General features: G+C 72.6%; 80 protein-coding genes and 6 tRNA genes (1 of these 86 running past the window's edge). 56 read left to right on the top strand and 30 right to left on the bottom strand.

Annotated features, from left to right (window positions below; genetic code table 11):
- The first annotated feature begins 175 nt into the window (after positions 1 to 175).
- The 7 genes from ACIQBJ_RS09360 to ACIQBJ_RS09330 all read left to right on the top strand — a co-directional run bounded on the left by ACIQBJ_RS09360 (position 176) and on the right by ACIQBJ_RS09330 (position 6,597).
- Positions 176 to 1,102, top strand: a complete 927-nt coding sequence (locus ACIQBJ_RS09360) for a hypothetical protein (protein WP_400706213.1) — start codon at positions 176 to 178, stop codon at positions 1,100 to 1,102.
- A 142-nt stretch (positions 1,103 to 1,244) separates the two neighbouring features.
- Positions 1,245 to 2,735, top strand: coding sequence for a peptidoglycan-binding protein (locus ACIQBJ_RS09355; RefSeq protein WP_400706210.1), 1,491 nt, complete (start codon positions 1,245 to 1,247; stop codon positions 2,733 to 2,735).
- The gene (locus tag ACIQBJ_RS09350) at positions 2,732 to 3,424 is read left to right on the top strand and encodes an ABC transporter ATP-binding protein (RefSeq protein WP_400706207.1); all 693 of its coding nucleotides are present in this window, start codon (positions 2,732 to 2,734) and stop codon (positions 3,422 to 3,424) included. The genes ACIQBJ_RS09355 and ACIQBJ_RS09350 overlap by 4 nt, the downstream gene beginning before the upstream one ends.
- A complete protein-coding gene (locus ACIQBJ_RS09345) occupies positions 3,424 to 4,674 on the top strand; it encodes an ABC transporter permease (RefSeq protein WP_400706204.1) in 1,251 nt (416 codons plus the stop codon). Before ACIQBJ_RS09350 ends, ACIQBJ_RS09345 begins: the two co-directional genes overlap by 1 nt.
- 65 nt (positions 4,675 to 4,739) lie before the next feature.
- The gene (locus ACIQBJ_RS09340) at positions 4,740 to 5,528 is read left to right on the top strand and encodes an aminoglycoside 3'-phosphotransferase (RefSeq protein ID WP_400706201.1); all 789 of its coding nucleotides are present in this window, start codon (positions 4,740 to 4,742) and stop codon (positions 5,526 to 5,528) included.
- A gap of 66 nt (positions 5,529 to 5,594) precedes the next feature.
- Positions 5,595 to 6,086 (top strand): LURP-one-related/scramblase family protein, encoded by a 492-nt coding sequence (locus ACIQBJ_RS09335; protein WP_400706198.1) that lies wholly within the window; start codon positions 5,595 to 5,597, stop codon positions 6,084 to 6,086.
- An 88-nt stretch (positions 6,087 to 6,174) separates the two neighbouring features.
- Positions 6,175 to 6,597: a DUF350 domain-containing protein gene (locus ACIQBJ_RS09330; protein ID WP_400706195.1), complete on the top strand. Its 423-nt coding sequence runs from the start codon at positions 6,175 to 6,177 to the stop codon at positions 6,595 to 6,597.
- Between the two features lie 44 nt (positions 6,598 to 6,641).
- Here ACIQBJ_RS09330 and ACIQBJ_RS09325 read toward each other — a convergent pair whose 3' ends face one another.
- Complete coding sequence (locus ACIQBJ_RS09325; protein WP_400706192.1) at positions 6,642 to 7,235, bottom strand: GNAT family N-acetyltransferase; 594 nt, start codon at positions 7,233 to 7,235, stop codon at positions 6,642 to 6,644.
- A 118-nt stretch (positions 7,236 to 7,353) separates the two neighbouring features.
- Positions 7,354 to 8,637, bottom strand: coding sequence for an adenylosuccinate synthase (locus ACIQBJ_RS09320; RefSeq protein ID WP_400706189.1), 1,284 nt, complete (start codon positions 8,635 to 8,637; stop codon positions 7,354 to 7,356).
- A 126-nt stretch (positions 8,638 to 8,763) separates the two neighbouring features.
- On the opposite strand from ACIQBJ_RS09320, the gene ACIQBJ_RS09315 reads away from it, so the two are divergent.
- From ACIQBJ_RS09315 to purM, 3 genes are all read left to right on the top strand, one after another.
- Positions 8,764 to 9,579 (top strand): diacylglycerol kinase, encoded by an 816-nt coding sequence (locus tag ACIQBJ_RS09315; RefSeq protein ID WP_400706186.1) that lies wholly within the window; start codon positions 8,764 to 8,766, stop codon positions 9,577 to 9,579.
- A 175-nt stretch (positions 9,580 to 9,754) separates the two neighbouring features.
- Positions 9,755 to 11,335: an amidophosphoribosyltransferase gene (gene purF / locus ACIQBJ_RS09310; protein WP_400706183.1), complete on the top strand. Its 1,581-nt coding sequence runs from the start codon at positions 9,755 to 9,757 to the stop codon at positions 11,333 to 11,335.
- A 67-nt stretch (positions 11,336 to 11,402) separates the two neighbouring features.
- Positions 11,403 to 12,479: a phosphoribosylformylglycinamidine cyclo-ligase gene (purM, locus tag ACIQBJ_RS09305; RefSeq protein WP_400706180.1), complete on the top strand. Its 1,077-nt coding sequence runs from the start codon at positions 11,403 to 11,405 to the stop codon at positions 12,477 to 12,479.
- Positions 12,480 to 12,606: 127 nt separating this feature from the next.
- On the opposite strand, the gene ACIQBJ_RS09300 is transcribed toward purM, so the two are convergent.
- Both ACIQBJ_RS09300 and ACIQBJ_RS09295 read right to left on the bottom strand, forming a co-directional pair.
- The gene (locus ACIQBJ_RS09300) at positions 12,607 to 12,846 is read right to left on the bottom strand and encodes a DUF3073 family protein (RefSeq protein WP_400706177.1); all 240 of its coding nucleotides are present in this window, start codon (positions 12,844 to 12,846) and stop codon (positions 12,607 to 12,609) included.
- Between the two features lie 372 nt (positions 12,847 to 13,218).
- Positions 13,219 to 14,361 carry a Glu/Leu/Phe/Val dehydrogenase dimerization domain-containing protein gene (locus ACIQBJ_RS09295; protein WP_400706174.1) on the bottom strand — a complete coding sequence of 381 codons (1,143 nt, stop codon included), beginning with the start codon at positions 14,359 to 14,361 and terminating at the stop codon, positions 13,219 to 13,221.
- A gap of 170 nt (positions 14,362 to 14,531) precedes the next feature.
- Here ACIQBJ_RS09295 and ACIQBJ_RS09290 point away from each other — a divergent pair, with 170 nt between their 5' ends.
- Together ACIQBJ_RS09290 and bldC are read left to right on the top strand one after the other, a co-directional pair.
- Entirely contained in the window at positions 14,532 to 15,434 is a 903-nt protein-coding gene (locus tag ACIQBJ_RS09290; RefSeq protein ID WP_400706171.1) for a hypothetical protein, read from the top strand.
- Between the two features lie 451 nt (positions 15,435 to 15,885).
- The gene (bldC, locus tag ACIQBJ_RS09285; RefSeq protein ID WP_030459248.1) at positions 15,886 to 16,092 is read left to right on the top strand and encodes a developmental transcriptional regulator BldC; all 207 of its coding nucleotides are present in this window, start codon (positions 15,886 to 15,888) and stop codon (positions 16,090 to 16,092) included.
- A 348-nt stretch (positions 16,093 to 16,440) separates the two neighbouring features.
- Here the strand turns inward: bldC and ACIQBJ_RS09280 are convergent.
- Together ACIQBJ_RS09280 and hrpA are read right to left on the bottom strand one after the other, a co-directional pair.
- Positions 16,441 to 16,514, bottom strand: a tRNA-Asp gene (locus tag ACIQBJ_RS09280).
- A 117-nt stretch (positions 16,515 to 16,631) separates the two neighbouring features.
- On the bottom strand, positions 16,632 to 20,603 hold the full coding sequence (gene hrpA / locus ACIQBJ_RS09275) for an ATP-dependent RNA helicase HrpA (RefSeq protein WP_400706168.1): 3,972 nt from the start codon (positions 20,601 to 20,603) through the stop codon (positions 16,632 to 16,634).
- Positions 20,604 to 20,815: 212 nt separating this feature from the next.
- On the opposite strand from hrpA, the gene ACIQBJ_RS09270 reads away from it, so the two are divergent.
- The 3 genes from ACIQBJ_RS09270 to ACIQBJ_RS09260 all read left to right on the top strand — a co-directional run bounded on the left by ACIQBJ_RS09270 (position 20,816) and on the right by ACIQBJ_RS09260 (position 22,905).
- On the top strand, positions 20,816 to 21,160 hold the full coding sequence (locus tag ACIQBJ_RS09270; protein WP_400706165.1) for a WXG100 family type VII secretion target: 345 nt from the start codon (positions 20,816 to 20,818) through the stop codon (positions 21,158 to 21,160).
- Between the two features lie 45 nt (positions 21,161 to 21,205).
- Complete coding sequence (locus tag ACIQBJ_RS09265; protein ID WP_400706163.1) at positions 21,206 to 22,300, top strand: hypothetical protein; 1,095 nt, start codon at positions 21,206 to 21,208, stop codon at positions 22,298 to 22,300.
- Between the two features lie 158 nt (positions 22,301 to 22,458).
- Complete coding sequence (locus tag ACIQBJ_RS09260) at positions 22,459 to 22,905, top strand: PGPGW domain-containing protein (protein ID WP_400706160.1); 447 nt, start codon at positions 22,459 to 22,461, stop codon at positions 22,903 to 22,905.
- A gap of 7 nt (positions 22,906 to 22,912) precedes the next feature.
- On the opposite strand, the gene ACIQBJ_RS09255 is transcribed toward ACIQBJ_RS09260, so the two are convergent.
- The 4 genes from ACIQBJ_RS09255 to ACIQBJ_RS09240 all read right to left on the bottom strand — a co-directional run bounded on the left by ACIQBJ_RS09255 (position 22,913) and on the right by ACIQBJ_RS09240 (position 25,860).
- The gene (locus tag ACIQBJ_RS09255) at positions 22,913 to 23,599 is read right to left on the bottom strand and encodes a DUF2236 domain-containing protein (RefSeq protein ID WP_400706157.1); all 687 of its coding nucleotides are present in this window, start codon (positions 23,597 to 23,599) and stop codon (positions 22,913 to 22,915) included.
- Positions 23,596 to 24,858: an MAB_1171c family putative transporter gene (locus ACIQBJ_RS09250; RefSeq protein WP_400706154.1), complete on the bottom strand. Its 1,263-nt coding sequence runs from the start codon at positions 24,856 to 24,858 to the stop codon at positions 23,596 to 23,598. Before ACIQBJ_RS09250 ends, ACIQBJ_RS09255 begins: the two co-directional genes overlap by 4 nt.
- Positions 24,851 to 25,327, bottom strand: coding sequence for a hypothetical protein (locus ACIQBJ_RS09245; RefSeq protein ID WP_400706151.1), 477 nt, complete (start codon positions 25,325 to 25,327; stop codon positions 24,851 to 24,853). Before ACIQBJ_RS09245 ends, ACIQBJ_RS09250 begins: the two co-directional genes overlap by 8 nt.
- Before the next feature lie 95 nt (positions 25,328 to 25,422).
- Positions 25,423 to 25,860 (bottom strand): helix-turn-helix domain-containing protein, encoded by a 438-nt coding sequence (locus ACIQBJ_RS09240; protein WP_400706148.1) that lies wholly within the window; start codon positions 25,858 to 25,860, stop codon positions 25,423 to 25,425.
- Between the two features lie 324 nt (positions 25,861 to 26,184).
- Between ACIQBJ_RS09240 and ACIQBJ_RS09235 the strand changes: the two genes are divergently transcribed.
- The gene (locus ACIQBJ_RS09235; protein WP_400706145.1) at positions 26,185 to 27,213 is read left to right on the top strand and encodes a glycosyltransferase family 2 protein; all 1,029 of its coding nucleotides are present in this window, start codon (positions 26,185 to 26,187) and stop codon (positions 27,211 to 27,213) included.
- Positions 27,214 to 27,305: 92 nt separating this feature from the next.
- Here ACIQBJ_RS09235 and ACIQBJ_RS09230 read toward each other — a convergent pair whose 3' ends face one another.
- Both ACIQBJ_RS09230 and ACIQBJ_RS09225 read right to left on the bottom strand, forming a co-directional pair.
- The gene (locus ACIQBJ_RS09230) at positions 27,306 to 30,164 is read right to left on the bottom strand and encodes a ricin-type beta-trefoil lectin domain protein (protein WP_400706142.1); all 2,859 of its coding nucleotides are present in this window, start codon (positions 30,162 to 30,164) and stop codon (positions 27,306 to 27,308) included.
- 219 nt (positions 30,165 to 30,383) lie between these two features.
- Positions 30,384 to 30,773 carry a VOC family protein gene (locus ACIQBJ_RS09225; protein ID WP_400706139.1) on the bottom strand — a complete coding sequence of 130 codons (390 nt, stop codon included), beginning with the start codon at positions 30,771 to 30,773 and terminating at the stop codon, positions 30,384 to 30,386.
- A gap of 109 nt (positions 30,774 to 30,882) precedes the next feature.
- Between ACIQBJ_RS09225 and ACIQBJ_RS09220 the strand changes: the two genes are divergently transcribed.
- On the top strand, positions 30,883 to 31,641 hold the full coding sequence (locus tag ACIQBJ_RS09220) for a TetR/AcrR family transcriptional regulator (RefSeq protein WP_400706136.1): 759 nt from the start codon (positions 30,883 to 30,885) through the stop codon (positions 31,639 to 31,641).
- A gap of 185 nt (positions 31,642 to 31,826) precedes the next feature.
- Here ACIQBJ_RS09220 and ACIQBJ_RS09215 read toward each other — a convergent pair.
- A tRNA-Phe gene (locus ACIQBJ_RS09215) sits at positions 31,827 to 31,892 on the bottom strand.
- A gap of 289 nt (positions 31,893 to 32,181) precedes the next feature.
- Between ACIQBJ_RS09215 and ACIQBJ_RS09210 the strand changes: the two genes are divergently transcribed.
- The 6 genes from ACIQBJ_RS09210 to ACIQBJ_RS09185 all read left to right on the top strand — a co-directional run bounded on the left by ACIQBJ_RS09210 (position 32,182) and on the right by ACIQBJ_RS09185 (position 42,875).
- Complete coding sequence (locus ACIQBJ_RS09210) at positions 32,182 to 33,489, top strand: ATP/GTP-binding protein (RefSeq protein WP_400706133.1); 1,308 nt, start codon at positions 32,182 to 32,184, stop codon at positions 33,487 to 33,489.
- Positions 33,486 to 34,337, top strand: coding sequence for an RloB family protein (locus ACIQBJ_RS09205; RefSeq protein WP_400706130.1), 852 nt, complete (start codon positions 33,486 to 33,488; stop codon positions 34,335 to 34,337). The genes ACIQBJ_RS09210 and ACIQBJ_RS09205 overlap by 4 nt, the downstream gene beginning before the upstream one ends.
- Positions 34,338 to 34,459: 122 nt before the next feature.
- Positions 34,460 to 37,069, top strand: coding sequence for an N-6 DNA methylase (locus ACIQBJ_RS09200; RefSeq protein ID WP_400706127.1), 2,610 nt, complete (start codon positions 34,460 to 34,462; stop codon positions 37,067 to 37,069).
- Complete coding sequence (locus tag ACIQBJ_RS09195) at positions 37,059 to 38,285, top strand: hypothetical protein (RefSeq protein WP_400706124.1); 1,227 nt, start codon at positions 37,059 to 37,061, stop codon at positions 38,283 to 38,285. The genes ACIQBJ_RS09200 and ACIQBJ_RS09195 overlap by 11 nt, the downstream gene beginning before the upstream one ends.
- A gap of 224 nt (positions 38,286 to 38,509) precedes the next feature.
- Complete coding sequence (locus ACIQBJ_RS09190) at positions 38,510 to 42,067, top strand: type I restriction endonuclease subunit R (RefSeq protein ID WP_400708105.1); 3,558 nt, start codon at positions 38,510 to 38,512, stop codon at positions 42,065 to 42,067.
- A 196-nt stretch (positions 42,068 to 42,263) separates the two neighbouring features.
- Positions 42,264 to 42,875, top strand: coding sequence for a M48 family metallopeptidase (locus tag ACIQBJ_RS09185; protein WP_400706121.1), 612 nt, complete (start codon positions 42,264 to 42,266; stop codon positions 42,873 to 42,875).
- A 141-nt stretch (positions 42,876 to 43,016) separates the two neighbouring features.
- Here the strand turns inward: ACIQBJ_RS09185 and ACIQBJ_RS09180 are convergent, their stop codons facing one another.
- The gene (locus ACIQBJ_RS09180; RefSeq protein WP_400706118.1) at positions 43,017 to 43,490 is read right to left on the bottom strand and encodes an NUDIX domain-containing protein; all 474 of its coding nucleotides are present in this window, start codon (positions 43,488 to 43,490) and stop codon (positions 43,017 to 43,019) included.
- A 182-nt stretch (positions 43,491 to 43,672) separates the two neighbouring features.
- Between ACIQBJ_RS09180 and ACIQBJ_RS09175 the strand changes: the two genes are divergently transcribed.
- Positions 43,673 to 44,919, top strand: a protein-coding gene (locus ACIQBJ_RS09175; RefSeq protein WP_400706115.1) for an IS3 family transposase whose coding sequence is annotated in 2 segments (ribosomal slippage) — positions 43,673 to 43,955 and positions 43,955 to 44,919 — 1,248 coding nt in all. Because the reading frame shifts where the segments join, the coding sequence is not laid out codon by codon here.
- 118 nt (positions 44,920 to 45,037) lie between these two features.
- On the opposite strand, the gene ACIQBJ_RS09170 is transcribed toward ACIQBJ_RS09175, so the two are convergent.
- From ACIQBJ_RS09170 to ACIQBJ_RS09150, 5 genes are all read right to left on the bottom strand, one after another.
- Positions 45,038 to 45,226 carry a hypothetical protein gene (locus ACIQBJ_RS09170; protein ID WP_400706112.1) on the bottom strand — a complete coding sequence of 63 codons (189 nt, stop codon included), beginning with the start codon at positions 45,224 to 45,226 and terminating at the stop codon, positions 45,038 to 45,040.
- Between the two features lie 232 nt (positions 45,227 to 45,458).
- Positions 45,459 to 45,535, bottom strand: a tRNA-Phe gene (locus ACIQBJ_RS09165).
- A gap of 27 nt (positions 45,536 to 45,562) precedes the next feature.
- A tRNA-Asp gene (locus ACIQBJ_RS09160) sits at positions 45,563 to 45,636 on the bottom strand.
- Positions 45,637 to 45,678: 42 nt separating this feature from the next.
- Positions 45,679 to 45,751, bottom strand: a tRNA-Glu gene (locus tag ACIQBJ_RS09155).
- Between the two features lie 116 nt (positions 45,752 to 45,867).
- Positions 45,868 to 46,209: a metallopeptidase family protein gene (locus ACIQBJ_RS09150; RefSeq protein ID WP_400708103.1), complete on the bottom strand. Its 342-nt coding sequence runs from the start codon at positions 46,207 to 46,209 to the stop codon at positions 45,868 to 45,870.
- Positions 46,210 to 46,301: 92 nt separating this feature from the next.
- On the opposite strand from ACIQBJ_RS09150, the gene ACIQBJ_RS09145 reads away from it, so the two are divergent.
- From ACIQBJ_RS09145 to ACIQBJ_RS09125, 5 genes are all read left to right on the top strand, one after another.
- Entirely contained in the window at positions 46,302 to 46,748 is a 447-nt protein-coding gene (locus ACIQBJ_RS09145; RefSeq protein ID WP_400706109.1) for a CrcB family protein, read from the top strand.
- Positions 46,745 to 47,104 carry a fluoride efflux transporter CrcB gene (gene crcB / locus ACIQBJ_RS09140; protein WP_400706106.1) on the top strand — a complete coding sequence of 120 codons (360 nt, stop codon included), beginning with the start codon at positions 46,745 to 46,747 and terminating at the stop codon, positions 47,102 to 47,104. The genes ACIQBJ_RS09145 and crcB overlap by 4 nt, the downstream gene beginning before the upstream one ends.
- Before the next feature lie 120 nt (positions 47,105 to 47,224).
- A complete protein-coding gene (locus ACIQBJ_RS09135; RefSeq protein ID WP_400706103.1) occupies positions 47,225 to 47,743 on the top strand; it encodes a hypothetical protein in 519 nt (172 codons plus the stop codon).
- 285 nt (positions 47,744 to 48,028) lie between these two features.
- Positions 48,029 to 50,275 (top strand): DEAD/DEAH box helicase, encoded by a 2,247-nt coding sequence (locus tag ACIQBJ_RS09130; protein ID WP_400706100.1) that lies wholly within the window; start codon positions 48,029 to 48,031, stop codon positions 50,273 to 50,275.
- A gap of 128 nt (positions 50,276 to 50,403) precedes the next feature.
- Positions 50,404 to 51,216 carry a TIGR02452 family protein gene (locus tag ACIQBJ_RS09125; protein WP_400706097.1) on the top strand — a complete coding sequence of 271 codons (813 nt, stop codon included), beginning with the start codon at positions 50,404 to 50,406 and terminating at the stop codon, positions 51,214 to 51,216.
- Positions 51,217 to 51,259: 43 nt separating this feature from the next.
- On the opposite strand, the gene ACIQBJ_RS09120 is transcribed toward ACIQBJ_RS09125, so the two are convergent.
- Entirely contained in the window at positions 51,260 to 51,559 is a 300-nt protein-coding gene (locus ACIQBJ_RS09120; protein ID WP_400706094.1) for a hypothetical protein, read from the bottom strand.
- 104 nt (positions 51,560 to 51,663) lie between these two features.
- Between ACIQBJ_RS09120 and ACIQBJ_RS09115 the strand changes: the two genes are divergently transcribed.
- Complete coding sequence (locus ACIQBJ_RS09115) at positions 51,664 to 52,881, top strand: low temperature requirement protein A (RefSeq protein ID WP_400706091.1); 1,218 nt, start codon at positions 51,664 to 51,666, stop codon at positions 52,879 to 52,881.
- Here the strand turns inward: ACIQBJ_RS09115 and ACIQBJ_RS09110 are convergent.
- Together ACIQBJ_RS09110 and ACIQBJ_RS09105 are read right to left on the bottom strand one after the other, a co-directional pair.
- Positions 52,827 to 53,528, bottom strand: a complete 702-nt coding sequence (locus ACIQBJ_RS09110; protein WP_400706088.1) for a tyrosine-protein phosphatase — start codon at positions 53,526 to 53,528, stop codon at positions 52,827 to 52,829. The two genes, ACIQBJ_RS09115 and ACIQBJ_RS09110, sit on opposite strands and share 55 nt — an antisense overlap.
- 177 nt (positions 53,529 to 53,705) lie before the next feature.
- The gene (locus ACIQBJ_RS09105) at positions 53,706 to 54,458 is read right to left on the bottom strand and encodes an SDR family oxidoreductase (RefSeq protein ID WP_400708101.1); all 753 of its coding nucleotides are present in this window, start codon (positions 54,456 to 54,458) and stop codon (positions 53,706 to 53,708) included.
- Positions 54,459 to 54,600: 142 nt separating this feature from the next.
- Here ACIQBJ_RS09105 and ACIQBJ_RS09100 point away from each other — a divergent pair, with 142 nt between their 5' ends.
- Positions 54,601 to 55,239 (top strand): transglutaminase family protein, encoded by a 639-nt coding sequence (locus ACIQBJ_RS09100; RefSeq protein ID WP_400706085.1) that lies wholly within the window; start codon positions 54,601 to 54,603, stop codon positions 55,237 to 55,239.
- 16 nt (positions 55,240 to 55,255) lie between these two features.
- Here ACIQBJ_RS09100 and ACIQBJ_RS09095 read toward each other — a convergent pair whose 3' ends face one another.
- Positions 55,256 to 56,443, bottom strand: coding sequence for a DNA glycosylase AlkZ-like family protein (locus ACIQBJ_RS09095; RefSeq protein ID WP_400706082.1), 1,188 nt, complete (start codon positions 56,441 to 56,443; stop codon positions 55,256 to 55,258).
- 198 nt (positions 56,444 to 56,641) lie between these two features.
- Between ACIQBJ_RS09095 and ACIQBJ_RS09090 the strand changes: the two genes are divergently transcribed.
- Together ACIQBJ_RS09090 and ACIQBJ_RS09085 are read left to right on the top strand one after the other, a co-directional pair.
- Positions 56,642 to 57,313: a DNA polymerase beta superfamily protein gene (locus ACIQBJ_RS09090; RefSeq protein WP_400706079.1), complete on the top strand. Its 672-nt coding sequence runs from the start codon at positions 56,642 to 56,644 to the stop codon at positions 57,311 to 57,313.
- 121 nt (positions 57,314 to 57,434) lie between these two features.
- Positions 57,435 to 57,507 (top strand) — tRNA-Lys (locus tag ACIQBJ_RS09085).
- 41 nt (positions 57,508 to 57,548) lie between these two features.
- On the opposite strand, the gene ACIQBJ_RS09080 is transcribed toward ACIQBJ_RS09085, so the two are convergent.
- Positions 57,549 to 58,802, bottom strand: coding sequence for a cytochrome P450 (locus ACIQBJ_RS09080; RefSeq protein ID WP_400706076.1), 1,254 nt, complete (start codon positions 58,800 to 58,802; stop codon positions 57,549 to 57,551).
- A 530-nt stretch (positions 58,803 to 59,332) separates the two neighbouring features.
- On the opposite strand from ACIQBJ_RS09080, the gene ACIQBJ_RS09075 reads away from it, so the two are divergent.
- A complete protein-coding gene (locus ACIQBJ_RS09075; RefSeq protein ID WP_400706073.1) occupies positions 59,333 to 60,892 on the top strand; it encodes an LCP family protein in 1,560 nt (519 codons plus the stop codon).
- A 37-nt stretch (positions 60,893 to 60,929) separates the two neighbouring features.
- Here the strand turns inward: ACIQBJ_RS09075 and ACIQBJ_RS09070 are convergent, their stop codons facing one another.
- Positions 60,930 to 62,504, bottom strand: coding sequence for a serine/threonine-protein kinase (locus ACIQBJ_RS09070; RefSeq protein ID WP_400706070.1), 1,575 nt, complete (start codon positions 62,502 to 62,504; stop codon positions 60,930 to 60,932).
- Positions 62,505 to 62,696: 192 nt separating this feature from the next.
- On the opposite strand from ACIQBJ_RS09070, the gene ACIQBJ_RS09065 reads away from it, so the two are divergent.
- The 18 genes from ACIQBJ_RS09065 (at position 62,697) to ACIQBJ_RS08980 (ending at position 83,887) form a co-directional block, all read left to right on the top strand.
- On the top strand, positions 62,697 to 63,662 hold the full coding sequence (locus tag ACIQBJ_RS09065) for an ABC transporter ATP-binding protein (protein WP_400706067.1): 966 nt from the start codon (positions 62,697 to 62,699) through the stop codon (positions 63,660 to 63,662).
- The gene (locus ACIQBJ_RS09060) at positions 63,662 to 64,456 is read left to right on the top strand and encodes an ABC transporter permease (RefSeq protein WP_400706064.1); all 795 of its coding nucleotides are present in this window, start codon (positions 63,662 to 63,664) and stop codon (positions 64,454 to 64,456) included. The genes ACIQBJ_RS09065 and ACIQBJ_RS09060 overlap by 1 nt, the downstream gene beginning before the upstream one ends.
- A gap of 105 nt (positions 64,457 to 64,561) precedes the next feature.
- Positions 64,562 to 65,509, top strand: a complete 948-nt coding sequence (locus ACIQBJ_RS09055; protein WP_400706061.1) for an ACP S-malonyltransferase — start codon at positions 64,562 to 64,564, stop codon at positions 65,507 to 65,509.
- A complete protein-coding gene (locus ACIQBJ_RS09050; RefSeq protein ID WP_400706058.1) occupies positions 65,496 to 67,034 on the top strand; it encodes a class I adenylate-forming enzyme family protein in 1,539 nt (512 codons plus the stop codon). The genes ACIQBJ_RS09055 and ACIQBJ_RS09050 overlap by 14 nt, the downstream gene beginning before the upstream one ends.
- Complete coding sequence (locus ACIQBJ_RS09045; RefSeq protein WP_400706055.1) at positions 67,015 to 67,257, top strand: acyl carrier protein; 243 nt, start codon at positions 67,015 to 67,017, stop codon at positions 67,255 to 67,257. Before ACIQBJ_RS09050 ends, ACIQBJ_RS09045 begins: the two co-directional genes overlap by 20 nt.
- A 13-nt stretch (positions 67,258 to 67,270) precedes the next feature.
- The gene (locus tag ACIQBJ_RS09040) at positions 67,271 to 68,476 is read left to right on the top strand and encodes a PLP-dependent aminotransferase family protein (protein WP_400706052.1); all 1,206 of its coding nucleotides are present in this window, start codon (positions 67,271 to 67,273) and stop codon (positions 68,474 to 68,476) included.
- Entirely contained in the window at positions 68,473 to 70,806 is a 2,334-nt protein-coding gene (locus tag ACIQBJ_RS09035) for a lantibiotic dehydratase (protein WP_400706049.1), read from the top strand. Before ACIQBJ_RS09040 ends, ACIQBJ_RS09035 begins: the two co-directional genes overlap by 4 nt.
- On the top strand, positions 70,803 to 71,855 hold the full coding sequence (gene sbnA, locus ACIQBJ_RS09030; protein ID WP_400706046.1) for a 2,3-diaminopropionate biosynthesis protein SbnA: 1,053 nt from the start codon (positions 70,803 to 70,805) through the stop codon (positions 71,853 to 71,855). The genes ACIQBJ_RS09035 and sbnA overlap by 4 nt, the downstream gene beginning before the upstream one ends.
- Positions 71,852 to 72,880: a 2,3-diaminopropionate biosynthesis protein SbnB gene (gene sbnB / locus ACIQBJ_RS09025; RefSeq protein ID WP_400706043.1), complete on the top strand. Its 1,029-nt coding sequence runs from the start codon at positions 71,852 to 71,854 to the stop codon at positions 72,878 to 72,880. The genes sbnA and sbnB overlap by 4 nt, the downstream gene beginning before the upstream one ends.
- On the top strand, positions 72,877 to 73,629 hold the full coding sequence (gene fabG / locus ACIQBJ_RS09020; protein WP_400706040.1) for a 3-oxoacyl-ACP reductase FabG: 753 nt from the start codon (positions 72,877 to 72,879) through the stop codon (positions 73,627 to 73,629). The genes sbnB and fabG overlap by 4 nt, the downstream gene beginning before the upstream one ends.
- Before the next feature lie 50 nt (positions 73,630 to 73,679).
- Entirely contained in the window at positions 73,680 to 73,970 is a 291-nt protein-coding gene (locus tag ACIQBJ_RS09015) for an acyl carrier protein (protein WP_400706037.1), read from the top strand.
- Positions 73,971 to 73,972: 2 nt separating this feature from the next.
- Positions 73,973 to 74,500, top strand: coding sequence for a 3-hydroxyacyl-ACP dehydratase FabZ (gene fabZ / locus ACIQBJ_RS09010; RefSeq protein WP_400706034.1), 528 nt, complete (start codon positions 73,973 to 73,975; stop codon positions 74,498 to 74,500).
- Positions 74,501 to 74,543: 43 nt separating this feature from the next.
- The gene (locus ACIQBJ_RS09005) at positions 74,544 to 76,574 is read left to right on the top strand and encodes a GNAT family N-acetyltransferase (protein ID WP_400706031.1); all 2,031 of its coding nucleotides are present in this window, start codon (positions 74,544 to 74,546) and stop codon (positions 76,572 to 76,574) included.
- A 38-nt stretch (positions 76,575 to 76,612) separates the two neighbouring features.
- On the top strand, positions 76,613 to 77,647 hold the full coding sequence (locus ACIQBJ_RS09000; RefSeq protein ID WP_400706028.1) for an aminomethyl transferase family protein: 1,035 nt from the start codon (positions 76,613 to 76,615) through the stop codon (positions 77,645 to 77,647).
- On the top strand, positions 77,647 to 79,971 hold the full coding sequence (locus ACIQBJ_RS08995; protein ID WP_400706025.1) for a beta-ketoacyl synthase N-terminal-like domain-containing protein: 2,325 nt from the start codon (positions 77,647 to 77,649) through the stop codon (positions 79,969 to 79,971). Before ACIQBJ_RS09000 ends, ACIQBJ_RS08995 begins: the two co-directional genes overlap by 1 nt.
- A complete protein-coding gene (locus tag ACIQBJ_RS08990) occupies positions 79,971 to 80,909 on the top strand; it encodes a hypothetical protein (protein WP_400706022.1) in 939 nt (312 codons plus the stop codon). The genes ACIQBJ_RS08995 and ACIQBJ_RS08990 overlap by 1 nt, the downstream gene beginning before the upstream one ends.
- Complete coding sequence (locus tag ACIQBJ_RS08985; RefSeq protein WP_400706019.1) at positions 80,906 to 82,111, top strand: hypothetical protein; 1,206 nt, start codon at positions 80,906 to 80,908, stop codon at positions 82,109 to 82,111. Before ACIQBJ_RS08990 ends, ACIQBJ_RS08985 begins: the two co-directional genes overlap by 4 nt.
- Positions 82,112 to 82,153: 42 nt before the next feature.
- On the top strand, positions 82,154 to 83,887 hold the full coding sequence (locus tag ACIQBJ_RS08980) for a DHA2 family efflux MFS transporter permease subunit (RefSeq protein ID WP_400706016.1): 1,734 nt from the start codon (positions 82,154 to 82,156) through the stop codon (positions 83,885 to 83,887).
- 24 nt (positions 83,888 to 83,911) lie between these two features.
- On the opposite strand, the gene ACIQBJ_RS08975 is transcribed toward ACIQBJ_RS08980, so the two are convergent.
- The 5 genes from ACIQBJ_RS08975 to ACIQBJ_RS08955 form a co-directional block, all read right to left on the bottom strand.
- Positions 83,912 to 84,907, bottom strand: coding sequence for a LuxR C-terminal-related transcriptional regulator (locus tag ACIQBJ_RS08975; protein ID WP_400706013.1), 996 nt, complete (start codon positions 84,905 to 84,907; stop codon positions 83,912 to 83,914).
- A gap of 150 nt (positions 84,908 to 85,057) precedes the next feature.
- Complete coding sequence (locus ACIQBJ_RS08970; RefSeq protein WP_400706010.1) at positions 85,058 to 86,947, bottom strand: BTAD domain-containing putative transcriptional regulator; 1,890 nt, start codon at positions 86,945 to 86,947, stop codon at positions 85,058 to 85,060.
- A 45-nt stretch (positions 86,948 to 86,992) separates the two neighbouring features.
- Entirely contained in the window at positions 86,993 to 87,190 is a 198-nt protein-coding gene (locus tag ACIQBJ_RS08965; RefSeq protein ID WP_400706007.1) for a hypothetical protein, read from the bottom strand.
- A 148-nt stretch (positions 87,191 to 87,338) separates the two neighbouring features.
- On the bottom strand, positions 87,339 to 87,572 hold the full coding sequence (locus ACIQBJ_RS08960) for a hypothetical protein (RefSeq protein ID WP_400706004.1): 234 nt from the start codon (positions 87,570 to 87,572) through the stop codon (positions 87,339 to 87,341).
- Positions 87,573 to 87,764: 192 nt separating this feature from the next.
- A complete protein-coding gene (locus ACIQBJ_RS08955; RefSeq protein ID WP_400706001.1) occupies positions 87,765 to 88,997 on the bottom strand; it encodes an ROK family protein in 1,233 nt (410 codons plus the stop codon).
- Positions 88,998 to 89,139: 142 nt separating this feature from the next.
- Here ACIQBJ_RS08955 and ACIQBJ_RS08950 point away from each other — a divergent pair, with 142 nt between their 5' ends.
- The 4 genes in view from ACIQBJ_RS08950 to ACIQBJ_RS08935 are tightly spaced (at most 46 nt apart) and all read left to right on the top strand, a layout consistent with a single transcriptional unit that may run on beyond the window.
- A complete protein-coding gene (locus tag ACIQBJ_RS08950) occupies positions 89,140 to 90,453 on the top strand; it encodes an ABC transporter substrate-binding protein (RefSeq protein WP_400705998.1) in 1,314 nt (437 codons plus the stop codon).
- Positions 90,454 to 90,466: 13 nt separating this feature from the next.
- Positions 90,467 to 91,450, top strand: a complete 984-nt coding sequence (locus tag ACIQBJ_RS08945) for a carbohydrate ABC transporter permease (protein ID WP_400708099.1) — start codon at positions 90,467 to 90,469, stop codon at positions 91,448 to 91,450.
- Positions 91,447 to 92,289, top strand: a complete 843-nt coding sequence (locus ACIQBJ_RS08940) for a carbohydrate ABC transporter permease (RefSeq protein WP_400705995.1) — start codon at positions 91,447 to 91,449, stop codon at positions 92,287 to 92,289. The genes ACIQBJ_RS08945 and ACIQBJ_RS08940 overlap by 4 nt, the downstream gene beginning before the upstream one ends.
- A 46-nt stretch (positions 92,290 to 92,335) precedes the next feature.
- A protein-coding gene (locus ACIQBJ_RS08935; protein WP_400705992.1) for a GH1 family beta-glucosidase crosses the window boundary here: on the top strand, positions 92,336 to 92,852 show its start. 827 nt of this gene lie beyond the right edge of the window; only the first 517 of its 1,344 coding nucleotides appear in the window; it begins with the start codon at positions 92,336 to 92,338; its stop codon lies off the right edge, out of view.

Genomic DNA, 92,852 nt, shown 5'->3' with positions numbered 1-92,852 from the left:
CGCGTGTGATTCCCCCGGGGTGCTGGCGGGCCCGCGCCCCCGGGGCCCCCACCCCACTCAAACCCCCCGCCCGGGGCGGGGGCCGGGGGGGGGGGGGGGGCCCGGGGGGGGGGCCCCCCCCGCCGCCAGGACCCACCGCGTCGAACCGCCCGGTGGGGGAGAGGGAGGAGACGCGGTGAGCAGAGCACGAGTCCTTGCCCTGGCGCTGGGCGTGACGGCGCTGGGCCTCGCCGGGTGCGGCGGCCCCGACGGGCACCCACCCCAGGCCGCGCCGCCGGCCCTGGCCGCCGTTCCGACCGTCACCGAGCCAGGTCAGGTCACCTTCCCCACGGACGCCTACCTGGTCACCCCCGAACAGATCCGCGAGATCGTCAGGGCCCAGGACGCGGTGGCCGCCCGGTGCATGGGCGAGTACGGCTTCGCCGGCCGGCCGACCGGACTGGTCGGCCTGGACGACATGGTCGGCGAACGCACCACCCGCAGCCTCGTCTACGGGTACTTCGACGTGGCGAACGCCGCCACCAAGGGCTACGCGAACACCGCGCCCCAGCGCCTGCCCGAGGACCCGACCGGAGCCGGCCCGATGTCCGCGCAGGAGCAGACCGCGCTCACCGGCGCGGACCCCGCGACCGGCCAGCCCGTCACCACCCTCGCGGGCAAGCCGCTGCCCAAGGGCGGCTGCCTGCAGCAGGCCCGGGACGTCCTCGGCGGTCCGGTGCCCAACCCCGCCTCCGGAGACCTGCCGGACGGCGGTCCGAAGATACCGGTGTCCGACCCGCGGTTGGTCGAGGCGTTCGCCAAGTGGTCGGCCTGCATGAAGGAGAAGGGCTTCGACTACAAGGAGCCCGTCAACGCCATCGGCGACCCCGCCTGGCAGCGGCAGACCCAGGGGCCGAGCCCGCAGGAGATCGCCACCGCCGGCGCGGACGTGGCCTGCAAGGTCGCCAACAACACCGTCGGGATCGTGGTGGCCGTCCAGACCGCGTACGACAAGCAGTACATCGAGGCCAACGCGGCGAAGCTGACGGATTACCGGAAGCGGATCGACGACATGCTGCGGAAGGCGGCGCAACTGGTCGCCCCCAACGGATCACAGGGGTGAACAGGACTCGTTTTACTGAAAGTTGACGGCTGTTCGGCAAGCATGGCCGTCGAGGACGGATCGTCGGCGGGTGCGCCCGACCCGGGCCGCCGCGGCCCGGGTCGGGCAGTGCGGCCGATTCTGGAGGGGGAGCGCAGTGCTTGTGATCGGCAGGAACCGGCCGAGGCCGGAACCGCCCGGGGCGGAGGAGGACGAGCAGTCGGTCCCGCTCTCCCGGACCGTCCGCCGACAGCGGATCGCGCTGGTCGCCGCCGTGGTGTCGGCACTCGTCTCCGCCGGGGGCCTGGCCGCGGCGACCCTGGTGAAATCGCCCGCCGAGCGGGCGGCACAGACCGCCCCGCCCCCGTACAGCCTGCTCACCGCGCCGGTGGTCAGCCGGGTGCTGAGTCCTTCGGTGACCGCCAGGGCGGCGGTCTACCCGCCGACCCGCTACGAGGTGGTGCCCGCCCCCGCCTCGGCCGAGGTGACCCAGCTCTACCTCTCCAAGGTGAACGTGAAGCCCGGCGACCAGGTCACCGCCGGGCAGTTGCTGGCGGAGGTCTCCGGACAGCCGCTGTACGTCTTCAAAGGGGCGGTGCCCGCCTACCGGGACTTGAAACCGGGGTCCAGCGGTCCCGACGTGACCGAACTGCAGGAGGCCCTGGCCGAGGCGGGGCACCCGGTGGGCACGGACCGGAAGGGCACGTTCGGACCCGGCACGGGTCGGGCCGTCACCGACTTCTACCGCGACCTGGGCTACCCGGTACCGGTGACCGGCGCCGCGACCCAGCAGGCGGTGGACACCGCGCGGAAGGCGGTGGACGCCGCCCGGCAGAGCGTCGACTCGTTGGCCGCGCAGAAGAACGGGCAGCAACCGGGGACGGGGCAGGGCCCCGCGGCCGGCAGCGACCTCGACAGCCGACTCGCGGCCGCCAGGAGCCAGTTGACGAGCGAGAAGGACACACTGGCCCGGGCCGAGGCGGTCAACGGCCCGATGGTGCCGGCCGCCCACGTGGTCTTCCTGCCCACCCTCCCGGCCACCGTGACGGCGGTCAACTCCTCCGTCGGCCTGCCGGTCTCCGGAACGCTGCTCTCGATCACCAGCGGCGGCCTCACCGTCACCGGACAGCTGACGGCCGCACAGGCCGCGGCCGTCAAGCCGGGCATGGCGGTGGAGATCCTCGAGGAGGACACCGGGAAGAAGTACGACGCGAAGGTGGAGGACCTGGGCCGGCCGACCACCGCCGCCCCGGCCGGCAAGGTGGTTCCGATCGGCGGCACCCCCGCCGGGCAGAACCCCGCGGTCGGACAGAACAACCCGGCGCCGGGCGCGCCGAACGCCGCCGGCGGCACCGGGGCCTCGTACATCCCGGTCGGGATCGTCGCCGACTCCCCGCTGCCGGCCGCCCTCAACGGCAAGAACGTCCGCGTCACCATCCGCAAGGCGGTCACCGACGAACCCGTGACCGCGGTCCCGGTGGCCGCGATCAGCACCGACGCGACGGGCCGCACCAGCGTCACCGTGGTGGGCGGCGGCGGGCTGCGCACCACGGTGCCCGTCACCACCGGGATCACCGCGGACGGACTGGTCGGGGTGACCCCGGTGGACGGGGGCACGCTCCGGCCCGGCGACCAGGTGGTGGTCGGTCGGTGAGCGGCACCCCCGTCATCCGCCTCACCGGGGTGGGGCGGACCTTCGGCGAGCGGGCGCCGGTGACCGCCCTGCACCCGACCGACCTGGTGGTGGAACGTGGCGAGTACCTCTCGGTGACCGGGCCGTCCGGCTCCGGCAAGTCGACACTGCTGCACCTGCTCGGGCTGCTCGACACCCCCACCCGGGGCCGGTACGAGCTGGACGGCATCGACACCGGGACGCTCCGCGACCGTGACCGCTCCACCCTGCGCGGCCGGCGGATCGGCTTCGTGTTCCAGTCCTTCCACCTGCTGCCGCACCGCACGGCGGCGGAGAACGTCGCCCTGGCGCAGGTCTACCACCGGGTGCCGCACGCCGAACGGACCGCCGCGGCCCGCGCCGCGCTCCGGCAGGTCGGCCTCGGGCACCGCACCGGCGCGCTGCCCGGCACCATGTCGGGCGGTGAACGCCAACGGGTGGCCATCGCCCGGGCACTGGTCAACGAGCCGAGCCTGCTGCTCTGCGACGAACCGACCGGCAACCTCGACTCCGCCAACGCGGCCGCCGTCCTCGCCCAGCTCGACGGACTGCACACCCGCGGCTACACCCTGGTGGTGATCACCCACGACCCGGCGGTCGCGGCCCGGGCCGACCGCCGGGTGGCGATCCGGGACGGCGTGCTGACCGGGTCCACGGGGGCGGTGCACTGATGCCGCGCAGCGTCCTGCCGGACCCGGCCACCCGCCTCGGCCTCCGCGACCTGTGCGGCGAGGCGCTCGCGGGCATCCTGCAGCGGCCCGGCCGCTCGGTCCTGACCATGCTCGGCACGGTGCTGGGCATCGGCGCGTTCGTCGCAGTGCTCGGGCTGACCGCCACCGCCTCCGGGCAGATCGGCGCCCGGTTCGACCTGACCAGGGCCACCACGGTCCAGCTCTCCGACCGCCCCCGGACGGACGGCGTCCCACCCGGAACCAACCCGCCGATCAGCTTCCCCGCGGACGCCGACCAGCGGATGGGCCGGATCGACGGCGTCGAGGCCGCCGGCGTCTGGTGGTCCCTCCCCGGCAACCCCCGGCTGACCGCCCGCCCGGCCGACGGCGCACCCGCCGTGACCGGCATCGGCCTGTACGCGGCGACGCCCGGCGCGGTGCGGGCCATCGACCCCGTGCTGGTCTCCGGCACCCTCCCCGACCCCTACGTCGAGCGCACCGCCCAACCAGTGGTGCTGCTGAGCGAGGCCGCCGCCTCCCGGCTCGGGGTGAGCCGGCTCGACGCCCAGCCCGCCGTCTTCATCGACGACCTGCCGTACACCGTGATCGGCATCTACTCGGACGTCCGCCGGCAGCCCGCCACCCTGCTGGGGGCGATCGTCCCGGCCGGCACGGCGCTCGAGCGGTTCGGCAACCCCGCCGCCGAGCCCGACCGCAGCGCCCAGGGGCTGGTCGCCACCCGGACCGGGGCCGCCACCGTGGTCGCCGAGCAACTCGCGGTGGCCCTGCGCCCGGACGCGCCGGACGCCTTCACGGTCGTCCCGCCACCGGACCCGCACAGTCTGCGCGACCGGGTCACCTCCGACCTGACCGGGCTGTTCCTGGCCCTGGCGGCGATCTGCCTGCTGGTGGGCGCGGTCGGCATCGCCAACACCACGCTGGTCGCGGTGCTGGAACGGACCGAGGAGATCGGCCTGCGCCGGGCGCTCGGTGCCCGCACCCGGCACATCTCCGCCCAGTTCCTCACCGAGTCGACCGCGCTGGGCACCCTGGGCGGCCTGGTCGGCACCAGCGCCGGCGTGCTCACCGTCCTCGCCGTGGCCACGGCCAAGGACTGGACGGCGGTGCTGTCGCCCGCCGCCACCCTGTCGGCTCCGCTGATCGGCAGCGTGGTGGGACTGTTGGCCGGCCTCTACCCGGCCCTCCGGGCGGCCCGCACCGATCCGCTGAAGGCCCTGCGCAGCGGCTGACCCGACTCCGACCGGCCCCGGAAAACCCGGTGCCGTCCGGTCGGGCACCGGGCGACAATGGCCGGATGGTCGCGTACGTGCCCGAGGGCGATGTCGAAGTGCCGCCCGCCGTGGCGGAGTTGGCGGCCGGTGCGCCGGTCGCCGCGGTCTGGCGGAACGAGCTGGGCGGGCTGACGTTCCGGCTCGGCGACGGCCCGGGGCGCAGGTTCGCCAAGTGGGCGCCGCACGGCAGCGGGGCCGACCTCGACGCGGAGGCCGAGCGGCTGCGCTGGGCCCGGCCGTTCACCGCCGTCCCCGAGGTGCTGGCGCTCGGCGGCGACGACACCGGCCGCTGGCTGCTGACCGCCGGACTGCCCGGCCGCTCCGCCGTCGAACCGGGGCCGAAGGCCGACCCGGCCACCGCCGTCCGCGCGATCGGCACCGGGCTGCGCGCCTTCCACGAGGCGCTGCCGGTCGCCGACTGCCCGTACGACTGGTCGGCGGAGCACCGGATCGCGCGGGCCGTCCGACTGCGCCGCGACCCCGCCGACCGGCACCCCGACCTGCGCCGGCACGGCACCGTCGACCGGGCGCCGGCCGTCCTCGCCGACCCGCCGCCCGTCGACGTCGCCGTGGTCTGCCACGGCGACGCCTGCGCCCCCAACACCCTGGTCGGCGCGGACGGCCGCTGCTCCGGCCACGTCGACCTGGGCGCGCTCGGCGTCGCCGACCGCTGGGCCGACCTCGCGGTGGCCACCTGGAGCACGGTCTGGAACTACGGCCCCGGCTGGGAGCGTCCCCTGCTGGAGGCGTACGGCGTCGAACCGGACGGCGAACGCCTGGCGTACTACCGCCTGTTGTGGGACCTGACCTAGCCCCCGGTGGGAGCATGTCGGGTGCCGCCCGACGGCGGGCCGGCGAAGAGACGAGGAGTCGGGGTCATGGGTCGGAAGTTCCAGGTCAAGGAGCGCCTGTTCGCGGTCGGCGACGACTACTGGGTCGAGGACGAGCACGGCGACAAGGCGTTCCTGGTGGACGGCAAGGTGCTGCGCGTCCGCGACACCTTCGAACTGCAGGACACCGAGGGCAACACCGTCGCCACCATCCGCGAGAAGGTGCTGACCGTCCGCGACGCGATGAAGATCGAGAACGCGGACGGCGACGTGGTGGCGACCGTCCGCAAGAAGCTCTTCACCCCGTTCCACGACAAGTTCCACGTGGAACTGGAGGCCGGCGGCGAGTACGAGATCCACGGCGACCTGATCGACAAGGAGTACGCGGTCAAGTCCGACGGCCACCGGATCGCCGAGGTCTCCCGCAAGTGGTTCGCCATCCGCGACACCTACGGCGTCGAGATCGAGGACGGCGCCGACGTCCCGCTGATGATCGCCATCGCGGTCTGCCTGGACCGCCTGGTCGAGCACAACGACTGACCGGCCTCCGCCGCCGCCCGCTCCGGGTGCGCTATGTTGTGCCGATCCCGAGCACGGGGGACGGCGGCACACCGGAGAGGGCGGGCGGATGAGCGACATCCTGCAGCAACTGGGCTACGCGGCGGGGTACGGCGCGGTCGGCCTGGTCCTGCTGCTGCTCGGCGTGCTGCTGGTGGACGTGCTGACGCCCGGCGAGCTGCGCCGGCAGATCTGGATCGAGCGCAACCGCAACGCCGCCGTGGTGCTGAGCTCCGCGCTGCTGTCGATCGGCGCGATCGTCTTCACCGCGGTGATCTCCACCTACCAGGAGTTCGGCAAGGGCCTGCTCGCCGCCGCCGTGTTCGGCCTGTTCGGCCTGCTGCTGATGGCCGTCTCGTTCTGGGTGCTCGACCTGGTGACGCCCGGGAAGCTCGGCGAGCTGCTGGTCGACCCCGAGCCGCACCCGGCGGTCTGGGTCACCGCCGCCACCAACCTGGCCGTCGCCGCGATCGTCTCCGCCGCGATCTACTGACGCCCCCGCCCGACCGGCCCGTTCTCCCCGGCCGGTCGGCCCGGTCAGCCCGCCGCCAGCCGCTCGGTCAGCCGGGCCTTCGCCGCGGGCCACTCCTCGACCACCATCGCGAAGTACACGCTGTCCCGCCAGCTGCCGTCGGGCCGCCGGCGGTGCCGCCGGAAGGTGCCCTCGTACACCGCGCCCAGGCGGCGGATCGCGTTCTGCGAGCGCTCGTTGAGGTGGTCGGTCTTCCAGCAGACCCGGCCCATGCCGAGCTCCTCGAAGGCGTGCGTGAGCAGCAGCAGCTTGGACTCGGTGTTCACCGCCGTCCGCCAGGCCGACCGGGCGTACCAGGTGCCGCCGATCTCCAGCTGCTCCTCGGCCGCGTTCGCCTCGTAGTAGCAGCTCACCCCGATGGCGCGCCCGCTCTCCCGCTCCACCACCGCGAACGGGAAGCAGGCCGGATCGGCCAGCCGCAGGGCGACCACCGCCGCCATGTCCTCGACCGTCCGGGGCAGCGGGACCGGCACCCAGCGCCACACCTCCTCGTCCCCGCCGCCGGCCGCGAACAGCTCGGGCACGTGGGCGGGCGTCAGCGGCTCCAGCCGGACGTGGCGGCCGGTCAGGACGGTGGGCGAGGGCAGCTTCGCGGTCATGCGCCCCACCGTAGGGCCCGTTTGCACTAGAAGCAAGACAGTTATGAACTAGTGCAAGCGGACGCGGGCATGGGAGAGGCCCGGCACCCCCGGTGCCGGGCCTCCGCCGCGGTGCGGCCTACAGGAAGGAGTTGATCTGGATCGTCTCGGTCCGGCCGGGGCCGACGCCGATCGCCGAGATCGGGGCGCCGGACATCTCCTCCAGCGCCTTCACGTACGCCTGCGCGTTCTTCGGCAGCTCCTCGAAGGTCTTCGCCTTCGAGATGTCCTCGCTCCAGCCCGGCAGGTTCTCGTAGATCGGCTTCGCGTGGTGGAAGTCCGACTGGTTGTACGGGAGTTCCTCGACCCGGCGGCCGTCGATCTCGTACGCCACGCAGACCGGGATCTGCTCCCAGCCGGTCAGCACGTCCAGCTTGGTGAGGAAGAAGTCGGTCAGGCCGTTGACCCGGGTCGCGTAGCGCGCGATCACCGCGTCGAACCAGCCGCAGCGCCGGTCGCGGCCGGTGGTGACACCGCGCTCGCCGCCGATCCGCCGCAGCGCCTCGCCGTCCGCGTCCAGCAGCTCGGTCGGGAACGGGCCCGAGCCGACCCGGGTGGTGTACGCCTTCAGGATGCCGATGACCCGGTCGATCTTGGTCGGGCCGATGCCGGACCCGGTGCAGGCACCGCCCGAGGTCGGGTTCGAGGAGGTGACGAACGGGTACGTGCCGTGGTCCACGTCCAGCAGGGTGCCCTGGCCGCCCTCCAGCAGGACGACCTTGTCCGCCTTCAGCGCCTCGTCCAGGACGAGGGTGGTGTCGGCCAGGTACGGGGCGATCTTGTCGGCGTAGCCCAGGTACTCCTCGAGCACCAGGTCGGCCGGGATCGCGCGGCGGTTGTACAGCTTCACCAGCAGCTGATTCTTGTCGTGCAGCGCCGCCTCGATCTTCTGGCGCAGGATCGACTCGTCGAACAGGTCCTGGACCCGGATGCCGACCCGGTTGATCTTGTCGGCGTAGGCCGGGCCGATGCCGCGGCCGGTGGTGCCGATCCGGCGCTTGCCGAGGAAGCGCTCGGTGACCTTGTCCAGCGTCCGGTGGTACGGGGTGATCAGGTGGGCGTTGCCCGAGATCAGCAGCTTCGAGGTGTCGATGCCGCGCTCGTTCAGGCCCTTGAGCTCGGAGAGCAGCACACCCGGGTCGATCACCACGCCGTTGCCGATCACCGGGACGACGTTCGGGCTGAGGATGCCGGAAGGCAGCAGGTGGAGGGCGTACTTCTGGTCGCCGATGACCACCGTGTGACCGGCGTTGTTGCCGCCCTGGTAGCGGACGACGTAGTCGACGGAGCCGCCGAGGAGGTCGGTGGCCTTCCCCTTGCCCTCGTCTCCCCACTGGGCGCCAACGAGCACGAGTGCCGGCACAGGCGTACACCCCTTCCGGTTGGGGCATCCTGCGAAGACCGCAGTCTGGCCCGAGATGGACGAAGCCCCTGGCGCAATGGCGCAAGGGGCTCTTGCACCGAGAGATTACCTGAGGAAGGACCGGTCGTGTCGTCGCTGTCCACGCCCGTATCCCGCCCCCCGGACGACACCGAGGGCCCCGGGCCGCTGCTGGTGCTGCTCGACCCGTCGGCCCGGGAGGCCGACGGCGAGTCGGTGCGGATCGCCAAGGACGTGCTCTGCGGGGGCGCCGACGTGAAGGTCGCGCTGCCGCAGAGCCCGTCCGAACTCGACCGGGCGCTCGCGCACCGCGGCCGCCGCCGCGCGGTGGTGGTCGGCTCCGACCAGGCGCTGCAGCGGGTGCTCCAGGCGTTGCACCGACAGCGCGAGCTGGACGCCGACCCGGTCGGGCTGGTCCCGGTCGGCGGCCCGGTCAGCACCGCCACCGCCCGGCTGCTCGGGGTGCCCGCCGAGCCGGTCGCGGCCGCCCGCGCGGTGCTGGCCGGCGGGGCCCGACGGCTCGACCTGCTGCTCGACGACGGCGGCGGCGTGGTGCTCGCCGAGGTCCGGTTCGTCGGCGCGCACCAGGGCCGAACGGGTGGATGGCGTTCGCTATGGGCGAAATTGGCTGCGGCCGAGCAGGCGAGCCCCACCGCCACCGCCGACGAACTGCGGATCGAGGCCGACGGCCGCCTGCTCGCCGACGTCCACCAGCGGGTGCGCCACCTGCGGGTCGCCGTGGTCGACGGCGCGATGGAACTCGCCCTCGACCTCGACGGCCGCCCGCAGCGCCACCGCGCCGACCGGCTCACCGTGGCCGGCCGCGGCTTCGGCTACGAGGCCGACGGCTGCCCGGTCGGCCCGGTCCGGCAGCGCACCTGGACGGTCCGCCCGTCCTCCTGGCGGCTGCTGCTCCCGGCCTGATCACCCAGGGTGACCAGGCTCACGTTCCGTCCCTCCGGCCGCCGTGCGAACGCCCGGTGACAAGGGCGTGAAGCCGGGCCCGCACCGCCCGCCGAGCTGGTAAGAGGCGTTGTCTACGCGCGTACCCCGGGCCTGCCAGCAGGCCGTTCGCCCCGGCTGCCCTAGACTCGGAGTCGTGCCACGTGGTGACGGACGACTCAACCACGACCTCCTTCCCGGCGAGAAGGGCCCCCAGGACGCTTGCGGCGTCTTCGGTGTCTGGGCTCCCGGCGAGGAGGTCGCGAAGCTCACGTACTTCGGCCTCTATGCCCTGCAGCACCGCGGACAGGAATCCGCGGGCATCGCAGTGAGCAACGGCTCCCAGATTCTCGTCTTCAAGGACATGGGACTCGTCTCCCAGGTCTTCGACGAGACATCCCTGGGGTCGCTGCACGGGCATATCGCCGTCGGACATGCCCGCTACTCGACCACCGGGTCCTCGGTCTGGGAGAACGCCCAGCCGACCTTCCGCGCGACCGTTCACGGTTCGCTGGCCCTCGGCCACAACGGAAACCTGGTCAACACCGCCGAACTCGCGGCGATGGTCGCCGAACTGCCGGGCGAGGAGCACGTCTCCCGCTCCGGCCGGACCGCGGCCACCAACGACACCGACCTGCTGACCGCCCTGCTGGCCGGCCACCCGGACCTCTCCATCGAGGAGACGGCCCGCAAGGTGCTGCCCGGCGTCAAGGGCGCCTTCTCGCTGGTGTTCATGGACGAGCACACGCTCTACGCCGCCCGCGACCCGCAGGGCATCCGCCCGCTGGTGCTCGGCCGGATCGAGCGCGGCTGGGTGGTCGCCTCCGAGACCTCCGCCCTCGACATCGTCGGCGCCAGCTTCATCCGCGAGGTGGAGCCCGGCGAGCTGATCGCCATCGACGAGAACGGCATGCGCACCTCGCGCTTCGCCGAGGCCAAGCCCAAGGGCTGCGTCTTCGAGTACGTGTACCTGGCCCGCCCGGACACCACCATCTCCGGCCGGAACGTGCACCTCTCCCGGGTGGAGATGGGCCGCAGGCTGGCCGCCGAGGCCCCGGCCGAGGCCGACCTGGTGATAGCGACGCCGGAGTCCGGCACGCCCGCCGCGATCGGCTACGCCGAGGCCAGCGGCATCCCGTTCGGCTCCGGCCTGGTGAAGAACGCCTACGTCGGCCGGACCTTCATCCAGCCGAACCAGACGATCCGGCAGCTCGGCATCCGGCTCAAGCTCAACCCGCTCAAGGAGGTCATCCGGGGCAAGCGCCTGGTGGTCGTCGACGACTCGATCGTCCGCGGCAACACCCAGCGCGCGCTGGTCCGGATGCTCCGCGAGGCCGGTGCGGCCGAGGTCCACATCCGGATCTCCTCGCCGCCGGTGAAGTGGCCGTGCTTCTTCGGCATCGACTTCGCCACCCGCGCCGAGCTGATCGCCAACGGCCTGTCGGTCGACGAGATCGGCCGCTCGCTGGGCGCCGACTCGCTGGCCTACATCTCGATCGACGGCATGATCGAGGCCACCAAGCAGCCCAAGGACCAGCTCTGCCGGGCCTGCTTCGACGGCGAGTACCCGATGGAGCTGCCCGACCCGGCACTGCTCGGCAAGCTCCTGCTCGAGGCCGAGATCGCCGGCGGCCAGGCCAAGCAGCCCGTCCGCGGCGGCAAGCAGACCAGCGACCTCGACGGCGTGCAGTCGCTGCTGGGTGGCGCGGGCGCGGCGGACGCGCTGCGACGCCCGTAACCGTGCGAGCCGCCCCCGGCGCACAGCCGGGGGCGGCGGTACCACCACTTCGAAAGGGCCACACCAGGTGACCAGCAACGAGACCGGGGCGACCTACGCCGCCGCGGGTGTCGACATCGAGGCCGGCGACCGCGCCGTCGAGCTGATGAAGCAGTGGGTGAGGAAGAGCAGCCGCCCCGAGGTGGTCGGCGGCATCGGCGGCTTCGCCGGACTCTTCGACGCCTCCGCCTTCAAGCGCTACGAGCGCCCGCTGCTGGCCACCGCCACCGACGGCGTCGGCACCAAGGTCGCCATCGCCCAGGCCATGGACAAGCACGACACCATCGGCCACGACCTGGTCGCCATGGTCGTCGACGACCTGGTGGTGTGCGGCGCCGAGCCGCTGTTCATGACCGACTACATCTGCGTCGGCAAGGTCGTCCCGGAGCGGGTCGCCGCCATCGTCAAGGGCATCGCCGAGGGCTGCACGCTGGCCGGCTGCGCGCTGGTCGGCGGCGAGACCGCCGAGCACCCGGGCCTGCTCGGCCCGGACGAGTACGACGTGGCCGGCGCCGGCACCGGCGTGGTCGAGGCCGACGCGCTGCTCGGCGCGGACCGGGTCCGCGCGGGCGACGTGGTGATCGCGATGGCCGCCTCCGGCCTGCACTCCAACGGCTACTCGCTGGTCCGGCACGTGCTGCTGAACCAGGCCGGCTGGTCGCTGGACCGCCGGGTCGAGGAGTTCGGCCGCACCCTCGGCGAGGAACTGCTGGAGCCCACGAAGATCTACTCGCTGGACTGCCTGGCGCTCACCCGCGCCACCGAGATCCACGCCTTCTCGCACGTCACCGGCGGCGGCCTGGCCGCCAACCTGGCCCGGGTCATCCCGGACGGCCTGCACGCCCGCCTGGACCGCGGCACCTGGTCGCCGCTGCCGGTGTTCAGCACCGTCGCCAAGGTCGGCGCGATGCAGACGCTGGAGATCGAGAAGACCCTGAACATGGGCGTCGGCATGGTCGCCGTCGTCCCGCCGGAGTCGGTCGACACCGTGCTCGCCGTCCTGGAGGACCGCGGCGTGGAGTCCTGGCTGCTCGGCGACGTGGTCGACCGCGGTGCCGAGCACGACGGCGGCGCCGCCCTGTACAACGCCTACGAGTCGTTCTGACCCGGGGCACGGCGAGGGGCCCCGTCGCACCCGCGGCGGGGCCCTGCGCACGACCGGGGCGTCACCGGACGCCGAAAACCGGCCCGGCGCTCACGGGGAGCGCCCTGGCCGGTCCGGTCGAAGAACGTCAAGCGCGGCGACGGAACGGAGGGGTTTCCTCTTCTTCGTCGTCGTCCTGGTTGTACCTGTCCGCGTAAGCCGCGTAGGGGTCGTCCTCGTCGTCGTCCTCGATCGGCTCAGGCTCGATCGCGGTGGACGGGGATACACCCAGCTCGTTTGACAGACGGTTAGCGTCGAACCCGCCGCTGTTGTACTTCAGCTCGCGGGCGACCTTCGTCTGCTTGGCCTTGGCCCGGCCGCGCCCCATGGGTCGACCCCCTCAACGGTGGGGCTCACGGCCCCGAGTCTGACACGTGTTGATGATCAGGTCCGGCCTGCCCGAAGTGGGAAACCGTCCCTTGGAGCATTAACGGTACCTGTTTCCGCCGCCGGACGGTACGTCGCCCGTGTGACGTGGCGCGCACCCGAGCCCCCCCGAACCAGGTCCGCCCTGGTCAGAGGGGAATTCCGAGGCTTTCGCAGGCTGTCCGGCCAGCGGCCGGTCCCGTCGTTCCTGCAGAGATTATCCCCCGAAGGAGGCGCGGTATCGCCCGATCGGGGGACGGACTGAGAATCCGGTTCCACATCGTGATGCGCGGGGCCGGGGGGTGTTCGGCCCCGCGCATCCGGGCGGTCGCGGTCAGCCCCGCCGGGCGGCCGGGAGCAGCACCGAGCGCAGCGCGCTGATCTCGCGCATCCGCTTCTCGGCGAGCCGGTCGGCGGCCACCGCCGGGGGGACGCCGTCGGAGGCGGCCCGGGTGAAGATCTCCAGCGTGGTGTCGAAGATCTTCGTGGCCTTGTTCTTGGCCCGGTCGAAGTTGAAGCCCTCGATCTCGTCGGCGACCTGGATCACGCCGCCGGAGTTCACCAGGTAGTCCGGCGCGTAGAGGATGCCGCGGTCGGCGAGGTCCTTCTCCACGCCCGGGTGGGCGAGCTGGTTGTTGGCCGCGCCGCAGACGATCGCGGTGCCGGCCGCGCCGAGCGCGGCGACGGTGTCGTCGGTCAGCGCGCCGCCGAGCGCGCACGGGGCGTAGACGTCCAGCGCGGAGGCCAGCAGGGCGCCGGTGTCGGCCACCACCTCGACCTCCGGGTGGGCGGCCCGGACCCGGTTCACGGCGGTCTCGGAGACGTCCGTGACGACCACGGTGGCGCCGTCCGCGACCAGGTGGCCGACCAGGTAGTGGCCGACCTTGCCGACGCCCGCCACGCCGACCCGCTTCCCGCGCAGGGTGGGCTGGCCCCAGCGGGCCCGCGCGGAGGCGCGCATGCCCTGGAAGACGCCGAAGGCGGTCAGGATGGACGAGTCGCCGGCGCCGCCGTGCTCGGGCGAGCGGCCGGTCACGAAGGAGGTCTCGCGGGCCACCACATCCATGTCCTGGACGTAGGTGCCGACGTCGCAGGCGGTCACGTAGCGGCCGCGCAGCGACTCCACGAAGCGGCCGTAGGCGCGCAGCACGGCCTCGTTCTTGTCCTGGTTCGGGTCGCCGATGATGACGGCCTTGCCGCCGCCGAGGTCGAGCCCGGCGAGGGCGTTCTTGTAGCTCATCCCGCGGGAGAGGTTCAGCGCGTCCTGCAGCGCGTCCTCCTCGCTCGCGTACGGGAAGAAGCGGGTGCCGCCCAGGGCCGGGCCGAGGGCGGTGGAGTGGATGGCGATGATCGCCTTGAGGCCGGAGGAGCGGTCGTGGCAGAGCACGACCTGCTCGTGCCCCTCGCCGTCCTGTCCGGTGCCGAAGACTCGGCTCAGCACGCCTGGTGCGGGGTGCGTGGTGTGTACGTCGGTCACGGTGGTGACTCCAGTAGGAATGGCCCGCGGCGGTGGTGCGGGCGTCTGGTGGAAGCCTAGCCCCGGGTCCGCCTTCGAATCTGCCCCTCGACGGCCCCCGGAGCACAACGACCGAAGCCGTCCGTACGACACCCTGACGAGGACCTGAGGCGCGTGCGACGATGCGGATCGTGACCGCTCCGCGCACGACCGTGATCCCGCCCTACACCGCGCAGCTGCGGGTCTACGAGCCGCTGGCCGCCTACCCCGAGCCGGACCGCTCGCGCTGGCAGGCGTACGCCGCCGCGCACGGGCCCGACGCCGAGGGGCCGGGCCGTCCGGTGACCGGGGCCGCGCTGGCCGAGCAGCGCGGCGCGCTGGCCCGGCTGGCCGCCCTGACGCCCCGTCCGCTGCCGGACCGGGAGGACGGGAGGGCCTATCTGCGGCTGCTGGACGGGGTGACCTACGTCTGCCCCTGGACGACCCGGCTGCGGGGCTGGCTGGCGCTCCAGGAGCTGCCCAGGACGCTGCCCGCGCACCTGGTGGACACGGTGCTGCCGCCGGCCCTGCGGAGCGCCGCCGAGGCGGAGCGGGCGCAGTGGCAGCAGGACCACCCCGACGCCCGGCCCTGGATCCTGACGAGCCGTTGGGAGGTGCCGATCCGCTGGTTCCTGGCCTTCGGCGAGGAGGACCGCCACCACCTGCCGGCCGGCGAGTACGGCTCCGCGGGCGAGGACGGGCGGGCGGAGCCGGCCGCGCTGTTCTACCTGACGCCGATGGTGCAGGCGCGCCGCCGGGTGGCCCGGGCGTACCGGGTGCTGCGGGAGAAGGCGCCGGACGGGGTGCTGGTGGACGGGGCCGAGGAGATCGGGCGCTGGCTGGAGGAGTTCCACCCGCGCTCGCTGGTGGAGCTGGACTACGGGGGCCTGGCCCGGCTGCTCGGCCCCGGGGGCCTGGCGGAGGAGCACTCGGTGGGCGACCTGGCCGCCGGGCTGGCGGCGCTGCGGTCGGGCGACACCGACGAGGCGGCCCGGGTGCACGAGGAGCTGACCGGACGGTGGCGGCGGGTGCTGGCGCTGCGGCAGTCGTCCTGAGCAGGGGCGGAGACGGTTCTCTCGAATGTCGGTGCGAGAAGTCAGGATGGTCCATACCATGAGTGGGGTTTCCGGGACCATGGTCCCGGATCGGGTCAATACCCATGGAACGTGACACTACTCACCGTTGACGCCAACTCAGACCTATATGCCAAAATGGGACAACCAACCCAAGCCCGACCGGACGCTCCGTACCGTGACCGCTCGTCATCACTGCGTGACTGTCCGTTATGGGGTGGTCCATGGCCTTCCGTCGCCCTTGAACCCGTGAGGGGTCAATTTTGACGGTTTGGCCGATGGGACTGGACGGATGGTGTAGTTGTAGACACCAGGACAAGCCGTTCGTCCTATAACCGACTCGGCCCGTCCCTGCCATTTCGGGCATCGCGGGCCAAGGTGCAGAATTTGAAGGATAGAACCGCCCTGGTTCGGTTCTCCGAGGAGGCCGCTCATGACCGCTCGTACCCCTGACGCAGAGCCCCTGCTGACACCGGCAGAGGTCGCCACGATGTTCCGCGTGGACCCGAAGACCGTGACTCGCTGGGCCAAGGCCGGCAAGCTCACGTCGATCCGGACCCTCGGCGGGCACCGCCGCTACCGCGAGGCGGAGGTGCGTGCCCTGCTGGCCGGTATTCCGGCCCAGCGCACCGAGGTCTGATTTCCCGTCTTCCCCTGGGCCGCGTACCCCGACTCCGCCGGGTCGGGACCGCGCACCGGGTAGTTCGAAGGGCCGTTCTCCCCGACTCCGCCGGGTCGGGAGGGGCGGCCCTTCGGCGTGTCCGGGGCGGAATCGGTGATTCCTGTTGGGGCGGGAGGGAGAGGGGGGCAATAGCGGGAAAGTCAGTACAATTTCACATATTAAATATGGGCACTTTGGGGGGATCTCCGGGAACTGACGTCTCGAAAGGCGTTCCGTGACGGTGATCACAGCGGCGCCGTCTTGCGACCCGCGCCCGGAATGCGATAAGGCCCGGAACCTTGACGGTTCCGGGCCTCACCCGTAATGCGATCCCGACGGGACTTGAACCCGCGACCTCCACCTTGACAGGGTGGCGAGCTAACCAACTGCTCCACGGGACCAGTGTTCTGATCCTTGCCCGCCTGCTCTCGCCTGCGGACAAGACAGACTGTACTGCATGGCGACCCCCCAGGTCGAACCGGCTCCGGAGCACCCCGGAGCCGGTTCCCGATCCGCCGTCAGAGCGACGCCGCGGCCGCCTCCATCGCCTTCAGGATGCGCTTCTCCGACACCGGGCTCGGCGTGCCCAGGCCCTGCGCGAAGAAGCTCACCCGCAGCTCCTCGATCATCCAGCGGACCGCCCGGACCTCCGGCGACGGCTCCCGGCCCTCCGGCACCCGGGCCAGCAGCTCCCCGTACGCCTGCTGCACGGCCTGTACCTTCAGCAGGTTCTGCAGGTCGCGCTGCGGGTGGTTGGGCAGCGCCTCCAGGCGGCGGTCCACCGCCAGCAGGTAGCGCTTCAGGTCGCCGAGGCGCTGCCAGCCCGTGCCGGTCACGAAGCCCGGGTGCACCAGCGAGGCCAGGTGCAGCCGGACGTCGTTCACCGCGGACAGCAGCACCGGGCTGGAGACCGTCCGCAGCCGGGTCGACGCCTTGTGGAAGGCGATCAGCGCCGTCGCCGTCTTCAGCGTGGTGTCCGCCGACAGCTCGTACAGGTCCGCGCGGACCTTGTCGTACAGCGTGCCGAACGCCTCCGCGTCCCAGGCCACCCCGCCGTTCAGCTCCATCAGGCGGTCGGTCGCCGCCGCCACGATGTCCTCGAACAGGGCCGGGATCGACCCGTGCGGGTTGTACGACAGGGCCAGCTTCGCCTGGTTGCCCAGCCGGCCCTGGATGCCCTTCGCCGGGGAGTTGACCGTCAGCATCAGCAGCCGGCGGGTGCCCGTCCACATCGCCCGCTGCTGGGCCTCCGGAGTGTCGAACAGCTTGATGCCGACCGTGGCGCCCTCGTCCACCAGCGCCGGGTAGGCGCGCAGCGAATGGCCCTTGGAGCGCTGCTCGAAGGTGCGCTGCAGGATCGGCAGGTCGGCCGGCCAGGCCGTCAGGCCGGTGCGCTCGATGCCGCGGCCGGAAGCGGCGCTGGAGAGCGTCGCGGACAGCTTCGGCTGCAGCTTGCGGCGCAACTCCTCCAGGTCCTTGGACTCGGCGAGCTTCCGCTTGCCGTCCACCACCCGGAAGGTCACCTTCAGGTGGTCCGGCACCCGCTCCTCGTCCCACGCCTCCGGCGGGATCGGCAGGCCCGACATCCGGTGCAGCACCCGCTCCAGGGTCGGCAGCAGCGGCTCCTGGCGGTCCGTCAGCTCGTGCATCGCCGCCCGGGCGTAGTCCGGGGCCGGGACGAAGTTGCGGCGCACCGCCTTCGGCAGCGAGCGGATCCAGGCCGTCACCAGCTCCGCGCGCAGGCCCGGGATCTGCCAGTCGAAGCCCTCGTCCACCACCTGGTTCAGCACCGGCAGCGGGATGTGCACCGTCACGCCGTCCGCGTCGCTGCCCGGCTCGAACTGGTACGTCAGCGGGAAGCGCAGCTTGCCCTGCTGCCAGAAGTCCGGGTAGTCGGCCTCGGCGATCCCGTCCGCCGAGTCGTTGATCAGCATCGACTTCTCGAAGTTGAGCAGGTCGGGCTGGTCGCGGCGGGTCTTCTTCCACCAGGCGTCGAAGTGCCGGCCGGAGACCACGTCCTCGGGCAGCCGGGCGTCGTAGAAGTCGAACAGGGTCTGGTCGTCCACCATGATGTCCCGGCGGCGGGCCCGGTTCTCCAGCTCCTCGACCTCGTCGAGCAGCTTGCGGTTCTCCGCGAAGAACCGGTGGTGGGTCTCCCAGTCGCCCTCCACCAGGGCGGAGCGGATGAACAGCTCCCGGCACAGCTCCGGGTCGATCCGGCCGTAGTTGACCTTGCGCTGGGCGACGATCGGCAGGCCGTACAGCGTGACCTTCTCGTACGCCAGCACCGCGCCGGCCTTCTTCTCCCAGTGCGGCTCGCTGTAGGTGCGCTTGATCAGGTGCGCCGCCAGCGGCTCCACCCACTCCGGCTCGATCTTCGCGTTGATCCGCGCCCACAGCCGGGAGGTCTCCACCAGCTCGGCCGACATCACCCAGCGCGGCGGCTTCTTGAACAGTCCCGACCCCGGGAACACCGCGAACCGGGCGCCGCGGGCGCCCGCGTACTCGCGCTTCTCCACGTCGAACAGGCCGAGGTGGGAGAGCAGACCGGAGAGCAGCGCCTGGTGGATCCGGTCCGCGTCCGGCTCGGCGTCGTCACGGGGCTCGTCGATCGTCACGCCGAGCTGCTTGGCGATGGTGCGCAGCTGGACGTAGACGTCCTGCCACTCCCGTATCCGCAGGTAGTTCAGGAACTCGGACTTGCACATCCGGCGGAACGCCGAGGAGGACAGCTCCTTCTGCTGCTCCCGGACGTAGCGCCACATCGCCAGGTAGGACAGGAAGTCGGAGGTCTCCGAGTGGAAGCGGCGGTGCCGCTCGTCGGCGGCCTGGCGCTTCTCGGCGGGGCGTTCGCGCGGGTCCTGGATGGAGAGCGCGGCGGCGATCACCATCACGTCGCGGACGCAGCCGAGCCGGTCGGCCTCCAGCACCATCCGGGCCATCCGCGGGTCGACCGGGAGCTGGGCGAGCTTGCGGCCCAGGTCGGTCAGCCGCTTGCGCGGGTCCTTCTCGTCCGGGTCGAGGGCGCCCAGCTCCTGCAGCAGGTGGACGCCGTCCTTGATGTTCCGGGAGTCCGGCGGGTCGAGGAACGGGAAGGCCGCGATGTCGCCCAGGCCCGCCGCCGTCATCTGCAGGATCACCGAGGCCAGGTTGGTGCGCAGGATCTCGGCGTCGGTGAACTCGGGGCGGGAGAGGAAGTCCTCCTCCGAGTACAGCCGGATGCAGATGCCGTCCGAGGTGCGGCCGCAGCGGCCCTTGCGCTGGTTGGCGCTGGCCTGGCTGACCGCCTCGATCGGCAGGCGCTGGACCTTGGTGCGGTGGCTGTAGCGGGAGATCCGGGCGGTGCCCGGGTCGATCACGTACTTGATGCCGGGGACGGTCAGCGAGGTCTCGGCGACGTTGGTGGCCAGGACGACCCGGCGGGAGTTCGAGCGCTGGAAGACCCGGTGCTGCTCGGCCGAGGAGAGCCGGGCGTAGAGCGGGAGGATCTCGGTGAACTTCAGTTTCAGCTTGGTCAGCGCGTCGGCGGTGTCGCGGATCTCGCGCTCGCCGGAGAGGAACACCAGGATGTCGCCCGGCCCCTCGGCCTGCAGCTCCTCGACCGCGTCGCAGATCCCCTGGATCTGGTCGCGGTCGCGGTCCCGGTCGTTCTCGTCCTCCTCGAACTCCTCGTCGTCGAGGAGCGGGCGGTAGCGGACCTCGACCGGATAGGTGCGGCCGGAGACCTCGATGATCGGGGCGCCGTCGAAGTGCTCGGCGAAGCGCTCCGGGTCGATGGTCGCGGAGGTGATGATCACCTTGAGGTCGGGGCGGCGGGGCAGCAGCTGCTTGAGGTAGCCGAGCAGGAAGTCGATGTTCAGGCTGCGCTCGTGCGCCTCGTCGATGATCAGGGTGTCGTACTGGCGCAGGTCCCGGTCGGTCTGGACCTCGGCCAGCAGGATGCCGTCGGTCATCAGCTTGACCAGGGTGTCCGGGCCGGCCTGGTCGGTGAACCGGACCTTCCAGCCGACCGCCCCGCCGAGCGGGGTGTCCAGCTCCTCGGCGACCCGCTCGGCCACCGTGCGGGCGGCGATCCGGCGCGGCTGGGTGTGGCCGATCAGGCCGCGCACGCCGCGGCCCAGCTCCAGGCAGATCTTCGGGATCTGGGTGGTCTTGCCGGAGCCGGTCTCGCCCGCGACGATCACCACCTGGTGGTCCCGGACGGCGGCCAGGATCTCGTCCTTCTTCTGCGCCACCGGCAGTTCCTGCGGGTAGCGGATCACCGGCACCGCCGCGAGGCGGTCGGCCACCCGCAGCTCGGCGCGGTCGAACTCGCCGCCCAGCTCGGCCAGCACCTGCTGCCGGGCCTCGTCCGAACGGACCTTGCGGATGCCCTCCAGGCGGCGGCCCAGGCGCTGCGCGTCGCGCAGCGTCAGGCCGGGCAGCCGGGCGGCCAGCTCCGCGAGCGTGGGGGCGGGCTGCGGGGCTACGGGAGAACTCACTGCGGGCATCCCTCTAGGTTGCAGAAAGACAGGGCCGGGGCGCACCTCGGTTTTCGAGCACGTCCAGTGTCACAGGCGGGGCGGGCGGACCGCGAACAGCCGTTCCGGCGGAGTCCGCCGTCCCGCTTCCGGCGGGTACCCGCCCGTTTCGCCGACCGCCCCCACTGACTAGCCTGGGGGGAACTGGAATTCGGGGAAAACGGGGAAACAGGGGGAGCGTCATGGACCTGTGGGGCGATGTGAAGAACCTCGCCGGCGACGTGGTGAAGGTCGGCGAGGACATCGTGATGGCGCCGGCCGAGATCGCGCACTGGGCGCTGGGCAAGATGTTCGGCGACGCCGACGCCGAGCTCAACAAGATCGCGCAGGAGCTGGCCGAACTCGGCAAGCAGGTGGACGGCCTCGGCCGCGAGGTCAGCGGCGTGCTGTCCGGCATGACCTGGCACGGCGCGGCCGCCGACGCCTTCACCGCGCACGCGCAGGGCCGCGTCCGCGAGCTGAACACCGTCGCCGACGAACTCACCCAGCTCGGCGACGCGGTCAAGCAGCTGGCGAACGTCCTCTAGCGGCAGCGGCGGACGACGGGGCGAGGAAGAAGGGGACTTCCGTCCATGACGGGGAATCAGTTCGGTTTCCAGCCGGGCGAACTGCTGAAGATCCAGCGCGACTTCGAGCAGATCAACCAGCGGATGACCGAGATGAGCAAGCAGGTCGGGCACATCCGGGAGACGGTCGCCAAGGCGGCCGCCACCGACGTGTTCTCGGGCTGGATCGCCAACGTCTTCGGCGCCGGGGCGGTCCTCGCCCAGGTCACCAAGGACGTCTCGGCGATCAACAGCCGGGCCGACGCACTGATGAAGACCAAGGAGCAGCTCACCAAGGAGCTGCAGCAGGACGCCGCGAAGATCAAGCAGCTGATCGCGGCGTACGAGGCGGCCGAGAAGCGGATCGCCGAGCAGATGAAGAAGCCCAAGGTCGAGGAGAAGCCGCAGCCCAAGGCGCCCGGCACCGGGATCGACAGCGCCGGCGACAAGGGCGGGCACAAGGGCGGCAGCGGTGGCAGCGGTGGCAGCGGCCACCCGTCCCAGCCCAGCTCGCCGGGCCACCACGACGGCGGCGACACCGGGTCGGGCACCCCGACCGGCGGGCCGGGCGGCAAGTTCGACGGCCCGAAGCTCAAGGACCGCTCCACCGGCGACTGGCAGACCCACTACGGCGACAACGGCAAGAGCTGGGACGCCTGGTCCAACAAGACGCACCGGAAGAACGGCGAGGGCCTGGGCGTGAAGGCCCGGCCCAACCTGGACGGGCTCTCACCCGAGCGCAAGGCCATCGTGGAGCGCGCCCTGGAACGCGCCGAGCACAAGCTCGGCTACAGCCAGAGCGCGATCACCAACGGCTACCGGGTGGACTGCTCCGGCCTGGTCTCCTGCGCCTGGGGCCTGCCCGGCCCCGGCCGCAACACCTGGGGCCTGATGGAGAACGACGTCTCCACGCACATCACCAAGGGCGACCTGCAGCCCGGTGACGCGATGATCTCCGGCGACCACACCATCCTGTTCGCGGGCTGGGCGGACGCCGCCCACACCCGGTACATCGGCATCGAGGACAGCGGCGACGCGGGCATGGTCTCCCGGGAGATCCCCTACCCGTACTTCCACGGCGGCTCGGCCTACCAGCCCTACCGCCGCAAGGGCGTCGACTGACCGTCCGCGGGGCACCGCCGCGGGCCCGTCCGGGGGAGCGCCCCGGGCGGGCCCGCGCTGTTCCTGGCACGGTGGAACGCGGAACCGGAGTGATCCGTTCTCCTCGGGACGGGAACTGATCGACGACGACCGGAGCGGCGGCCGTGGCGGGTGGACGAGTGAGTACGGAACGACAGCGGCCCGGGTACGAGGCGGACCCGGCGACGGCCCACCCGGTGGCCCGGGTGGCGTTCGGGGTGGCCGGCACGGCGCTGATCGCGGTCGGGGTGGTGCTGCTGGTGCTGCCCGGCCCCGGGATGCTGCTGATCCTGGCCGGGATGGTGCTGGTCGCCCGCGCGGTGCCGGCCTTCGCCCGGTTCGTCGAACCGGTCCGGGCCAAGGCGATGCAGGGCGTGGAGGCGAGCGTCGCCTCCGGCTGGCGGATCGCCGGTTCGCTGCTCGCCGGGCTCGGCCTGATCGCCGCGGGCGTGGCCGCCGGACTGCTGCCGGACCTGCCGCTGGCCGGCTGGGCCACCGGCGCGAGCCTGATCCTCTCCGGCCTGATCCTGCTCGGCCTGCTGGCCTGGAGCCACCGCCGGGTGCACGGGCCGGGCCGCTCCGCCTGACGTCCCGTCAGCGGGCCAGCCGGAAGGCCACCGCGGCCGCCGCCCGCAGCGGCCAGGACGGGCGGGGAACGGCGAAGGCGGCCCGCAGCGGGTCGTCCAGCAGGGCGGCCGCGAAGGCCGGGGCGCGGCGGGCCAGCGGGCCCGGGAGGCGGGCCGCGAACAGGGCGGAGACCGAGCGCCACAGGGCCTGCCCGGCCTCGCTGGGCGCGAACCGGTCGGCCTCGAACGCGCGCATCCAGGCGGCCACCCCGGCCAGGTCCGGGCCGGGCAGCGGGGGCAGGCCCAGGGCCCGGGCCAGTTCCGCCTGGAAGGCGAACGCCGCGGACCGGACCGCCGCGCCGCCGCGGGCGAACTCCACCGGGCAGACGGTGAAGCAGGCCAGCACGTAGCGCATCGTCTCCGCGTCCACGCCCGGCAGCCGGTGCAGGGCGGCCAGCTCGGCGACGACCTCCCGGCCGCGCGGGCTGTCCACGCCGTGGCCGATCAGCTCGAACATCACCGCCCCGGTGGCCTTCGCCCGGGCCTTCGGGGCGGTGGTCAGCCGCCCCGTCCCGGCCAGCACCCCGGCGATCTGCGGGACGGCGAAGGTGCGGACGAAGCCGAGCGTCAGGCCGACCCGGGCCCGCTGCGGGGCGCGGTGCAGCACCAGCTCGGCGAAGGCGTCCCGGGGGCGGTCGGCCGCGGGGGGCGTCACGGCGCGGCGGGCGGGGTGGCGGGCGGTGCGGCGGCGGGTGCCAGGACCTGGTCCAGCAGCGGCGACCCCAGGTAGTCGGCGACCCGGACCAGGTGGGCGCGCTCCTCGGCGGGGGCGGCGTCCAGGCCCGGCAGCACCGGCTGCTCCTCGCGCGGGCGCGGCACCGCGCCCGCGGCCAGCCCGGTGACGGCGGAGCGCAGGGCGGCGGCGACCACCAGGGCGTCCCGGTCGCCGGGGTGCAGCGAGACCCGGTCGGCGAGGTCGCGGGCCCGGTGCACGGCGGCCGGGTCGATCCACGGACGGAGCGTCAGCTGCCCGTCGCGGATCTCCAGCCCGCGCCGGGTGGTGCGCCACTCCAGGTCGCGCAGGGCCAGGCGCTCGCGCCAGGCGGGGGAGGGCGGTCCCTCCAGGGCGAGCCGCCGGTCGGCCCGGTAGACCAGGTCCCAGAGCGGGCGCAGGGCGCGGAAGTCGCGGCGGCGGATCGCCCAGGCGGCCCCGGCCGGGCCGGCGAAGCCGCAGGTGATGCCGACCGCGCCGAGGGCGGCGAAGGCCGGACCGAGCGCGGTGCTGAGCCACTCCGCGCCGCCCGCCCCGGCGTACGCCAGGACGATCGCGGCCAGCTTGCACAGCACGTAGCCGCAGGCGGTGAGCGCGCCGACGGCGATCAGCCGGATGCCGCGGCGCAGCCAGCCCGCCGGCAGCCGGGTCGCGTGGCCGAGGCAGACCCGGCCGATGTCGACCAGCGCGTAGGCGAACAGGCCCTGGTAGAGCGCCAGGAACAGGGCGGTGGCGGCGCGCGGGGCGAAGGTGGTGTCGAAGGTCAGCGGCGTCTCCGGCCGGTACGGGCCGCCGGCCAGGAACAGCCCGGCCAGCACCGGCACCAGGGCGGCGAACACCGCGGCGCGGTGGCGCACCCGCCGCCGCAGCCGGTCGTCCAGCGGCGCCCAGATCTCGGTGCCCGCGCGTTCCTCCGGCGGCGTCCAGACCAGGGCCAGCACCACGGCGGCGGCCGAGAAGCCGACGATGCCGAGGTAGACGAAGAGGGTGGCGAGGTTGCCGACGCCGGTGAGGTGCCCGATCGCCCGGTAGAGCAGCGGGGAGGCCAGCAGGAAGGCGGTGGACGGGGAGGCGATCGCCAGCGCGACCACCAGCAGCCCGAACGAGGGCTCCCGCCGCCAGGCCCGGAACTTCAGCGCGGCCACCGCCCAGGCGGCGCCGCCGATGCCCAAGTAGACCAGGTTGTACGGCAGTTCAGACATGCTGTCCCTTGCGGTGCTCCAGCGCGGGAGCGAGCTGCGAGGTGGTGCCGGCGCCGGGGGCCAGCACCAGCAGGCGCATCAGCTCGGCGCCCAGCACCTCGGCCTCCTCCTCGGCGGTGTCGTCGTAGTGCGAGCGGCCGAGCACCAGCCGGAGCATCTCCGGGTCGATGGTGGGCAGTTCGACCGAGGCGGCGGCCGGGTCGAGCAGGGCCGGCTCGGACAGGTGCCCGCAGAGCAGGTGGGCCAGCTCGTGGCAGACGATGTGGGCGCGGTGCAGTCCGGAGGTCTCCTGCTCGACGTGGACCACGTCCTCGTCGGGGAGCCGCTCGACGAAACCGGAGGGCTCGCCGACCCGCATCCGGCGCGGCGCGATCCGGATCGGCCGCCCCAGGTGCGCGGAGACCGCCGCGCACAGCTCCTCGGCGGTGCTCAGCGGCGGCAGCCGCAGGTCGCGCGCGACCGCCCGCATCCGGCGACGGGTCCGCCCGAGTCCGCTCCCCACACCCCGCACGTCGACCCCTTCCGGAAGCCGCCAGTGGCCCAGCGGCACCTGCTGGCGCTCCGTCACGTCCCCTGGCCGGCCTCGTCCGGCGGCCCGTCGGACAGGCCGACCGCCCGCCGCAACTGCTCCACAATAGTGAGTGCGGCGTCCTGCATCTCCGGCGGCAGCCCGGCCGCCCGCATCGCGATCCGCTCCACCCGGGCGTCCCGCAGCGCCTCGATCTTGCGCAGGTCCTGCTCGACGGCCCGGGCGGTCTGGGAGTCGGAGAAGTAGTCGAGCGGGACGCCGAAGAACTTGGCGATCCGGACGGCGTTCTCCAGGCTCGGCTTCTGGGTGCCCTTGCGCAGGTTGCCGATGTACGTGCCGCTCAGGCCGGTGCCTTCGGCGATCTCCGAGTCCCGCCAGGGCCGGCCGAGGTCCTTCGGGTAGATCACCGCTATCAGTCGCCGGAAGCGGCCGGCGAAGTCCGGGGCTTCGGCGCGCGAGATGTCCTGGGGCATGAGCCGGATCATAGAGGGTCCGTACCCCCGGGCGTATCCCACGATCCGCCTGTTCTGCACGATCGTTGAGGAACCGGTGCTTGTTTCGTGCGGAACCGATCCGGCGGTCTTCCGGAAACCCGGCCGGGAATCCACGATAGTTGACACCTGGTGGACCGGTCGGCAGGATCGGCACCTGATGATCGGGCGCCGTTGCCTCACGGGGGTGGGCAGCGGCGCCCGTTCCCGGCCCGGCACCCGCTGCGGATAGGCTGCACGGAACCTCGCCCGGCACCACCACGCCAGCCGACCCGGGCGCCCCGCCCGAAAGGCCCCGCGCAGCCGATGGCCCCCCGCCTCTCCGTCGTCGTCCCCGTCTACAACGTCGAGCGCTACCTCGTGGAGTGCCTGGACTCGATCGCCGCCCAGACCTTCGACGACCTCGAGTGCGTCATGGTCGACGACGGCTCCACCGACACCAGCGCCGAACTCGCCGCCGCCTACGCCGCCAAGGACCCCCGCTTCCGCCTGGTCCGGCAGCACAACCAGGGCCTCGGCGCCGCCCGCAACACCGGCGTCCGCCACCTCGCCGACGGCACCGAGTACCTGGCCTTCGTCGACAGCGACGACGTCGTCCCGCCCGGCGCCTACCGGCTGATGATCGACACCCTGGACGGGACCGGCTCCGACTTCGCGACCGGCAACGTGCTCCGGCTGCGCAGCACCGGACTCGAACCCTCGCACGTCCACCGGCGCCCGTTCGCCGAGACCCGGCTGCGCACCCACATCGCCGAACTGCCCGCGCTGGTCACCGACCGCACCGCCTGGAACAAGGTCTACCGGCGCTCCTTCTACGCGGCCGCCGGCCTGGAGTACCCCGAGGGCATCCTGTACGAGGACGCCCCCGTCAGCGTCCCGCACCACTTCCTCGCCGAGCGGGTCGACGTCCTCTCCGAACCGATCTACCACTGGCGCATCCGCGAGGACGGCGACCGCTCCATCACCCAGCGCCGCACCGACCCGCGCGGACTCGTCGACCGGGTCCGCTCCATCGAACTCGTCCGCGCCTGGCTGCTCGAACAGCCCGACCCGGTCTACCGCGAGCACCTGCGGGCCTACGACCACAACACCCTGGTCGAGGAGGTCCCGATGTTCTTCTGGACCGTCCCCGACGGCGACCGCGCCTACCGGGACGCCTACCGGGAGCACATCACCCGGCTGCTCGACGCCATCGGCACCGAGCGGATCGACGCCCTACCGCGCTTCCTGCGCCTCAAGTACCGCCTCACCCTGGCCGGCCGGGTGAACGCCCTGGCCAACGTCCAGCGCGTGCACCGCCGGGTCCGCAACACCCGCAAGGCGCTGCGCCGCTGACCCGGCCGCCCCGCGAACGCCGCGGGCCCGGCCCGAGGATCTCGGACCGGGCCCGCAGTCGCTCCGGGCGGGTGCCCCCGGGAGTTACCCGGTCAGACCAGGTTCCACTTCTGGTTGGTGCCGCCGTTGCAGTCCCACAGGTCGACGGGGGTGCCGTTGGCGGTGTAGGCGCCGGAGACGTCCAGGCAGCGGCCGGACTGGACGCCGGTGACGGTGCCGTCGGCGTTGAGCCGCCACTGCTGGTTGGCGCCGCCGTTGCAGGTGGCGATCTCGACCTTGGTGCCGTTGGCGGTCTGGTTGTTGTAGGCGTCGAGGCACTTGGTGCCGCCGTACGTGGTGATCCGGCCGTCGGCGGTCAGCGTCCACTGCTGGTTGTCGCCGCCGTTGCAGTCCCAGATGTCCAGGCCGGTGCCGTCGGTCCGGCTGTTGCCGGGCACGTCGAGGCAGCGGCCCGACCCCGCCCCGCGCAGCACGCCCGTCCGGGCCCACTTCTGGTTGGTGCCGCCGTTGCAGTCCCACAGGTCGACGGGGGTGCCGTTGGCGGTGTAGGCGCCGGAGACGTCCAGGCAGCGGCCGGACTGGACGCCGGTGACGGTGCCGTCGGCGTTCAGCCGCCACTGCTGGTTGGCGCCGCCGTTGCAGGTGGCGATCTCGACCTTGGTGCCGTTGGCGGTCTGGTTGTTGTAGGCGTCGAGGCACTTGGTGCCGCCGTACGTGGTGATCCGGCCGTCGGCGGTCAGCGTCCACTGCTGGTTGTCGCCGCCGTTGCAGTCCCAGATGTCCAGGCCGGTGCCGTCGGTCCGGCTGTTGCCGGGCACGTCGAGGCAGCGGCCCGACCCCGCCCCGCGCAGCACGCCCGCGCTCGGCACCGGCGGGCGGGTGCAGCCCGGAGCGGCCGCCCCGCCGTCCACGTCCGAGGACTTGAGGTACGCCAGCCGGTGGTTGTAGCGGATCGGGAAGTACGTGTCGCAGCCGACCACCAGCGTCCGGTCGTTCGGGGCGCTGCCGTCGATGTTCATCGCGTAGTAGTAGTCCGAGCGCACCGGAGCGGCGGACAGCGCCACGTACGACTGCCCCGCCGGGATGCTCGCCGACAGCGGCGACACCGGCTGCGCGGTGATCGCCGGGTACGGCAGGTACGCCGTGGACTCCGGGTAGGACCGGCCGTACACCGGGATCGAGGACAGCCCCGCGCGCGGGGTCAGCAGGGTCCGTCCCGGCCGGGTGTCCTGGACCGCGGACCGCCCCGAGGGGTTGTAGAACCAGGCGCGCTGCCCGTCGTACCAGATCGCCGTCCACTCGCCGGAGACGTCGGCCACCACGTAGCCGGCGCCCGCGACCGCCTTGTCCTTCCAGTCCGCGGCGTTCTGCGAACCGCCGTTGAGCAGCGGCGCGTTCGGGTCCGGCTGGGTGCGCAGGTAGACGAAGTTCTCCGGCCGGTCGGCGGTGCCGTTCACGGGCGGCTGGTTGGTGCTGTCGAAGGCCGGCGCGATGGTGACCTTGCTGCCGACGGCGGGCTGGCCGCCGGTCGGCGCGGTGCGCAGCGGCGCGCCCAGCAGGTCCATGTAGTGCGACCAGTCCCAGAAGGTGCCCGGGTCCCAGTGCATCCCCGCCACGTTCGCCTGCACCGGCCCCGGCACGTCGTCGTGCCCGATCACGTGCTCCCGGTCCAGCGGGATGCCGTACCGGCCGGCGAGGTAGCGCACCAGCGTCGCGGAGGACTGGTACAGCTGCTCCGAGTACCAGGTCGGCCGGTCCGAGGGGAACGCGTAGCCCTCGTGCTCGATGCCGATGCTGTGCATGTTGACCGTCTTGTTGCCGGCGTGCCAGGCGACGTGGCGGTTGTTCACCAGCTGGGTCACGTGCCCGTCCGAGGAGCGGACGATGTAGTGCGCGCTGGCCTGCGAGGAGGGGTTCTGGAAGGTCGAGATCGACCCCTCGAAGCCGCCCTCGGTGTCGTGGATGACGATGTACTGGATCTGCTGGCCGTCGTCCGGGCGGTTCGCCTGCGTGTAGTTCCCGTACGAGCCGGGGTCCTTCGGGTCGGTCAGCGCGTACGCCGCCGGACGGAAGTCGCAGCCCAGCTCGACCGGGCACTCCGTCGAGCCGTCCGCGGCCGCGGCGGACCGGGCGGGGGCGGCGGCCTGGGTCCCGGCCCGGGTCCCGGACTCGGCCGTGGAGCGGGCGGCGGACTGCGCGCCGGACTTGGCGGCGGACCGGGGGGCGGGCTTCGGGACGGCGTTCGGCGCGGCCGCCAGGTGCACCGTCTGGCCCTCCGCCGTCCGGCGGTCCGCGCCGGTGCGGAGCGTGCCGAACACCCGGTCGGCGAACGGGCTGCCGGACGGGCTGCCGGACCGGTCGGCCGTCGGGTCGCCGAAGCGGGCCACCGCCGCGTACCAGTCGGTCGGATCGGCGGACCCGGACGGTCCGGACTCCCGCTGGTACTGGGCCAGCAGTGCCGCGCCGCCCCGGACGCTCTGCGCCGGGTCCGACCTGAGGTCCGCGGCCGGGCGGCCGAGCAGCTTCGCCGCCGCGTCCAGGGTGTGCAGTTCGGGGCCGTCCTGGACGGTCTGCGCCGGGACCCCGCCCCGCACCGGCCGGGCCGGCAGGTCGTCGCCCCGCCCGTCCACGGTGTCCGGTCCCGGCCCGGCGGCCAGCGCGGCCCGGACGGCCGACACGTCGACCTGGGTCAGGCCCATCACGTTGTAGTTGCCGGTGGTGCTCGGGGCACCGTCATGGCTGTCCCAGCGGGTCTGCTGGTACGACAGCGCCAGCAGCAGCCCCTCCGGAACGTGGAACTCGGCCGCGGCCGAACTGAACTGACGCTGCAACGACCGGTCCGCGGGCTCGGCCGCGGCCGCCGGGACGGCGGTCAGCACCGTCGCGGCGACCAGGGCCAGCCCCGCCGTCGAGGCGGCGAGGGCGAAGGCTGAGCGGGGAATGCCTGACAACGGAGAAGTCCTCCCCCTACTGGTGGACGAGGCCCGGAGCGGCAGGCCCGGGCCGTGGCGCTGGTGACGCTAACACCTGCGGATGTCCGGCCAGTAGGCCGACGGTGTGGAGGTTTCCGGAGTGCCCGTTCCGGTCGCCCGCCCTACGGCGGCCGGTGCCGTTCGTGGGTCAACTCCGGTCGCGGGCCGGTGCTGTTCGCGGGCGGCGCTGTCGGTCCGTCAGTCCTGCTCGGGGGTCAGCCACTGGACGAACTGGACCACCACCCCGTTCGGGTCGGCGACCTGGAACAGCCGCTCCCCCCACGGCTCGTCCCGCAGCGGCATGGTGACCGGCACCCCGGCGGCCCGGAGCCGCTCCTGCTCGGCGGCCGCGTCGTCCACCGTGAACGCCAGGATCACCCCCGCGGCGTGCCGGTCGCGGAAGCCCTCGGGCAGCACCTCCAGGCCGCGGCGCAGCAGCACCACGTTCACCCCCGCGGTCGGGTGGCCGAGCGAGGCGAAGCCGTCGGCGGACATCTCGGCCCGGAAGCCGAGCCGCTCGGCGAAGAAGGCGGCGGAGGCGTCGACGTCCTCGACGGTGAGCGAGACGGCGGATCGGTTGATCTTCACGGGGCTCCTTCGGGGCGGTGCGGACGGTCCGGCTTATCTCTGTACGCAGTACACTATACATAGTACGGAGATTCTGGCCAGGGCGATTCCCCCGTGGAAGAATCCCGCCATGGCCAGCAACCGGAGCAGCACGGGCGACCCGGCCCGGACCCTCGCCCTGCTCTGGGGCGTCCCCACCACCACCGGCCGCCGCGGCCCCCGGCAGGCGCACTCCACCGCCGACATCGCCGCCACCGCCGTCCGGATCGCCGACGCCGAGGGCCTCGACGCCCTCACCATGCGACGCCTCGCCCAGGAGCTCGGCCTCTCCCCGATGGCCCTCTACACGTACGTCCCCGGCAAGGCCGAACTGCTCGACCTGATGCTCGACACCCTCTACGCCGAGATGCCCCGCAGCGCCCCCGCCGGCCCCGACTGGCGCGCCCGCGCCACCGCCGTCGCCGACGACAACCGGGCCCTGTACGCCGCCCACCCCTGGACCACCGCCGTCCCCACCTCACGGCCCCCGCTCGGCCCCGGCCTGATGGCCAAGTACGAGTACGAGCTGCGCGCCCTGGAAGGCACCGGCCTCGACGACCTCCAGCTCGACGCCGCCCTCACCCACCTGCTCGGCTTCGTCCACACCTGCGCCCGGATGGCCGCCGACGAGCGCGCCGCGCAGCAGGACTCCGCGATGAGCGACGCCGACTGGTGGTCCGCCAACGCCGAACTCCTCGCCCGCGTCCTCGACCCCGCCCGCTACCCCACCGCCACCCGCGTCGGCGCCGCCGCCGGCGAGGCCCACAACGCCGCCTACCACCCGGACCACGCCTACACCTTCGGCCTGGCCCGCACCCTCGACGGCCTCGCCGCCCTCATCAACTCCTGACCCCGGGCCCGGCTCCCGGGCGGTCGGGAGCCGGCGCGGTGCCGGGAACGCGGGGAAGGCCATCGTCGAGCGCCACCGTTCGAGCCGGTTGGCGTCAGTGCGAGCAGGCGCGGGTCGGTACGGCAGCAGGTTCCGCGAACGGCGAAGGCCCCGGAGTGTGGACTCCGGGGCCTTTCGCTGTGCTGTGGCCAGGGCCGGGGTCGAACCGGCGACCTTCCGCTTTTCAGGCCAAGCCGAGCCGTTGATATGCCCTAGTTTGAGAGCTTCTGCCGTCCCTGGAAGGTCGCTGGCAAGTGCCGTCATACGGACCGGTTGGCGTCACGGTTGGCGTCAACCGGTGCTTGGGCTGGGCGACTGACCTTGCCCTGTATCGCGGCTCCCGCCGAGGACTCAGCCGCGTGCCCTTCCATACACGGCGCTCTTCGCGTAGAGAGCGCGGGCTGGTCACCGATCAGCCGCCGTCATAGGCTTCGCAGGTGGAGTGTCCACGGTATTCGAGTGCAAGACGGGGTCGCATCCCCGTCCTACGGGAGGTCGACGGTGCTCCTCCGCTTTCGGGTGGCCAATCACCGCTCGATTCGCGATGAGTGCGAGCTGTCGTTGGTCGCTGCCGTAGCGGGTGACGGCATGGCGCGCTCGACTACGCTGCGTGACCAGGATCAGGAGGTAGCAATCCTCCCCGTAGTGGGCGTCTTCGGAGCCAACGCGTCCGGTAAGACGAACCTCCTGCGAGCATTGTTCGACATGCGGGATGCCGTTCGTACCTCGTTTGCAGACTGGGCTACCCAGGCAGGCGTGCCGCGCCAGCCTTTCAAGCTTGATCCCGCCGCCGCCGAGGAGACGACGCTCTACGAAGTCGACCTGTTGCTGGGAGTGAACCCGGTCCGCTACACCTACGGCTTCGAGCTCTCAGACGAACGGGTGGAAGCAGAGTGGCTGCACGCCTACCCTGACGGTCGGCGCGTCGTCTGGTTCGACCGGGAGGCAGATCGGCCCGAGGAGGAGGGTGGCGAGTTCCTTTTCCCCGCCTCCGCCCAATCGGGAGGCTTTCGGGGACACCCGGACGTTCTCGTTCCTGTCACGCGGCCCAACGCCCTGTTCCTGTCCACTGGCGCCACTCTCAACGACCCGCAGCTCGCCGCCCTGCACAGGTGGTTCATCGACAATCTCTGGTTGGTGACTCCTGGCGCGGACGTCAAGGCCCGCAGTGCCTGGACACAGCGGCTACTGGCTGACCCGAAGCGCGGCAAGGACTACAAGGCGTGGCTGGTCGAACTGCTTTCCATCGCTGACCTGGGCATCAACGGCATCGATGTGGATAGCAAGAGTGGCGAGATCGCTCTGCAACACCGCACCGCGGACGGTGACGAGATCGCTCTAGACTTCCTCACCGAGGAATCGCTCGGCACCCACTCCTGGTTTGCTTTCCTGGGTCCCATGCTCAGCGTCCTCGACGCCGGCACGGTGCTCCTGGTGGACGAACTGGATTCCAGCCTCCATCCGACTCTGGCCGCCGAGGTCGTACGACTGTTCCAGGATGCGAACTCAAATCCGCGCGGTGCGCAACTGCTCTTCACCACGCACGATGCGACGCTCCTTGGCAGCGCGGTCCTGGATCGGCCGCTGGCCCGTGAGCAGGTGTGGATTACCTCCAAGAAGTCCTCCGGGGAGACCGAGCTCTACCCCCTCGCGGCGGCGAGGCCGGGTGATGACGAAGACCTCGAGCGCGGATATCTCCGCGGGCGGTATGGGGGTGCGCCCCGGGTCAGCGTGGGCGAGATCACCCGCGCTCTGGGCTGGCGGGAGAAGGAACGGGAGCGCGAGCGAGAGGCGAAGGCGTCAGCGTGAGCAGGCCGGGCGGGGACGAGTCCCAAGCGGTAGGGAAGAAGTCGAAGAGGCGCGGATCGAGCGATGAGGAGGCGCGGCCGCTGGTGCCTGCCCAGCCGATCCCGTCCAAGCAGGAACGGGTCCTCTATGTGGGCTGCGAGGGTGAGTCGACCGAGCCCCACTACCTGGACTATTTGACCAAGCGCTTCGGAACCGGCGAGCACACGACGACGGGCCAGCCGTTCCGGATCGTCCCCGTGTACAAGGTGAACGGCTTGCCGCCCGAGCAGGTGGTCGAGGCCGTGCGAGAGAAGGCCGCGACCGACGAGACGTGGGCGCTGTTTGATCGGGACCAGCACACGAAGATCCCACAGGCGGTCGAACAGGCCGCGGCCGATGGTACGGAGATCTGCTTCTCACACCCGTCGTTCGACCTGTGGCTGCTCCTGCACTTCCAGTCCTTCGGAGGAAAGCAGAGCGGGACGAGTAAGGGCGTGGTGGAGAAGCTCCGCAAGGCCGACCCGGCGTTCAAGGGCTTCGACAAGCGGAACGACAAGAGCATCCAGGGGCCCCGCCGCAAGGCTCTGGAGGGCCGCGTGAAAGCCGCGATCCAGAACGCCAAGGCGCTGGTGTCTCAGTGCGAACACGGGGACTGCAAGGCTGGCCCAGGGCGCTATGCGGTCGGCCCCGTCGACCGCACCAGCCCTCACAACCCGGATCACCTGCCCCAGTCTCCCCGTAAGTGGGCCGCTCGTTCCGGGCACGCACCCGACTGCAAGGTCCTCGACCGGGACCCGTCCAGCGACGTGTGGCGGCTACTCGTCAGCCTGGGTATCGAGAAGGACGACTGGGACCGGCTGAGAGGATGAGTCGGCTGATAAGGCGCGTTTAGGACGGTTTCCGCCCCAAGCGGTCTAGCGTCTACGCTCGACGCTGCCCCGACACGACACCACCCCACCTACTTCCAATCATCCCACCGAAGGACCGGCGCGTGGCCCGAATCACCCTGCCCCAGCTGGAGCGGCACCTCTTCGCCGCCGCCGACATCCTGCGCGGGCGCATGGAGCCCTCGGATTATCGGGACTACATCTTCGGGATGCTGTTCCTGAAGCGGGCCTCCGACGAGTTCCAGCCGGAATGGGAGCGCGTCTACAAGGAGCGCCTCGCGGCAACGGGCAGTGAGACGAAGGCCCTGGAGCGGGCGGACAACCCGGAGTACTACCGCAACGTCTTCTACGTACCCCCGCGTGCCCGCTGGTGGACGGGACCGCATGTACTCGACCCCGACGACCCGCAGCGGACCGTCCCGGGCATCGAAGCACTCACCGCGGAGACCCTGGGCCCTGATGGGCAGCCGGTGAAGGTGGGGGAGTATCTGGACAAGGCGCTGGTCGCCCTCCAGGAGGGCAACAGCAGGCTGAGCGGGGTCGCCTCGCACATCGAGTTCAACGCGGTCGCCGGCAACAAGTCCCGCTTCACGCCCAGTGAACTGCTCGCTTTGATCCGGCACTTCAGCTTGTACCGGCTACGCAACGAGGACTTCGAGTTCCCCGACATGCTCGGAGCGGCGTACGAGTACCTCCTCGGCCGGTTCGCGGACAGCGCGGGCCAAAGCGGCGGCGAGTTCTACACCCCGCGCTCGGTGGTGAGGATGCTCGTCCGGCTCATCAACCCAGAGCCGCAGGAGACCGTCTACGACCCGTGCATGGGTTCCGGCGGCATGCTTATCGCTGCCCGCGAGCACGTCGAGGAGCATGGCGGGGACCCGGATCACCTCGGCATCAACGGCCAGGACCGCAACCCCGCGTCGTGGTCGATGGCGAGCATGAACATGGTGCTGCACGGCATCCGCAAGTTCGATCTCCAGCACGGAGACACCCTTACCGAGCCCCTCCACCTCGACGGCAACGGCCGCCTGCGCACCTTTACCAAGGTCCTCTCCAACCCGCCGTTCTCGCAGCCCTACGACAAGGCTCAGGTAGAGGCCGCCGATCGGCGTCACGGAACCCGCATGCAGTGGGGCTGGTCGCCGGAGAAGGGTAAGAAGGCCGACCTCATGTTCGTCCAGCACATGCTGTCCGTGCTGGAGGAGGACGGTATGGCCGCCGTCGTCATGCCGCACGGCGTGCTCTTCCGCGGCGGTAAGGAGAAGGAGATCCGCGAGGAACTGCTGCGCGACGATTGTGTGGAGGCGGTGATCGGCCTCGGCCCCAACCTCTTCTACGGCGTCGGCATCCCGGCCTGCGTCCTCATCCTGCGTCGCCCTCGCCGAAAGGTACCCGTCCGGCGCAAGAAGGTCCTCTTCATCAATGCGGACCGTGAGTTCACGGTCGGTCGCAATCAGAACGAACTGGGCCCCGAGCACATCGAGAAGATCGTCACGGTTTTCAAGCACGGCCGGGAGCTCCAGGGTTACTCGCGCTGGGTGGAGCGGGACACCCTCCTGTATGAGGGCGCCAACCTCAACATCCGCCGCTGGGTGGATAATTCGCCCGCCGCTGAGCCGCAGGACGTACGCGCCCATCTCTACGGCGGCGTCCCCGTCGCCGAGGTCACGGCACAGGCCGGCCTGTTCGGGGCGTACGGAGTCGACGCGTCCACCCTCTTCGCCGCACGTGATACGGACCCCGCCTACTACGACTTCCTGCCTGAGGATCCCGAAACGACCGTCGGCCGTATTACGGAGCAGGCTGCGGCGAAGGAGTCTGGGCTGCGCATCGCGTACGAGAAGTGGTGGACAACGGGCGCGGAGCTCTTCGGCAAGCTGGCCGAGGACCGGAAGCTGATGGACCTGCGCGCCGGACTGCTCAAGGGCTTCACAGACACCATCGGCAGCGAGGGCGTCCTCGACGAGTACCGAACGGCCGGCATCGTCGCCGACTGGTGGACCCACGCGCGCTACGACATGAAGGCACTCGCGGCGGGTGGCTTCGCCCGAGTACTCGAAGGCTGGGTCGACTCAATCGAGGCTATTGTGAAGCCGGCGGAAGGCACGGTGAGCACCACCGCCTCGGCTCGCAAGCCGACTGTCTCGCCTGCCGATCGTCGCCGCGCCATGGATCAGCCCGTTGTGCGTCAACTCATCCCGGAATTCCTGGACCAGTACTCGGTGGTGGAGGCTGAGGTCGCGGCGGCCGACGTGGCGTACAAGGAAGCGGCGGAGGCGCTGGCCGCCGCACAGCCTCCCGCCGAGGATGGTGACGAGGAAGCATCGACCGAGGACGACCCCACCGCCGAGCCGGTCACCATCGAGGAACTCGCCTGCCTGGAATCCGAACTGGCGAAGTGCCGCAAGGCTCGGACGGCCGCGACGAAGAAGCGCAAGGCGTTGGATGACCGCTTTCTGGTTGATCTGAAAGTGGCATCGGATCGCGCCCTTGCGGACAGGCAGCGCACTCAGGAACTCGTGCTCACGGTGTTGAACGAGGATCTACTGGGCCGCCTCGACGCTGCGGTTGCGGTGGGTCGGCGGGAGCTGGTGGCCGTGTTCCGGCGGTGGGTGCAGAAGTACGGGGTATCGCTGGCCGAGCTGGAGGGGGCCAGCGAGGTGGCTCAAGGGGAGCTGCAGGGCTGGTTGAAGGAGCTGGGTTATGGGCAGTGACAGCAAGCTCGCGGCCGGCAATGAGGTTCCGCTCGATATGTTTCTGACACGGATCGAGGCCGGAAAAAGTCCCGCTGCAGAGGACACGCCTGCAGGTGAAGGCGAGTGGGGTGTGCTTAAAGTAAGCGCGGTCCAGGCTGGCTGGTTCGCAGCGCGGGAAAACAAGGTAATTCGCGATGTGGCGTTGATTCATCCCTGCTACGAGGTCAAGCACGGCGACCTCCTCATGACCCGGGCGAATACGGAAGAACTCGTTGGGTTGGCGTGCGTTGCGGAGAACCCGCCCCCTCGGCTCCTACTGAGCGACAAGACGCTCCGGCTACACACTAACGAATCGCTTGCGGATCCTCGGTTCATTCAGCTCGTTCTGGTTCGACAGTCGTTGCGGCAACGTGTTAGGGCATTGGCCACCGGCACGAGCGCCGGAATGAAAAACATTAGCCAGGAGCAGATTCGCCAACTGATGGTGCCTTTTGTATCGCTGGACGAACAGCGTCGCATCGTCGCCGCACATGCCGCGTTCGAGCGGCGGATCGAGGCACTGGAGGGGGTGGCAGCTAAGCGGACCCAGCTACTTGATGCCTTGGTTGAGCAGCTTCTGGGAGCAAATGGTTGGGAGGTGGCCCCTCTCAAGGATGCTGACGTATCCATCCGCGCAGGTATCACCCTTGGGTCTCACCGTGTACCTGGCCTCAGGCCAGCGGGGTACCTTCGTGTGGCCAATGTTCGTAAAGGCTGGATTGAAGGGGACATTGCCCTGCTGGAGGCGATGGAGCGAGACCGTCGCCGCTACTCATTGGCTTCCGGAGACCTGCTTGTGGTCGAAGGGCATGCTGACCCTGAGCAGATCGGGCGTTGTGCAATCGTCGGAGCCGATCAAGTTGGCCTTCTTTACCAGAACCATCTCTTCCGGCTGCGCTTCGAGAATGTACTCCCTGAATTTGCCATGCTGTGGCTCAACTCACGCACCGTGCGCAGCTACTGGAAATCGCAGTGTGCTACCAGTTCGGGCCTTTATACGATCAACTCAAAGCTGCTGGAAGGAGTCCCGTTTCCTCGGGTGAAGCGTGATGAGCAGGAGCGCCTTGTGGGCATTTGGAAATCAGAGTGTCGTGCTATGGGATTGCTGAATAAGCGCATCGCCAAGCTACGCATGGTGAAGCTAGGCGTTGTAGAAGATCTGCTTGCCGGTTGTTCGAAGGCGTATGCCGCTTGAAAGAACGACTTCACGTCACGTAACAGTGCCCTCTGTAGTTCGCTCCATCGTCTTGTGTTGGCTCTGTTCTGGCATAGCCGGCCATCCTCACGCCTTGATCAAAGGTCGAAACGTCCCTGGCCAGCTCTCTGTCACACATAGGGTGGCCCGTACGCACTAGGGCGGCACCGGGCCGTACGATAAAGGGGAGTTCAGCAGTGAGCGGGCGGCAGGAGCTGCGGAGCATGGGCGGGCCAGAGTACGCGGGACCGGAGTACGTCAAGACAGAGAAGCCCCTCATCGAACAGTTGGCCCGGCTCGGATGGGAGCACCTGGAAGGCGCTCCGCCCGGGCAGCCGGTCGGAAGTCCGGAGCCGTCGGGGCGGACGGCTTACACACAGGTCGTCTATGAGGACCGATTCCGGGCCTCCGTGACCCGCATCAACCCGGCGCCCGGGGGCGGTACTTGGCTAACCCCCTCCCAGCTTGACCGGCTGCTTGCCCTCGTGCTCGGTACCGCCCCAGGGCAGGGGCCAGCTCCACGAGGTGTGGCCGCCAACCTCGCAGTGACGCGGCTCCTGCGCGAGGGTGTAAACGCCCGTATCTTGCCCGGCTGGAAGAAGGGTGACCCCGAGCACGTACGCCTCGTCGACTGGGACGGGGAGCACGGCGGGCGCAACGATCTGCTTGCCGTCAGTCAGTTTCGCGTCGACCGCAAGGAGACGAGCCACGTCACACCGGACCTGGTGCTGTTCGTCAACGGTCTTCCGTGGGTCGTCATCGAGTGCAAAGCCCCACTCATCTCCGGCGGCGACAGCCGGGCGGCACTGGATGACGCCGTCGGGCAGGTCTGCCGGTACGCCAGCCTTGCCTCGTCTGCTCCCGTCCCGGAGTTCACGCGATTTGTGCAGATCCTAATCGGTACCGATCTGACGTACGCCGAGCTTGGCACCGTTACATCGACCCCCGAGTACTTCACACCGTGGCGGACCACCGAGCCCGCGCCCGCCGACGGCTGTGACTCGGACATGGCGGTACTGGCGGCAGGTGTACTGACTCCGGAGCACCTCCTGACTCTCGTCAGGGATTTCACCACGGAACGCGAACAGGGTGGCCGCACGCTCAAGGTAGTCGGCCGCTACCAACAGTTTCGGGCTGTCCGACGGCTCGCGCAGGCCCTACGGGTACGCGACGCGGCCATTCGCGCCCAGGGTGATCCGAGCCGGCGAGGCGGTGTCGTTTGGCATACCCAGGGTTCCGGCAAGAGCCTCACTATGGCCTTCCTCGTGCGCCACCTCCGAAGCAGCCATGAACTGCGGGGGCACAAGGTGGTCGTGGTCACCGACAGGATCGACCTGGAAAAGCAGATCCTGGAGTCCATGGCCGCGGCCGACGAGACGGTCCACCGGGCCGACGGAGTCGCGGACGCGCGCGCCCATCTTGCCGTCCGGGTGCCGGACGTTGTCCTTGTCATGCTGCAGAAGGCTCAGCGTGATGACACGGCGTACAACGGCCGCGAGGAGAACCTGGGGACGCAGTCCGACGACGAGGAGGCTTACGTCCAGGTCAAGGCCGCGAATGCCAGTCCGAACATCGTGGTCCTCGTCGACGAGGCGCACCGAGGCCAGGACAGCTGGCTGCACGCCAGGCTGCGGGCACTCCTGCCGAACGCCGTCCTCGTGGGCTTCACCGGCACACCCATTATCAACAGCGCGCGTAAGAAGACCGAGGAGATCTTCGGAGCGATCGTCGACACCTACACTCTGCGTGACGCGGAGCGGGACGGGTCTGTCGTCCCGGTGCGCTACGAGGCGTACGACGTGCCACTGGAAGTGGTCGAAAGGGCCGTGCTGGACGCCCGGTTCGACGCCCAGGTGCCCTCCGATCCGGAACAGCGCGCCAGGGTGTTGCGGAAATTCGCGCGTCAGCGGGAGATCCTTGAAGCACCCTCGGTGATCGCGGACAAGGCCGACCACATGCTGCGGCACTGGGCGGTGAACGCACTTCCCGACCGGTTCGGCGCTCAGCTGGTGGCGGTGTCCCGAGAAGCGGCTGTCCGCTACCGGGGTGCACTGCTCGCTGCCCGCGACAGTCTTCTCGGGCAGCTCGACGCGCTCGACCCGGCCTTGCGCCACGATCCGGCGGCCGCTCACGACGCTGACCAGCAGACTCGCGAACTCCTTGCCATGCTGCCGCATCGTGACGTTCTCGCCTCGATTGACGCGGCGGTGGTGATCCACGGCGACCGGCAGAAGGACCCCGAGGATTGGCGGGACTGGACGCTTAAGTCCCGGCAGGACGCCTACATTGAGCGGTTCAAGGCCGGCCTGGGCGATCCGCACGCATCAGCCATCGACCCCTCATGGGACGTCACCCCTCACGGCATGCCGGGACAGGGACTGCTCTCGTCGGGAGCACCCGTGAGCGACGTGTGGGGAGCGGAGAAGAATGGAGACGACACCGGTGTGGACTACGACGGCGCTGGCACGGATGACGCCGGGCCGCTTGCATTCCTCGTCGTCCAGTCCATGCTGCTCACCGGTTTCGACGCGCCTGTTGAACAGGTCCTCTATCTGGACTGCGCCCTTTCCGGAGTTGGCCTCCTCCAAGCGGTGGCGCGCACCAACCGGCCATATCCGCGCAAGCGGTGGGGCACGGTCGTCGACTTCATCGGCATCGGCCCTGAGCTGGCCCGCTCCTTGCACGCGTACGAGCAGCACCATCTGCGTCAGGTCTACGGGTACCAAGACGTCTCTGCCGCGCATCTGGACCCGGACTTCAAGGGCCCACAACCCGCAGGCGAGGGGCTGCTCCTCCAAGCGGACGCCGTTGCCGACCGCCTCCTCAAGGACCTGCACGGGCGAGTGACGCGGTTCCTCGACGCACGGAAGATCGCAGCGTACGACACGCGTGGAACCTTGTCCCTCGCCGATGAGCAACGCCGCGAGCAGTTGTTGGATCTACTCGCTGACCCGCTGAGCCGGGGCGAGTTCGATGAGCTGGTACGGGACTTCCTCACCGCCCTCGGGGCGGTGCTGCCGAGGCCCTACGCACTCGTCTATGAACAGCTGGCCGGCCACCTCGGCGAAGTCCAGTACCTTGCGCGGCAACGCTACCTCGATGGGCGTGACGAGTTCAGTCCGCGCCGGTACGGGGCGAAGGTGCGTAAACTCATCGCTGATCACATTCGTGTCACTGGTGTCGAATTGCGGATCCCCCCAGTGGAGCTGACCGCACCCGAGTTCATGGAGCGAGTCGAGGCCAACCACGACGCGCGTGCCAGGACTCGCTACATGGTCAGCAGGCTCCGTGCGCACATCACTGCGAAGATCGGGACTGACCGATCCCGATACGAACAGTTCAGTGAGCGTCTGGAAGAGATCATTCAGCGGATGCGCCATGACTTCGACCGGGCAGCGACCGATCTCGCTCGGCTCGTCGGTGATGTTGTGGAGAGTGCCGAGAAGACGGGCCCACAGCTGGACCCGTTGACCGAAGGGCCGGTTTGCCGAGCCCTGACCAGGGTGCTGGAGCAAACAGATCGGATCGCCGTGCCGCCAGGGGTGGACTTCTACGAAGCGGTGTGTGGAATCACCGCGAGTATTGCGGTTTCGGTCCGACAGCCGCACTTCCCGACGCACCCAGAAGCCCGTATGGACATGCGCAAGGAACTCCGCTTCGTCATTGCTGACCACCTTCACCTGGAATGGGAGGAGACAGCGGACATGGCTGCCGGGCTCCTGGAGCTTGCTGTCGAAAGATATGACGACTTCCTGCGATACAGCGGTCGGGCGCGCCCTTAGGCCGGCCCATGGTGGGGTGCAGAAATCCGCAGTGGCGGTCGCAGCCAGTGTCAGCCGCAAATGATAAGAATGCCTAGTGAGTTTCTCTGCGCAGTCCGCCATCGCGTCACTCCCCATGCCCAGGGAGTGGACATGGCGCGTCGCCGTGCGGCCGCGGCGTCGGACGCTGGGGATCGAAGTCCAGGAGGATGGCAGCGTGCTCTTCGCGGTACCCGCGGACGCCGATCCGCAGGTTGTTGCGGAAGCCGTTCGCTCCCGGCTGCCTCGCCTCGCTGAGGAGGTCGAGCGGCGCAGGCGAGGCGGAGGGGAGCCCGTCAAGGAACTGGTTAGTGGAGAGAGCTTCGCCTACCTGGGGCGCCGGCACCGTCTGAAGGCTGTACCTGCCGCTGCGGGGGGCCGGGTTCGGCTGCACCAGGGATGGCTGGAGCTGCCAGATAACGGATCCAGGCAGGAACGCGGCCGTCTGATCGCGCAGTGGTATGCGGCACGAGGCAGCCGATGGGTGTCCACCCGTGCGCGGCCTCTGGCGGAACTCACAGGCGTCGCCCCTCGCGAAGTCGTTCTCCGGGATATGGGTCGGCGCTGGGGAGCTTGCGAGCCCGACGGATCCATCACCCTGCACTGGGCGCTGATGCAGTTGTCGCCGGATCTGGTCGATCTGGTGCTCGTCCATGAGTTGACCCACCTCAGGGTTCCCGCACACAGCGCTGCATTCCGGCACAGAATGCGCATGGTGCTGGAAGATCTTGAGGGACTGGAGCGCCGCTTCGCGGAGGCCGAGCCAGTGCTTTGGCGAGGAGCGGTCTGACCTTCCGAGCCGGTCCATGACCGCCAGAGCAGTTCGTGGTGCCGATGCCAACTCCGTCCTGGCGAGCACCGTCTGACACTCAACAGGGGTGCTCGGCGGCCGAGTCGAATCATCCAGGTTCGGAAGGCCCGGGCACCTGGATCAGCAGCGGGGAACCCCGTTCTCCAAGTAGGAGGTTGCCGCGGGGGATCGTGCGTCAATCGCGGCATGGACCCGCCGGGCCAGGCGAGGGATGAGGAGCTCGTCAATCTGGTCGGCGGTGTGGAAGGCGTACTCGCCGATCTCCACTCCGTCCAGGTTGATCTGAGCTCGCTCTTCTGCGGGGAGGATGCCCCCGTCGAAGACGAAGAGCAGCTTGTCGCCCTCGGTCGGGTGGGGTGCCCAGTCCGCGACGAGGAGGCGGCCGATGGGCGGGGTGATGCCGAGCTCCTCCTTGACCTCTCGGGCCGCGCCCTCGCTCGGGGTCTCGCCGAGGTGGAGGTAGCCACCCGGGATCTCCAAGCCCGGCTTGTACGTGGGCTTCACCAGGAGCACGCGGTCAGCTTCGTCGAAGAACAGCACGCCGGCGGCGGTGCGCGGCTGGGCAACGGCCTCGGGTGCATCGGAGTCGCTCATGAGCATGACTGTAGCCGTCCGCGCTGGGCTACCCCACGATGCGCAGCCGCTGGGCCACGCCCGCGAGCTGGTGGCTCGGCTTGCCGCGCTGCTGCCGGACCCAGGTGGTCACCAGGTGCCGTGGGATGAAGTGAACCGTTCCGGGTTCGGTGGAGGCTCGATTTCGTGTAAGGATTCGAGTCATGGCACGTCCCTCTTCCTACCCGCCTGAGCTGCGGCGTCGTGCGGTGCGCATGGTCGCTGAGGTCCTCGGCGACTACCCGAACGAGTCGGCCGCGCTGCGGGCCGTCGCGGAGAAACTCGGTATCGGCTCGGCTGAGACCCTGCGCAACTGGGTCCGCCGCGACCAGGTCGACGCAGGGCAGCGCCCGGGGACGACGACGGAGGAGTCCGCGCAGATCAAGGCGATGAAGAAGGAGATCGCCGAACTGAAGCGCGCGAACGAGATCCTCAAGGCCGCGGCGAGTTTCTTCGCGGCCGAGCTCGACCGGCCACACCAGCGCTCGTAGCGTTCATCGACGGGCACCGGGGCCGCTTCGGCGGTGTCGAGCCGATCTGCCGCGTGCTCTCCGAGCACGGCTGCAGCATCGCCCCCTCCACCTACTACGCCTTCAACAACCGTCCCGAGTCCGCCCGTTCGGTCCGGGATGCGGAGCTGAAAAATCTGATCACGGCAGCGTACGAGGACAACTTCCGGGTCTACGGCGCCCGCAAGATCTGGCGCGAGCTGAACCGCCGCGGCCACACGGTGGCCCGCTGCACCGTCGAGCGGCTGATGCGCGAGCTCGGCATCACCGGGGCCGTCCGCGGCAAGCGCGTGGTGACCACGGTCCCCGACCCGTCCGCCGAACGGGCTCCCGACCTCGTCGACCGCGACTTCGTCGCCTCGGCGCCGAACCGGTGCTGGGTCGCGGACTTCACACACGTGGCGGCGTTCGCCGGCGTCGTCTATGTCGCGTTCGTCGTGGACACCTTCTCCCGTCGCATCGTCGGCTGGTCCGCTGCGACCACGAAGCAGACCAGGCTCGTCCTGGACGCCCTGGAGATGGCCCTGTGGCAGCGCGACCGTGACGGACACCCGTCCGGACGGGGCGAGTTGATACATCACAGCGACGCGGGCAGTCAGTACACATCTTTCCGCCTGGCCGAGCACCTCGACGCCGTCGGCGTCGCCGCCTCCATCGGGTCGGTCGGCGACGCCTACGACAACGCCCTCATGGAGAGCACGATCGGGCTGTTCAAGACCGAGCTGATCAAACCCCGGCGACCCTGGCGCACGCTGTCGCAGATCGAGCTCGCCACCGCCGAGTGGGTCGACTGGTACAACCACCGCCGACTCCACGGTGAGATAGGCCACGTCCCGCCCGTCGAGTACGAGAACACCTACCACCTCACCACCACAAAACCACAGGTCACCACCACAAGCTGAGGTCTCTATCGAACCCGGAGCGGTTCATAGAGACGACCCCGATGCCTGCGAACGGTGCGAGAGGGAACTCATCCGGTGCAGCGCTGACCGTGACATGCCCAAGCGTGTCCATGTCGTATCAGTCGTGGGGATCATCGATCCGAAGATCAAGTATGTGGTCCAGCGTGTGGAACCGGACCGGGCCGAGGTCCTCCATGTGCAGCCACATGTGCAACAGCTCGGGCTCGCCACCGCCGTCGCGGGCGTGGAACCACGAGCATGTCACGCCTTGCACTTGCCGACCGACGAGGTCCTCCGGAGTCACCACCGGGCGATCGTGTCAGTCTCGACTGGAGGTGATCAACGGGATTCTGCGGACGCCGGCCATCCCTGCGGGGCAGCATCCTGTGATCGACGTCATGTACCCCGTTGCCGGAGACAGCCATCTCGGCTGTTCCGGTGCCGGGCCATTCGGAGCCGTTGGCGTCAGTGTTGGCGTCAAACGGTACGAAAATGCCCCCGAAGCGATTCGCTTCAGGGGCATCGTGCCTGGTCAAGGCTGGTGGCCAGGGCCGGGGTCGAACCGGCGACCTTCCGCTTTTCAGGCGGACGCTCGTACCAACTGAGCTACCTGGCCGTACTGCAACGTCTCTTGCGAGACGGGCGATCCCGACGGGACTTGAACCCGCGACCTCCACCTTGACAGGGTGGCGAGCTAACCAACTGCTCCACGGGACCTCATGTGGATTGCTCCACACAGGACCTTACTACGGTACTGCGTACCCCCAACGGGATTCGAACCCGTGCTACCGCCTTGAAAGGGCGGCGTCCTGGGCCACTAGACGATGAGGGCTTCGGTGGCCCGTCCGGCCGGTTGATCCGGCGTTCGGGGACGTCGAGAAGCATATGGGATGCCGGGCGGGAACGCCAAAACGGTTTCCGGTGGTCGGCGCGGCGGGGTGGCCGGGGTCAGGACCAGCCGAGGTCGTGGAGTTCGTCGTCGTCGAAGCCGAAGTGGTGGGCGACTTCGTGGATGACGGTGATCCGGACCTCCTCGACGGCCTCCTCGGGGGTGGCGCAGTGGCGGAGGGTGGGGCCCATGTAGACCATGATCCGGTCGGGGAGGACGCCGGCGTACCACTCGCCGCGCTCGGTGAGCGGGATGCCCTCGTAGAGGCCGAGCAGGTCGGGGGTGGCGGGGTCGGGTTCGTCCTCGACGAAGACCGCGACGTTGTCCATCATCGCGGCCAGCTTCGGCGGAATGCGGTCCAGCGCGTCGGACACCAGCGCCTCGAACTCGTCCCTGGTCATCTCCACCCGCCCATTGTCGGAGTTCCGCTGACGGGGCGCCAGATGGTGCGGGCGGGCGCGGCGGGCGGACGGGCGGGTGCTTGACTGGCGGCATGGGAACGGAGCCGGGGCCGCCGCTGCTGCGCGGCCAGGGACGGATCGTGGCCGCGGTCGCGGCCGGCGGGGTGCTCGGGGCGTGCGCCCGGTACGGGGCCGGGCTGCTGTGGCCGACCCCGGCCGACGCGTTCCCGTGGACGACGCTGCTGGTCAACACCGTCGGGTGCGGGCTGATCGGGGTGGTGCTGGTGCTGCTCACCGAGGGCCCCCGGCAGCCGCACCCGCTGCTGCGGCCGTTCCTGGCGACCGGGATCCTCGGCGGGTTCACCACCTTCTCGACGTACGCCGTCGACGCCCGGCAGCTGTTCGACCACGGGCTGCCCGGGACGGGGCTGCTGTACCTGGGCGGGACGCTGCTGGCCGCGCTGGGCGCGGTGTGGGCGACGGCGGGCGCCACCCGGGCGGTGCTGCTGGCCCGGGCCGAACGGGGGGCCGGGGCGTGAACTGGCTGCTGGTGGCGGTCGGCGCGGCGGTCGGCGCGCCGCTGCGGTACCTGACGGACCGGGCGGTGCACTCCCGGGTCGGGTTCGGCTTCCCGTGGGGCACCTTCACGGTCAACCTGTCCGGCTGCGCGCTGCTCGGCCTGCTCGCCGCGGTCGCCCCGCCGGACGTCCGGCTGCTGCTCGGCACCGGCCTGTGCGGGGCGCTGACCACGTACTCGACCTTCTCGTTCGAGACCCTGAAGCTGGCTCAGAACGGTTCGCGCGGCGCCGCGTTCGGGAACGTCGCGCTGTCGCTGGCGGCCGGGCTGGCAGCCGTGTACGCCGGGGCGGCGCTCGGCCACGCGGTCTGGGGCTGAGCCCGGGCCGGGGCCGTCCGGGGGCGAGTCGCGGGCTACCCGTGTCCCGGCCGGGCCGCCGGGCGTTGGGCACCCGAGAACGGTGGCGGCCCCGCGGCGGGCCGTGCGGGAGGTGGCTCGGTGGCTGGTGGATCGGCGCGTCGGCAGGTGGCGACGGGGGCGGTGATGGCGGCGTTCGCCGTGTTCGGGCTGAGCGGCTGCATGTCGGTGGGGGCGGACGCGCCGTCCGGGGCGGCCGAGTTGCGGCCGTCCGGGTCGCCGTCGGGCCCGGCCGTGAAGGCGGGCGTCGGGACGGGCGGGCACCAGGGCGGCCAGCACGCGGAGCACGGCGGCACCCTGAGCGTCGACGGGGCCTCGCCCGCGCTGCAGCCACTGCCCGGGGCGCCGGTGCCGGGGGCGACCCCGCCGGCGGCCGCGCCGGTGCAGGTGCCGGCACCTTCGGTGAGCGAGCCCGTGGCCTCCCCGACCGGTCCGGGGTCGGCCGCGCCGAGCCCGACGGCCGGTGCCGGGAACGGGGGCGGCACGGGGAGTCCGAGCCCGACGGCCGCCCCCACCGCGCCCGCGCACTCGCCCGCGCCGACCGCCTCGCCGGGCGGCCCCGGGACGGAGGCGCCGAGCGACTCCCCGACCGGCCACTGAACCGGCGCGGGCCTCGGCGACCGAACCGGCCACCGCACCGGCTACCAAGGCCCGCGCCGGGCGGTGGGGGAAACCTTCGTTCGAGGGCGCTGGCCAGGGGATTTGCCTCTGATCCCCAGGTTCCCCTATGGTGGTAGATCGTTCGTTTGATCCTATTTGGCTGGCGCTCCTCATACACCTTTGAGCGCCCTTGGCGCGTTCCGGCGATCCGTGGCTGACCGCATAGAGGCGGTTTTTCAACAGACCCACCGGACTTTGGCGCGTGCCACTTCCGGAAGGTTTTGCATGTCTCTCGTTGACGACGCCCGCTTCGCCATGCCCGCGAACGGGTCCGACGCCGCCGACACCGACTCCCTCGACACCGACGCGCTGGACGCGGAGCTCGCCGAGCTCACCGACGCCGACGCGGGTGCCGAGTACGACACCGACACCGACGCTGACGACAGCGCCGACGACGCCGCCGACACGGAGCCCACCATCACCTTCGGTGACCTGGGCCTGCACGACGACGTGGTCCGGGCGCTCGCCAAGCGCGGCGTCACCACCCCGTTCCCGATCCAGGCCGCGACCATCCCGGACGCGCTGGCCGGCAAGGACGTGCTGGGCCGCGGCCGCACCGGCTCCGGCAAGACCCTGAGCTTCGGCCTCCCGCTGCTGACCCGCCTGGCGGGCGGCGAGCGCACCAAGGCGAAGCACCCGCGCGGCCTGATCCTGGTCCCGACCCGCGAGCTGGCCATGCAGGTCGCCGACGCGCTGGAGCCGTTCGGCTCGGTGCTCGGCCTGCGCCTGAAGGTGGTCTGCGGCGGCACCTCGATGTCGAACCAGATCTACGCGCTGGAGCGCGGCGTCGACGTCCTGGTGGCCACCCCCGGCCGTCTGCGCGACCTGATCAACCGCGGCTCCGCCAAGATGGACGAGGTCGAGATCGCGGTCCTGGACGAGGCCGACCAGATGGCCGACATGGGCTTCCTGCCCGAGGTCACCGAGATCCTCGACCTGGTGCCGGCCGGCGGCCAGCGCCTGCTGTTCTCCGCCACGCTGGAGAACGAGATCGACACCCTGGTCAAGCGCTACCTGAAGAACCCGGTCACCCACGAGGTCGACCCGTCGGCCGGCGCGGTCACCACCATGACCCACCACATCCTGGTCGTGAAGCCCAAGGACAAGGCGCCGATCACCAGCGCGATCGCCGCCCGCAAGGGCCGCACCATCATCTTCGTCCGCACCCAGATGGGCGCGGACCGGGTCGCCCAGCAGCTGGTCGAGTCCGGTGTGAAGGCCGACGCGCTGCACGGCGGCATGACCCAGGGCGCCCGTACCCGGGTCCTCGGCGACTTCAAGGACGGCTACCTGAACGTGGTCGTCGCCACCGACGTCGCCGCCCGCGGCATCCACGTCGACGGCATCGACCTGGTGCTGAACGTCGACCCGGCCGGTGACCACAAGGACTACCTGCACCGCTCCGGCCGCACCGCCCGGGCCGGCCGCTCCGGCACCGTCGTCACCCTGGTGCTGCCGCACCAGCGCCGCGGCGTGTTCCGCCTGATGGAGGACGCGGGCGTGGACGCCTCGCGCCACATCCTCGACCACGCCTTCGACGCCGAGGTGGCCCGGATCACCGGCGCCCGCTCGCTCGTCGAGGTCCAGGCCGAGAGCGCGTCCGGCATCGCCGGCGCCGCCGAGCGCGAGGTCGCCGAGCTCACCCGTGAGCTGGAGCGGGCCCAGCGCCGCGCCAACGAGCTGCGCGAGGAGGCCGACCGCCTGGCCGCCCGGGCCGCCCGCGAGCGTGCCGAGCTGGGCATCGAGGACGAGGTCGAGCCGGCCGCCGAGGAGACCGCGGAGGCCGGGGCCGAGCAGGCCGCCGTCGCCGTGGCCGCCGAGCCGGCCGCCGAGGAGCGCACCCCGTCCTACCGCGAGGCCCGCACCGAGCGCCCGGCGTACAACCGGGACCGCGGTGACCGTGAGCGTGGCGGTTTCAACCGTGACGACCGTGGTGGCCGTTCGTTCGGTGACCGTGAGCGCGGTGGTTTCAACCGTGACGACCGTGGTGGCAGCCGTTCCTTCGGTGACCGTGAGCGCGGTGGTTTCAACCGTGACGACCGTGGTGGCAGCCGTTCCTTCGGTGACCGTGAGCGCGGTGGTTTCAACCGCGATGACCGTGGTGGCAGCCGTTCGTTCGGTGACCGTGAGCGCGGTGGTTTCAACCGTGACGACCGTGGTGGCAGCCGTTCCTTCGGTGACCGTCCGGCCCGTTCCTTCGGCGACCGGGACCGCGGCCAGGCCGCCGGCGGCAGCCGTCCGTTCGTGCGGCGTGAGGACCACCGCTCCGGTGGCGCCCGCCCGCAGGGTGGTGGCTTCAACCGTGACGACCGTGGTGGCAGCCGTTCGTTCGGTGACCGTGAGCGTGGCGGTTTCAACCGTGACGACCGTGGTGGCAGCCGTTCCTTCGGTGACCGTGAGCGTGGCGGCTTCAACCGTGACGACCGCGGTGGCTTCAACCGCGACGACCGCAAGCCGCGCTGGAAGAACTGACGCTCCGTCCGCAGTCCGGTCCGGGCCCGCTCCACTTCGGTGGGGCGGGCCCGCCCGCGTTCCCGGGGCGGCCGGGCGGGGTGAAAACCGTTGGTGGGGGCGGGAGTCGGGGGCTAGCGTGCGGAGCCATGAGCAGTAGGCAGCGGAACATGGCCACCGAGAACGAGCAGATCGCCGACCTGGGCGAGTACCGGACCGGGCACGGGGTGGTGGTGCGGATCGCCGAGCAGCTGGCCGAGGCCCGGGAGGGGACGGTCTCGTACCCGCCGGAGGCCGGCTTCGGGGCCGGTCCGGGCCCGCTGGCGGCGGCGGCCGAGGTGACGGGCGAGGGCAGCATGCAGGCCGCGGCCCGGCTGCTGGCCGAGGGCGGGACGGGCGTCGCGGTGCTGAACTTCGCCTCCGCCCGCAACCCCGGCGGCGGCTACCTGCGCGGCGCCAAGGCCCAGGAGGAGGACGTCTGCCGCAGCGCGCTGCTCTACCGCTGCCTGCTGGAGGCCCCCGACTACTACGAGGCGCACCGCGCCTCCGGCGACCTGCGCTACAGCCACCGGGTGATCTGGTCGCCCGCCGTGCCGGTGATCCGGGACGGCCGGGGCGACCTGCTGGCGCGCACCCACCGGGTCGGCTTCCTGACCTCGCCGGCCCCCAACGCGGGCCAGCTGGCGCTCCGTTCGCCCGGCACGGCGCTCGACCTCGGGCCGGTGCTGGCCGAGCGGGCCCGCCGGGTGCTGGCCGTCGCGGCCCGGCACGGCGCGCGCGAACTGGTGCTCGGCGCCTGGGGCTGCGGGGTGTTCCGCAACGACCCGGCCGAGGTGGCCGGGGCGTTCGGGCAGGCCCTGGACGAGTGGGGCGCCGCCTTCGACCGGGTGGTGTTCGCGGTCTGGGACCGCAGCGTGCCGTCCGCGAACCGGGCGGCCTTCGAGGCCCGGTTCGGCGGCTGACCCGCCCCGGCCCGGCCGGTCGCCGACGGCCGGTGACGCCCCGTCAGTCGCCGGTGGCCAGCGCGGAGGCGGCGGCCACCACGCCCGTCACGGTGAGCACGGCCGGCCAGGCGCCGATCTTCTTCGCCAGCGGGTGCGAGCCGCCGAACGCGGCCAGGTACAGCGCGGTCAGGCCGGCCGCCGCGGGCGCGCCCGAGCGGCGGCCCCAGCGGACCGCGGCGGCCGTGCCGGCGGCGGCCAGCACCGCGCCGCCGAGCTCGCGCCGGCCGGAGAACCGGGCGGTGGCGTAGCCGCCGACCAGGCCGGTGGCGGCGACGGCGGCGGTGACGGGGAATCGGGCCATGGGGCGGGCCTCCTGCTCGACGGTGGGGCGGTGGACGGGAGTTCACCGTAACGCTGTCAACGATCCGCCCGCCGTCCGGGGACGGTCTTGGGATACTCGTCGCCGTGACGTACCAACAGCTTGCGCAACCGGGGGACGGCGAGCTGCGGGCGAGCCCGCTGGAACTCTTCTTCGACCTGGTCTTCGTCTTCGTGGTCACCCAGCTCACCGCGAGCCTGGCGCACCACCTCACGCCCGGCGGGCTGGCCCGGGTGCTGGTGATGCTGGCGGTGATCTGGTGGATGTACGACGCCTACATCTGGGTCGCCAACGCCGTCCCGCCCAGCACCCACCCCCGGCGCGGCCTGATGCTGCTCGGGATGGGCTGCTTCCTGGTGATCGCGCTGAGCGTGCCGCGGGCCTTCGACGGCGGCGGCGAGGTGTTCGGCTGGGCGTACCTGGTGGCCGTCGCCGTGCACACCGGGATGTTCGCCACCGCCGGGGTGCGGCTCGGCGCGGTGGCCCGGATGGGCGGGCTGAACCTGATCGGCTCGGCCCTGGTGATCACCGGCGGCCGCCTCGGCGGCGGCCCCGAACTGGTGCTCTGGACGGGCGCGTTCGCGCTCCAGTTCGCCATCCCGCACCTGGTCGACCTGCCCCGCTTCCAGCTCCGCGCCGACCACTTCGTGGAGCGCCACGGCCTGATCGTGATCATCGCGTTCGGCGAGAGCGTGATCGCCACGGGCGTCGGCATCGGCGACTCCGCGCTGACCCCGGCGCTGATCGGCACCGCGCTGCTCACCCTCGCCGTCTGCGTCGGCCTGTGGTGGGCCTACTTCGGCGCGGACGACGAGGAGCGGGCGGTGCACGCGATGGCCCGGCTCGACGACGCCGGGCGCAACCTGATGGCGATCAAGGTCTACAACCTCGGGCACTACGCCCTGCTGCTGTCGGTGATCCTGTTCGCCACCGGGGCCAAGACCGCGACCGCGCACCCGCTGGAGCCGCTGCACCTGCCCGAGGCGCTGGCCCTGGCCGGCGGTGTCGCGCTCTTCCTGCTCGCCAACGCCGGCATCCGCCGCACCCTGGCGCTCGGCCCGCGCACGCTGCGGCTGCTGGCCGCCGTCCTGGTGCTGGCGGCGTCCCGGCTCGGCACCGGGAGTTCCGCGCTGGCCCAGATCGCGGCCACCGCGGCCGTGCTGGGCCTGACCTTCGCGGCGGAGGAGCGGTACGGGGCGGTGACCGGCGGCGGTGCCGGTGGCGAGGGCGGTGCGGCCGGCGAGGGCGGTCAGGACGGGCCGAGGGCGCGCAGCGCGGCCAGCTCCGCCTCGGTCGCGCCGTGATTGAGCAGGTAGGCGTCGAGCGAGCCGTGCAGGTCGTGGATGCGGGCCAGCGCCGAGCGCAGGTGCAGCTCGTCCACCGGGCGGGAGAGCCGTTCGACGCCCGCCTCGTCGAAGTAGGGCACCGGGCCCTTGTCCAGGCCGAGGCCGACGTTGGAGCGCAGGAAGTCCGCCACCACCGCGGTCTCGGCCAGGCCCGCCAGGGTCTGCAGGACGGCGACGGTCAGGCCGGTGCGGTCCTTGCCGACCGCGCAGTGCACCAGCACCGGTGAACCGGCCGACAGCGCGCGGACGGCCGCGACGATCGCCATCCCCCCGGTCTCGGCCATGAACGGGTACAGCGCGGCCTGGTCCTCGGGCCAGGCCCGGTCGGTGGTGGCCGGGTCGGGCAGCATCGGCAGGTGGACGTACCGGACGTCCGGGCCGAGCTCCGGGTCCGGCCAGTTCTCGATCTCGGCGAGGCTGCGCAGGTCGATGACGGTGCGGACGCCCAGCTCCGCGAAGCGGGACAGCCCCTCGGAGGTGAGCCGGTTCAGGCTCGCCGAGCGGAACAGCAGGCCGGGGCGGTAGACCCCGGCCCCCGCGTCGCGGAGGTTGGGCAGGTCCGGGAAGTCGAGGAACGGCGATGCGGCGATGTCGGTCTCGGTCATGCCGCCCACCGTAGGGGCGGGGGCGGACGCCGCGCCGGGCCGTTGACCGAACCGGTACCGCGCGATCCGGGATGTTCACGCGGATGTCCGGTGGCCGGTGCCCGCGGTGGCCGGTGCCCGCGGTGGCCGGTGCCCGCGGTGGCCGGTGCGCGCGGTGCCGGCGGGGGCGGGCCCGGGTCAGCGGCCGCCGGCGGCGTCCAGGAAGGCGCCGGTGACGTACGAGGCGGCGGGGGAGAGCAGGTACAGGATCGCCTCGGCGATCTCCTCCGGCTCCCCGCCGCGCCCCAGCGGGAGGTTCGGGCCGATCCGGTCGACCCGGCCGGGCTCGCCGCCCAGCGCGTGGATGCCGGTGTGGATCAGCCCCGGCCGGACCGCGTTGACCCGGATGCCCTCGCCCGCGACCTCCAGCGCCAGCCCGGTGGTCATCGAGTCCAGCGCGCCCTTGGACGCCGCGTAGTCCACGTACTCGTTCGGCGAGCCCAGCCGGGACGCCGCCGAGCCGACGTTGACGATCGCCCCGCCCCGGCCGCCGTACCGGGTCGACATCCGGCGGACCGCCGCCGCCGCGCACAGGAACGGGCCGGTGATGTTGGTCGTCCAGATCCGGTTCAGCCGGTCCTCGTCCAGCCCGTCCAGCCGGGACTGCTTCTCCAGCGTGCCCGCGTTGTTCACCAGCGCGGTCAGCGGACCGAGTTCGGCCTCCGCGGTCTCGAACAGCCGCTCCACCTCGGCGGTGGTGGTGACGTCCGCGCGGACCGCCAGCGCGGTGCCGCCCGCCGCCCGGACGCGCTCCACCACGGCGTTCGCCGCGGCCGCGTCGGCACGGTAGTTGACGCACACCCGGTAGCCCCGTTCGGCCGCCAGCAGCGCGGTGGCCGCGCCGATGCCGCGCCCGCCGCCGGTGACCACCAGCACCTCGTCCCGCGCCATGGCGCCGTCCTTCCGTTCGTCCAATGCCCGACTTTTGATCGACGGTAGCCGACGGAGGTGGTGGCGGGCGTGCTCCGCGGTCGCGTTCCGGCTGGTGAAATGCCTTTGCCCGGACGGGAGTCGGGGTTGCAGCATCGCGGTCATGCAACCTACCGACACGCAGTCCGCCGACCCTGTCGACCCCGCTGTCTCGCCGAACGGCCCGCTGCGGGCCGACCGGGCCGAGCTCGCCGCCTACCTGGCGGCCGACGAGGTGGTGGACCACCGACACCCCGCGATCGTCGAACAGGCCGCCGCGCTGCGGCGGTCCGACCCGGTGGCCACCGCCGAGGCGGCCTTCCGCTTCGTCCGGGACCGGATCGACCACTCCGCCGACGTCGGGCACTGGTCGGCCGCCTACCGGGCCTCCGACGTGCTCGCGGCCCGCAACGCGATCTGCCACGGCAACGCCCACCTGCTGACCGCGCTGCTGCGCGCCAACGACATCCCCGCCGGGCTCTGCTACCAGCGGCTGGAGGTGCTGCACGGCCTCAACGCCGTTCTGCTGCCCGGCAGTTCGTGGTGGGTCCGGCTGGACGCCCGGGGTAACCGGAACGGGGCCGACGGGCACTTCGCCACCACCCCCGCCGAGGAGCGCACCGCCTGGCCGAGCGACCCCGGGCGCGGCGAGCACCACTACGGCACGGTGCACGCGGCGGTGCCGCCCGTCCTGCTGGACGGGCTGCGGCGGGCCGTGCCCGGGACGGCCGGGTTCGGCTACCTCCCCCTCGAACTCGCTTGATCCCGCCGTGAGTCGATCAAGCGTCGGCGGAGCGGAGGGCGGCGATCCGCGGGGCCCGGCTGTTCGGCGAGTCCAGGCCGAACCCGCGGGCGTCGCCCAGGTCCTCGCGGACGAACGCCTCGACCGCGTCGATCGCGGACCGCAGCGCGCCGTCCATCGGCACGAACAACCGGTGCACCAGCTCCCGCTGTTCGGGGTCGTACTCCCACAGTCCGACGATCCGGCCCCGGTCCACCACCAGGTGGGTCGACGGGTCGGCCTCGCCGCCGAAGCTCCGCCCGGTCCGGGAGCCCGGGACGGGGCGGGCGGCGTCCGGCCCGTCCAGCAGCCGGGGCAGGTCGCGGTGCAGCAGGTGCAGGCCGTCGACGGCCGCGACCAGCGAGTACTCCGGCTGCTCGGGGACGGTGAACTCCCAGAACTCCTCGACGAGTTCGGGGGGCAGCAGCAGGTCGGTGCCGGGCAGCGGGACCAGGTGCAGCGGGGCCAGCGCCGCCTTCGCGGTGGCCGCGGTGAACCCGGAGAACCAGCGGAAGTGCCGGACCGAGGCGGGCGCCGCCCAGGAGAAGTAGCGCCGGGCCAGCTCCGCCGCCTCCCCGTGCACCGGCCGGTCCCAGCGCAGGTACCCGTAGCGCTGCCGGTCCAGCCGGCCGTCCACCGGCACCCGGCGGACCAGGCCGCGCGCCTGCAGCAGGCCCAGCGCCAGCGGCAGCGTCGTCGACACCCCGCGCCGCCGCCCCGCCTCGCCCAGCGGGCGGACCGCCGGGCCGGCCTCGGCGCGCAGCTGCGCGGGCGCCAACGGCTCGGTGGGGGACAGCAGTTCGGAGATCCGCAGGCAGAGCTGCTCGATCTCGTCCCGGGTCACCCCGAGGTGGCGCACCGCCGCGGCGATCTCCGCCTCCGGCACGCCCGCGCCCGCCGCCAGGCCCAGCGCGAAGTCCGCGGCCGGCAGCAGGTAGGTGCAGCCGCGGGCCGCGGGCAGCTCCTGCACCTCCAGGGCCGCCAGCGCCGCGTCCACCTCGGCCCGGCGCAGGCCGGCCCGCGCGAACAGCCCCAGGTAGGGCCCCGCCCCGCCGACCGAGCGCGCCCAGCCCGTCGCCGTCAGCACCTCGGCCGCCGACGCGCCCCGGTGCCGGCCGCCGTCCAGCCACTGCCGGTGCGCCCACCAGGCCCGGAGCTTCGCCGTCGGAATGCCCTCGTTCGCCATGCGCCCAGTATCGGTATCCCGGGCGGTCGGGTCGGTTCCCCGACACGGCCTGTACGCCGGGTTCTGTCTCCCGGGGCGGGCCTGTGTCGGGCCGGGCGGAAATCGTTCGCGTGTGCGGGGTGGTCGGCGGGAGACTGCGGTGGGCCGACCCCGGTCGACCCGTGACCGTTCCCGTGTCCGCCGAGGAGGCGACCGCCTGTGCACGTCCTGCTCTCCGGCATCGTCGGCTCCACCGCGTACGGCCTGGCGCACGCCGGCTCCGACCTCGACCGGCTCGGCCTGTTCGCCGCGCCCACCGTCGCCTTCCACGGCCTGCACCGGCCCGCCGAGTCGCACGTCACCACCGGTCCGGACCGGACCCTGCACGAGGCCGCCAAGTGGTGCCGGCTCGCCCTCGGCGGCAACCCGACCGCGACCGAACTGGTCTGGCTGCCGGACGAGTTGTACGAGACCAGGACGCCGCTCGGCGAGGAGTTGATCGGCCTGCGGCAGTCCTTCCTGTCCGCCCCGGCCGCCCGCAACTCCTACCTCGGCTACGCCGGGCAGCAGTTCCGCAAGCTCACCGCCCGCGACCGCACCGACAGCTCCGGCCGGGCCCGCGCCGCCAAGCACGCCCGGCACCTGGTCCGGCTCGTCCACCAGGGCGTCACGCTGCACGAGACCGGCCGGATCGAGATCCGGCTCCCGGACCCGGAGCGGGTCCGCGCCCTCGGCGAGCGCTACGCCGACCGCCCGGAGGAGGCCGCGGCCCTGCTCGCCGACGCCGAGGCCCGCTTCGACCGGCCCGGCGTCCTGCCCGCCGCGCCCGACGAACGTCCGGCCGAGGCGTGGCTGCGCCGCGTCCGCACCGCCCACCTCCCCGCCGCCTGACCCCCCGTCGGGAGCGCCGGGGCCCCGCGACCCGCCCGGTAATCCACTGGCCATCTCCCGCCGGGCACCAGGTAGGATCACCCCGGCAGGCACTGTCCCCACGGGGCGCACGCCTACCACCGGGCCGCTAGCTCAACTGGCAGAGCTGCGGACTTTTAATCCGTAGGTTCAGGGTTCGAACCCCTGGCGGCCCACCGCGGAGCCCAGGTCGGAGATGGTCCGGCCTGGGCTTTCCTCATGCCCGGGCGGGGGTGGCGGTCAGGCGGACCGGGACGTCGGTGCGGCCGTTGAGCATGAGGGAGGGGAAGCGTTCGAGGGCCTGGTCGGGGACGGCGAGGTGGAGGGCGGGGAAGCGGGTCAGCAGGGCGGGGAGGGCGAGGCGGGCCTCCAGGCGGGCGAGCGGGGCGCCGAGGCACATGTGGGGGCCGTGGCCGAAGCTGGTGTGGCCGCCCCGGGGTTCGCGGGTGACGTCGAAGGCGGCGGCGTCCGGGCCGTAGCGGTTCGGGTCGCGGCCCATCGCCAGGTAGTTGACCAGGACGGGGTCGCCGCGGCGGACGTCGGCGGCGCCGATCCGGGCGTCCTCGGCGGCGTAGCGGGCGAAGAAGGTGGCCACCGGCCCGTCCCAGCGCAGGAGTTCCTCGACGGCGTTCGGCCACAGGTCGGGCCGTTCGGCGAGCAGTCGGCGCTGCCCGGGGTGGGCGAGCAGCGCGCGCAGGCCGTTGACCAGGACGTGGACGGTGGTCTCGTGGCCGGCCGCGACCATCACCTGGAGGGTGCCGATCAACTCCTCCTGGGTGTAGGGCTCGTCGACGGCCGCCGCGAGCAGGGCGCTGACCAGGTCGTCCCCGGGCCGGGCGCGGCGCAGGGCGATCAGGTCGGCCATCAGCGAGCCGATCCCCAGCACCGCCGCGTACTTGCGCTCCGGGGGCGCGGCCTCGCTGAAGAAGTCCTCGAACAGGGTGCGCAGCGTCCCGTGCCAGTCCTCCGGGAGGTCGAGCAGGACGCCGAGGACGTCCATCGGGATCGGGAAGGCGTACGCCGTGCGGAAGTCGACGGTGCCGTCCGGGGCGGTGCGGGCGGCCTCGGCGAGGCCGTCCAGGCGGCGGGCGACGATCGCGGCGACCGCGTCCTTCAGCCCCGCGACCCGGGCCGGGGTGAGGGCGCGGGCCAACGGGCCGCGCAGGCGGCGGTGTTCGGCCCCGTCGACGGTGATCAGGCTGCGCGGGGTGTGCACCACGTTGCGCAGCGGCCAGTCGGGCGGGACCTCGCCGCGCTGCCAGGCATGCCAGGTCTCGACGTCCTTCACGAAGCGCCGGTCGGTGAGGATCGAGCGCCCGAGCCGGTCCGAGGTCACCACCCAGGCCGGCAAGCCGCCGGGCAGTTCGACCGGGACCAGCGGGCCGACCGCGCGGAGCCGGTCGGCCTGCAGGTGCAGATCGCCGTCGGCGGAGTGGACGCGCAGGGCGGGGCGGGCGAGCGACAGCTCCATGAAGCTCCGTTCACTGGCACGGGCGGCACGGGGCGCGTCCCGCCGGGTCCTTCCCATGGTGGTGGCCGGTGCCGGGCCCCGGAACGGTGGTGCACGGGGCGCTCGATGCGTTCCGGGTGCGCCCGGCGCGCGGAAGGGGTGCGGACCGTCCGGTCGGCGGGCGTGCGACGATGCCTGTCGGCCTATCGTCCGATCGTATGGTTCGTTCGTGTTGCGACGGCCGTTTGTTCGGGCGGGCAGCGGCCCCGCCGGGCGTGTGTGCGAAGTCTCGTGCAACACCTGGGGCCACTTCTGCATCTATATCTGCGAGACCAGCTCGGAAGGACCGGGCCGACGGGGGGTGCGACGTGATACAGGACCGGACCACGGCCGGGACCGAGGGCGATGCGGAGAGCGGGACCGGCGCCGAGGCGGGCATACCCCGGCCGCGTCGGGCCTCCGGCGGGCGGGCCTCCGGAGGCCGGGCCTCGGGCGGGCGGGCGGCCAGCCGGGTGGAGGCGAAGCGGGCCCGGCGGCGGGGACGGCGCTGGGTGAAGGTGCTGGCGTACGGCACGGCCGGGCTGCTGGTGCTGACGATCGGCACCGGCGGGTACCTGTACTACCGGTACAACGGGAACATCAAGTCGTCCGCGCTGTTCGCGGGCGAGAGCGGTGACGCGGGCCACGAGGTGCCGGACGCCTTCGGCCGCACCCCCATCAACATCCTGGTGATCGGCTCCGACTCGCGGGACAACCCGGAGGACTGCGCGATCGGCGGCGACTGCGGGCCCGGCGCGAACGCGGACGTCGAACTGCTGCTGCACGTCTCCGCGGACCGCAGCAACGCGACCGTGCTGAGCATCCCGCGCGACCTGATGACCGACCTGCCGGGCTGCATCGACAAGGAGAACAACACCTCCTCGAAGAAGCACCGGGGCCAGATCAACGCCACCCTGCAGTACGGCCCCGGCTGCACCGTCGCGGCGGTGCACCAGCTCACCGACATCCCGATCGACCACTTCGTGAAGGTCGACTTCTCCGGCGTGATCAAGATGTCGGACGCGGTGGGCGGCGTCCCGGTCTGCGTCAGCGACAACGTCTACGACCCCTACTCGCACCTCAAGCTGAGCAAGGGCGACCACACCCTGAAGGGCATGGCGGCGCTGCAGTTCGTCCGGACCCGGCACGGCTTCGGCGACGGCGGCGACCGCGGCCGGTCCTCCGCCCAGCACGCCTTCCTCGGGTCGATGATCCGCCAGCTGAAGAGCGCCGGGACGCTCACCGACCCCGGAAAGGTGCTCGGGCTCGCCGACGCCGCCACCAAGGCGCTGACCGTCGACCCCGGGCTGGACGGCATCACCAAGCTGGTCGGGCTCGCCAACGACCTCAACAAGGTGCCGTCCGACCGGATCACCTTCACCACCATGCAGACCCTGCCCGACCCGACGGACGAGGACCGGGTGGTCATCGGCCCCGGCGCGGACAAGCTGTTCGCCTCGGTCAAGAACGACCAGCCGCTCAGCCAGGGGTCGGCCGGCGACCCCGCCCCGGCCGCGAGCACGCCCGCCGCCGGGCCGGGCCAGGCCCCGCAGAGCCAGGCGCCGCAGACCCCGGCCGGTCCCGACCGGAGCGGCATCACCGTGCTGGTCCGCAACGGCAGCGGCAAGGACAACCGGGCCGGCGACGTGTCCGAGGCGCTCCGGCAGGCGGGTTTCGCCAAGGGCACCGGTGTCGGGAAGAGCACCACCGCCGAGAAGACCGCGGTCCACTACCCCGCCGGGCGGGAGGCCGCCGCCCAGCAGGTGGCCGCCGCGCTCGGCCTGCCCGCGAGCGCCGTGCAGGCCGGCAGCGGGAGCACGGTCGAGCTGGTGATCGGCGCCGACTGGCCGTCCGGCACCACCTTCCCGGCGGCGAGCGGCGGCGTGCCGAGCGCCCCGCAGAGCGTCGACCCGTCCGCCGCGCTCAAGGGGGCCGACGCCACCACCGCGGACAGCGCGGGCAGCTGCACCCCCGTCAGCCACCAGTACACGGTCAAGCTGCCCGGCTACGGCGGGATGACGCCGGTGCAGGCGTACGACAAGTCGAAGAACGTGCCGGACTCCGCGCCGTGAGCACGTCCGGGCGGGGGCGGTAGCGGGCCGGCGGGGGTCAGCCGTTCCGGCGGGCGAGCCGGTGCTGCGCCAGCAGGGCCGCCGGGGCGGCCAGCGCCGCGAGGTGCAGCAGCCACCAGCCCGGCCCGAACACCACCTCGACGTGCGAGGCCACCGCGTCCGGCAGCACCCGCAGGACCCGCTCGCCGTCCGCCCGCAGGTCGGTCAGCAGCAGGCGGACCGGCAGCAGCAGGGACAGCACCAGGCCGAGCACCCGGGCCGCCGTCGGGGCCTTCGGCGGCAGGGCGGCGGTCAGCACCAGCGCGGCCAGGGTGGGCAGCAGCCAGAGCCAGGACAGCAGGTCGGAGCTGCCGAAGGCGGGGAAGCGGTCCAGGCCGAGCGCGGTGAACACCGGGGCGTGCGCGGCGCGCAGGACGGCGACGGTGCTCGGCGGCAGCCGGGAGTCGGGCCGCAGCATCAGCGCGTTCAGCGGCATCGCCGCGCCGAGCAGGGCGAGGACCGCGAGCGGGGGCAGCAGCGCGAGGGCCGACCGCCGCCCGGCGGGAACCGGGGGAGCCGCGGCAGGGGTGGGGAGCCCGGAGGAGGCCGGGGCGGGGAAGGGTCGGGCCGTCGCAGCCGTCGGAGCCGGGGCCGGGGCCGGAGGCCAGGGGACGGACGGGGCCGAGTGGTGCGGGCCGGTGGCCGTCGGGGCCGGGGCCGGCAGCGCGGAGAGGGAAGGTGCGGCCGGGGCCGGGGTGGTCGCGGCGGCGGCCGGGCGCGGTGGCGGCAGGGTGTCGTGGGGCGCGGTGGTCGGGAGGGCGGCCAGCAGGGCGATGGCGGCCGGGCCGGTGAGGCGGGTGGCGGGGTCCTTGGCGAGCAGGCCGTCGATGAGCGGGGCGAGGGGGCCGGCCAGGCGGCAGGGCGGGGCGGGTTCGAAGAGGACGGCGGTGAGGGTGCCGACGGGGGTGTCGCGGCGGAACGGGAGCCGGCCCTCGACGGCCCGGTACAGGGTCGCGCCGAGGGAGAAGAGGTCGCTCGCGGGGTCGTCGGCCGCGCCCCGGGCGCGTTCGGGGGCGACGTAGTCGATCGAGCCGAGGAAGGTGCCGGTCGCGGTCAGCGCGGTCTGGTCCTGCTGGACGGCGATGCCGAAGTCGGCGAGCAGCACCCGGCCGTCGTCGGCGAGCAGGATGTTGGCCGGTTTCACGTCCCGGTGGACGATGCCGGCGCGGTGCGCGGCGCCGAGCGCGTCGAGGACGGCGGCGGCGATCCGGGCGGCCTCGGCGGTGGGCAGCGGGCCGTCGGCGGCGACCCGTTCGTCCAGTGAGCGGCCGACGATCAGCTGCATGACCGTCCACGGGGCGCCGCCGTCCAGCAGCACGTCGTGCACCCCGACCACGTGCGGGTGGTCGCGCAGCCGGGCCGCGTGCCGGGCCTCGCGGTGGGCGCGTTGCAGCAGTTCGGCCCGCTCCCGCTCGGTGCCGCCGGCGGGCAGCCGGACCTCCTTGACCGCGACGTCCACGCCCAGCGTCTCGTCGTGCGCGAGCCACACGCTGCCGAACCCGCCGGCCCCGAGCGCCCGGACCAGCCGGTACCGCCCGCCGACCAGCCGCCCCACCTGCTGAAGCTCCGTCATCCTGCCCCCGTCCGGCGTTCCTGACGGGCAGTCTCCCAGAACGGCCGGACGCACAGCCGGGGTTGTGGCCATCGGGCGTGTGCGGAGTCGGGATAGGGGGGCGATAGGCGGGCCGGTTCGGGGGGATAGGGGGCGCCGGGAGAGTGGTGGGCACAAGAGGCGAACCTCCGCCGAACCGTGAGGACTCGGATAATGATCGATTACCAGAACCGGACGACGTCGAGGGGGACGGCGTCAGAACCCCTGGCGGCTGAACTCAGCGGCGTGGTCAAGCGGTTCACCAGCGCCAAGGGCGAGGTGTTCACCGCGGTGAACGGGCTGGACCTGAAGGTCCGGCGGGGCGAGGTGGTGGCGTTCCTCGGGCCGAACGGCGCGGGCAAGACCACCTCCATCGACATGCTGCTCGGGCTGACCAGACCGGACGAGGGAGAGGTGCGGCTGTTCGGGCAGGACCCCGAGCGGGCGGTGCGGGCCGGGCGGGTGGCGGCGGTGCTGCAGTCCGGCGGGCTGCTGCCGGACCTGACGGTCGAGGCCACCGTGCACATGCTGGGCTCGCTGCACCCCGGGGCCGACCCGGAGCGCTGCATGGCCCGGGCGAACATCACCGAGCTCCGCAACCGCCGGGTGGCGTCCTGCTCCGGCGGCGAGCAGCAGCGGCTGCGCTTCGCGCTGGCGCTGCTCTCCCGGCCGGACCTGCTGGTGCTGGACGAGCCGACCGCCGGCATGGACGTGGTGGCGCGGCGGGACTTCTGGGCGGCCGTCCGGGACGACGCGGCGCGCGGCATGACGGTCATGTTCGCCACCCACTACATGGAGGAGGCGGACCGGTTCGCCGACCGGGTCGTGATGATCGACAAGGGGGCGGTGGTGGCCGACGGCTCGGTCTCCGCGATCCGCTCCGCGACCAGCGGCCGGACCGTCTCGGCGCTGCTCAGCCCGTACGAGGCCGGGCTGGTGTCCCGGACGCCGGGCGTGCGCTCCAGTGCGGTCCGCGGCGACCGCACCCACTTCACCTGCACGGACTCGGACGCCCTGCTGAAGGTGCTGGTCCGGGAGACCTCGGCGCGGGAGATCGAGGTGGCGCCGCGCAGCCTGGAGGAGGCCTTCATGGCGCTCACCGAGAACGGCCACCCCGCCCCCGCGAAGGAGAACCCCTGATGGCCGCCGTCGCGGCGCCCGCCGCCGTCCGCACCCCGCTGTTCAACGGGGTGAACCCGACCTTCGTCCGCTACGAGCTGCGCCGCCGGTTCAACCGGCAGACCACGATCTTCACGCTGCTGCTGCCCGCGGTGCTCTACCTGGCGCTGTACCGCACCGCCCCGTCCGGCGGGGCGACGCTGCCGCACGGCAACTTCGCCGCCTGGATGATGATCGGCCAGGCGGTGTACGGCGCGGCCACCGCGGCGGTCAGCTCGGCCGCCACCATCTCGGTGGAGAAGTCCGCGGGATGGATGCGCACCATCGCGATGAGCCCGCTGGCCCCGCCCGGGTACCTGCTGGTCAAGGTGCTCTGCTCGGTGCTGATGGCCGGCGTGCCGGTCGCCATCGTGGGCGTGCTGGGACTGCTGACGGGTGCTCAGGCGAGCGCCGGCGTCTGGGTGGTGTCGCTGCTGGTGGCCTGGATCGGGTCCGCGGTGTTCGCCGCGCTCGGCATCGGCATGGGCCTGGCGATGAAGCCCGACGTGGTGATGCACATGCCCGGCCTGACCATGACGGCGCTGGCCTTCCTGGGGAACCTGTTCATCCCGCTCAGCGGCGTGATGCTGGAGGTCTCCCGCTACACCCCGCTGTACGGGGTGGCGACGCTGGCCCGGTACCCGCTGAACGACGGCTTCTCCTTCCACGGCGAGCACTCCAGCGTGATCGGCGCGGTGTTCAACCTGCTGGCCTGGTTCGCCGGCTTCTCCTTCCTGGCGCTGCGCCGGTTCGCCAAGTCGACCGGCCGCCCGTAGCGCTCCCGTCCACAGATCCCACCGTCCACAGATCCCACCCGTCCGCAGAGCTGTCCGGCGTCCGTCCGACGGGCGCGGGTCCCACCCGAAAGGGGGTTAGAACAGATGTTCGCATTCATCGCACCGGGGCAGGGTTCCCAGACCCCGGGCCTGCTGGCCGCCTGGCTGCGCGACCCGGAGACCGCCGAGCGGGTGCGGGCCTGGTCCGAGGCCGCCGACACCGACCTGGTCCACCTCGGCACCAAGGCCCCGGCCGCCGAGATCGCCCGCACCGAGCACACCCAGCCGCTGCTGGTCGCGGCCGGACTGCTCGCCCACCACGAGCTGCGCGACGCCGCCCCGCCCGGGGCGGCGGTCGCGGCCGGCCACTCGGTCGGCGAACTCACCGCCGCCGTCTGGGCCGGGGCGCTCGAACCCGCCGACGCCGTCCGGCTGGCCGCGGTCCGCGGCCGGGCGATGGCCGCGGCCTGCGCCGAGGCCGACACCTCGATGACCGCCGTCGTCGGCGGCGAGGAGGCCGAGGTCCTGGAGCGGATCGCCGAGGCGGGCCTGTACCCGGCCACCTTCAACGGGCCCGGCCAGATCGTCGCGGCCGGCGCCGCCGACGCCCTGGCCCGGCTCGCCGCCGCCCCGCCGGCCGGCGCCACCGTCAAGGCGCTCAGCGTCGCCGGGGCCTTCCACACCCCGTACATGGAGTCCGCCCGGCTGGCCTTCGCGGCCGCCGCCGAGCGGACCGCCTTCACCCGGCCCGCCCACCGGCTGCTCTCCAACGCCGACGGCGCGGCCGTCGACGACCCGGAGGAGATCCGCCGGCGGCTGGTGCACCAGCTGGTCAACCCGGTCCGCTGGGACCGCTGCCTGAAGCAACTGGCCGAGATCGGGCCCGAGTTGACGGTCTCGCTGCCGCCCGCCAAGACGCTCGCCAACATCCTGCGCCGCCAGCACCCCGAGCTCGACGTCCTGTCCGTCACCACCGCCCGGGACACCGCCCGGGCCCGGGAGCGGCTGACCGCCCCCGCCAGCCGAGGAGCGTCCGTCCATGCCGGTGTCTGACCTGCTCGAATACCCGCTCGCCGAGCGGGCCGACCACCCCGCCGTGATCGACGCCCAGGGCACCCTGGAGTACCGGCGGCTCGGCGTCGCGGTGGACCGCGCGGTCGGCTGGCTGCGCGGCCAGGGCCTCGCCGCCGGCGACCGGGTGGTGTACGCCGGCGGCAACGACCGGGCCTTCCTGGCCCTGTTCTGGGCCACCCTGCGGATCGGCGCCATCTTCGTCCCGGTCCACCCCGACCTGACGGACCACCAGATCGACCACATCGTGGCCGACAGCGAGGCCGCCCTCGCGGTCTGCCGCCCCGCGGCCGGCCGCCGCGCCGCCCGCACCGTGGAGGTCGAGTCGGCCTGGCAGCAGGTCCTCGCCAGTGCCGAGGACGGCCACCGGGTCCGGGTCGACGACGACGCGGTCGCGATGCTGATCTACACCTCCGGCACCACCGGCCGCCCCAAGGGCGTGGTCTGCCCGCACCGGCAGATGCTCGCCGCCCTGGACGCGATCAACGCCTGCCTCGGCTACGGGCCGGACGACGTGGTGCTCTGCCGGCTCCCGCTCTCCTTCGACTACGGCCTCTACCAGGCCCTGCTGTCCGCCCTGGTCGGCGGCACCCTGGTGCTGGCCCGGCGCAGCGAGGACATGGGCCTGCTCCGGCTGATCGAGCGGACCGGCGTCACCGTCGTCCCGCTGGTCCCCTCGCTGGCCCAGATCCTGACCCTCCTGCAGGGCAAGCTGCACCGGCCCACCAGGGTCCGGCTGTTCACCAACACCGGCGCCCGCCCCGGCCGGGCCGTGACGGCCGAGCTGCTGGAGCTGTTCCCCGGCTCCGAGTTCGCCTCGATGTACGGCATGACCGAGTGCAAGCGGATCTCCATCCTCGACCCCGACGAGTACGCCGCCCACCCCGACTCGGTCGGCCCGCCGATCCCCGGCGACCGGGTCCGCGTCCTCGCCCCCGACGGCACCGTGCTCGGCCCCCGGGAGACCGGCGAGATCGTGGTCTCCGGACCGACCGTGATGGCCGGCTACTGGCGCATCCCGATCGAGGAGCAGCAGCGCTTCGTCCGCCGCCCCGACGGCTCGCTGGAACTGCACACCGGCGACAACGGCTGGCTCGACGAGGACGGCCGGCTCTACTTCGTCGGCCGCGACGACGACGTGATCAAGCGCCGCGGCATGCGGGTCGCCCTCACCGAGGTCGAGGACGCCGCCGAGCGCATCCCCGGCGTCACCGCCGCCGTGGCGCTGCGCCCCGAACCGGAGGGCGCCCCGCTGGTGCTCGCCGTGCACGGCACCCTCGCCCCCGAGGCCGTCCGCACCCTGCTGCACGCCCGGCTCGACCACAGCCGGATGCCCGACCGGGTGGTGGCCGTCGACACCGTGCCGCTGACCGCCAACGGCAAGCCCGACCGGGCCGCCGCCAAGGCCCTGGTCGAGGCCGCCGAGCACCCGGCCGGCCCCGACGACCGCACCGCCCCGCAGACCACCACCACCCCGAGGAGCAGCCATGAACCAGTCACAGTTTGACCAACTCGTCGAGCGGATCTGCTCCGTGCGGGTCACCGACTCCGAGACCCCGCTGGTCGACCTGGGCGTCGACTCCCTGCACACCATCGCCCTGGTGATGGCCGTGGAGGAGGAGTTCGGCATCGAGGTCGACCCCGACGCCCTCGCCGACCCGGCGCTCGCCTCCCCGGCCGGGCTGTTCCGCTACGCGCAGACCTGGGCCGCGGCCCCGGCCCGGGCCTGAGGGACCGTCAGCCATGTGGACCGACACCAGACCCGCGGCCGAACTGCCCAAGCTGTTCGAGCGGGGCGGCGACGTCATCTCCCTCTCGGGCGGCCTGCCCGACCTGGACGTCCTCCCGCTGGACGCGATATCCCACCAGCTCTCCCGGCTGGTCCGACTGGGCGGCAGGCTCGCCCTGCAGTACACCACCCCGCACGTCGCCAAGGCCCTCGTGCCCGCCGTCGCCGACCTGATGGCCCGTGAGGACGGCCACGCCGACGCCGACAACCTGATCCCCACCAGCGGCTCCCAGATGGGCCTGACCGCCGTCGCGCTGGCCCTCGGCGCCCCCGGCCAGACCATCCTGGTGCAGACCCCGGCCTACCCCGGCGCCACCGCCGCGTTCCGCACCGCCGGCCTCGACCTGCACGCCGCCGGCGAGGACGAGCACGGCCTCGACCCGCAGCAACTGCGCAGCACCGTCCGCGAGTTGAGAGCCGCCGGGCGCACCGTCCGGATGCTCTACACCAACCCGACCTTCCAGAACCCGACCGGCGCCACCCTCTCCGTCCCGCGCCGCGCCGCGATCCTCGCCGCCTGCCGCGAACTCGACCTGCTGCTGGTCGAGGACAACCCGTACGGCCTGCTCGGCTTCGACGGCGCCACCACCACGCTGTTCCAGGCCCTCGACCCGGAGCAGGTGGTCTACCTCGGCACCTTCTCCAAGATCTTCGCCCCCGGCCTGCGCTCCGGCTGGATCGCCGCGCCCCGGCACCTGCGGCACGACCTGGCCCGGGTCGCCGAGATCATCTCGCTCTCGCCCTCCGCCCTCGCCCAGGGCGCGCTGGCCGCCTACTACTCCCGCTCCGGCTGGAGCGAACTGATCGACCGCTACCGGGACAGCTACCGCGAGCGCTGCGCCCTGATGGCCGACGCCCTCGACGCCGAACTCGGCGCCGACAGCCCCTGGCGCTGGCAGCGCCCCGGCGGCGGCTTCTACCTCTGGCTGCGCCACCGCGACGGCGCCGACGCCGGCCCGTACGCCCTGGCCGCCGCCGACCGCGGCGTCTCGGTCGTCCCCGGCGGGCACTTCTCGATCGACGGCGAGCACGCCGACGGCCTGCGGCTGTGCTTCAGCAACGTCCCGCGGAAGAAGATCACCGAGGCGGTCGGCCGACTGGCCGGCGCGCTCACCGAACAGCCCTCCCCCGCAGGCGAGTTGACGGCGGTGGCCGGATGACCGCGCCCGTCGCCGAGGCCGCCGCCGCCGACTGGGCGGACTTCGGCCCGCGCCACCCGCTGGCCGGCACCGACTGGAAGGTCTGGGGCGTCGGACTGCTCCGCAACGCCGGCTTCCCGGTCTCCGGCCTCGACCTGGTCGGCGGCACCCGCGCCCCGGCCGCCGCCGCCCGCAGCAACCCCCGGCAGGGCCCCTCCGCGGAGTTCCTGGACGCCTACCGGGCCGACGCCGAACGCGAGAGCGCCGCCCTGGCCGCCCTCGCCGCCGACCCCAAGCTCCGGCTCGCCGTCGCCTGGCAGAACCGCACCTTCTTCCGCCTGCTCGACTCGCTGGCCGCCCCCGGCGGCCAGGAGGCCAAGCGCCGCCAGCGCGAACGCACCCTCGCCATGTACTGGCTGCGCTACTGCGCCAAGGCCGAGACCATCGGCTTCTTCGGCCCCGCCGCCTGGATCGGCGTCGGCCGCACCGACCGCGCCGTCGCGATCGAGAACGGCCCCGGCCTGGTCGCCGCCTCGCACACCGCCCTGGAACGCTGGACGGTCGCCGCGATCGCCGACCGGATGGCCGAGGAGCCCGGCGCCCGCTGGTGGTTCCCGCCGGTGCTCCGCCCCGACGTCCACCTCGACGGCGAGCAGCTGGTCCTGCCCAACCGCAAGACCGTCCGGCTGCGCCCCGAGGACGTCCAGGTGCTGCGGCTCGCCGACGGCGACCGCAACGCCGAGCGGATCACCGAACTGCTGATCGCCGAGCACGGCTGGGAGCCCGGCACCGCCCACCAGCGGGTCGAGAAGGTGCTCGGCCGGCTGCTGCGCCAGCGGGTGCTCGGCTGGGACGCCAACATCCCGGTCGACGTCCGGGCCGAGGAGGTGCTGCGCCGCCGGGTCGCGGCGATCGGCGACCCCGCGCTGTTCGTCCGCAACGACGCCGTGCTGGCCGAACTCGCCCGGCTGAAGGGCGGGATCGGGCAGGCCCGGACCGCCGAGCAACTGGTCGAGGCGCTGGACGCGCTGGACGCCTGGTTCGTCGGGGCGACCGGCCAGGCCGCCTCCCGCGAGGAGGGCAAGGCGTACGCCGGACGCACCCTCAGCTACCAGGACGCGCTGCGGGACTGCCGGATGGAGCTCGGCCGGGACTTCCTGGACGGCATCGCCGCCCCGCTCGCCCTGGTCGCCGACGCCGCCGACTGGTTCGGCAACCGGCTCGCCGAACTGGTCGAGGAGCAGGTCGCCGGATTCGTCCGGAAGGCCGCCGAACGGAGCCCCGGCGCCGTCACGCTGGCCGACGTCTGGCCGCAGACCCTGGCGCTGTTCTGGGGTGAGCAGAACCACCCCGTCCAGCAGGCCGTCCGCGAACTCGCCCTGAAGTGGCGGGAGGTGATCGGGGAGGTGCCCGCGGGCGCCACCCGGATCGACCTGGAGGTGGACCGGATCGCCGCGCACGCCCGGACGGTGTTCGCCACCGGGCCGGTCCGCTCCCCGCACCTCGCCGTGCACAGCCCCGACCTCCAAGTGGTGGCCCGCTCGGTGGACGAGGTCAACGCCGGCACGCACCTGGTGGTGCTCGGCGAGATGCACGCCTGCCTGGCCACCCTCGACCTGCCCTTCCTGGACTGGACGGCCGGCGGCGGCTCGGTCCGCGACAAGGTCAACCGGGCGATCGGCGCGGAGCGGCTGGTGCCGCTGCTGCCGGTCGGCTGGAAGCGCAACAGCGGCCGGATGGTGCCCGCCCCGATCGGCGAGGGCGACCGGTTGATCGGCTTCACCCGTGCCCCGTTCGACCAGCGGGAGCGGATCGAGCCCGCCGTCTCCGTCACGCTCGCCGAGCGGGACGGGGAGGTCACCGCGACCACCGCCGACGGCCGGTCCCGCTCGCTCACCGAACTGCTCGCGGTGCTGATCTCGATCATCGCCTGCGACGCCTTCAAGATCGGCCTGGACCGCCCGCACGCCCCCCGGGTCACCCTCGACGACCTGGTGCTGTTCCGGGAGACCTGGCGGGTGCCGCTGGCCCCGCTGGCCCTGCCCGGCAAGCCCGACCGGCACCGCGACTACCTGGCGGTGCGCCGCTGGGTCGCCGACCACGGGCTGCCCGACCGGGCCTTCGTGAAGTTCCCCGAGGAGACCAAGCCGTCGCTGGTCGACTTCACCAGCCCCGTGCTGGTGCTCTCCTTCGCCAACCTCGTCCGCCGGGCGGTCCAGTCGGACCCCGCCGCCGGGGTGACCGTCAGCGAGCCGCTGCCGGCCCCCGAGGAGTCCTGGCTGCCCGACGCGGACGGCGAGCGCTACGTCAGCGAGCTGCGGCTCCAGATCAGCCGAGAGGTGCCGGAATGACCGTGCTCGTCCCCGACGGCGCCGGGGCGCGGGTCCACCCGCACCGCCCGTCGGACCCCGACATCGTCGCCACGATCGGCAGAACCCCGCTGGTGGCGCTGGACCGACTCTTCCCGCCCGCCCGCTTCCAGGTGCACGCCAAGTGCGAACGCTTCAACCCCGGCGGCTCCATCAAGGACCGGGCCGCCCGGTCGATGATCGAACAGGCCATCGCCACCGGCCGGATCGTCCCCGGGGTCTCCACCGTGGTGGAGTCCTCCTCCGGGAACCTGGGCATCGCCCTCGCCCAGCTCTGCAACTTCCACCGGCTCGGCCTGGTCGTCGTGGTCGACCCGCGCACCACCCCGCAGAACCTCGCCATCATGCGGGCCTACGGCGCCCGGGTCGAGCTGGTCGAGCACCGCGACCCCGCCACCGGCGAGTTCCTGCCGGCCCGGATCGCCCGGGTCCGGCACCTGCTGGAGACCGTCCCCGACGCCTGGTGGCCCAACCAGTACGCCAACGAGGACAACTCGCGCGCCCACCACACCACCATGCGCGAGATCGTCGAGGCGCTCCCCAGCGCCCCCGACTACCTGTTCCTGGCGGCCGGCACCACCGGCACCCTGCGCGGCTGCGCCGAGTACATCCGGGACCGCCGGCTGCCCACCCGGGTGGTCGCGGTGGACGCCGTCGGCAGCGTCATCTTCGGCCCGCCCGAGCCCTGGGAGTCCAGCCACAAGCGGACCATCCCCGGCCACGGCGCGGCGGTCGTCCCCGCGCTGCTGCGCCCCGGGCTGGCCGACCGGGTGGTCAAGGTGACCGACTCGGAGTGCATCCGCGGCTGCCGCCGACTGCTGGCCGAGGAGTCGATCCTGGCCGGCGGCTCCTCCGGCGCGGTGATCGCCGCGCTGCTGCAGGCCGCCTCCTGGATCGAGCCGGGCAGCTCCTGCGTCGCCGTGCTCCCCGACGGCGGCGACCGCTACCTCGACACCATCTACGACGACCAGTGGGTGGAGTCCTACCTCCGGCAGTACCTGCCGACCGACCAAGAAAGGACCGCGCCGTGAGAATCCTCGGCCGGGAGGACGTCCGCACCGCCCTGGAGGGCCTCGACGGCAGCATCGTCGACCTGGTCCGCACCGCCTACGTGCTGCACGGGCAGGGCAAGTCCGACCTCCCCTTCTCGACCTTCCTGCGCCCGCTGCACCGCGCCGACTCGCGGATCATCGCGCTCCCCGCCTACCTGGGCGGACCGGCCCCGGTGATGGGCCTGAAGTGGATCTCGTCCTTCCCGGCGAACGTCGACCGCGGGATGCAGCGCGCCAGTTCGCTGTGCATCCTGAACGACCTGGAGTCCGGCTACCCGGTCGCCCTGATGGAGGGCAGCCAGATCTCCGCGGTCCGCACCGCGGCCGGCGCGGCGCTCGGCTCCAAGGTGCTGAACGGCGACCGCCCGGTCCGCACCGTCGGCCTGGTCGGCTGCGGCACCATCAACCACCGGGTGGCGCACTTCCTCGCCCAGGTCCACCCCGAGCTGGAGACGGTGCTGCTGCACGACGCCTTCCCGGCCCGGGCCGAGGTGTCCGCGGCCGAACTCGCCGCCGAGCACCCGGGCCTGGAGTTCCGGCCGGCCGGCCTCGGCCGGGTGCTGGGCGCCGACACGGTGTCGATCGCCACCACCGACTCCTCGTACTGGCTGGACCTGGCCGACCACCCGGACCGGCCCGAGGGCCAGGTGCTGCTGCACCTGTCGCTGCGCGACCTGTCGGTGGGCTCGGTGCTCGGCGCGGCCAACGTGGTCGACGACGCCGACCACGCGATCCGCGAGCAGACCTCGCTGCACCGGGCCGAGCAGCAGGCCGGACACCGCCGCTTCGTCACCGCCGAGATCGGCCCGCTGCTGGAGGGCACCGTCGAACCGCCCGCCGCCCGCACCGTGGTGTTCTCCCCGTTCGGGCTGGGCGTGCTGGACCTCGCGGTCGCCGAGGCGGTGCTGACCGCCGCGGAGAAGAGCGGGCTCGGCACCGAGGTCGAGGGCTTCGACCCCGGCACCCACAAGGTCACCTCCAACCTCGCCGGGAGCACGGCATGAGCGGTCTGTTCACCGAGGGCACCCGGGCCGTCGTCACCGGCGCCTCCCGCGGCATCGGCGCCGCCATCGCCCTGCAGCTCGCCGAGCACGGCTGCGACGTGGCGCTCAACTACCGCTCCAGCGCCGGCAAGGCCGAGCAGCTGGCGGAGAAGATCGAGGGCCTCGGCCGGAAGGCGCTGCTGGTCCGGGCGGACGTCTCGGACGAGGCGCAGGTCACCGCGATGTACAAGGAGATCCGCACCGCCTGGGGCGGGGTGGACGTCGCGGTCCTGAACTCCGGGATCACCGCCGACGGGCACTTCGCGGCGATGAGCGCCGCCAAGTGGCAGGAGGTGATCTCCACCAACCTGACCGGCGCCTTCCTGACGGCCCGGGAAGCGACCAAGCAGATGTACGCGAGCGGCGGGGCGATCGTCTTCATCGCCTCCACCTCGGGCATCGCCGGCCGGGTCGGCCAGGCCAACTACGCCGCCTCCAAGGGCGGGGTGATCGCGATGGCGAAGACCCTCGCCTACGAGGGCGCGCCGAAGAACATCCGGGTCAACGTGGTCGCGCCGGGCTTCATCGACACCGACATGGTGAAGAAGGTGCCGCGCGCCCAGCTGAAGGAGGCCGCGGCGGCGATCCCGCTGGGCCGGATGGGCACCCCGGAGGAGGTCGCGCAGGCGGCGGTCTTCCTGGCCAGCCCGGCGGCCTCGTACATCACCGCCAAGGTGCTCACCGTCGACGGCGGGATGCTCTACAGCTGACCCCCGCAGTCGAACTGACGTTCCATCAACCCCCAGAGAGAGGGACCACCATGTCCACCGCCACCTTCGAGGACGTCCGCGCCCAGGCCGAGCAGCGCCTGGAGAAGAACCTCAGGATCAAGTCGATGATCATCGACCGCCTGGGCCTGGACGCCGAGGCCGAGGTCGTCTCCGACAACCAGCCGCTGTTCGGCCGCGGCCTGGAGATGGACTCGCTGGACACCCTGGAGATCGTCGTCATGATCAACAACGAGTACGACGTGCTGATCAGCGACGACGACTTCGAGGCGTTCGGCTCCATCAACGCCCTGGTCGACTTCATCGAAGCCCGCGAGGTCTGACCGTGACCACCGCGCCCGCGCCCGCCAGAACGGCGGCCAAGGAGAAGCCGAAGACCTTCGCCTACTCCTCCGACGACATCAAGCGGATGCTCCCGCACCGCTGGCCGATGCTGATGATCGACCGCGCCCACGACGTGGTCCCCGGCGTCTCCGGCCGCGGCGTCAAGAGCGTCTCGGTGAACGAGCCGTTCTTCGCCGGCCACTACCCCGACCACTCGATCATGCCCGGCGTGATGATCGTCGAGGCGATGGCCCAGCTGGTCGCCGTGGTCTACGTCGCCGAACTGCTGGAGTACCCCGAGCCCGTCGAGGGCGACGCGCCCGCCGACCCCTCGGCCAGCGTCGGCTACCTCGGCTCGATCAGCTCGATGAAGTTCTCCCGGCTGGTCGTCCCCGGCGACCAGCTCACCCTGGACGCCAAGCTCGGCCAGAAGCTCGGCGGCCTGCGCTCGGTCTCGGTCCGGGCCTCGGTCGGCAACGAACTCGCCGCCGCCGGCTCGCTGATCGTCACCACCGGACGCAAGGGCTGACCCGGCGTCACCCGCCCACCAGTAGCAGACAAGGAGGTGTGGAATGTCCATCACGATCCGCCCGTACCAGGAGGGCGACGCGCATGACATCGCCGAGCTCTACAACCGTCACCGCGACAACCCCAACCCGGTGGCGGGCGGGATCACCGGCGAGGAACTGGAACGCGAACTCGCCGAGCGCGACACCGCGACGTTCCTGATCGCCGCCGACGACGGCCGGGTGGTCGGCACGTTCGGGCTGTTCCACAGCACCGGACGCCGCTCCGCCCGGGCCGGCGAACTCATCGCCGACATGTTCTTCGTCGCCCCGGCCTACCGCAACGGCGTCATCACCGGACGGCTGTTCACCGAAGCCGTCGAATGGATGATGCGCTGCGGCTGCCTGGTGCTCCGACTCACCGTCAACCCCGCCAACACCGTCGCCTTCAAGCTCTACCGGCGGGTCGGCTGCGTCTCCGTCGGCGAGACCGTCCCCGGCGAGGACGGCAACGTCGAACTGCACAACTACATCCCGCTGATCCTGCGCAGCGTCTTCCACGACCTCGGCCCCGAGGCCGTCGCGGCGCTCGGCCGGCTCAGCAGCTTCGGCAACGTCACCGACGGCCGGGACGGCGAACTCCGGTCCGACGTACGGGTGCTGGACGGAATCCGGACCGTCGCCTACGCTCTGGCCCTCGGCGAGTTCCAGCTCACCGCCACCATCGACGTGGACCGCGGCCTGATGCTGGCGGCGGCCCTCACCGACCCGGCCGGCACTACCCGGGACCTGCGGATCGCCGAACCGCCCTACGAGATCCGCACCCCCGGCCCGGCCACCGCCCACCGCTTCGGCGACCGGGGCCTCACCGCCGAGCTGGACGCCGCCGAAGGCACCCTCACCGTGCACGCCGAGGGCCACCACGGGCCGGTGTTCGTCTCCACCTGGCCCAGCGCCGAGGCCGACCGCTCGGCCGGCTGGCGCGAGGGCCAGGCCCGCGACCTGGAGATCACCCCCGTCGAGCACGGCGTCCGGGTCACCGAGCGGGCCGGCGGCAACCGGGTCACCGGCACCCTCACCCTGCACGACGGAGTCCTCGGCCAGGACTTCGAGTTCACCACCCGCCCCGGCCGGATGTTCCAGACCGTCGGACTCCGCCAGGGCGACTTCACCCTCACCGACCCCGACGGCACCGCCCGGCAGCACCCGATCGGCACCGGCCTCGGCGTCCGCGACGCCTCCGAGGTGGTCGCGGCCGCACAGACCGCCCCCGCCGGCTCCACGCTCGCCTGGACCGACGGCGCCCACCGGGTCCTGCTCCCCGCCGGACACCCCGTCCGGCTGATCACCGCCACCCTGGTCGAACGCCACCTGGAACCCGACGCCGACGGCACCGCCCGGCTGCGCACCGAGCTCCGCGCCGGCGCCGACCGCCCCGCCCGCACCGCCCGCACCCCCGAGCCGGCGCAACCCGCCGACGGGCAGCGGAAACTGACCGTGAAGGCCGCCGCCGGCGGCATCACCGGCTGGACCGAGAACGGCGCCAAGGTCCTGCGCAGCCCCGCCCCCCGCAGCCGCGCCTTCGGCTGCAACCCGCACTGGACCGCCGGCGCCTGGGTCACCCGCGAGCACCACCGGCACAGCCCCGCCACCGGCCTCGGCTGGGGCGTCGCCGCCGACCCCGAGTGGGAGCAGAAGCACCCGCTCGGCCTGGCCGCCCCGCAGCAGCGGATCAGCTGGGAGGTCACCGCCCCCGAGCAGGCCGCCGAACCGGTCCGGATCGACATCCAGGCCCCCGGCGCCGACGAGGAGACCGTCCTCTGGCTCACCCCCGACGCCCCGGCCGACACCGCCGTGGTGATCGACTCCGCCGGACGGCGCCGCGCACTCTCGACCGGCGACTTCCGCCAGGTCTGGGCCGCCGCCGCCGCGATCCGGCTCGGCAGCGGCCACTGGCTGCACCTCGCCCCCGCCGGCCCGGCCGGCACCCAGGAGATCGTCCTGCGCACCACCTCCGCCGGACTGCTGGTCGGTTGCGCCGCCGCCGCCACCGAGGCCGCCTGGCAGCTCTCCGTGCACCCCGCACCCGCGATCTGACGCCCCGTCACCCCGCCCCGGAAGGAAACCGAACCGCCATGACCACCGCCCCCGCCCGCACCGCCCAGGACGACTACACCACCGTCCGCACCGCCATCGGCGCCTACCGGATCACCGCCCCGCTGGTCCGGGTCTCCGGCGGCGACCGCTACGAGTTCCTCGACCTCTTCCTCGCCAAGTCCAGCGAGTACGTCGAGCCGGACAGCGTCCGCGAGGCCCTGGCGCTGAACGCCGACGGCTCGCCGTTCGCGATCCTGCTGCACTTCGAGATCGGCGACGACTCCTGGCTGCTGCCCCGCACCCCCGTCACCGCCGAGGAGCTGACCGGCTACCTGGCAGCCCTCGACACCCCCGCCGACGCCACCGTCGAGATCGCCCCCGAGGGCTGGGGCGCCAGCGCCTTCGAGGGCCCGCACGCCTGGGCCGCCGCCGCGAAGTTCGTCGACTTCGACATCTCCGGCCTCACCCTCCACGGCGTCACCGAGGCCGCCATCGCCGAGGAGCCCGCCGCGCTCGCCCACCTCGCCCGGGTCGGCACCACCGGCGAGTACGGCTACCTGCTGCTCTCCAACGCCCCGGAGGCCGGCCACGCCGCCGCCGTCGAGGCCGTCGAGGCCGAGGGCGGCGCCGAGATCGGCGAGCAGGGCCTGGCCCGGGTCCAGGCCGAGGCGGGCATGGCCGTCTACACCGCGGGCTTCGCCGGCCTGCCGGTGCACGAGGCCGACCTGGCCTGGATGGTCGACTGGAACCGGATCGGCGAGTTCCAGGGCTCCGAGGACCTGGTCAAGCCCACCGCGGAGACCGCCCGGATCACCGCCGTCGCCGCCCCCGCCGGCACCGCCCTCGCCGCCGGCACCCCGGTCACCGCCGGCGGGCAGCAGGTCGGCACCCTGGTCTGGCAGGCCCCGTCCGCCAACGCCGACGAGGAACTCGCCGTCGCCCTGCTGGACGCCCCGTTCTGGGTGCCCGGCCTGGAGCTGGAGACCACCACCGCCGACGGCACCGTCGCCCCGCTGCGCACCGTCACCCAGCCCCGCGTCATCGCCCGCTCGCTCACCACCCGGATCCACTGATGACCCACACCACGACCGAGCGCATCGCGCTGACCGGACTCGGCCTGATCACCGGCGCCGGCGACGACACCGAGAAGAGCTGGGCCGCCATCTCCCAGGGCGTCTCCGGCATCAAGACCAACACCCTGTTCGACACCACCGAGCTGCTCACCGACTGGGCCGGCATGGTCACCGCCGAGCAGCCCGCCGACCTCGACCGCTGCTACGCCCTCGCCGCCACCGCGATCCGCGAGGCACTGCGCACCTCCGGCCTCGACCTGGACACCGTGGACCGCGACCGGGTCGCCGTGGTGGTCGGCTCCAGCCTCGGCGCGATGCCCACCCTGGAGAGCGTCCACCGCGACCTGGTCAAGGACGGCAAGCTGGACGCCGTCGCCGCGGCCGCCTCCCAACTCCCCTGCGTGGGCGACTACATCGCCGCCGAGTTCGACCTCCGCGGCCCGCGGATCGTGCTCTCCAACGCCTGCGCGGCGAGCGCCGTCGCCCTCGGCTACGCGGCCGAACTGCTCTGGAAGGGCGAGGTCGACCACGTCATCTGCGGCGGCGTCGACCCGCTGGCCGAACTCTCCGCCTACGGCTTCTCCGCCCTCGGCGCGCTCGACCCCGAGCCGTGCGCGCCGATGTCCGCCTCCACCGGGCTCACCCTCGGCGAGGGCGCCGGCTTCATGGTCCTGGAGTCCGTCGAACGGGCCGCCGCCCGCGGGGCCACCGCGCTCGCCGAACTCGGCGGCTACGGCCTCTCCTGCGACGGCTACCACCAGACCGCCCCCGACCCCAGCGGCAAGGGCGCCGCCGCCGCGATGGCGCAGGCCCTGGAGACCGCCGGACTCGCGCCGGAGGACGTCGACTACGTCAACCTGCACGGCACCGGCACCCCCGCCAACGACGTGTCCGAACCCAAGGCCGTGAAGCTGCTGTTCGGCGCCGACCTGCCGCCCGCCAGCTCCACCAAGTCGATGCTCGGCCACACCCTGGGCGCGGCCGGCGCGGTCGAGGCGATCGTCTCCACCCTGGCCATCGACCGCGGCGTCATCCCGCCGACCGTCAACACCCGGGGCACCGCCTCCCCGTTCGGCCTGGACATCGTCCCGGACAACGGGCGGCCCGCGCCGCTCGAGGTGGTCGCCTCCAACTCCTTCGCGTTCGGCGGCAACAACGCCACCGTCGTCCTCAACAAGCCCGGCCGGCCCGCCCGTTCGGCCCGGCGCACGCAGCCCGTCCAGCACGTCGTGGTCACCGGCGCGGCCGGCCTGGCCGGCTCGGCCGGGTCCACCGCCGAACTGACCGCCGCGCTCGCCGCGGGCCGGGTCGGCTACGACCTGCTGGAGCAGGTCGACGGCGTCGGCGAGCGCCCGATCGGCCGGATCGACGTCAAGGCCGTCACCAAACGCCTCAACCCCAGCAAGGCCCGCCGGATGGACCCGCTCGGCATCCTGGCCGCCGGCGCCGTCGGCGACCTCTACGAGCGGCACGGCAAGCCCTCCCGGGCCGAGGCCGAGGGCACCGGCATCGTCTTCGCCACCGGCTACGGCCCCGTCACCTCGGTGCTCAACTTCCACCGCGGCGTGCTGGAACAGGGCATCACCGGCGCCAACCCGGCGATGTTCGCCAACACCGTGGTCAACGCCGCGGCCGGGCACGTCGCCATGCTGCACCGCTACCGCGGCTACACCGCCACCATCGCCAACGGCGGGACCAGCTCCGTCCTCGCGCTCCAGCTCGCCGCCCGGGTCATCGCCCGCGGCATGGCCGACCGGATCATGGTCGTGGTCGCCGACGAGTTCCCCGAGCAGGCCCTGGCCACCCAGGCCCGGCTGCCCGGCTACGCGAAGACCCCGCACGTCGTCCCCGGCGGCGGCACCGGCACCGTCCTCTCCGAGGGCGCCGCCGCGATCCTGCTGGAGTCCGAGTCCTCCGCCGCGGCCCGCGGCGCGAACGTCCTCGCCGACGTCCGCGGCTTCGGGGCCTCCGGCGAGGCCGCCGGGATCGGCCGGATCGGCCGCGACGGCGCCGCCTGGTCCCGCGCCCTGCGCGGCGCCCTCGCCGAGGCCGACAGCACTCCCGGGCAGATCGACACCGTGGTCTCCGCCGCCTCCGGCTACCGCCTGGTCGACCTCGCCCAGTCCCGCGCCCTCGCCCTCGCCGGCCTCGCCGACCGCCCCACCCGCACCCCCAAGGCCCTGCTCGGCGAGACCTACGGCTCGGCCGGCGCCCTCGGCCTGGTCGCCGCCCTCGCCGGCGAGACCCCGGCCGGCCGCCTGCTGCTCTCCAGCTTCGCCTACGGCGGCTCCTACGCCGCCGCGGTGTTCGACGCGAGGGCCTGATGAACACCCTGCGGACGGTCGGACCGGCTCTGCCGACGGACGGTCGGCGGAGTGCCGGCGGGCGTGACGCGGGCGGGCTGCTGGTGGCCGGGTGGTCGCTCGGGCTCGGGCCGGTGCTCGCGCTCGCCGACCCGGGGCCGGCGGCTCCCGGTCGCCGGTCGGCCGGGGTGCGGTACGCCGCGCGGCGGTTGACGGCCCGACTGGTCGGCTCGGCCGGGGACGCGCCCGGGGGAGCGGCCGGTGCCGCGTCCGCCGCCCGTCCGGCGCCGTCGGCCGTCCGGTCCGCCGAGCGCTCCGCGCCGTCGGCCGTCGGGTCCGCCGTCGCGGTCTCCGGGCCGGTGGTGGACTGTCTGCTGACCCGGCACTCGCGGCTGCCGCGGGACCGGATGGGGAACCGGCTGAACGACGCCGGGCGGTGGCTGATCACCGAGGCGGTGGCGCAGCTGCACGGTGTCCGGCTGACGCCCCGTGAGCTGGGGCGGGACGAGCACCGGCGGTGGAGCGTGCCGCAGCTCGGGCTGACCGCCTCGGTGGCACACTGCGCGGAGTACTCGACGGTGGTGCTGGCGTCCGGCCGGGCCGTCGGGGTGGACCTGCAGGACCACCGGGACCGGCCAGCCGCGATGCGGTGGCTGGGCGAACTGCTCGGCCGTCCGGACGGCGAGCCCGCGACCATGCGGGACTTCGCCGAGTGCGAGGCGCTGATCAAGGCCTCGCACCTGCGCAAGGAGACCTTCGCCGGTGTCCGGCTGCCCGCCTGGGCGCCGGGCTGGCGTCGCACCAACACCGGCTACCTGGTGCGCTCCGCCGATCTCGGCGGCGGGCTGCAACTGGCCCTCGCCGTCGACGCGCCCGCCCCGGTGCGCTGGTGGTGGCGGCCCGACCAGGCCGCCCCGGCCGTCCGCACCGCCGCCCTCACCCTGGAGCCCGCCGCATGACCCCGCCCACCGCCACCGCAGAAGCCGCCGCCGGAGCCGCCGCCGGGGCCGTCGCGCCCGCCCGCGTCTACACCCGCCGGATCTCGCAGATCGAGCGCGGCTACCTGAACGCCAACGCCACCGGCACCGCGCAGCTGATCCAGATGGTGATCGAGGGCGAGGGCCGGATCGACCGCGCCGCCCTCACCGCCGCGGTGCGGACGGCCACCGCCGCCAACCCCGGCCTCGCGGTCCGCCGCCGGGGCGCGAACTGGCGGGCCGACGACGACGCCCTGCCGCCGGTCACCGAGCTGCCCGGCGACGTCGACTTCGACCACCCGTTCTTCCACCGCGACCTGGACGTGGTGGCCGGCCCGGTCTGCGAACTCGGCCTCGCCACCGGCCCGGTGGTGACCCGCCTGGTGGTGCGGGCCAGCCACATCGTCACCGACGGCCGCGGCCTGCGGTACTGGATCGAGGACCTGTTCCGCGCCCTGCGCGGCGAGGACCCGGTCGGCGCCGGCTCCACCGTGGACGACACCCACTTCCGGACCGCCGCCGCCCCCGTCCCGGCGGCGCCCGTCCCGCCCCGGGTCCCCGGCTGGCCGGCGATCCTCGGGCAGGGCCCGGCCGACGGCACCGCGCTCTGGGTCCGCCGCTCGGTGGCCGCCACCCCGTCCGCGGCCACCTCCCGGATCGGGGCCGCCGTCTCCGAGCTGCTGGCCGCCGACGCGGGCCGGCTGATCGTCCCCGTCGACCTGCGCCGGCACGACCCCGAGGTGCGCTCCACCGCCAACCTGACCTCCCAGCTGGTGCTCGACCTGCACCGCGAGGACCGCTGGAACCGGCTGCACGGCCAACTGCTCTCCGCGATGCTGCGCAAGCGCGAAGTCGCCGCCCTGGAACGGGACTTCCTGCGCAACAACCCGTTCGCCAACTCGCTCCGGGAGGCCCGGGAGCTGGACGGCAGCCGGTTCCCCTGCACCGCGATCCTGACCGACCACGGCCGGGTCGACCCCGGGCTGTACCGCACCGAGGACTTCCGCCCCACCGAGTACTACACCCTGCCGATGCTCGTTCCGTACGCCGAGATGTTCCTCAGCACCTGCCGGATCGGCGACCGGACCGAACTCACCCTGTCCTGCCGCAACCGGCCCGATGCCCGCCCGGCCGCCGAGGCCGTGCTGGACCGGATCGAACACGCCCTGCTCGCGGCCGACTGAACCCGCGCACCCCTCCTCCCCGCTGATGAAGGACCTGCGAAGATGCCCACCACACCCGCCCGCACCACGGTGAACGCGGCCAAGGGCAAGGCCCGCCGCAAGCCGGCCCCGGCACGCAAGCCCGCCGCCGCCAACGCCAAGACCGCCACCGCCAAGCCCGCCGCCGCCAAGACCGCCACGGCGAAGCCCGCCACAGCCAAGACGGCCACGGCGAAGCCCGCCGCCAAGACCAAGCCCGCCACCGCGAAGCCCGCCGCCGCCGAGACCGTCGAGGCAGCCGAGGCCGCCGCCGGGCCCGCCGCCGTCGCCGTCGACGAGCGCCCCGGGCCCGCGCCCGCCGACACCCCGACCGGGGCCCCGCCGCAGGCGGACGGCGGCGCCCCGTCGAAGTCCGCGATCGTCACCATGGCGGTGGCCGTCGCGGGCGGGTTCATCGCGCTGCTCGACACCACCATCGTCAACGTCTCGATGGAGGACACCACCGCCCGGTTCGGCGGCCTGGAGCAGGTCCAGTGGGTGGTGACGGCCTACCTGCTGGCGCTGGCGGCCGTGATGCCCGCGACCGGCTGGCTGGCCAACCGGTTCGGCACCAAGCGGGTGTTCGTCGCCGCGGCCGGCCTGTTCGCGCTGGGCTCGCTGGGCTGCGCCGCCGCCCAGTCGCTGGACCAGCTGATCGCGGCCCGCGGCATCTCCGGCGCCGCGGCCGGCGTGCTCACCCCGGTCTCCACCATCCTGCTGACCCGCGGCGTGCCGCGCGAGCACCTGGCCAAGGTGCAGGGCCTGAACGGCTCGGTGATGCTGATCGGCCCGCTGCTCGGCCCGACCATCGGCGGCCTGCTGGTCTCCTGGGGCGGCTGGTCCGCGGTGTACGCGGTGAACATCCCGTACTGCGTCCTGCTGGTGGCCGCCGCGCTCCGCTGGGTGCGCGGCGACGCCCCGGCGGCGGGCGGGGCCCGGCCGCTGGACCTGCTGGGCCTGGTCTCCTCGGCGACCACCACGGTCTGCACGGTGCTGGCGATCCACGAGTACGCCCGGCACGGGGCGACCGCCACGGCGGCGCTGCTGGTGCCGCTCGGCCTGGCGGTGGTCGGCGGCGCGGTGTTCGTGGTGCGCCAGCTGAAGGCCCGTCACCCGCTGCTCGACCTGCGGCTGTTCCGCAACCCGGTGTACGCGGCGGCGGCGGTGAACATCTTCGGCCTGGGCTTCGTGCTGTACTCGCCGATGATGCTGATCCCGCTGTACTTCGAGGTCGCCCGCGGCGAGTCCGCGGTCACCACCGGCCTGCTGATGTCGGTCGGCGGCCTGGGCGTGGTGGCGGCGGCCTGGCTGTCCCGGGTGCTGCTGCGGAAGATCGGCGGCGGCGCGACGGTGCTGATCGGCATCGGCCTGACCATGCTGGCCACCGCCCCGCTGACCGGGCTGACCGGGCAGACCTCCTACCTGCTGCTCTGCGGCAGCCTGGTGGTGCGCGGCCTGGGCACCGGCCTGACCATCGTCCCGACGATGACCCGGGCCTTCCAGTCGATCCGCCAGCAGTCCATCCCGGACGCCTCCTCGCAGCTCAACCTGACCCAGCGGATCGGCGGCGCGCTGGCCATCGCGGTGGTGACGGTGGTGCTCACCGACTCCGCGAAGGCGCACCACGGCATGGTGCCGGCCGCGTTCGCGCACTCCTTCGGCTGGCTGCTCGGGGTGTACACGGTGACCCTGCTGCCCGCGCTGGCGCTGCTGCTGGCGGACCGCTGGGAGAAGCGCCGCACCCCGGCGGCGGCCTGACGGCCCGTCGGCGGACGCCCGCGGTCAGCGCGAGGCGGGGAGCCAGCCGTCCTGGACGGCGTGCACCCCGGCCTCGAAGCGGCTGCGGGCGTCCAGGCGTTCCATCAGGTTGGCGGCGAACCGGCGGGCGGTGCGCGGCGAGACGCCGAGCCGCTTGGCGATCGCCTCGTCGGTGTGGCCCTGGGCGAGCATCTTGAGCACCGCCAGCTCGTGCGGCGGCATCTCGTCCTCGGCGCACTGCGGGGTGTCGCCGACCGGCACCGCCCCGCCCCAGACGCCCTCGAACAGGGCGCACAGCGCGGCCACCGTGCCCGCGCCGCGCAGCACCACCGCGCCGGCCCGGGCGTCCTCGGTGTCGATCGGCAGCACGGCCTGCCGCCGATCGAAGATGATCATGCGGATGGGGAGTTCGGGGACGGTGCGGACCTGCCCGCCCTGCAGGTTCAGCCAGGTCACGTGGTCCAGCGTCGGCCGGTGGTTGCGGACGCTGTCCAGGTACACGGTGCGCATCTGCACCCCGCGCGCCAGCAGCGCCGCGTTGGGCTGCCGGCTGGCCCGCAGGTCCTCCTCCGAGTGGGCGCCGCCCGGGGCGAAGGTCGCCACCTCGTGCCGGACCGAGCCCGCCAGGTCGGCCAGCCGGTCCCGGATCGCCTCCGGCCCGATCAGCTGCTCCGAGTCCGGGTCGGTGGCGGCCGGCCGGAACGCCGAGCACTCCGCGATCAGCTGCGCCGCCGCGGCCCGGGACGCCTCCACCCGCATCTGCTGGGCGGCCAGTTCGGCCTGCTGACGGGCCAGCAGCACCTCCATCGCGGTCTCCGGTCCGATCGCCCGGAACCCGATGCCCTCCCGGCCCGACGGCTGCACCAGGGCCAGTTCGCTCAGCCGGTCCAGTCCGGTGCGGACCCGCTCCTCGGCGAGGCCCAGGGCCCGGGCCAGCACGGCCACCCCGGCCTGCGGCTCGGCGAGCATCCGGCGGTAGATGGCCTCGGCCTCGGTGTCGAGCCCCAGTGCGTCCAGCATGGCATCGGTCCCCGTTTCGATCAGCGGCAGTAAGGACCCGTCGGCATCCGAGCTTACTGACGCAGCGCAACCACTCCCTGACTCAGGCGTTCCGGATCGCGCTCCGCGGCCCCGACCCCGAACACCGGCGGCGCAGGTTACGCCGCCCGGCTAGAGCGCGGCTGGAACCCGCAGGTCCACCACCTCCGCCAGGACCGCGGGCGGGGCCGGCCGCTCCGGTTCGGCCGGGTCCGGCAGGGCCCGCGCGCAGTCCCGGACCAGGCTGTGGAAGGAGAACAGCTCGGAGCCCTCCTGCCGGACCAGGTTGTTCTCGAACAGCACGTCCAGGCAGCCCTCGGCCTCGTCCGGGCTGAGCCCCGTCACCGCCGCCGCCCGGTCCAGGTCGAAGGGGCCCGCGGGCTGACGGCTCATCAGCCGGCTGAACCGCCGCTGCGCCCGGTCCAGGTACTGGTACGAGCCGCGCAGCAGCGCCATCAGGTCGCGGTCCGCGGTGCGCAGGCAGCGGGCCCGCCGCTCCGGGTCGGCCAGCCGGGCCACCAGGTCGGCGACCCGCCAGGCCGGCCGGTCCCGCAGCTTGGTCGCGGCGATCCGCAGCGCCAGCGGCAGGAAGCCGCACAGCGCCGCCGCCTCGGTGGCCCGGTCCGGCTCCCGGGCCACCCGGCCCTCCCCGGCCACCCGGCCGAGCAGGTCGACCGCGTCGCCGGGCGGCAGCACGTCCAGCGGCAGCGCGACCGCCCCGTCCAGCGCGCCGAGCTTGCGCCGGGCGGTGACCAGCACCAGCGCCTCCCCGGCGCCCGGCAGCAGCGGGCGGACCTGGGCGCTGTCCAGCGCGTCGTCCAGCACCAGCAGGCAGCGCCGGCCCGCCAGCCGGGCCCGCCACAGCGCGCTGCGCTCCTCCAGGGTGGCGGGCAGCAGGTCGGGGGCGACGCCGTCGGCGCACAGCAGCACGGCCAGCGCCCGGAGCGGCGGCACCGGCGGCCGGGACTCGTCGTAGCCGTCCAGCGCGACGAAGAACTGGCCGTCCGGGAAGTCCGGGGTGAGCCGGTGGGCGAGCCGGACCGCGAGGGTGGTCTTGCCGACGCCGCCCATGCCGTCGACCGCCAGCATCAGCGGGGCACCCGGCGTCCGGCGGCCGACCGCGTCCAGCAGCAGGGCGGTCTCGGCGGCCCGGCCGGTGAAGTCCGGCAGGTCGTGCGGCAGGCAGTTGGGGCCGCCGCCGGGCGGGCGGGGCCCGGCGGGGAGCGGCTCCCGCGCACCCGCGGGCGGCCCGACCGGGGCGGGCCGGTCCACGGCGGCGTGCACGCCCGGCGCGTCGGCCAGGATCTCGGCCTGCAGCGCGCGCAGCGCCGGGCTCGGCTCCAGGCCCAGTTCGTCGGCGAGGAAGCGCCGGCCCTCCTCGTACACGGCCAGCGCGTCGGCCTGCCGGCCGCTGCGGCACAGGGCCGTCATCAGGCTGCGGCGCAGCGAGTCGCGCAGCGGGTACTCGGCCAGCAGCGCGGTCAGCTCGCCGACCGGGGAGGAGGTCTCGCCGACCTTCAGGCGCAGCGCCATCAGGTCCTCCAGCGCGGTCAGCCGCTGCTCGTTGAGCTTGACGGCGGCGCTGGTCACCGCCGGGCAGTGCAGGCCGGCGAAGGCCTCGCCGCGCCACAGGTCGACCGCGGACTGCAGCAGCCGGATCGCCTCGGCCAACCGCCCGTCCCGTTCGGCGGCCCGGGCCTCCCGGACCTTGCGGGTGAAGCGGTGCGCGTCCACGGCGTCCTCCGGCAGCACCAGCCGGTAGCCGACGTCGACCGTGACCAGCCGGTACTCGCCGGTGGTCAGCACCCGGCGCAGGTCCCGGATCGCGTTGTGCACCTGGGGGCGGGCCGAGGGCGGCGGGTCCTCCCAGAGTTCGTCGACCAGGAAGTCCATCGGGACGGCCCGGTTGGCGTTCAGCAGCAGCAGGGCGAGCAGCCGCTGCTGCCGCATGCCCCGGACGTCCACCAGGGCGCCGTCGTGGCGGGCCTCCAGGGCCCCCAGGACCAGGAACTCCATCGTCATCACCCCCGTGATCGCGAATGCTCGGGTTGCCGCGGGCCGGTGGGCTCAGCCGCCCCAGGTCACGTCGCCGCCCAGCTGGACGACCGGGGCCGGGGTCGAGGACGGGCCGGCGGTGACGGTGGCGGTCGGCGCGGGGCCGTCGGCGACGTTCCCGGCGAATTCCGCCGGGGCGGCGAAAAGGGCGAGTGCGGCGAAAGCGGCGGCGGAGAGGGAGAGCAGCTTGGAGACGCGGGTGACCGACACGGAATTCTCCTGGGAAAGTAGGGGAGCGGTCCGCCGGGAATTCCCCCGGGGCTCCTGGCCGGCGTGTCCTCGCCCGCCGACACCTCCACTCTGGGCCACCCGGCCCCCCGGGGGGAACCACCGTCGGCTGGACGGAACATGCACTGGCCTAAGCCGTCCACCAGGGTCCGGGCACCAGGGCCGCCCCCACCGACAGCACGGTGAAGCCCGCCAGTTCGGGGGAGCGGGCCACGGCGCGGTCCAGCAGGACCGCGGCGCTGTCCTCCGCCGCGGCGAGCGTGGGCAGCAGGCTGAAGACGCCGACGGTGACCTCGCCGGGGTCGGGCCGGTGGACGCTCACGTGCTCCAGGGCGTCCGCGCGGTCCGCGTGGGAGCGGACCAATTCCGCCAGGTCGGGAGGAGCGCCTCGACCGACCGGCGCGCGCAATCTCGCGTGAACCAGATACATACTCCCATTCTCGACCCGACCACTAGGTACCCGAACGGAGAAAGGGTGGTCGGTTTGTGCCGTGGCACAAACCGTCCTCGGTGCGGCCCGGAGGCCCGGCGGTCGGTGGCCCGGCGGCCCGGCGGGTCAGCCGACGGCCGCCGCCAGGTGCTCGGGCAGTTCGCCGCCGGACTCCAGGAAGTGGGTGAGCGGCAGGGTCGCGGCGCCCAGCGTGACCGCGTCGGGCCCCAGGTGGGAGAGCGTGATGCTGGTGCGCGAGCGCGGGTAGGAGAGCGCGTAGCGGGTGGCGGCGTCCTCGACGGCGGGCAGCAGGCGCGGGCCGAGCAGCAGGCCGGCCCAGCCGCCGATCACGATCCGCTCCGGGTTGAACAGGTTGACCAGGTCGGCGATGGACGCGCCGAGCAGCTCGGCGGTCTCGTCCAGCAGCGCGACGGCGCCCGGCTCGCCGGCCTCGGCGGCCCGCAGCAGCGCGGCCAGCCCGGCCTTCTCGCTGGTGCCGGGGACGGTGCCGTCCCAGCGCTCGACCAGCGCCTCGGCGCCGATGTACGCCTCCAGGCAGCCGCGCGAGCCGCAGCGGCAGCGCCGGCCGCCGACGTGCACCTTGGTGTGGCCCCACTCGCCGGCCGAGCTGGTCGCGCCGCGGAACCGGGCGCCGTCGGCGATCACGCAGGCGCCGACGCCGGAGCCGAACAGGGCGACCACGGCGTGCCGGCTGCCGCGCCCGGCGCCGAACCACATCTCGGCCTGGCCGAGGGTCTTGGCGCCGTTGTCGACGTACAGCGGCAGCGGGGTGTGCTCGCGCAGCATCCGGCCGAACGGGACGGCGTCCCAGCCGAAGGTCTGGCCGTGCACGACGACGCCCGCGCCGGGGTCGGCGCCGGTGCCCTGCTCGACGATGCCGGGGACTCCTATCCCGATGCCGAGCACGCTCCCGGCCGGGACGCCGGCCGCGTCGAGCACCTGGTCGAAGCCGGAGGCGATCATCCGGACCACCCGCTCGGGGTCGTGCGCGGTCTCCAGCGGCTGGTCGGCGGAGGCGAGTTCGGTGAGCGCCAGGTCGAACAGGGTGACCCGGACCTGGGTCTCGCCGATGTCGATGCCGACCAGGTGCGCCTGGCCGGGGGTGACCCGGAGCAGGATGCGCGGGCGGCCGCCGTCGGAGTCGACCGAGCCGCACTCCTCGATCAGCCCGTCGGCGAGCAACTCGCCCGTCACGTTGCTGACCGAGCCGGCGCTCAGGCCGGTGGCGGTACCGAGTTCCTGGCGGCTCAGCGGACCGTGGAAGTACAGGTGTCGCAGGAGCGTGGAGCGGCTGCTCCGGCGCAGGTCGCGAACGGTCTGCTTGCCTCGCGGTGTCATGGTCTCCCCTTCTCCGTTGCAGAATCTACGCCGTCGAAGCTCTTGACGTCTACTTTTCTCAGACGTTAAATCTCGGCGTGAAGTAAGCATCAGGCGTTGCTGCTTCACCCCCACGAGACGACAGCCCGAGAGGGGCTCCTCCATGCGCACCCACCGGATTCCCGCCGCCCTCGCCCTGACCGCCGCGATCGCGCTGACCACCACCGCCTGCGGTGGCGGCGACAGCACCGGCGGCAGCTCGAACTCCAGCCCGAAGACCTTGACCTACTGGGCGTCCAACCAGGGCAGCAGCCTGGAGAACGACAAGCAGGTCCTGGAGCCCGAGCTGAAGAAGTTCGAGGCGCAGACCGGTATCAAGGTCAACCTGGAGGTCATCCCCTGGTCCGACCTGCTGAACAGAATCCTGGCAGCCACCGCCTCCGGACAGGGCCCCGACGTGCTGAACATCGGCAACACCTGGTCCGCCTCGCTCCAGGCCACCGGCGCGCTGCTCCCGTTCGACCAGGCCGCCTTCGACAAGATCGGCGGCAAGGACCGCTTCCTGGCCTCGACCATCGCCTCGGCCGGCGCCAAGGGCAAGGACCCGGCGGCCGTCCCGCTGTACTCGATGGCCTACGGCCTCTACTACAACAAGAAGCTCTTCCAGCAGGCCGGCATCGCCAACCCGCCCACCACCTGGGACGAACTGGTCGCCGACGGCAAGAAGCTCACCACCGGCGGCAGCTACGGCCTCGCCATCGAGGGCGGCAACGGCTCGGAGAACGTCCACCACGCCTTCACCCTCGGCATGCAGCACGGCACCGGCTTCTACGACGCCGCGGGCAAGCCCGCCTTCGACAGCCCGGAGGCCGTCGCCGCCGTCAAGCAGTACGTCGACTTCATCGCCAACGACAAGATCGCCGCGCCCGGCAACGCCGAGTACGCCGCCAACCAGTCGGTGACCGACTTCGCCACCGGCAAGGCCGCCATGCTGATGTGGCAGTCCGCCGGCGCCAACCTCAAGTCGCACGGCATGAACCCGGACGACTACGGCGTCGTCCCCGTCCCGACCGCCGCCGGCGCCACCGGCGACAAGGCCACCACCTCGATGGTGGCCGGCATCAACCTCGCGGTCTTCAAGAACACCAAGAACCTCGACGGCGCCCTGAACTTCGTGAAGTTCATGACCAGCGACGAGGAGCAGAAGACCCTCAACGGCACCTACGGCTCGCTGCCGCCGGTCAAGGCCGCCCAGTCCGACCCGAAGTTCGCCACCCCCGAACTGCAGACCCTCGCGGGCGTCCTGCAGAAGAGCGCCGCGCCGCTCCCGCAGGTCCCCAGCGAGAGCCAGTTCGAGACCCTGATCGGCACCGCCGTGAAGAACCTGCTGGCGTCCGCCGCCGCGGGCAAGCCGATCACCGACGCCACGGTCAAGGACGAACTGTCCAAGGCCCAGCAGCAGATGCCGGCGAGCTGACGTGCCCGAGAAAGTGATCGACCGCCGCACCGCCGGTCAGGAGGCCGCCCCGCAGGGGGCGGCCCCCGCCCCCCGGCGACGCCGCCACCACAAGCCCGGCCGCGGCGCGCTCCCGTACCTGCTGCTGCTCCCGGCGCTGCTCGCCGAACTGCTGATCCACCTGGTCCCGATGGTCACCGGCATCGTGATGGCCTTCAAGCAGCTCACCCAGTTCTTCATCCGCGACTGGTCGGCCGCCCCCTGGTCCGGCTTCGACAACTTCTCGGTCGCGCTGGAGTTCAACGCCCCGATCGGCAAGGCGCTGCTCAACTCCTTCTGGGTGACCTGCCTGTTCACCGTCGGCTCGGTCGGCCTGTCCTGGCTGATCGGCGTCGCCGCCTCGATCTTCACCCAGGACGCCTTCCGCGGCCGCGGCCTGCTGCGGGCCGCCTTCATGCTGCCGTACGCGCTGCCGGTGTTCGCCGCGGTGATCACCTGGAGCTTCATGTTCCAGCGCGACACCGGCCTGATCAACCACCTGCTGCACGACCAGCTGCACCTCACCGACGACAAGCCGTTCTGGCTGATCGGCGACAACAGCTTCTGGGCGCTGCTGATCGTCTCGGTCTGGAAGTCCTGGCCGTTCGCCTTCCTCACCCTCACCGCGGGCCTGCAGAACATCCCGCGCGAGCTCTACGAGGCCGCCGCCCTGGACGGGGCCGGCGTCTGGCAGCAGATCCGCCGGATCACCCTGCCCTCGCTGCGCCCGGTCAACCTGGTGCTGGTGCTGGTGCTCTTCCTGTGGACCTTCAACGACTTCAACACGCCGTTCGTGCTGTTCGGCAAGTCCGCCCCGCAGGCCGCCGACCTGATCTCGATCCACATCTACCAGTCCTCGTTCATCACCTGGAACTTCGGCCAGGGCTCGGCGATGTCGGTCCTGCTGCTGCTGTTCCTGCTGCTGGTGACCGCGGTCTACCTGGTCGCCACCAACCGCCGCCGGGGGGAAGCAGAATGATCAACCCGCCCGCCTCCTTCCGCTGGCTGCGCCGGATCGTGCTGCTGGTGCTGGCCGTCTTCACGCTCACCCCGGTCGCGGTGATGCTGAGCTCCTCGCTCAAGCCGCTGCAGGACGTCCAGGGCCCGTGGCGGTGGATTCCCAGCCACCTGACCTTCCGGCCCTACCTCGACATCTGGAAGACCGTCCCGCTGGCGAAGTACTTCGTCAACTCGCTGATCGTCGCGGGCAGCGCCACCGGCCTGTCGGTGCTGATCGCGCTGCTGGCCGGGTACGCGGTGAGCCGCTACCGGTTCCGCGGCAAGAAGGTCTTCACCATCACGGTGCTGTCCACCCAGATGTTCCCCGGCATCCTGTTCCTGCTGCCGCTGTTCCTGATCTTCGTCAACATCGGCAACTCCACCGGCATCGCGCTCTACGGCAGCCGCGGCGGACTGATCCTCACCTACCTGACCTTCTCGCTGCCGTTCTCGATCTGGATGCTGGCCGGGTACCTGGACTCCATCCCGCGCGACCTCGACGAGGCCGCCGCCGTCGACGGCTGCGGGCCGATCCGCACCCTGGTGCAGATCATCGTCCCCGCCGCGCTGCCCGGCATCATCGCGGTCGCCGTGTACGCCTTCATGACCGCCTGGGGCGAGGTGCTGTTCGCCTCCGTCATGACCAACGACCAGACCCGCACGCTGGCCGTCGGGCTCCAGGGGTACGCCACCCAGACCGACGTGTACTGGAACCAGGTGATGGCCGCCTCGCTGGTCGTCAGCCTCCCCGTGGTCGCCGGATTCCTGCTGCTGCAGCGCTACCTGGTGGCCGGTCTGACCGCCGGCGCGGTCAAGTGACGCCCCGTCAGGCCGGACACCCCTCCACCCTCGAAAGGACCACCCCGTGAACCACCTCGACGCGCTGCCGGCCAACTTCCGCTGGGGCGCCGCCACCGCCGCCTACCAGATCGAGGGCGCCGCGAGCACCGACGGCCGGGCCCCGTCGATCTGGGACACCTTCTCGCACACCCCCGGCAAGGTCGACAACGGCGACACCGGCGACACCGCCTGCGACCACTACCACCGCTGGCCCCAGGACCTCGACCTGGCCGCCTCGCTCGGCCTGGACGCCTACCGCTTCTCGATCGCCTGGCCCCGGGTCGTCCCGCAGGCCGACGGCAAGGTCAACGCGGCCGGCCTCGACTTCTACGACCGCCTGGTCGACGGCATGCTGGAGCGCGGCCTCACCCCCTTCCCCACCCTCTACCACTGGGACCTCCCGCAGGCCCAGCAGGACCGCGGCGGCTGGCCCGAGCGCGCCACCGCCGAGCGCTTCGCCGAGTACACCGCCGTGGTCGCCGAGCGGCTCGGCGACCGGGTCCGCGACTGGTGCACCCTCAACGAGCCGCTCTGCTCCTCCT

The organism is Kitasatospora sp. NPDC088391, from assembly GCF_044753345.1.
GTDB lineage: Bacteria > Actinomycetota > Actinomycetes > Streptomycetales > Streptomycetaceae > Kitasatospora.
Note: the sequence above shows the minus strand (reverse complement) of the source record. Positions and strands in the feature narration are given on the sequence as shown.

What these genes read in the sequence shown, in the direction of transcription:
- ACIQBJ_RS09005 (WP_400706031.1), top strand. Translation starts at nt 74,544, where the DNA reads ATGTCCATCACGATCCGCCCGTACCAGGAGGGCGACGCGCATGACATC.
- ACIQBJ_RS09190 (WP_400708105.1), top strand. Translation starts at nt 38,510, where the DNA reads ATGGGCGGGCCAGAGTACGCGGGACCGGAGTACGTCAAGACAGAGAAG.
- ACIQBJ_RS09040 (WP_400706052.1), top strand. Translation starts at nt 67,271, where the DNA reads ATGTGGACCGACACCAGACCCGCGGCCGAACTGCCCAAGCTGTTCGAG.
- ACIQBJ_RS09245 (WP_400706151.1), bottom strand. Translation starts at nt 25,327, where the DNA reads ATGCGGGCGGTCGCGCGCGACCTGCGGCTGCCGCCGCTGAGCACCGCC.
- ACIQBJ_RS09035 (WP_400706049.1), top strand. Translation starts at nt 68,473, where the DNA reads ATGACCGCGCCCGTCGCCGAGGCCGCCGCCGCCGACTGGGCGGACTTC.
- ACIQBJ_RS09060 (WP_400706064.1), top strand. Translation starts at nt 63,662, where the DNA reads ATGGCCGCCGTCGCGGCGCCCGCCGCCGTCCGCACCCCGCTGTTCAAC.
- ACIQBJ_RS08995 (WP_400706025.1), top strand. Translation starts at nt 77,647, where the DNA reads ATGACCCACACCACGACCGAGCGCATCGCGCTGACCGGACTCGGCCTG.
- ACIQBJ_RS09145 (WP_400706109.1), top strand. Translation starts at nt 46,302, where the DNA reads ATGGGAACGGAGCCGGGGCCGCCGCTGCTGCGCGGCCAGGGACGGATC.
- fabG (WP_400706040.1), top strand. Translation starts at nt 72,877, where the DNA reads ATGAGCGGTCTGTTCACCGAGGGCACCCGGGCCGTCGTCACCGGCGCC.
- hrpA (WP_400706168.1), bottom strand. Translation starts at nt 20,603, where the DNA reads ATGCCCGCAGTGAGTTCTCCCGTAGCCCCGCAGCCCGCCCCCACGCTC.
- ACIQBJ_RS09345 (WP_400706204.1), top strand. Translation starts at nt 3,424, where the DNA reads ATGCCGCGCAGCGTCCTGCCGGACCCGGCCACCCGCCTCGGCCTCCGC.
- ACIQBJ_RS09250 (WP_400706154.1), bottom strand. Translation starts at nt 24,858, where the DNA reads ATGTCTGAACTGCCGTACAACCTGGTCTACTTGGGCATCGGCGGCGCC.
- ACIQBJ_RS09300 (WP_400706177.1), bottom strand. Translation starts at nt 12,846, where the DNA reads ATGGGGCGCGGCCGGGCCAAGGCCAAGCAGACGAAGGTCGCCCGCGAG.
- ACIQBJ_RS09120 (WP_400706094.1), bottom strand. Translation starts at nt 51,559, where the DNA reads ATGGCCCGATTCCCCGTCACCGCCGCCGTCGCCGCCACCGGCCTGGTC.
- ACIQBJ_RS09265 (WP_400706163.1), top strand. Translation starts at nt 21,206, where the DNA reads ATGACGGGGAATCAGTTCGGTTTCCAGCCGGGCGAACTGCTGAAGATC.
- ACIQBJ_RS09150 (WP_400708103.1), bottom strand. Translation starts at nt 46,209, where the DNA reads ATGACCAGGGACGAGTTCGAGGCGCTGGTGTCCGACGCGCTGGACCGC.
- ACIQBJ_RS09220 (WP_400706136.1), top strand. Translation starts at nt 30,883, where the DNA reads ATGGCCAGCAACCGGAGCAGCACGGGCGACCCGGCCCGGACCCTCGCC.
- ACIQBJ_RS09235 (WP_400706145.1), top strand. Translation starts at nt 26,185, where the DNA reads ATGGCCCCCCGCCTCTCCGTCGTCGTCCCCGTCTACAACGTCGAGCGC.
- ACIQBJ_RS08970 (WP_400706010.1), bottom strand. Translation starts at nt 86,947, where the DNA reads ATGACGATGGAGTTCCTGGTCCTGGGGGCCCTGGAGGCCCGCCACGAC.
- ACIQBJ_RS08940 (WP_400705995.1), top strand. Translation starts at nt 91,447, where the DNA reads ATGATCAACCCGCCCGCCTCCTTCCGCTGGCTGCGCCGGATCGTGCTG.
- ACIQBJ_RS08950 (WP_400705998.1), top strand. Translation starts at nt 89,140, where the DNA reads ATGCGCACCCACCGGATTCCCGCCGCCCTCGCCCTGACCGCCGCGATC.
- ACIQBJ_RS09325 (WP_400706192.1), bottom strand. Translation starts at nt 7,235, where the DNA reads ATGACCGCGAAGCTGCCCTCGCCCACCGTCCTGACCGGCCGCCACGTC.
- bldC (WP_030459248.1), top strand. Translation starts at nt 15,886, where the DNA reads ATGACCGCTCGTACCCCTGACGCAGAGCCCCTGCTGACACCGGCAGAG.
- ACIQBJ_RS09045 (WP_400706055.1), top strand. Translation starts at nt 67,015, where the DNA reads ATGAACCAGTCACAGTTTGACCAACTCGTCGAGCGGATCTGCTCCGTG.
- ACIQBJ_RS09270 (WP_400706165.1), top strand. Translation starts at nt 20,816, where the DNA reads ATGGACCTGTGGGGCGATGTGAAGAACCTCGCCGGCGACGTGGTGAAG.
- ACIQBJ_RS09340 (WP_400706201.1), top strand. Translation starts at nt 4,740, where the DNA reads ATGGTCGCGTACGTGCCCGAGGGCGATGTCGAAGTGCCGCCCGCCGTG.
- ACIQBJ_RS09015 (WP_400706037.1), top strand. Translation starts at nt 73,680, where the DNA reads ATGTCCACCGCCACCTTCGAGGACGTCCGCGCCCAGGCCGAGCAGCGC.
- ACIQBJ_RS09240 (WP_400706148.1), bottom strand. Translation starts at nt 25,860, where the DNA reads ATGCCCCAGGACATCTCGCGCGCCGAAGCCCCGGACTTCGCCGGCCGC.
- ACIQBJ_RS08990 (WP_400706022.1), top strand. Translation starts at nt 79,971, where the DNA reads ATGAACACCCTGCGGACGGTCGGACCGGCTCTGCCGACGGACGGTCGG.
- ACIQBJ_RS09125 (WP_400706097.1), top strand. Translation starts at nt 50,404, where the DNA reads ATGAGCAGTAGGCAGCGGAACATGGCCACCGAGAACGAGCAGATCGCC.
- ACIQBJ_RS09335 (WP_400706198.1), top strand. Translation starts at nt 5,595, where the DNA reads ATGGGTCGGAAGTTCCAGGTCAAGGAGCGCCTGTTCGCGGTCGGCGAC.
- ACIQBJ_RS09330 (WP_400706195.1), top strand. Translation starts at nt 6,175, where the DNA reads ATGAGCGACATCCTGCAGCAACTGGGCTACGCGGCGGGGTACGGCGCG.
- ACIQBJ_RS09080 (WP_400706076.1), bottom strand. Translation starts at nt 58,802, where the DNA reads ATGGAGCTGTCGCTCGCCCGCCCCGCCCTGCGCGTCCACTCCGCCGAC.
- ACIQBJ_RS09070 (WP_400706070.1), bottom strand. Translation starts at nt 62,504, where the DNA reads ATGACGGAGCTTCAGCAGGTGGGGCGGCTGGTCGGCGGGCGGTACCGG.
- ACIQBJ_RS09130 (WP_400706100.1), top strand. Translation starts at nt 48,029, where the DNA reads ATGTCTCTCGTTGACGACGCCCGCTTCGCCATGCCCGCGAACGGGTCC.
- ACIQBJ_RS09110 (WP_400706088.1), bottom strand. Translation starts at nt 53,528, where the DNA reads ATGACCGAGACCGACATCGCCGCATCGCCGTTCCTCGACTTCCCGGAC.
- ACIQBJ_RS09055 (WP_400706061.1), top strand. Translation starts at nt 64,562, where the DNA reads ATGTTCGCATTCATCGCACCGGGGCAGGGTTCCCAGACCCCGGGCCTG.
- ACIQBJ_RS09100 (WP_400706085.1), top strand. Translation starts at nt 54,601, where the DNA reads ATGCAACCTACCGACACGCAGTCCGCCGACCCTGTCGACCCCGCTGTC.
- ACIQBJ_RS08975 (WP_400706013.1), bottom strand. Translation starts at nt 84,907, where the DNA reads ATGCTGGACGCACTGGGGCTCGACACCGAGGCCGAGGCCATCTACCGC.
- sbnA (WP_400706046.1), top strand. Translation starts at nt 70,803, where the DNA reads ATGACCGTGCTCGTCCCCGACGGCGCCGGGGCGCGGGTCCACCCGCAC.
- ACIQBJ_RS08985 (WP_400706019.1), top strand. Translation starts at nt 80,906, where the DNA reads ATGACCCCGCCCACCGCCACCGCAGAAGCCGCCGCCGGAGCCGCCGCC.
- ACIQBJ_RS09195 (WP_400706124.1), top strand. Translation starts at nt 37,059, where the DNA reads ATGGGCAGTGACAGCAAGCTCGCGGCCGGCAATGAGGTTCCGCTCGAT.
- ACIQBJ_RS09180 (WP_400706118.1), bottom strand. Translation starts at nt 43,490, where the DNA reads ATGAGCGACTCCGATGCACCCGAGGCCGTTGCCCAGCCGCGCACCGCC.
- ACIQBJ_RS08955 (WP_400706001.1), bottom strand. Translation starts at nt 88,997, where the DNA reads ATGACACCGCGAGGCAAGCAGACCGTTCGCGACCTGCGCCGGAGCAGC.
- ACIQBJ_RS09000 (WP_400706028.1), top strand. Translation starts at nt 76,613, where the DNA reads ATGACCACCGCCCCCGCCCGCACCGCCCAGGACGACTACACCACCGTC.
- ACIQBJ_RS08980 (WP_400706016.1), top strand. Translation starts at nt 82,154, where the DNA reads ATGCCCACCACACCCGCCCGCACCACGGTGAACGCGGCCAAGGGCAAG.
- ACIQBJ_RS09095 (WP_400706082.1), bottom strand. Translation starts at nt 56,443, where the DNA reads ATGGCGAACGAGGGCATTCCGACGGCGAAGCTCCGGGCCTGGTGGGCG.
- ACIQBJ_RS09105 (WP_400708101.1), bottom strand. Translation starts at nt 54,458, where the DNA reads ATGGCGCGGGACGAGGTGCTGGTGGTCACCGGCGGCGGGCGCGGCATC.
- ACIQBJ_RS09050 (WP_400706058.1), top strand. Translation starts at nt 65,496, where the DNA reads ATGCCGGTGTCTGACCTGCTCGAATACCCGCTCGCCGAGCGGGCCGAC.
- ACIQBJ_RS09065 (WP_400706067.1), top strand. Translation starts at nt 62,697, where the DNA reads ATGATCGATTACCAGAACCGGACGACGTCGAGGGGGACGGCGTCAGAA.